Source organism: Streptomyces fradiae (assembly GCF_041270065.1).
In the GTDB taxonomy this organism is placed as follows: Bacteria; Actinomycetota; Actinomycetes; order Streptomycetales; family Streptomycetaceae; genus Streptomyces.
Genome location: NZ_CP065958.1, coordinates 1375729 through 1487966, shown reverse-complemented (window position 1 = coordinate 1487966; position 112238 = coordinate 1375729). Strand labels below are relative to the sequence as shown.

The window sequence follows — 112238 nt, the reverse complement described above, 5'->3', positions numbered from 1 at the left end:
ACGCCCGGCCGGTGCACTGGCTGGCCACCGCCGCCGCCATGGCCGGAGTCGTCGCCCTCGCCGGACTGCTGCAGCCCGACCCGGCCGGAGCCAGCGCCGCGCCCCCCGCACCGCTGCCCGCCCCCGACGCCGCGACGGCCCACTACCCGCTCGCCTGCGGGGGAGCGCCCAGCACCGTCGCCCGCAAGGCCAGCGGCGACCTCGACGGCGACGGAAACCCGGAGACCGTCGCAGTCGTACACTGCGAAGCCGGCTCCGGCACACCGCCCAGCGGCATCTACGTCCTCACCCGCGGCAAGGGCGCCGGCGCCCCCGCCGCCCGCGTCGTGGCGACCCTCGTCGAACCCTCGCAGCTGAAGAACGTCGGCGACCTCGCCGTACGCGACGGGGCCGTCCACGCGACCCTGCTCGGCTACTCCTCCCCGGACGTCCCGAGCTGCTGCCCCGACGAACGCGAGCAGGTGAACTGGCGCTGGCGGGGCGGCGCCTTCGTGCGCAGCGCCCAGGACCCGGCCCGCGCCGTCTGACCGGCCGGACCATGCGGCCGGACCACGCGCCGGACCCCCCTCAGCAGCGGTCCGGCATCGCACGGTCACCCAGCGGTCACTCCGCGTCGGGCCCGTACACCTCGACGCCGTCCGCCGCCCGCCGCACATGAATGCAGTCGCCCGGACACTCCTTCGCCGAGTCCACCACGTCCTGCAGCAGCGGCAGCGGCACCGGAGTCGTCGCACCCGGCTCCTGGAGCAGCTCGTCGTCCGGGCTCTTCACATAAGCGAGCCCGTCGATGTCGAGCTCGAACACCTCGGGGGCGTACTGCGCGCAGATCCCGTCCCCGGTGCACAGGTCCTGATCGATCCAGACCTCCAGCGCCTCCCGGGCGCCCGTCGCCGGGGTCTCCTGCTGCACGGTCATGTCGCCTGCCGTTTCCGCGTCGATTCGCTAAGTCCGGTCAAGCCTGACGGGTGTTGACCACCCACGACGATACAACCGGGCGCTTTTGCAATGACCCCCGGTGGGTATTCCCCTGGCGTGAGGGGAAGCGCAAGGGTGAAGATCGGACACACCCCGGAGTCTTTTTGATCTAGGGGTTTCAATCATCACCCACCCAGGTAGGGTCAGGAAGCGTCCAGCTCCCCTTGGAGGAGGTGAGGACCGTGGCAGCCCACGACGACGACATCAACCGCGGCATCCGGCCCGGGCGGGGGTCTGACGACCCCGCCGGTCAGGTTGCCTATCTCGAGCAGGAAATCGCCGTCCTGCGCCGCAAGCTCGCCGACTCTCCGCGTCACACGAGGATTCTCGAGGAGCGGATCGTCGAGCTGCAGACGAACCTGGCCGGCGTGTCCGCTCAGAACGAGCGGCTCGCCAACACCCTCCGTGAGGCCCGCGACCAGATCGTGGCCCTCAAGGAGGAGGTCGACCGGCTCGCCCAGCCGCCGGCCGGCTTCGGTGTCTTCCTGCAGGCCAACGAGGACGACACCTGCGACATCTTCACCGGGGGCCGCAAGCTCCGGGTGAACGTGAGCCCCGGAGTCGAGCTCGACGAGCTCAGGCGGGGCCAGGAAGTCATGCTCAACGAGGCGCTCAACGTGGTCCAGGCCATGGAATTCGAGCGCGCCGGGGACATCGTCACCCTCAAGGAGATCCTCGAGGACGGCGAGCGCGCCCTGGTCATCGGACACACCGACGAGGAACGGGTGGTGCGGCTCGCCGAGCCGCTGCTCGACATCACCATCCGCCCCGGCGACGCCCTGCTCCTGGAGCCCCGGTCGGGATACGTCTACGAGGTCGTCCCGAAGAGCGAGGTCGAGGAACTCGTCCTCGAAGAGGTCCCGGACGTCGACTACGACAAGATCGGCGGTCTGGGCAACCAGATCGAGCTGATCCGCGACGCCGTCGAGCTCCCCTACCTCTACCCGGACCTCTTCAAGGAGCACGAACTGCGGCCCCCGAAGGGCATCCTGCTCTACGGACCGCCCGGCTGCGGCAAGACGCTGATCGCGAAGGCCGTCGCCAACTCCCTTGCCAAGAAGGTCGCCGAGGTGACCGGACAGCCCGCCGGGAAGTCCTACTTCCTCAACATCAAGGGCCCCGAACTCCTCAACAAGTACGTCGGCGAGACCGAGCGGCACATCCGCCTCGTCTTCCAGCGTGCCCGCGAGAAGGCGAGCGAGGGCACCCCCGTCATCGTCTTCTTCGACGAGATGGAATCGCTCTTCCGCACCCGCGGATCCGGCGTCAGCTCGGACGTGGAGAACACCATCGTCCCGCAGCTGCTCGCCGAGATCGACGGCGTGGAAGGCCTGGAGAACGTCATCGTCATCGGCGCCTCCAACCGCGAGGACATGATCGACCCCGCGATCCTGCGGCCCGGCCGGCTCGACGTGAAGATCAAGATCGAGCGCCCCGACGCCGAGGCGGCCAAGGACATCTTCGCGAAGTACCTCACCGCCACCCTCCCGCTGCACTCCGACGACCTCGCCGAGCACAGCGGATCCAAGGAAGCCGCCGCCCACGCAATGATCCAGTCCGTGGTCGAGCAGATGTACGCCGAATCCGAGGAGAACCGCTTCCTCGAGGTCACCTACGCCAACGGCGACAAGGAAGTCCTCTACTTCAAGGACTTCAACTCCGGCGCGATGATCCAGAACATCGTCGACCGGGCCAAGAAGATGGCCATCAAGGCATTCCTCGACCACGACCAGAAGGGCATCCGCGTCTCCCACCTCCTCCAGGCCTGCGTGGACGAGTTCAAGGAGAACGAGGACCTGCCCAACACCACCAACCCGGACGACTGGGCCCGCATCTCCGGAAAGAAGGGCGAGCGGATCGTCTTCATCCGCACCCTCGTCACCGGAAAGCAGGGCGCGGACACCGGCCGCTCCATCGACACGGTGGCCAACACCGGTCAGTACCTGTAGTGACGCGCACCGGCTGCGGATGTCCGGAATTCCGGCATCCGCAGCCGTCGTTTTCCACTCACCGAATCGCATTCGATCTCCCCGACGACGCGCGGCCGCTCTAGGCTCGTGGGTACCGCCGAATCACGCACCGTGCGGGGAGCGGCGCCGGGCAAGGAGGGCCGCATGACCGTACGGCGAGTAATGGGCATCGAGACGGAGTACGGGATCTCCGTCCCCGGGCACCCCAACGCCAATGCCATGCTCACCTCGTCCCAGATCGTCAACGCCTACGCGGCGGCGATGCACCGGGCGCGCCGCGCCCGCTGGGACTTCGAGGAAGAGAATCCGCTGCGGGACGCCCGCGGCTTCGACCTCGCCCGCGAGGCCGCCGACTCCAGCCAGCTCACCGACGAGGACATCGGCCTCGCCAACGTCATCCTCACCAACGGCGCCCGGCTCTACGTGGACCACGCCCACCCCGAGTACAGCGCCCCCGAGGTCACCAACCCCCGCGACGCCGTCCTCTGGGACAAGGCCGGCGAGCGGATCATGGCCGAGGCCGCCGAGCGCGCCGCCCAGCTCCCCGGCGCCCAGCCGATCCACCTCTACAAGAACAACACCGACAACAAGGGCGCGTCCTACGGCACGCACGAGAACTACCTGATGAAGCGGGAGACCCCCTTCTCGGACATCGTGCGCCACCTCACGCCGTTCTTCGTGTCCCGGCAGGTCGTCACCGGCGCCGGCCGGGTCGGCATCGGCCAGGACGGCCGCGACGACGGCTTCCAGATCAGCCAGCGTGCCGACTACTTCGAGGTCGAGGTCGGCCTGGAGACCACCCTCAAGCGCCCCATCATCAACACCCGGGACGAGCCCCACGCGGACGCCGAGAAGTACCGGCGGCTGCACGTGATCATCGGAGACGCCAACCTCTCCGAGATCTCCACCTACCTCAAGCTGGGCACCACCGCGCTGGTGCTCTCCATGATCGAGGACTCCTTCATCACCGTCGACCTCGCCGTCGACCAGCCCGTGCGCACCCTGCACCAGGTCTCCCACGACCCGTCCCTGCAGTTCCTGGTCACGCTGCGCAGCGGCCGGACACTCACCGCGGTCCAACTCCAGATGGAGTACTTCGAGCTGGCCAGGAAGTACGTGGACGAGCGCTACGGCTCCGACGCCGACGAGCAGACCAAGGACGTGCTCACGCGCTGGGAGGACACCCTCAACCGGCTCGAGAACGATCCGATGAGCCTGGCCGGCGAGCTGGACTGGATCGCCAAGCGGGAGCTCATGGAGGGCTACCGCCGGCGCGACGGCCTGGACTGGGACGCCGCCCGGCTGCACCTGGTGGACCTCCAGTACGCGGACGTACGCCCCGAGAAGGGCCTCTACAACCGCCTGGTGGCCCGGGGCCGCATGAAGCGTCTCTTGGACGAGACCGAGGTCGTACGGGCCGAGACGAGCCCTCCGGAGGACACCAGGGCCTACTTCCGCGGCCGCTGCCTGGAGCAGTACGCGGACGACGTGGCCGCGGCCTCCTGGGACTCGGTCATCTTCGATCTCCCCGGCCGCGACTCCCTCCAGCGAGTCCCCACCCTGGAACCCCTCCGGGGTACCCGTAACCACGTCAAGGAACTCCTGGACCGCTGCCGCACGGCCGAGGAACTGGTCCGCGTGCTTTCCGGCAACCAGCGCGGCTGAAATGCCCGGGCACTGGGAATCATGAGACCAGTGCCCGGTCGTTGTGAAAACTGCGGGGCCGATGTCAGTCCCGGCTTGTAGGGTCGGATCTTGTACAGACCCACACGAGCGGGCCGATTCGAGCGGGGTGAGGTTTATGGCGACCAAGGACACCGGCGGCGGACAGCAGAAGGCGACGCGTTCCACCGAGGAGGTCGAGGAGACCACGGCGGAGGCGAGCTCCGACCTCAAGGAACGCCAGGAGAAGCTTTCGGACGACGTGGATTCCGTTCTGGACGAAATCGACGACGTCTTGGAGGAGAACGCTGAGGATTTCGTCAGGTCGTTTGTGCAAAAGGGTGGTCAGTAAGACTGTTTCACCTTCGAATCGAAGGTGAGTGGGGGGTTCATGGTCAATCCGGTGTCGCAAGGCATGAAGCGGTGCTCGCGGTGTCGGCGGGTCCAACCTTCCGAGGCATTCGCTCGTAATCGTGCAATGCGAGACGGATTCCAGGCGTACTGCCGAGAGTGTCAGGCCGCGCACTACAAGGCACGCCAGGAGGCGGCGGGGCGGACGGTACGGGTCAAGGTACCCGTGCCGTCCGGCCACAAGCGGTGTCCTCAGTGTGGAGAGGCCAAGCCCCACTCCGAGTGGGAACCGAACCGGGCCAGCTCGGACGGCTGGGCAAGTTACTGCCGGGAGTGCCGGGCGCAGCGCAATCGGGCCAGCTACTTCAAGCGCAAGTACGGCATCACCGAAGCCGAGCGCGACGAGATGATCGCCGCCCAGGGTGGTGTCTGCGTGATCTGTCAGGAGGGCCCGGCGGAGCATGTGGATCACGATCATCGGACGGGTAAGGTCCGAGGCGTGCTCTGCTTCAGCTGCAACGCGGCGCTGGGGCAACTCAAGGATCGGCCGGACGTCATCAGGCGTGCAGCCGCATATGTGGAAGGAAACCTGTGGAACCCAACACTCGTAGCACAGGGCGTCTGCCGGCGGCCTTCCTGACGCCGGGCTCGTCCTCCTTCATGGACTTCCTGGCCGACCACTCGCCGGAGATGCTCCCGGGCAACCGGAAGCTGCCGGAGGGGATCGTCGAGGCGCCGCACGGTACGACCATCGTCGCCGCCACGTTCCCCGGGGGCGTGGTGCTCGCGGGTGACCGGCGGGCGACCATGGGGAACATGATCGCGCAGCGGGACATCGAGAAGGTGTTCCCGGCCGACGAGTACTCCGCGGTCGGCATCGCCGGCACCGCCGGCCTGGCCGTGGAGATGGTGAAGCTGTTCCAGCTGGAGCTGGAGCACTTCGAGAAGGTGGAGGGCGCGACGCTCTCCCTGGAGGGCAAGGCGAACCGCCTGTCCACGATGATCCGCAGCAACCTCGGCATGGCCATGCAGGGCCTCGCCGTCGTCCCGCTCTTCGCCGGCTGGGACGAGGGCAAGGAGAAGGGCCGGATCTTCTCCTACGACGTCACCGGTGGCCGCTCCGAGGAGCACGGCTACGCCGCCACCGGCTCGGGCTCGATCTTCGCGCGCGGGTCGATGAAGAAGCTCTACCGGGACGACCTGACCGAGCAGCAGGCCACCACCCTCGTCGTCCAGGCGCTGTACGACGCGGCGGACGACGACTCGGCGACCGGCGGCCCGGACCTGGCCCGCAGGATCTTCCCGATCGTCACCGTCATCACCGACGAGGGCTTCCGCAGGCTCACGGAGGCGGAGTCCTCCGAGCTGGCCCGGTCGATCACCGAGCGGCGTCTGGAGCAGCCCGACGGGCCGCGCGCCGCCCTGCTCTGACCGCCGTCGTCGACTCCGTAGAAGCCCTTCAGACCGGAAGAAAGGGACGGTAGCCGGTGTCCACGCCGTTCTATGTCTCACCTCAGCAGGCCATGGCCGACCGGGCCGAGTACGCCCGCAAGGGCATCGCCCGCGGCCGCAGCCTCGTCGTCCTCCAGTACGCCGACGGCATCGTCTTCGTCGGCGAGAACCCGTCCCGCGCGCTGCACAAGTTCAGCGAGATCTACGACCGGATCGGCTTCGCCGCCGCCGGCAAGTACAACGAGTACGAGAACCTGCGGATCGGCGGCGTGCGCTACGCCGATCTGCGCGGCTACACCTACGACCGGGACGACGTCACCGCCCGCGGTCTGGCCAACGTCTACGCGCAGACGCTCGGCACCATCTTCTCCAGTGCGGGGGAGAAGCCCTACGAGGTGGAGCTGGTCGTCGCCGAGGTCGGCGGGGAGCCGGAGGGCGACCAGATCTACCGGCTGCCGCACGACGGCTCGATCGTCGACGAGCACGGCTCGGTGGCGGTCGGCGGCAACGCGGAGCAGATCAGCTCCTTCCTGGACCAGCGGCACCGGGACGGGATGTCGCTCGCGGAGGCCCTGAAGCTGGCCGTGCAGGCGCTGTCCCGGGACACCAACGGCGGTGAGCGGGAGATCCCCGCGGAGCGCCTGGAGGTGGCGGTCCTGGACCGCACCCGCCCGCAGCAGCGCAAGTTCAAGCGGATCGTCGGCCGGCAGCTGAAGCGCCTTCTGGAGGCGGACGACGCGGCCGTGGCCAAGACGGACGACCCGTCCGACGAGGCCGAGGAGGCCACGGAGGAGTAGGCCGCGCTGGCACGGGCGAGGGCCCCGGGACCGTACGTACGCGTACGGCTCCGGGGCCCTCGTCGTACGAGCTGGGCGGCGGGCTCAGGCGGCCGGTGCGGGCCCGGTGGAGCCGCGCACGGTGAGAGTGACCGGGAGGTCGCCGCGCTCCGGCTCGCGGCCGTCCAGGACGGCGAGCAGGGCGGCCATGCCGCGTTCGCCGATGCGCTCGGCGGGCAGCGAGACCGTGGTCAGCTCGGGTTCGACGGCGGTGGCGAGGGCGAGGTCGTCGAAGCCGGTCACGGAGAGGTCCTCGGGCACCCGCAGGCCGAGCCGCCGGGCGGCCTTGCAGGCTCCGGCGGCCAGGATGTCGTCGTCGCAGACGATCGCGGTGGGGCGGGGCCCGGGGCCGGAGAGGGCGCGCTCGACGGCTCTGCGGGCTCCCTGGACGTCCAGGGGCGCCCGTACCGGCGTCACCGAGGCGCCGGTAAGCGCGTCGGCGAGGGCGGCGGCGCGGACGTCGAAGGTCCAGGAGGGCACGGCCGAGGCCAGGTGCAGGAAGCGCCGGTGGCCGAGGGCGAGGAGGTGGCGGGCGGCCTGGCGCATGCCGTCGGCGATGTCGAGGTTGACGTGGGCCGCGGCGCCGCCGCCGGCGGGGTCGCTGTCCAGCATGACGAGGGGCAGGTCGGTGGAGCCGAAGGCCTTGAGGGCGTCGGTGGCCATGGAGGAGGCGATGACCCCGTCGAGGGCGGCGCGGGCGGAGGCGAAGGGGTCGCGGGCCGGGCCGACGCCGTCGGGGGAGGGGTAGAGCACCACGCCGAAGCCGTGCCGGGCGGCCACGGTGGCGGCGCCGGTGTAGACGCGGGCGAAGAACTCGTTGGTGAGCGCGGGGACGACGAGGAGCGCGGTCCGGGTGCGGCCGAGGCGCAGGTTGCGGGCGGCGAGGTTGGGGCGGTAGCCGAGTGCGGCGGCGGCCTCGCGGACGGCGGCGGCGGTGGGCTCGGAGACCCGGCCGCGCCATTTGTCGCCGAGCACCAGGGAGACGGTGGCCTGGGAGACCCCGGCCGCCCGGGCGACGTCCCGGCTGGTGGGCCGAGTGGCGGCGGGCTGTTCCGGCGTGTGCACTGGAGCCTCCGGGTCGGGGACGGTCCGGCACGCGGGGTGGACCGGCGTGCTCCCGACATGGTACGTATGACGGCGAGAGTTATACGTAAAACCTCGGGCGGATGCTCCGGGAGGGGAGACCAACATGGCCGGCGCTGCCCCGGCGAACGGCGGCTATCTCGACATCCTGCGCGCGCCCCACGCCGCGCGGCTGCTCGTCGGCACCCTCGTCGGCCGCCTCCCCAACGGCACCGGCCCGGTCGCCATCACCGTCTTCACCCGCGCCGAGGGCGGCAGCTACAGCCTGGCGGGCGGCCTCATCGCCGCCTACGGCCTCGCCACCGCCGTCGGCCAGCCGCTCCTCGGCCGCGCCGTCGACCTCAAGGGGCAGCCGCGCGTGCAGCTGCCCGCCGCCGTGATCTCCGCCCTGGGCATGGCCGCCCTCGCCGTCACCGGCATCGGCAACCTCCTCCTCGCGTACGCCGCCGTCCTGGTCGCCGGACTCTTCACCCCGCCCCTCGAAGGCGGGCTGCGCGCCCTGTGGCCGAGCGTGCTCGGCCGTGAGGACCGGGTGCACCGCGCGTACGCCCTGGACGCCGTCGCCCAGGAGGTGATGTTCACCGTCGGGCCGCTGCTGCTCACGCTGCTCGTCGCGCTGTGGTCGCCCGCTGCCGCGCTGCTCGTGATCAACCTGCTCGGGGTCCTCGGCGCCCTGTCCGTGGTGGTCTCCAAGCCCTCCCGGGCCTGGCGCTCGGCGCCCCGCGAGGCGCACTGGCTGGGCGCCCTGCGCTCGCCGGGACTCCTCGCGCTGCTCGGCTCGTTCTTCTTCGTCGGCCTCGCCCTCGGCTCCATCACCGTGGCCGCCGTCGCCTACGCCGACGACCGCGGTGACGAGGCCGTGTACGGCTGGCTGATGGCCGCCCTCGGTCTCGGCGCCCTGGTCGGCGGCATCGCCTACGGCGCCCGCCAGTGGGCCGGTGCGCCCGAGCGGCGGCTGCGGGTCCTGGTGCTGCTGCTCGCCCTGGGCTACCTGCCGCTGCTCCTCGTGCCCGGCCCGGTCGCCATGACCGCGCTCGCCGCGCTCGCCGGCGTCTTCCTGGCGCCAGCCATCGCCTGTGCCTTCATCGTGGTCGACCGGCACGCCCCGGCCGGCACCGTCACCGAGGCCTTCTCCTGGCTCGTCACCACCTTCGGCGTCGGCGCCGCCCTCGGCTCCGCCGTCTCCGGACCCGCCGTCGAACTCTTCGGGACCCCGGCCGGTTTCGCGGTGGCCGGCATCGGCGGCTTCGTCGCCTTCCTGGTCCTCCTGGCCACCGGCCGGGTGCTGGGCGAGGAGTCCGCGCCGCGCCCGCGACACGCCGTCAGCGGGGCCGCCCAGGGCCCCGGCCCCGGCGGCGCCGGGGCCGAAAACAACCCGCACTCATCGGAAAATGATCGAAACGGGGCGGCCGAACCCGGTTTCAGCTCAGGGCTTCAGGCGTAATGTTCAGACATGGACCGCCGCATTTTCGGGCTGGAGAACGAGTACGGCGTCACGTGCACGTTCAGGGGACAGCGCCGACTGTCTCCTGACGAAGTGGCGCGCTACCTCTTCCGCCGTGTCGTGTCATGGGGCCGCAGCAGCAATGTCTTCCTGCGGAACGGCGCCCGCCTGTACCTTGACGTGGGTTCGCATCCGGAATACGCAACTCCCGAATGCGACAACGTGGTCGAACTGGTCACCCACGACAAGGCCGGAGAGCGCATTCTCGAAGGTCTCCTCGTCGACGCGGAACGCCGCCTGCACGAGGAGGGAATCGCGGGCGACGTCTATCTGTTCAAGAACAACACCGACTCCGCCGGAAACTCCTACGGCTGCCACGAGAACTATCTGGTGGCCCGCCACGGGGAGTTCTCCCGGCTCGCGGACATCCTCATTCCGTTCCTCGTCACGCGCCAGCTCATCTGCGGTGCGGGAAAGGTGCTGCAGACCCCGCGCGGCGCTGTCTACTGCGTCTCCCAGCGCGCCGAGCACATCTGGGAGGGCGTCAGCTCCGCCACCACCCGCTCGCGTCCCATCATCAACACCCGCGACGAGCCGCACGCGGACGCCGAGCGCTACCGCCGGCTCCACGTCATCGTCGGCGACTCGAACATGTCCGAGACGACCATGCTGCTCAAGGTCGGCGCCACCGACCTCGTGCTGCGCATGATCGAGGCGGGCACCGTGATGCGCGACCTCACCCTGGAGAACCCGATCCGGGCCATCCGCGAGGTCAGCCACGACATCACCGGACAGCGCAAGGTGCGGCTCGCCAGCGGCCGCGAGGCCTCCGCCCTGGAGGTCCAGCGGGAGTACTACGAGAAGGCCGCCGACTTCGTCGACCGCCGCGGCATCCGCAGCGGCGTCGTCGCCCAGGTCCTGGAGCTCTGGGGCCGTACGCTCGACGCCATCGAGCAGGAGCAGCTCGAGCGCATCGAGACCGAGATCGACTGGGTCATGAAGTACAAGCTCATCGAGCGCTACCGGGCCAAGCACAACATGACCATGTCGCACCCGCGGGTCGCGCAGATAGACCTCGCGTACCACGACATCCACCGCCGCCGCGGCCTGTACTACCTGCTCCAGAAGAACGGCCAGGCGGCCCGGGTGTGCAACGACGTGAAGATCTTCGAGGGCAAGTCGGTGCCCCCGCAGACCACCCGCGCCCGGCTCCGTGGCGACTTCATCCGCCGCGCCCAGGAGCAGCGCCGGGACTTCACCGTCGACTGGGTCCACCTCAAGCTCAACGACCAGGCGCAGCGCACCGTGTTGTGCAAGGACCCGTTCCGTTCGGTCGACGACCGGGTGGAAAAGCTGATCGCCGGAATGTAGGACGCACGGCGGTCCGTGCACTCGGCCCCGCACGCCAGGCGTGCGGGGCCGAGTGCATCACAGGGCGGTCCCCTAGAGTGTCGGGACAACTACTGTGCCGTCTGAGATCTGAGGAACTAGTGCGCCGACTTGCCGGCCTGCTCGTCGTCCCGCTTCTGCTGCTCACCACAGCGGCCTGCGGCAGCGACGACAAGGGCTCCGATTCCGGTTCGATGAAGAACGGGCTTCCCGCCATCACCGCGGGGGAGAAGTTCGGCGAGAAGCCGACCCTCTCGAAGGGCGTGGGCGACCCGCCCAAGTCCCTCAAGGTCAACGTGATCAGCGAGGGCGACGGAGCGGTCACCAAGAAGGGCGACGCGCTCTCGGTGAACTACCTCGGTCAGGAGTGGGACGAGACCACCCCCTTCGACAACAGCTTCGACCGGAAGCAGCCGTTCTCGGTGACGCTCGGCGAGGGCCAGGTCATCCAGGGCTGGGAGAAGGGCCTGGAGGGCCAGAAGGTCGGCAGCCGCGTCGAGATCGGCATCCCGCCGGAGCTCGGTTACGGGGCGCAGGGCCAGGGCGACATCAAGGCGAACGCGACGCTCGTCTTCGTGGTCGACATCCTCAAGGCGGTGACCATCCCGAAGTCCGCCAGCGGCACCGAGGTGGCGCAGGACAACAAGGACCTGCCGAAGGTGGGCGTCAACACCGACGGCAAGCAGCCCTCGCTGACCGTGCCCAAGGTCGACCCGCCGACCAAGCTGGTCTCCAACTACGTGCTCGAGTCCAAGGGCGAGGTCGTCAAGGACACGGACACGGTCGTCGTGAACTACGTCGCCGCCCTGTGGAAGGACGGCAAGGTCTTCGACTCGACGTACACCATGGGCAAGCCGGCCAACTTCCCGCTCGGCCAGCTCACCCTGAAGGGCCTGAAGGACGGCATCGCCGGCAAGAAGGTCGGCAGCCGGATCCTGATCGTGGCGCCCCCGTCGGAGGCCTTCGGCGACCAGGAGAAGCAGGGCATCCCGAAGAACTCCACGCTGGTCTTCGCCGTCGACATCCTGGCGAAGGTCTGATCCCCGAGCGTCGGATCGGAGGGGATGAAAGACTGTCCGGGTCGCGCGGGCCATCGTCCGCGCGGTTCATCGGTAACGAGGAGCACACTGCAGTGAGCATCGAGAAGCCCGAGGTCGACTTCCCGGGCGGCGAGCCGCCGGCCGACCTGGAGATCAAGGACATCTGGGAGGGCGACGGCGAGGTGGCCCAGGCGGGCGACTTCGTCAAGGTCCACTACGTGGGTGTGGCCTTCTCCACCGGCGAAGAGTTCGACGCCTCCTGGAACCGTGGCAACCCGCTGGACTTCCAGCTGGGTATCGGTCGGGTCATCGCGGGCTGGGACCAGGGCGTGCAGGGCATGAAGGTCGGCGGTCGCCGCCAGCTCGTCATCCCCGCGCACCTCGCCTACGGCGACCGTGGTGCCGGCAGTGCCATCGCCCCGGGCGAGACGCTGATCTTCGTCTGCGACCTCGTGGGCGTCACCAAGCGCTGACCGAGCGCCGACCGGGACCGGTCGTGGTTCCGAGGGCCCCCGCCTCCTGGCGGGGGCCCTTCGCGTTCCGGCCCCGGTCCTCGGCGTTCCGGCCCGGCTTTTGCCCGGACACCGCGGAGCGGTACGGTCGGACGTCCGAGAAGTCAATCCGGCAGAAGAGGGTGCGGGGCGTCGATGGCGATTGCCAAGGCCGAGCGGCTGATGAATCTTGCGCTGTGCCTGCTCGGAACGCGCCGCCCGCTGAGCAAGCGGGAGCTGCGGTCCTCCATCGAGGCCTATGTCGAGGCCTTCGGACCGGGGTACGGCGCGGGGTCCGGCCCCGGCCAGGGCTCCGGTGGCGGCGAGGACGCCTTCAACCGCATGTTCGAGCGCGACAAGGACGATCTGCGCGAGCTCGGCCTGGTCATCGAGACCGTGGAGAACCTCGACGGCGAGACCGGCTACCTGGCCCGCCGCGACTCCAACCGGCTGCCCCCGATCACCCTGGACGCCGAGGAGGCCGCCGCCCTCGGCCTCGCCGCCAAGGTCTGGCAGCAGGCCCGGCTCGCCGGCGCCGCCAGCGGCGCCCTGCAGAAGCTGCGGGCCGCCGGAATGCCGGAGGCGGAGGACGCGTACGACGCGCACGCCAGCGCCCTGGAGCCGCGCATCCCGGTCCACGAGGCCGCGTTCGAGCCGCTGATGCTGGCCTGCCGCGACCGCCGGCCGGTCGTCTTCGACTACCGCAAGGCCACCGCCGCCCGCCCCGAGACCCGGCACGTCGAGCCGTGGACCCTGGAGTGCTGGCGCGGCCACTGGTACCTGGCGGGCTGGGACCGCGACCGCGGCGCCGAGCGGGTCTTCCGGCTCTCCCGTATCACCGGCAAGGTCCGCTCCCGGGCCGGCGCCTTCACCGCGCCCGTGCCCGATGTCGTCACCGTCCGCGAGACCGTGGAGAGCTGGGCGGGGGAGACCGCCACCCGCTCCGCGCGGATCCGGCTGCGGGCCGGCTGCGGCTATCCGCTGCGGTCCCGGGCGCTGTCCGTGACCGAGGGCGCCGACGGCTGGGACGAGCTGGAGATCCCGTACGGGCACGGCCTCGACGCCTGGCTCGTCGAGTTCGGGCCCGACGCGGTCGTCCTGGAGCCCGCGGATCTGCGGGCCGACGTGGTGGACCGGCTGCGCGCCGTCGCCAAGGGCTGAGGGGGAAGGAACGACCGTGGCCGCCAACGCCATCGACCAGACGAGGCGCATGCTCTCCCTCGTCACGTATCTCCGGGAGCGCCCCGGGGCGCACGTCGCCGACGTCGCCCGGGCCTTCGGGATCACCGAGGACGAGCTGATCTCGGACCTCGACGTGCTGCCCATGTGCGGCACCAGCTTCCGGGGCGGCGACCTCCTGGACATCGACACCGACGGGGACCGCATCTGGTGGCACAACCCCGACGACGTCGCCGCGCCGCTGCGGCTGGCCGCCGACGAGGCCACCGCCCTGCTGGTGGCGGCGCGCGCGGTGGCCACCCTGCCGGGGCTGCGCGAGAGCGACCGTGAGGCGCTGCTCCGTGCCACCGCCAAGCTGGAGGCGGCGGCCGGCGAGGCGGCCGGGGCCAGCTCGCGGCTCTCGGTGACCTTCGAGTCCGAGGGCGGTGTCTTCGCCGAGGTCGACCGGGCCATCTCCGAGCGCAGGCGCGTGTGGCTGCGCTACTACTCGCCCGCGCGCGACGAGCTCACCGAGCGCGAGGTGGACCCGATCCGGCTCTTCGCCGTCGGCCACACGTACATGGAGGCGTGGTGCCGGCTCTCCGAGGCGCGCCGCACCTTCCGGCTCGACCGGGTCGCCGAGATCCGGATTCTGGACGACCACGCCGCGCCGCCGGAGATCGAGCTGCGGGACCTGTCGGAGGGGCTTGTGCAGCCGTCCGCCGAGGACCCGGAGGTCGTGGTCGAGGTCGGGCCGGGCGGTCGGTGGGTCGCCGAGTACTACCCGCACGACCGGGCCGAGGAGCTGCCGGACGGCGGGTTGCGGATCACGCTGCGCACCCCGGCGCCCGCCTCGCTGCGGAGGCTCGCGCTGCGGCTCGGCAGCGACGGTCGGATCGTCGCTCCGCAGGAGCTCGCGGACAGTGCCCGGGAGGCCGCCGCGGCCGCCCTGGCCGCCTACGAGAGCTGAGCGGGGGCGCCGCGGAGCGCGGGCGTCCGTAGGGGAAGTCCGCAGGGGGAAGTCAGTAGAGGGAACGTGACGTTCCGCGGTCGCGGGGCGCTGTTTCCAGTGAGAGCCGAGAGCCGTACCCGTACCGCAGTGGGGAGTGTTGAGGGAAATGTCCGTGATGCCCGATCTTTCGGCGCCGGTCGCCCCGGTCCTCTTCAAGGCCGCCTGCCCCGACTGTCGTTCGCGCTTCGAACTCTCCGCCGGCGCCCTGCGGCTCGCCATCGGCGCCAGCCGCCGCACCACCTTCTACTCCTTCACCTGCCCCGAGTGCGGCAGCGCCGTACGCAAACCGGCCGGCGAGCGGATCGTCGAACTGCTCACCGGCGGCGGCGTCAACACGCTGCGCCTGCACACCACCGGCTGAGGGCCGTCCGCCCGCCGGCGTTCCCGGGGCAGCGTCTAGGCTCGGCACATGTTCTGGCCCATGCTCGCCGTCGCCCTCGGCTTCCTCGGCATCGCCGTCCTCGGTGTCCTCGGCATCAAGGTGTTCCTGGAGGCCCAGCGCCTCGGCCGTCAAGTGGCTCACACCACAGAGCGGATCCAGGAGGTCTCCGAGGATCTCGAGCGCGCCGCGTCGGATCTCGCGCGAACCGGCGAGACCCTGCGCTGACTTCGTACCGGGCCCGGCCGGGAGCACCCGCGACGGCCGGTCCTGGACGCAATGGCGAGTATGCACAGGCATTGCCGCCCGTTTACTCCTGCGGGTTACGATCGCTAGCAGCGCGGAGGGCCGGACGCATGTCCGACCGGCCGGGCAGCACGCACTCCAATGTCGCCTCGGTGAAGAAGGTAAACAGCTATGGGTAGGCTCGGCCCCACCGAGATCATTCTGATCCTCGTCGTGATCATCCTGCTGTTCGGCGCCAAGAAGCTCCCGGACATGGCGCGTTCGCTCGGCAAGTCGGCCCGCATCCTCAAGAGCGAGGCCAAGGCGATGAAGACCGACGACCAGCAGAGCGCCCCCGCCGACCCGCCTGCCCCCGCCTCCCAGGACCAGGCCGCGCCGCGCACCATCCAGGCCGCTCCCGGCGACGTGACCAGCTCGCGTCCGGTGACCGAGCCCACCGACTCCACCAAGCGCTGACCCGGTCCGCCGCGGCCGCCGCCGAGCGCGGCGGTCGCCGCACGAGATGAGGACGTGGGTTGCTCAAGTCTGCCCGCAAGCAGGAGAAGGATCCCGAGGGCCGGATGCCCCTCGTGGAGCACCTGCGTGAGCTCCGCAACCGCATGGCGAAGGGCCTGCTGGCCATCGCCGCGGTGACCGTCGTCGCCCTCGCGTACAGCGAGCAGCTGATGGTGTTCCTGACGAAGTCGGTGCCCAAGTGCGGGCCCGGCGTCACCAGCGACGGCGGCAACTGCGCGATCGTCTCCTTCAACACGCTGATGGCGCCCTTCAGCACGACCATCCAGCTCTCCCTGACGGCGGGCCTCGTCGTCGCGAGCCCGGTCTGGCTCTATCAGCTCTGGGCCTTCGTCGCGCCCGGCCTGCACAAGCACGAGAAGAAGTACACGTACGCCTTCGTCGGCGCCGCGGTCCCGCTCTTCGCGGCCGGCGCCTACCTCGCGTACCTCATCCTCCCCATCAGCGTGAAGGTGCTCATCAGCCTCACGCCCGAGGGCTCGGCCAACATTCTGTCGCTGTCCGACGTCCTCGACTTCACCCTGCGCATGGTGCTGGTCTTCGGCCTCGCCTTCGAGCTGCCGCTCGTGCTGGTCATGCTCAACCTCACCGGAGTGCTGAGCGGCAAGCGCATGGCCCGCTGGTGGCGCGGTGTGATCATGGGCGTCTTCGTCTTCGGCGCCGTCATCACCCCGACCACCGACCCGGTCGGCATGCTCGCCCTCGCCGGGCCGATCACGCTGCTCTACCTCGCGGCCGTCGGCTTCTCGCTGCTCAACGACAAGCGCCGGCAGCGCAACAACCCCGACGCCGAGCTCGACGACGACGAGGCGTCCAGCCTCGACCTCACCCCCGAGGCCGTCGGCGAGGTCGAGAGCGTCGGCTCCGCCCGGGCCCTGCCCGAGCAGGCCACCGGCGAGTCGGACGGCGCCCGGTCGCACCGGCTGAACGGCTACGACGACATCACGTGATCGCGCGGGTCCCCCGGACTTCCTCCGGGGGACCCCCATGCGGTGGCCGGCAGCCGGCCCGATAAAGATCGCGTCACTGTCAGAGGTGGCGGGTAGGCTCGACAACAAGATGACAGAGGACCTCACACCAGCCGAGGCGTACGCCGCCGCCCGCGCGCGCAACGCGGACCAGGCGACCGCGCTGGCCCCCTTCCGCGAGTTGTACGACTTCGGTCTGGACCCCTTCCAGATCGAGGCCTGCCAGGCCCTCGAGGCGGGCAAGGGCGTGCTCGTCGCCGCGCCCACGGGCTCCGGCAAGACCATCGTCGGCGAGTTCGCCGTGCACCTCGCCCTCCAGCAGGGCCGCAAGTGCTTCTACACCACGCCGATCAAGGCGCTCTCCAACCAGAAGTACGCCGACCTCGTGAAGCGGTACGGCAACGACAAGGTCGGCCTGCTCACCGGCGACAACAGTGTCAACGGGGACGCCCCGATCATCGTCATGACCACCGAGGTCCTCCGCAACATGCTCTACGCGGGGTCCCAGGCGCTCTCCGGCCTCGGCTATGTGGTGATGGACGAGGTGCACTACCTCTCCGACCGCTTCCGCGGCGCCGTCTGGGAGGAAGTGATCATCCACCTCCCCGAGTCCGTGACCCTGGTGTCGCTCTCCGCGACCGTGTCGAACGCCGAGGAGTTCGGCGACTGGCTCGACACCGTCCGCGGCGACACCGAGGTCATCGTCTCCGAGAGCCGCCCCGTGCCGCTGTGGCAGCACGTCCTCGCCGGCCGGCGGATGTACGACCTCTTCGAGGAGGAGACCGACCACGGCGGCCGCGGCTCCGCCCGCCGCGAGGTCAACCCCGACCTGCTGCGCCTCGCCCGCACCGAGAACTCGCGCACGTACAACCCGCGCGAGCGGCGCCGCGGCAAGATGGTCCGCGAGGCCGACCGCGAGCGCGAGCGGCGCGCCCGCTCCCGGATCTGGACGCCCGGCCGGCCCGAGGTCATCGAGCGCCTGGACGCCGAGGGGCTGCTGCCCGCGATCACCTTCATCTTCAGCCGGGCCGGCTGCGAGTCCGCCGTCCAGCAGTGCCTCTACGCGGGCCTCCGGCTCAACGACGACGAGGGACGCCGCCGGGTCCGCGAGATCGTCGAGGAGCGCACCGCCGCCATCCCCAGCGAGGACCTGCACGTCCTCGGCTACTACGAGTGGCTGGAAGCCCTGGAGCGCGGCATCGCCGCGCACCACGCCGGCATGCTCCCGACCTTCAAGGAGGTCGTCGAGGAGCTGTTCGTCCGCGGCCTCGTCAAGGCCGTCTTCGCCACCGAGACCCTGGCGCTCGGCATCAACATGCCGGCCCGCTCCGTGATCCTGGAGAAGCTGGTCAAGTGGAACGGCGAGCAGCACGCCGACATCACCCCCGGCGAATACACCCAGCTCACCGGCCGGGCCGGCCGGCGCGGCATCGACGTCGAGGGCCACGCCGTCGTGCTGTGGCAGCGCGGCATGGACCCCGGCCACCTCGCCGGACTCGCCGGCACCCGTACGTATCCGCTGCGCTCCAGCTTCAAGCCCTCGTACAACATGGCGGTCAACCTGGTCGACCAGTTCGGCCGGCACCGCTCGCGCGAGCTCCTGGAGACCTCCTTCGCACAGTTCCAGGCCGACCGCTCGGTCGTCGGGATCTCCCGGCAGGTCCAGAAGAACGAGGAGGGCCTGCAGGGCTACCGCGAGGGCATGACCTGCCACCTCGGGGACTTCGAGGAGTACGCGCTGCTCCGCCGCGAGCTCAAGGACCGCGAGACCGACCTGGCCCGGCAGGGTGCCGCGCAGCGGCGCGCCCAGGCCGCGGCCTCCCTGGAGCGGCTCAAGCCCGGCGACGTCATCCATGTGCCGACCGGCAAGTTCGCCGGCCTCGCCCTCGTCCTCGACCCCGGCGTCCCGGCCGGCCGGACCAACGGGCACCGCGGCTTCGAGCACCACGACGGGCCGCGCCCGCTGGTGCTCACCGCCGAGCGGCAGGTCAAGCGGCTCGCCTCGATCGACTTCCCGGTTCCGGTGGAGCCCCTGGAGCGGATGCGCATCCCGCGCTCCTTCAACCCGCGCTCCCCGCAGTCCCGCCGCGACCTCGCCTCCGCGCTGCGCAGCAAGGCCGGGCACATCAACCCGGAGCGGCACCGCAAGCACCGCTCGGCCGCGGCCGACGACCGCGAGATCAACCGGCTGCGCACCGCGATCCGGGCGCACCCCTGCCACGGCTGCGACGAGCGCGAGGACCACGCCCGCTGGGCCGAGCGCTACCACCGGCTGCAGCGCGACACCAAGCAGCTGGAGCGGCGCATCGAGGGCCGCACCAACACCATCGCGCGCACCTTCGACCGGATCGTCGCCCTGCTCACCGAGCTCGACTATCTGCGGGCCGACGAGGTCACCGAGCACGGCAAGCGGCTGGCCCGGCTCTACGGCGAGCTCGACCTGCTGGCGAGCGAGTGCCTGCGCGAGCGGGTGTGGGAGGGGCTGAGCCCGGCCGAACTGGCCGCCTGCGCCTCGGCGCTGGTCTTCGAGGCCCGGCAGTCCGACGACGCCGTCGCGCCGAAGCTGCCCACGGGCCGTGCGAAGGTCGCGATGGGCGAGATGGTGCGGATCTGGGGCCGGCTCGACGCGCTGGAGGAGGAGTTCAAGCTCCACCAGGCGGAGGGCGTCGGCCAGCGCGAGCCGGACCTCGGCTTCGCCTGGGCCGCTTACCAGTGGGCCTCCGACAAGGGGCTCGACGAGGTGCTGCGGGAGGCCGAGATGCCCGCCGGTGACTTCGTGCGCTGGTGCAAGCAGGTCATCGACGTGCTCGGCCAGATCGCGGCCGCGGCGCCGCGGGAGGACAGCACGGTCGCGAAGAACGCCCGCAAGGCGGTCGACAGCCTGCTGAGGGGTGTCGTGGCCTACAGCTCGGTGGGCTGACGGAGCTGACGGAGGTCGACCTGGCGGGGTCGGGCGTGCTGGTGACGGTGAACTGACAAGGGTTATCCACAGGGCTGGCGGAGTGTCACATCCTTCCGCTTCCATGGACTCGTACAGACGAACGAGATCATGGGGCAATTCCGCTGGAGGGAAGCACAGTTGACCACGCACGCCGGTCCGTCCGTCGTCGGCACCACGACGGCGGACGGACGGAAGACCGTCCCGGGACCCCGCGGCGTCCCGGGACTGGGCAACCTGCCGGAATTCGGCAAGGACCCGCTCGCCTTCTTCGAACGGCTGCGTGAGCGGGGCGACTTCGTCCGCTGGCGCTTCGGCCGCACCCCCGCGCTCTTCATCGCGCACCCGGAGACCATCGGCGAACTCCTCACCGAGGTCGAGCGGACCTTCGAGCAGTCCGACCTCGGCATCGCCTTCCGCACCCTCCTCGGCAACGGGGTGGTCGTCTCCAAGGGCGCGGACTGGCGGCGCAAGCGCTCCCTGGTCCAGCCCGCGGTGCGGCCCAAGCAGGTCAAGTCGTACGCGGCGACCATGGCCGAGTGCGCGGTCGACCTGGCCGGGCGCTGGACCGACGGCCAGCGGATCGACGTCAAGAAGGAGATGGCGGCGCTCACCCAGCTCATCGCCGTCCGCACCATCTTCGGCGCCGACACCGCGGCCGACGCCGAGTCCATCGGCCGCGCCATGGACGTGGCGCAGCAGGAGATCGGCGCCGAGTTCAGCGGCGTCGGCGCGATCCTGCCCGACTGGGTGCCCACCCCCGGGCGGGCCCGCATCAAGCGTGCCACGGCCGTCATCGACGCCGAGGTCGCCCGGGTCGTCGCCCGGCACCGGGACGGCGACAGCGAGCGACCCGACCTGCTCAGCCGGCTGCTCGCCGCCCGGGACGAGACCGGCGCGCCCCTCTCCGACCGCGAGATACGCGACGAGACCGTCACGCTGTACATCGGCGGGCACGAGACCACCAGCACCACCCTCGTCTGGGCCTGGTATCTCCTCTCCCGCAACCCGCGCGTGGCCGACGCGCTGGCGGCCGAGCTCGACCGGGTGCTCGGCGACCGCGACCCGGGCTTCGACGACTACGCCCAACTCTCCTACACCCAGGCCGTGGTGAAGGAGACGCTCCGCCTCTACCCGGCGATCTGGCTGCTCACCGGCACCGCCAAGGAGGGCGCCGTCCTCGGCGGCGTTCCGGTCGCGCCCGGCACCCGGGTCTGGAGCAGTCAGTGGGCCACTCATCGGGACGCCCGCTGGTTCCGGGAGCCGCTGGAGTTCCGCCCGGAGCGCTGGCTCGCGGCGGGCGGGGCGAAGGAGGCCGAGGAGATACCGGAGTACGCCTGGTATCCCTTCGGCGGCGGCCCCCGGGTGTGCCTGGGCACCCGATTCGCCATGGTGGAGGCGGTCCTGATCCTCGCGGTCCTCGCCCGCCGCTTCCGCCTCGCCCTCGACCCCGACGAGATCCGCCCGGTCCCCGGCCTCACCCTCCAGCCCGACCGCGAGGTCCTGGCGACGGTGCGGGCCCGCTAAGCCGGTCCCCGGCTTCCCGCGGCCACGAGCGCCCGGGCGAGCGCGGCCAGTTCGTGCGCGCGGAGCACCCGGGTGCCGAACCCCGGCAGGGGCACGTGCAGGGGTTCGGTCCAGCGGGGCGGGATGGCGGCGGGGCCGTGGACCGCGCCGGCGAGCATGCCGGTGACGGCGGCGACGGTGTCGGTGCTACAGCCGGGCCGACTCGGCCGGTTGGGCCGCCTGCGCGGTGTGGGGTCGGCGGAGGGCGCGGAGCGGGAGGAAGAGGAGGAGGGCGAAGGGGGAGAGGAGGATCGTCAGGACGAGGAGGGGGCCGGTGAGGAAGGGGGAGAGGGACAGGCGGCGGGACTCGCGGTAGATCCATTGGCCCAGGAGGAGGTCCCAGGCGATGATCTGGGCCCAGACGGCGCCGGCGCCGTTCGCGAGGGCGGTGAGGTCGCGGAAGGCGTCGAGGTCCGGGCTGCTGACCGCGGTCCAGAGTTCCGGGAGGACCGGGGCCACGAGGATCAGGTAGACGGCGAGGACCGGCAGGACGGTCAGGGGCGAGGCGGCCACGCGGTCCGTGACGCTCCGGCCCGGGGCGAAGATCATCAGCAGCCAGACCGGGGCCGCGAGGAGGAAGGTGAGTTCGAAGAGGAAGCCGGTCATGCCGCGAGCTCCTGGCGGTCGGTGGGCACGGTGGTGGGCGGCGTGCGGAGCGCCCACGCGGTGGCCGCGAGGGTGAGGGCCGCGACGACGCCGGCCGCGGTGAGCGTGAGGGCGTCGGGGGCGAGCAGCGGCTGGCCGCGCAGGGCCTGCCAGGTGACCAGGGCGAAGACCGCGGCGTAGGCGCCGGCGGTGACCAGGACGAGCCGCAGCCGGATCCGCTCGTCGGCGAGCCGGCCGATGCGCGGGGCGAGCGCGGCGAGCAACAGCAGGACCAGCGGGACGAGTTGCAGCGCGTGCATGCCGAAGAAGTGCGCGATGCGCAGGTCGCCGCCGGTGGTGGACCAGCCGAGCAGCGGCACGCCGGGGCCACCGTCGGGCGCGCCCACGGTGTGCGCGCCGGTGATCGGCGGGTCGTCCTGGGCGAGCTGCTGCGGGGTGGGCCGGACCATCGCGAAGCCGACGGCCGCGCCGGCCAGGGCGATGAGCGAGGACAGGCGGACGGCCCAGGCGGTGGCCCGGTCCAGGATGCGGGCGCGCAGCAGCAGGACGGCGATCACCAGGGCGGCCAGCCACAGGATGACGACGGTGCCGCCCATGAGCTGGAAGACGGCCGCGTCGAAGCGCGTCGCGACGTTGAAGTGGCTCTGGGTGCCGCGTACCACCTGCAGGGTGATCAGCACCATCTCGACGAGGCTGGCGACGGTGAGCACGGTCCCGGCCCACCAGCCGATCCGGCGGGCCCGGGCGCCGGGCAGCAGGGAGAGCATCCAGGCGAGCGTGAGCGCGTACGCGATGAACGAGACGGAGAACTTGAAGGGCTTGGCCCAGATCGGCGCGCCGACCAGGATCCGGTCGTCGAGGAGGAGCCCGCCGGCCGAGACGAGCACGAGCAGGACCATCGAGCCGGTGAACCAGACCAGGGGCCGGTGCAGGGTGCGGAGTTGCGGTGCCGAAGTCGCCGACGCCGCTGAGGTCGCTGAGGACATGACGAAATATCCCCCCGTGGGATGGGTGTGGAGTGCCGCCGGACTGCCATGGCGACAGAATGGATAGTGGCACTCGCCACTATCTGATAGTGCCACTATCTATGATGGAGGGGCGGTCGGCAAGACCGGAGGGCGACCGGAAAGGTGAACACGCGGTGCGCATTGGAGAGTTGAGTCGGAGGACCGGGGTGTCCGTAGCGACGATCAAGTACTACGTACGGGAGGGGCTGCTGCCCGCCGGGCAGCTCACGAGCCCCAACCAGGCCTCGTACGAGGAGACGCACGTGCGGCGGCTCCGCCTGATCCGCGCCCTGCTCGACGTCGGCGGACTGTCCGTGGCCGGCATCCGCGAGGTGCTCGAGGCCGTCGACGACCCCGGGCAGCCGGTGCACAAGATGCTGGGCTCGGTCGCCGACCAGGTGGTCCCGCAGTACAAGGACGGGGGTGAGCCGGGCGAGCGGCTCACCGCCGCCCGTAAGGCGGTGGCCGGCCTCATCGAGCGGCGGGGCTGGCGCAGTTACCCCGGATCCGCGGCCTTCGAGGCGCTCGCGGTGGCCCTCGCCGCCCTGGAGGACGCCGGGCACGGCGCCTTCGCCGCCGAGGTCCTCGACGACTACGCTGCCGCGGCCGAGCGGGTCGCCCAGGTCGACCTCGACTACGTCGCCCGCAACGTCGTGCGCGAGGAGCTCGTCGAGAGCGTCGTCGTCGGCACCGTCCTCGGCGACGCCATGTTCGCCGCCCTGCGCCGCCTCGCCCACATCGACGCCTCCGGCCGGATGTTCGGCCTCGGGGGCTGAACGCCAAAGGGGCGGGAGCCCGTCGGCTCCCGCCCCTCCGGCGGATGACATGCGGCGCGGGTCAGTTCTCCTGCTCGCGCTCCACCTGCTCGTTCCACTCGCGCTTGATCGCGCGCCACGCCTCGTCCGTCTTGCCGAGACGCCAGTAGCCCGAGATCGACAGGCGCTCGCGCGGCACCTCGCGGTCGAGCCGCAGATGACGGCGCAGCTCCTTCACGAAACCGGCCTCGCCGTGCACGAAGGCGTGCACGTCACCCGCCGGGAAGTCGAGCCCGCGCACCGCCTCGATCAGCGCCTCGCCCGCCGGGCGGTTGCCGCGGTGCAGCCAGCTGACCTCGACCCCGTCGGCGGTCGCGAACTTCTGCTCCTCCGTCGCGTCCGCGACCTCCAGGAAGGCGTGCACCCGCGCCCCCGCGGGCAGCCGCTCCAGGGCCACCGCGACGGCCGGCAGGGCGCTCTCGTCGCCGACGAGCAGATGCCAGTCGGCGGCCGCGTCCGGCGCGTAGCCGCCGCCGGGGCCGAGGAAGCGGATCGTGTCACCGGCCTGCGCCCGCGCCGCCCACGGCCCGGCCAGGCCCTCGTCGCCGTGCACCACGAAGTCCACGGTCAGCTCGCGGTGCACCGGGTCCCAGGCCCGCACCGTGTACGTACGGGTGGTCGGCCACTGCTCGCGCGGGAACTCCGCCCGGATCCGCTCCATGTCGAACGGCTCCGGATAGCTGACGCCCTCGGCCGCGAAGAGCAGCTTCACGTAGTGGTCGGTGTACTCGCCGAGCTCGAAGGCGTCCAGACCGGGACCGCCGAGCACCAGACGCACCATGTGCGGGGTGATCCGCTCCGTGCGCACCACCCGCGCCTCGTGCGCCCTCGGTGCCTTGCGTGCGGGCTGTTCTGCCACGGCGGTCTCCCCGTTTCCCCGGCCGGATTACTTAGGTGTGCCTAAGTTAACACCCCGCCGGGCCCCGGCCCACCCCGAGCCGACCTCAGCGCGCGAGCACCGGCAGCAGCCGCCCCACCGCCCCGCCAAGACCCCAGCGCTCCACCAGACCCGCCAGCGCCTCCGGGTCCCGGGGCGTCGACGGCAGCGCCGCCGAGAACTCCGGCAGCGGTACGTCCCGCGCCACCCGCACCACCGCGGGCGCCACGTCCAGATAGTCCGCCGCCTCCACGATGCCGCGGCGCTTCGCCGGGGTCAGCTTCGTCGTCCGGTCGGCCGCCGCCGCCCGGACCCCCGCCAGGTCCCCGTACTCCGTGATCAGCTGCGCCGCCGTCTTGTCCCCGATGCCCTTCACGCCGGGCAGCCCGTCGCTGGTGTCCCCGCGCAGCGCCGCCATGTCCGCGTACTGATCGGGGCGCACCCCGTACTTCGTGCGGATCAGCTCGTCGTCCACCAGGTCGCAGTCGCCGACGCCCTTGCGCGGGTACAGCACCCGCACCCCGCGGGCGTCGTCCACCAGCTGGAACAGGTCCCGGTCGCCGGTGACGATGTCCACCGGGCCGGTCGCCCGCTCCGTCAGCGTGCCGATCACGTCGTCCGCCTCGAAGCCCGCCGCGCCGACCCGGGCGATGCCGAGCGCCGCGAGCACGTCCACGATCACCGGCACCTGCGGCGACAGCGTGTCCGGCACCTCCTCCACGTCCGGACCGGCCGGGGTCTCCTCGGCCACCCGGTGCGCCTTGTACGAGGGGATCAGGTCCACCCGCCACTGCGGGCGCCAGTCGTCGTCCCAGCAGGCCACCAGCTCGTCCGGCCGGTGGTCCTGGACGAGCCGGGCGATGAAGTCGAGCAGCCCCCGCACTGCGTTGACCGGCGTCCCGTCCGGAGCCCGGACCGAGTCCGGCACGCCGAAGTACGCGCGGAAGTAGAGGCTGGCGGTGTCGAGGAGCATCAGGCGTCGCGTCACACCCCGATCATGCCGCACCCCACCGACAACACCCCCCGCCCGGCGTGACACCGGTCACCTTCGTGTTTGCGGCGGAGAAGCCGGGGCAGGCGCGAGCCCGGAGCGGACCAGGTACGGGATTCAACGTTTCGAGGCGAATGAGTTCGACGTCAATGACTTCGACGCGAACGAATTCGAAGCGAACGAGGCCTTCCGTACGCGACGGGCACGCGGGCAGATCCCGCCCCGCTCCACGGCCCGGCTGCGCGGGGGTGGCGGGCCGTTTTCGTTGCTACCCGTGAGGTGTATGTGTCCAGGCTCCAGGCCGACCATCTGTACAAGGTGTTCGGCAGACGACCCGACGAAGCTGTCCGTGAACTCGCCGAAGCAGGCGCCGACCGGGACGCCCTGCGTGCCGACGGCACCACGGCGGCCGTGATCGACGCCTCCTTCACGGTCGAATCCGGCCAGATCTTCGTCGTCATGGGTCTCTCGGGGTCCGGCAAGTCCACCCTCCTGCGGATGCTCAACGGACTGCTCGCCCCCACCGCGGGCCGCGTCCTCTTCGACGGCCGCGACCTCACCGCGCTCTCCGACCGCGAGCTGCGCGAGGTCCGCTCCCGGAAGATCAGCATGGTCTTCCAGCACTTCGCCCTCTTCCCGCACCGCAGCGTCCTCGAGAACGCCGCCTACGGCCTGGAGGTCCAGGGCGTGCCGCGCGCCGAGCGCGAGAAGCGCGCCGCCGAGGCCCTGGAGCTGTGCGGCCTCGCCGGCTGGGAGAAGTCCTGGCCCGACGAGCTGTCCGGCGGCATGCAGCAGCGCGTCGGCCTCGCCCGCGCCCTCGCCACCGACGCCGACCTGCTCCTCATGGACGAATCGTTCAGCGCGCTCGACCCGCTGATCCGCCGCGACATGCAGGACCAGCTCCTCGTCCTCCAGCAGAAGCTGAAGAAGACCATCGTCTTCATCACCCACGACCTCAACGAGGCCATGCGCCTCGGCGACCGCATCGCCGTCATGCGCGACGGCCGGATCGTCCAGCTCGGCACCGCCGAGGACATCCTGGTGCGCCCCGCCAACGACTACGTGGCCTCCTTCATCCAGGACGTCGACCGCACCCGGGTGCTCACCGCCGCCTCCGTCATGACCGACGGCACCGTCGCGCCCGAGGACTGCCCGCCCGGCTGCGGCTGCGCCCCGGTCGCCCGGGACATGCCGCTCGCCGAGCTGTGCGCCGTATCCGCGCGCTCCCTGCACCCGGTGCCCGTCGCCGGCGCCGACGGCGAGATCCTCGGCGTCGTCGCCCAGGACCGCCTGCTCGGCGTCATGGGCGGCCTCGACGCCGACGTACGCCCGACCACCAAGAACGGTGCGACCGCCGAGAACGCTGCGACCGCGAAGAACGCTGCGACCGAGGAGGTGACCGCCCGTGCCTAGGCTCCCCCTCGGCCAGTGGGTCGACAACACCGTCGACTGGCTCCAGGCCCAGTTCTCCTGGCTGTTCGACGCCATCAGCACCGGTGTCACCGGCCTCTACGACGGCATCGACGCCGTCCTGTCCGCACCCCAGCCGCTGCTCTTCGCCGGCATGCTCGCCGTCGTCGCCTGGTGGCTGCGCGGCCTCACCGCCGGTGTCCTCGCCTTCGCGGGCCTCGCCCTCGTCGACTCCATCGAGCTGTGGGACGACGCCATGTCGACCCTCTCGCTCGTGCTCGTCGCCACCCTCGTCACCCTGGTGATCGCGGTGCCCCTCGGCATCTGGGCGGCCCGCTCCAAGACCGTCAGCGCCGTGCTGCGCCCGGTCCTGGACTTCATGCAGACCATGCCGGCGATGGTCTACCTCATCCCCGGCATCATCTTCTTCGGCGTCGGCGTCGTCCCCGGCATCATCGCCACCATCGTCTTCGCCCTGCCGCCCGGCGTCCGCATGACCGAACTCGGCATCCGCCAGGTCGACGGCGAACTCGTCGAGGCCGCCGAGGCCTTCGGCACCACCCCGCGCAACACCCTGCTGCGCGTCCAGCTGCCGCTCGCGCTGCCCACCATCATGGCCGGCGTCAACCAGGTGATCATGCTCGGCCTCTCCATGGTCGTCATCGCCGGCATGGTCGGCGGCGGCGGACTCGGCGGCGCCGTCTACCGCGCCATCGGCAACGTCGACATCGGCCTCGGCTTCGAGGCCGGCATCTCCATCGTCATCCTCGCCATGTACCTCGACCGGATGACCGGCGCGCTGGGCCGCCAGGTCTCCCCGCTCGGCCGCCGCGCCGCCGCCAAGGCCCGCGCCGCGCGCGCCGCCCGGGCCGGCGCGAAGATCTGGGGCCACCGCCCGCAGCCCGTCACCGCCCTCGTCGGCGTCGTGATCCTCGCCCTCGTCGCCGGCGGCATGGGCTTCCTCGGCGGTGGCGGCGGCTCCTCCACCACCGCCTCCGGACCGAACTCCGGCCACGGCAAGAAGATCAGCCTCGGCTACATCCCCTGGGACGAGGGCATCGCCTCCACCTTCCTCTGGAAGGAGCTCCTGGAGCGCCGCGGCTACGAGGTCGACACCAAGCAGCTGGAGGCCGGCGCCCTCTACACCGGCCTCGCAGGCGGGCAGATCGACTTCCAGACCGACTCCTGGCTGCCCGTCACCCACGCCCAGTACTGGGAGAAGTACCAGAACAAGCTCGAAGACCTCGGCTCCTGGTACGGCCCCACCTCCCTGGAGCTCACCGTCCCCTCGTACATGAAGGACGTGAACAGCCTCGCCGACCTCAAGGGCAAGGCCGGGCAGTTCAAGGGCCGGATCGTCGGCATCGAGCCGAGCGCCGGAATGATGGGCATCCTCAAGGACAAGGTCCTCAAGGACTACGGCCTGGCGGGCGAGTACAAGGTCGTCGACGGCTCCACGCCCGGCATGCTGGCCGAACTCAAGCGCGCCTACGACAAGAAGGAGCCCATCGCGGTCACCCTCTGGTCGCCGCACTGGGCCTACTCCACCTACGACCTCAAGAAGCTCAAGGACCCCAAGGTCAGCTGGGGCAAGGGCGACGGCGTGCACACCCTGGCCCGCAAGGGCTTCGCCGCCGAGAACCCCGAGGTCAGCGCCTGGCTGAAGAACTTCAAGCTCAGCGAGAAGGAGCTCACCGGCCTGGAGGCCGTCATCCAGGAGACCGGCAAGGGCAAGGAGCAGGACGCCGTCCGCACCTGGCTCGACAAGAACCCGGGCGTCGCGGAGCGGCTCGCGCCGCAGTAGGGCGCTGGTCGATCCAGCCGAGCCGGATCCGGTCACGATAGATCCGAATTCGCTCCGAAAAGGGGTGGTCGCCGAGCGTGTTCGGCGACCACCCCTTTTCGCCACGACGCGAAACCCCGCCCCAAAGCTGCGTAAGGTGCAGGTAACCGACCGGTACGAGGGACACGAGGGAGGGGTCGACATGGACGACAAGGAGTCGTTGCGCGTGGGCGCGGCCGTCAAGCGGCGCCGCCGCGCACTCCAGCTCACCCTGGCCGTCGTCGCCCGGCGCAGCGGCCTGTCCGTGCCCTTCCTCAGCCAGGTCGAGAACGAGCGGGCCCGCCCCAGCGACCGCTCCCTCCAGCTCGTCGCCGAAGCCCTGGAGACCACCGCCGCCGAACTGCTCGCCGCCGCCGAGGCCGCGCGCACCGTCGACGTCGTCCGCTCCGACGAGGAGCTGTGGGACATGCCTCCGGGCGTACGGCCGCTGGTCCGCGGCCGGCACCAGCTGCAGGCCCTGGAGTTCACCGGCGAACAGGACGCCGGCCGCGAATTCCTGCACCGCAACGACGAGTTGCTGTACGTCGCCGACGGCGCCGCCGAGATCGAGGCCGAGGGGCGCGCGTACCGCCTCGAACGCGGCGACAGCCTCTATCTGTCGGGCGGGGTACGGCACCGCTGGCGGGCCACCGCGCCTGCCACGCGTCTGGTGTTCGTCTCCGTCGCCGACCACGTCGAAGCGACCGAGGAATAGGGACCGAGGAACAGGGACCGAGGAATGGGGACGGGCGGGGCGAGGATGGGTGTGCGGGTCGTCTCCCTGGTGCCCTCGCTGACCGAGGCCGTCGCCGTCTCCGCGCCGCCGGGCACGCTCGTCGGTGCCACCGACTGGTGCAGTCACCCGGCCGAGCTCGGGGACGGGGTGGTGCGGATCGGCGGCACCAAGAATCCGGACACCGCCGCCGTCGCGGCCCTCCGGCCCGATCTGGTGATCGCCAACGAGGAGGAGAACCGGGCGCCGGACCTGGAGGCGCTGAGGGCTGCCGGGATCGAGGTGCTGGTCACCGAGGTGCGGACCCTGGACCAGGCCTTCAGTGAGCTGGACCGGGTGCTCGCCGCTTGTGGTGTACGGAACCGGCCAGGCTGGCTGGACGCCGCCGAGGGAGCCTGGGCTGGGGCTGGGGCTGGGGCTGGGGCTGGGGCTGGGGCCGGGGGCTGGGCCGGGGGCGCGGGCTCCGAGGGCGACGAGCCGCCTCGTACCGCCGTCGTACCGATCTGGCGGCGGCCCTGGATGGTCCTCGGCCGCGACACCTTCGCCGGCGACCTGCTCGCCCGGCTCGGCGTGCGCAACCTCTACGCCGACCATCCCGAGCGCTACCCCAAGGTGCCGCTCGACGAGCTCCGCGCCGCCGCGCCCGAGCTCGTCGTCCTGCCCGACGAGCCCTACCGCTTCACCCGCGACGACGGCCCGGAGGCCTTCCCCGGGACCGCGGCCGCGCTCGTCGACGGACGACACCTCACCTGGTACGGGCCGTCACTGGCCGAGGCGCCCCGGGTGCTGCGAGCAGCGCTCCGCTCAGCAGCCCCCGCACGGTCCTGAACCCGGCGAACAGCCAGGCGGCCAGGAGGAGTACGTACAGGCCGACCGCCAGCCAGCGGAAGGCCGCGAGACCGGTGTGCTGGGCCAGGCCCTCCGCGCCGGTCACGCAGGTGCCGACCGGGAACGTGAACGCCCAGAAGGTCATCGAGAAGCCCATGCCCTGCCGGCGGGCCCGCAGCACGAGCGCCCCGGCGAGCGCCAGCCACAGCAGCGCGAACCCCGTCACCGGCACGCCGTAGAGCACGGCGAAGGCCGAGAAGCCGGCGGTGTACGGGGCGGGCAGCAGGCCCGGCGCGGCGTCCGCGAACTTGTTCGCGGCCGTCGTCGACTGGCCCAGCGGGCCGAGCACCAGGAACAGCGTCGGGGTCAGCGCGAGGGGCAGCGGGGCGCCGGTCACCAGGCGGCCGAACACCAGAGGCAGCATGACCAGGGTCGCGAGCAGGCTGATCCCGAACATCGCGTAGCAGGCGAGGAGCAGCGTGGTCCGGGCCTGGCCCTCCGGCACGTGGGGCAGGAGCAGCGGGCCGAGCGCCGCCGACACCATCGGGGCCACCACCGGCAGCAGCCACACCGGGGACGCCGCCTCGATCCGGTGCCGGGCGACCATCAGATACGGCACCGCCACCGCGGCGGCCAGGCCGACCGCCGTACCCGCCGCGAACAGCACCGCGTCGACGGCGACGGCGGCGGGCGTCCCGATCCAGTCGCGGCCCACCAGCAGCGTGCCGCCGCCCACCGCGAGCAGCGCCATCGACAGACAGCCGTAGAACGGCGCCATCGCCGGGTCCGCGAGATGCGCCCGGGCCTGGTCGCGGTGGTGGGTCCAGTGCAGCGTCCGGGCGGCGAGCAGGGTCAGCAACATGGCGAAGGAGAGGGCCCAGACGAAGGTGCAGGCCGTGCGCAGGCCCGGGACGTCGACGGGGAGGGTGGCGCCGGCCGTCGCGACGATGGCCGTGCCCATCACCGAGGCGTACCAGTTGGGTCCGAGGTGACGGACCGGGGTCCAACGGGCGTGCGGGGTGGTGACGCCGGGGACCGAATGTGCGGGAGCGAGTGTTGCCATGGCTTCACTGTCGTCCGCGATCACGGGCCCCACCAGGGACGTCGTGACTATGAGGCCATAAGCTGGGCTTATGAGCAGTGTGCCGAGTGTGCCGAGTGTGCCGACGTCGGGTGACGTCATCAGTCTTCTGTCCCACCGGGTTCCCGACCTCGGCGCGCTCGAACTCCTCATCGCCGTCGCCCGGCACGGCAGCCTCGGCCGCGCCGCGCGCGAGGTCGGCATCACCCAGCCCGCGGCCAGCAGCCGCATCCGCTCCATGGAGCGGCAGCTCGGCGTCGCCCTCGTCGACCGCTCGCCGCGCGGATCGCGGCTCACCGACGCGGGCGCCCTCGTGACGGACTGGGCGCGGCGGATCGTCGAGGCAGCGGAGGCGTTCGACGCGGGCGTCCAGGCGCTGCGGGGGCGGCGGGACTCGCGGCTGCGGGTCGCCGCGTCCATGACCATCGCCGAGTATCTGCTGCCCGGGTGGCTGATCGCGCTGCGCGCGGAGCGGCCCGACACGGCGGTCTCGCTGCTCGCCGGGAACTCCGCGGCCGTCGCCGAGCGGCTGCTCGGCGGGGACGCGGACCTCGGCTTCGTGGAGGGCCTCGCCGTCCCCGAGGGCCTCGACGGCGCCGTCGTCGCCCACGACCGGCTCGCCGTCGTCACGGCGCCCTCGCACCCGTGGGCGCGGCGGCGCAAGGCCCTCGACCCGGCGGAGCTGGCGGCGACGCCGCTGGTCCTGCGGGAGCGGGGGTCAGGCACCCGGCAGGTCCTCGACGCGGCGCTCGCCGGGTACGGGGGGCTCGCCCAGCCGCTCCTGGAGCTCGCCTCCACGACGGCGGTCAAGGCGGCGGCGGTGAGCGCGGCGGGGCCGGCCGTCCTGAGCGAACTCGCGGTCGCGGAGGAGCTGGCCTCGCACCGGCTGGTGGCGGTGCCGGTGGCGGGCGTCCTGCTGCGCCGGGACCTCCGGGCGGTCTGGCCGACGGGCCACCGCCCGACGGGCCCGGCGCGGGACCTGCTGTCGCTGACGAGGGCGAGGCCGGCGGGGTGAGGCTGTTGGCTCCCGCCTCCGGTGGGTGGGGGCGCGGTGACCGTTCCGGAGGGCGCGTTCGGGACTGCATGATTTACGGCGCGGTCAACTCCGACCAGTCCTGAACGCGCCTCATCCCGCGCCACAAATCACGCTTTACGTCCCGAACGCGCCCTCCTGCACGGTCCCCGCTCACCCCGGGATGTGGCTGCGGGCCCGTTCTCAGACGGTCTCGCTCCGGTGCGTCACCCGCCCGTCCACCGTCGTGAGGACGACGGGAACGTCCGCAAGCTCCGTCGACGGCGTCGACAGCGGGTCCGCGCCCAGCACCGTCAGGTCCGCCCGGTGGCCCACCGCGATCCGGCCCGCCTCGTGTTCCTCGGACGCGGCGAACGCCGGGTTGACGGTCATGGCGCGCAGGGCCTCCAGGGGGGTGAGGGCCTGGGTGGGGTTGTGCGGGGGCTGGGTGAGGTCGTGGGTGGGGCGGCGGTGGCGGGCGCCGGCCATGACGCCGAGGGGCGGGAAGGGGGCGATCGGCCAGTCGGAGCCGAGGGCGACGGTGGCGCCGGAGTCCCACAGGTCGCGGCAGCGCCAGGCGCGGGCGGCGCGCTCCTCGCCGAGGCGGCGGGACCAGTTGTCGGTGTGGTCGGCGCGGGTGAAGTCGCAGCAGTGGGTCGGCTGCATCGAGGCGAGGACGCCCAGCTCGGCGAACCGGGGCAGGGTGTCGTCCGGGACCGTCTCGATGTGCTCGATGCGGTGCCGGACGCCCCGCCCGGCCTGCTCGACCGCGTCGAGGGCGTGCCGTACCGCCGCGTCGCCGATCGCGTGGGTGGCGGTGGGCACGCCGGCCCGGTGCAGCTCGCCGATGATGTGGGTGTAGGCGGCGGGGTCCGGCCAGAACGCGTGGGTCGACTCCCCGTGGCAGTCGGGGCGTTCCAGCCACGCCGTGCCGTTGTCGATGGTGCCGTCCATGAAGAGTTTGACGCCGTTCACCCGCCACAGCGCACCGCCGGTGCCCTGCTGCTCGATCAGCGCGCGCACCCCGTCGGCGTCGGTGCCGGGCTGGCACCAGGGGGCGACGCGGAGGCGGAGGGGGAGTTCGCCGGCCTCGTCGAGTTCGGCGAGGAGGGCGAGGCTGTCGCCGTTGGCGTCCATGACGTGGCCGCCGGTGAGGCCGGCCGCGGCCATGGCGCGCAGGGCGGCGGCGAGGCGTTCGCGCTGCTCGGTACGGGTGGGGCGGGGCGCGACGCGTTCGACGAGCTCGCAGGCCGCGTCCTCCTGGAGCAGCCCGGTCGGCCTTCCGTGGGCGTCGCAGACGACCTCGGCGGAGGCCTGGTCGAAGGTGCGGGGGCCGTCGACGCCGGCCAGTTCGAGGGCGCGGCGGCTGGCGAGGGCCGAGTGCGCGTCGAAGAGCAGGAGGAAGGCGGGCGCGTCGGCGAGGACGGTGTCGAAGGGGGCGATGCCGACGGGCTCGTCGCCGAACACGTTCGGGTCGAGGCCCCAGCCGAACAGCCAGTCGCCGCGCCCGAGTTCGCGTACCGCGCCGGCGAGGGCCGTGCGGACCTCGTCGAGGCCGGTGCAGCGGGACAGGTCGAGGCCGTGGGTGAGTTCGGCGCCGGTGACCGGGTGGAGGTGTCCGTCGACGAGTCCGGCGGTGAGCACGGCGCCGCCCAGGTCGATGACCTCGGTGTCCGGGCCGGCGAGCGCGCGGATCTCCCGGTCGTCGCCGAGCGCGGCGATCCGGCCGGTCTCGGACACGGCGAGCGCGGTCTCCGGCAGGAAGGTGCCGCTGCCGGGGTCGAGCAGCCGGGCGGAGGACAGGACGAGACGGGTACGCACACGGGCTCCTGGGAGAGAGATATGGCGTGGCCTGGGGGCACGCCCTAGTGAGGGGCGAGGGTGGGCGGCAGTTGGGCGGCGATGCGGTCGAGCAGGCCGGGCTCCAGGCCGAGTTCGCGTTCGGCGGTGGTCACGGCCATCCGCAGCACCGCCTCGGGGCGGTTGCCGCGGTCGGTGTTGGCATGGGCGCCGAGGCCGTCGACGACGACCAGGATCTGGATCGCCGTCAGATGCGGGTCGGGCGTGGTGAATTCGCCGCGCTCCACGCCCTCGCGGAGGAGGCCTTCGAGGCGCCGGTCGTTGGCCCGTTCCTGCTCGAGGACCTGGTCGCGAAGGAGGGGGCGGTAGCGGCTGAGGTGGCGGGCGTTGATCCAGAGGCGGCTGATGTCGTCGTAGGCGCTGCCCCGGGAGAGCGCGAAGTAGCGCGCGATGTACTGGGTGGGCGTGCCGTCGGGCCGGTCGGCCGGCAGGAGGGCGTCGAGTTCGCCGGTGGCGGCGGTGCCGAAGGCCTCGGCCACCAGGTTCTCCGCAGACGGGAAGTAGTGGCTGATGAGCCCGGGCCGGACGTCGAGTTCCTCGGCGATGCGGCGCAGGGTCACGCACTCCAGGCCTTCGGTGAGGGCGACGGCGGCGGCCGACTCGACGATCTCGGTCCGGCGGGCCTCGGGGGACTTGCGAACGCGTTTGCGCGGGACGCTTGACGGCATGGGGGCGATGCTATTGAGTGTGCGACCAATAAGCAACCAGGTGTGCACGACCCGCTCCCCGGAGGGCCGTATGGCTTCCAGCACCCCCGCCCGGACCACCCGGTCTTCCACCGCGCCGGACAGCGACCGGCCCACGCGGATCGAATCCCACGGGATCGACCACATCCCCGAGGAGGAGCGGTACGGGCATCCGCGCGAGCTCTTCTCGATCTGGGCCGCCGCCAACGTCAACTACCTCAGCCTGGTGATCGGCGGGGCCCTCGTCCTGATGGGCCTCAGCCTCGCCCAGGCGCTCGTGGTGATCGTGATCGGCAACCTGTTCTGGCTGCTCACCGGCGTGCTCGCGATCTCCGGCCCCGCGGCGGGCGCGCCCAGCGAGGTGATCACCCGGGCCATGTACGGCGTGCGCGGCAACCGCGTGAACAACGCCGTGACCGGCTGGATGATCTCCGTCTGCTACTTCGCGCTCAATCTCGCGGCGGCGGCCGGCGCCGCGTTCGCCCTGGTGGAGAAGGCCGGGATCGCCGCCTCCACGCCGGTGAAGATCGGTGTCGTTCTTGCGATTGCGGGCCTCACTCTGACGATCGGTGTGTACGGGCACGGGCTGATCGTGCGGCTCTACCTGCCCATCACCATCGCCCTGACCGCGGCCTTCGGCGTCGTCGCCTACGCGGTGCTGCTCAAGGCCGACTTCGGTTACGTCCCGGACGCGCCGCTCGGCGGAACGGAGCTGTGGGCCACGGTGATCGGCGGCGTCACCCTGATCGCGGCCGGCCCGCTCTCGTACACCACCAGCGCCGACTTCTCGCGCTATCTGCCCAGCACCACCTCGGCGAAGGCGGTCATCGGCTGGACCGCGCTCGGCGGCTTCGTGCCCAGCGTCGTGGTCTGCGCGCTCGGTGCGCTCGCCGCCACCGTCGTCGACATGACCGACCCGCAGACCGCCCTGCAGGCCCTGCTGCCGGGCTGGTTCGCGCCGGTGTTCCTGCTGGCCCTCGTGGTCGGCACCATCGCCATCAACGCGATGACCGCGTACAGCGCGGGCCTCGCCCTGCAGGCCGTGGGATTGAGGATCCGCCGCTCCCGCAGCGTCCTCGTGGACGGCACGGTCGCCGTCGCCCTCACGCTGTACGCGCTGCTCGTCTCCAACTTCCTGGACACCGTGAGCAATGTGCTCCAGCTGACCGTCGTGCTGCTCGGCCCGGCCATGACCGTGTACGCCGTCGACATCCTGCTGCGCCGCAACCGCTACGACGGCGCCGCGCTCATGGACGAGAACCCCGGCAGCCGCTTCTGGTTCGCCAGGGGCTTCAACCTGGCCGGGGCCGTCGCGGTGCTCGGCGGGGGAGCGGTGGCGGCGCTGTGCGTCGACACCGCCTACACCGGGCCGATCGCCGCAGCCCTCGGCGGCGTCGACCTCGCCCTGCCCGTCGGCATGGTCCTTTCCGGAGTCCTCTACGCCCTGCTGATGCGCGGACGGGTCAGCGCCTGACGGACGCCGCCGCCACGAGGGCCCGCATCACCCGCAGGTCCTCGCCCATCTCCGGGTGCCACTGGACGCCGAGCGCCCAGGCGGGGGAGGGGAGTTCGATCGCCTCGACCGTGCCGTCGTCGGCGTGGGCCGAGGCGAGCAGGTTCTTGCCGAGGACGTCGACGCACTGGTGGTGGTACGTGGGGACCTCGGCCCGCTCCGGGACCGTGGCCGCGTAGCGGGTGCCCGGGACCGGGCTCACCGGGTGGCGGCCCATCACGCCGACCGCCTCCGTGTGCCCGTCGAGGTGCTGGACCAGAGTGCCGCCGAGCGCCACGTTGAGCAGCTGCATGCCCCGGCAGATGCCGAGCAGCGGAGTGCCGGCGGCGAGGGCCGCGTCGATCAGGGCCAGCTCCCAGGAGTCCCGGTCCCGGGCCGGCGGGCCGGTGCGGGTGTCGGGCTCGGCCCCGTACCGTACCGGCTCGACGTCCGCACCCCCCGCGACCACCAGCCCGTCGAGCCGGGCCACGGCCTCGGCCGCGGCCGAAGGGTCGTCCGGCGGCAGCAGCACCGCGAGCCCGCCGCTCGCCTGCACGAGGCGCGGGTACGCGGCCGGCAGCAGCGCCGCCGGCAGGTCCCACACCCCCCACTGGGCCTGGTTCAGATAGGTCGTCACACCGATGAGCGGCTTGGGCACGGGGTTCTCCTCCGTTGCGGGGTACGGGACCGGGGTCAGCGTTCGAGTTCCGCCTCGGCCGCGGCGAGCGCCGCGAACTCCTCCTCGGGCGCCTTCGCCACCAGGTGGTGGCGACTGTAGAACGCGAAGTAGGCGAGCGCGATCACGTACACCGCGAGGGCGATGAAGGCCGCGTCCTTGTCCACCAGGAAGGTCGCCACCAGCGCCGAGAGGGCGAGGACGAGGGCGACCGAGGAGGTCAGCACGCCGCCCGGGGTGCGGTACGGGCGGGCGAGGCCGGGCTCGCGGCGGCGCAGCACGATGTGGGACAGCGCCATCAGGGCGTACGAGATGGTGGCGCCGAAGACCGCGATGTTCAGCATCCGGGCGCCGTTGCCGGTGCCCGCGGCGAGCGCGAAGCCGATCGCGCCCGGGATCAGCAGACCCAGGTACGGCGACTTGCGGCGGCTGGTGAGCGACAGGAAGCGGGGCAGATAGCCGGCCCGGGACAGCGCGAACAGCTGGCGCGAGCCCGCGTAGATGAGCGAGAAGAAGGAGGCCACCAGGCCCGCGAGACCCGCGTAGTTCACGAAGCGGCTGAGCGTCGTCGGCTCCCCGTCCCCCTGCAGCGCCACCACCAGCGGATTGCCCGCCTCCTGGACGGCGGCCGCGCCGCGCGCCCCGGTCGCCGCGAAGAAGGTCACCACGGCGAGGAGCACGAGGATGCCCATGGAGAGGGAGAGGGCCCGCGGCATCGACCGCACCGGGTCCTTGGCCTCCTCGGCGGCCAGCGGCACGCCCTCGACGCCCAGGAAGAACCACATGCCGAAGGGGAACGCGGCCCAGATGCCGAGCAGCCCGAACGGCAGCCAGGAGTTCGAGCCGGTCGCCGTCTTGTCGACGGGGATGTCGTTCAGGCCGGAGACATGGAAGTCGCTGAGCGCGCCGAGTGCGAAGACCAGCAGCGCGGCCACCGCGATCGCGGTGACGATCAGGCTGAAACGCAGCGCCTCGCCGACGCCCCAGAGGTGGATGCCGATGAAGAGCGCGAAGCAGACCAGATAGACCGGCCAGCCCGACTCCAGGCCGAACAGGCCGAGGGACTCCACGTAGTCGCCGATGAAGATGGAGATCGCGGCGGGCGCGAGGACGTACTCGATGAGGATCGCGGTGCCGGTGAGGAAGCCGCCCCAGGTGCCGAGCGCGCGCCGGGCGAAGCCGTAGCCGCCGCCCGCGGTGGGCAGGATCGCGGACAGCTCGGCGAGCGAGAAGACCAGACAGGCGTACATCGCGCCCATCAGGACCGTCGCGACGGCGAGCCCGCCGAAGCCGCCCTTGGACAGGCCGATGTTCCAGCCGGAGAAGTCGCCGGAGACGACGTACGCGACGCCGAGCCCGGTCAGGAGCAGCCAGCCCGCGCTGCCGCGGCGCAGGGTGCGCCGCTCCAGATAGTCGTCCTTCGCTTGAGTGGTGCTCCCGGTGGTGTCTTCCAGCGTCATGGCAGCGTCAGCTCCCCGCAACGAGCCCAATGGATTGGTGCCATACCTTTGCGGCCGTCGGGCGGAGAGCGCAAGTCCCGTGCGTTACTTTCCGGTTACGCGCGCGGGCCCGGCCCGGGCTCCGGCCCCGTCACGTCAGGAAGCCGCGCAGCAGCGCCGCCGTGCCCGCGCAGTGCTCCCGCATCACCTCGCGCGCCGCGTCCGCGTCACCCTCCAGGACCGCCTCCACCAGCGCCTCGTGCTGGTGCTGCGAGTGCTCCAGATTGCGTACGAGCAGCGGGATGCAGTCGAGCAGGTCGTTGACGGTCGCCCGGACCGCCGCGTACTGCGCCGTCAGGGTCGGCGAGCCGGACAGCTCGGCGAGCGTGAGGTGGAGCAGGGTGTCCTGCCGCCGGTAGTCGCCGAGCGGCGCGTCATGGGTCGCCGCGAGCGCCGCCCGCAGCCGCTCCGCGCCCTCCGGGGCCAGGCCGTGGGCGGCGCAGAGGCCGGCCGCGCCGGTCTCCAGGACCTCGCGGAAGCGCAGCGTGTCCTCCACGTCGACGGCCGCGATCCGGCGCCGCAATTCGGCCTCGTCGGCGGTCTGCGGGCGCTGGAGCACGAACGTGCCGCCGTACCGCCCGCGCCGGCTCTCCACCAGGCCCTGCTCCTGCAGCACCTTCAGGACCTCCCGCAGGGTGACCCGGCTGATCCCCATCCGGTCGGCGAGCTCCCGCTCGGCCGGAAGCCGCTCCCCGCCCGGCACCAGGCCGAGCCGCACCACCTGCAGGATCTGCTCCAGGGCCTCCTCGAACCCGTTGCCCGCGCGCACCGGGCGCAGCACGGGCGTCAACCGGTCCGCCGATTCACTCGTACTGGCCACCTCGCCGTTTCCCCTTCCCAAGCAATGGTTCTTCGCAATACCTTATGGCTCCCGGCAGGCCGAAGGAGGAGTATTCCCGTGGCAGACCGCACACCCCCGCTCTCCGTCGACGAGCTCCGCTCGCTCGTCGCGAGCGGCGAGATCGACACCGTCGTCCTGGCCTTCCCCGACATGCAGGGCAGACTCCAGGGCAAGCGGTTCGCCGCACCGTTCTTCCTCGACGAGGTGCTCGACCACGGCACCGAGGGCTGCAACTATCTTCTGGCCGTCGACACCGAGATGAACACCGTCGACGGCTACGAGATGTCCTCCTGGGACCGCGGCTACGGCGACTTCGCCATGCGCCCCGACCTCTCCACCCTGCGCCGCCTCCCCTGGAACGAGGCCACCGCCATGGTGACCGCCGACCTCGCCTGGGAGGACGGCACCCCCGTCGTCGCGGCCCCGCGCCAGATCCTGCGCCGCCAGCTCGACCGCCTCGCCGCCCACGGCTACACCGCCCACGTCGGCACCGAGCTCGAGTTCATCGTCTTCCGGGACACCTACGAGCAGGCCTGGGACGCCGGCTACCGGGGCCTGACCCCCGCGAACCAGTACAACATCGACTACTCGGTCCTCGGCACCGGCCGGATCGAGCCGCTGCTGCGCCGCATCCGCAACGAGATGGCCGGCGCCGGCCTCACCGTCGAGTCCGCCAAGGGCGAGTGCAACCCCGGCCAGCACGAGATCGCCTTCAAGTACGCCGAGGCGCTCGTCACCTGCGACCAGCACGCCGTCTACAAGACCGGCGCCAAGGAGATCGCCGCCCAGGAGGGCTGCTCGCTCACCTTCATGGCGAAGTACAACGAGCGCGAGGGCAACTCCTGCCACATCCACCTGTCGCTGCAGAACGCCGACGGCGTGAACGTGATGGCCGGCGACGGGCCGGACGGCATGTCCGACGTCATGCGGCACTTCCTCGCGGGGCAGCTGGCCGCGCTCCGGGACTTCTCCCTCCTCTACGCGCCCAACATCAACTCGTACAAGCGCTTCCAGCCCGGCTCCTTCGCCCCCACCGCCGTCGCCTGGGGCCGCGACAACCGCACCTGCGCCCTGCGCACCGTCGGCCACGGCCGCTCCACCCGCTTCGAGAACCGCCTCCCCGGCGGCGACGTCAACCCCTACCTCGCCGTCGCCGGACTCGTCGCCGCCGGCCTGTACGGCATCGAGCAGGGCCTCGAACTCCCGCCCGCCTGCACCGGCAACGCCTACGCCGCCGACTACGCGCACGTCCCCACCACCCTGCGCGAGGCCGCCGAGCTCTGGGAGAACAGCGAGATCGCCAAGGCCGCCTTCGGCGCCGAGGTCGTCGCCCACTACCGCAACATGGCGCGCGTCGAGCTCGACGCGTACGACGCCGCCGTCACCGACTGGGAACTGCGCCGCTCCTTCGAACGCATGTGAGGACCACCCCCTTGGAACGCACCGAGCTCCAGGTACTGAACCCGGCGACCGAGGAGGTCATCGCCACCGTCCCGGCCGCCACCGCGGCCGACGTCGACGCCGCCGTCGTACGGGCCACGGCCGCCCAGACGTCCTGGGCCGCCGCCGCGCCCGCCGACCGGGCCCGGATCCTGCGCCGCTTCGCCGCCGTCGTCGACGCCCACGCCGAGGAACTCGCCCTCCTGGAGGTCCGCGAGGCCGGCCACACCCTCGGCAACGCCCGCTGGGAGGCCGGCAACGTCCGCGATCTCCTCGACTACGCCGCCGGGGGAGTGGAACGCCTCAACGGGCGCCAGATCCCCGTCCCCGGCGGACTCGACATCACCATCCTCGAACCCCTCGGTGTGATCGGCGTCATCGCGCCCTGGAACTTCCCGATGCCGATCGCCGCCTGGGCCACCGCCCCGGCCCTCGCCGCCGGCAACGCCGTCCTCCTCAAGCCCGCCGAGACCACCCCGCTGACCGCGCTCCGGCTCGCCGAACTCGCCCTGGAGGCCGGACTGCCGGAAGGCCTCTTCCAGGTGCTCCCCGGCGAGGGCCCGGTGGCCGGCACCGCCCTCGTCGACCACCCCGGCGTCGCCAAGATCGTCTTCACCGGCTCCACCCGGGTCGGCAAGGGCATCATGGCGAGGGCCGCGGACCAGGTGAAGCGGGTCACCCTCGAACTCGGCGGCAAGAGCCCCAACATCGTCTTCGCCGACGCCGACCTGGCAGCCGCGGCGGCCGCCACACCGATGTCCTTCCTCGACAACAGCGGCCAGGACTGCTGCGCCCGCACCCGGATCCTGGTGCAGCGCAGTGTGTACGACCGCTTCCTGGAGCTCCTCACCCCGGCGATCCAGGAGATCGTCGTCGGCGACCCCCTCGACGAGCGCACCCAGATGGGCCCGCTCATCTCCCGCGCCCAGCTGGAGCGGGTCCGCTCGTACGTGCCCGACACGCTGCCCGGCATCCGCGGCAAGGCCCCCGAGGGCCCCGGCTTCTGGTTCCCGCCCACCGTCCTCACCGGCCTGCCCGAGGACGCGCCCTGCGCCGTCGAGGAGGTCTTCGGACCCGTCGCCGTCGTCCTGCCCTTCGAGGACGAGGCCGACGCGATCCGGCTCGCCAACGCCACCCCGTACGGACTGTCCGGCTCCATCTGGACCCGCGACGTCGGACGCGCGCTGCGCGCCTCCCGCGCCGTCCGGGCCGGCAACCTCTCCGTCAACTCCCACTCCAGCGTCCGCTACTGGACCCCCTTCGGCGGCTTCGGCCAGTCCGGCCTCGGCCGCGAACTGGGCCCCGACGCCCTGACAGCCTTCACCGAAACCAAGAACGTCTTCATCAGCACGGAGGCCTGAGCATCCATGACCGACACCACCGAAGAGATCATCTGTCGCCGGCTCGTGGGCCGCACCGCCGTCATCACCGGCGCCGGCAGCGGCATCGGCCTCGCCACCGCCCGCCGGCTCGCCTCCGAGGGCGCCCACGTGGTCTGCGGCGACATCGACGAGCGGGCCGGCAAGGCCGCCGCCGAAGAGGTGGGCGGCACCTTCGTGAAGGTCGACGTCACCGACCCGGAGGAGGTCGAGAACCTCTTCAAGGTCGCCTTCGACACCTACGGCTCCGTCGACATCGCCTTCAACAACGCCGGCATCTCCCCGCCCGACGACGACTCCATCCTGGAGACCGGTCTGGAGGCCTGGAAGCGCGTCCAGGACGTCAACCTCACCTCGGTCTACCTGTGCTGCAAGGCCGCCCTGCCGTACATGCGGCGCCAGGGCCGGGGCTCCATCATCAACACCGCGTCCTTCGTCGCCATCATGGGCGCGGCCACCAGCCAGATCTCCTACACCGCCTCCAAGGGCGGCGTGCTCGCCATGTCCCGCGAGCTCGGCGTGCAGTTCGCCCGCGAGGGCATCCGGGTCAACGCGCTCTGCCCGGGGCCGGTCAACACGCCGCTGCTCCAGGAGCTCTTCGCCAAGGACCCCGAGCGGGCCGCGCGCCGCCTGGTGCACATCCCGGTCGGCCGCTTCGCCGAGGCCGAGGAGATCGCCGCCGCGGTCGCCTTCCTCGCGAGCGACGACTCCTCGTTCATCAACGCCACCGACTTCCTCGTCGACGGCGGCATCTCCGGCGCGTACGTGACCCCGCTCTAGTCGGCACTCCGGGTCAGAGGAAGGTCTGCCCCTCGCCCCGGTACGTCGGGACGGCGGCCGTCACCCGGTCGCCGTCCACCAGGTGCAGCGTGTCGAAGCGCTCGCACAGCTCGCCGGCCTTCGCATGGCGGAACCACACCTTGTCGCCGATGCGCAGGTCGTCGGCCGGGGAGCCGAGCAGCGGCGTCTGCACCTCGCCCGGACCCTCCTGCGGGTCGTAGCGCAGACCCTCCGGGAGGTACGGGACGGGGAGCCGGTCCGGGCCCGCGACACCCGACGCGGGATAGCCGCCGCCGAGCACCGTCACCACACCCACACCGGGCCGGCGCACCACCGGCTGCGCGAACAGCGCCGCCGGCCGGCCGGTGAACGAGGTGTAGTTGTCGAAGAGGCGCGGCACATAGAGCCCCGAGCCCGCCGCGATCTCCGTCACCGCGTCCTCGGCCGCCGTGTGCTGCACACTGCCGGTGCCGCCGCCGTTCACGAACTCCAGGTCCGGCGCCACCGCGCGCACCGCCCGCACCACCGCGGCCCGGCGGGCCGCCAACTCCTTGCGGGCCGCCGACTGCATCAGCCGGATCGCCCGCGAGCGCAGCGGCCGGCCCGCGACCGCGTCGCCGACACCCGCCACATGCCCCTCGTACGCCATGATCCCGACCAGCCGGAAGCCGGGCCGGCGCACCACCGAGCGGGCCAGCTCGGCCAGCTGGGCGGGCTCGCGCAGCGGCGAGCGCCGGGCCCCGACCCGTACCCGCCCGCCGAGCAGACGCAGCGCGGTGTCCAGCTCCAGACAGACCCGCACCTCCTCGGTCCCGCCCGCACGCGAGGCCTCGATCAGATCGAGCTGGGCCACGTCGTCCACCATCACGGTCACCGCGGCCGCCAGCTTCGCGTCCCCCGCGAGCTCCGCGAACCCGGCCCGGTCGGCCGACGGATAGGCGAGCAGCACGTCCTCGAACCCGGCCCGCGCCAGCCACAGGGACTCCGCCAGCGTGAACGACATCACGCCCGCGAAACCCTCCCGGGCGAGCACCCGCTCGAGCAGCGCCCGGCACCGGACCGACTTGCTCGCGACCCGGATCGGCTTCCCGCCGGCCCGGCGGACCAGATCGTCGGCGTTGGCGTCGAAGGCCTCCAGATCGACAAGGGCGACAGGCGCGTCGAGATGGGCGGTGGCCCGGTCGTACCGGGCACGGTCGGCGGCACGGGGAGTCATGGGCCGAGCTTGCCAGACGGGTTTACGCGTGGGTAGCCCCTGCGTTCCCGCACCACCCGGAACAGCCCGTAGAGTGACGCCCATTGCTTTCGCGGAACGACCAGGGGGACGGGGATGACGACCGAGCCGCAGCGCCCCGTGTCCCGCATCACCGAAGCCCTCCTGCCCCCGGAGCCCGGTTCCGCGGTGCCCGCGGCCAAGGCCCCGGGCCGGAGTGCCGCCGCCCCCGAGCCGAAGACGCCGCCCCGGCCCGCCCCGGCCCGCCCCCGCTCCGTCTCCCAGCCGCTCCCGCCGGAGCGCCCGGCGCCCGCCGCACCCGGGGTGCCGGGAGCACCGGCCGAGACCCCGGTGGAGACGACGACCCGGCTCCGCCCGGTACGGGACCACCGCGCCGCCGCACCGTCCGGCGCCGCCCACGGCCCGGGCCCACGCCTGCCCCAGGCACCCGTGCCCGGCCGCGCCCCGGAGCCCGCCTCGCGACCGGTCCCCGGTTCCCGCACGCCCCACACATACGCAGAAGCCTCCGCCCCGAGTCCGGCGGCCCCCGCGCACGCCCCGCGCCCGGCCCCCATGCCCCCGTACGCGTACGACCCCTGGGCCCTCGGCGGCGAGGCGCCCGCCGAGACCACCACCCGGCTGCGGCCCATCCGGGACCGCGACCCGCGCCGCACCGTGGCCGCCGCCGTGTGCGGCGTGCTCGCCCTCGGACTCGTCGGCGGCGCCCTGGCCGGCGCGGTGCTCGCCGGCAGCGGCGCGGGCGAGCCCGCCGAACCGCGCGGCTACGAAGAGGCCCGCGCCCTCTGGCACGACGCCCCCGTCGACACCCTCTTCCCGCAGACCCTCGCCGGACCCTCCGCCGGACCCGGCGGCGCCACCCGCACCTGGACCCGGATCGTCGTCGCCCCCGACGCGCCCTGCGGCCCCACCAGCCTGCCCGGCGCCCTGAACACCGCGCTCACCGCCGTCGGCTGCGAACGCGTGCTGCGAGCCACCTACACCGACGCCACGTCCTCCCGCGTCATCACCGTCGCCCTGGTCTTCACCGGGGCCGACCCCGCCACCATGCGCACCCTCGGCTCCCGCGCCGTCGACGAACCCGGGCCCGCGCTCGCCGCCCCCGGCACCGTCGCCGCCGGCTTCGGCGCCGCGCAGCGCGGCAGCTGGTGGCGGCACATCCTGCCCGACCTGCCCGTCGTCGTCACCGCCGTCTCCGGCTTCGCCGACGGCCGCGCCGTCGCCGTGCCCGAGCCCGCCGACCGGGCCATGTCCGGCAAGCGGGACACCCCCGTGGCCCAGGCCGGCCTCGGCCACGAGGCCAAGGGCGTCGCCGACGCCGTCGAACGCGCCCTGCGCGGAACCGTCGCCGCCACCCTCGACCGGGAGGACCAGGGGTGACCCCGCGCCCGCGCCGTACCGCCGCCGCCGTCTCCGCGCTGCTCGCCGCCGCCTTCACCGTGCTCCCGGCGACGGCCACGCCCGCGTACGCCGACACCATCCGCGCCCGCCAGTGGGGCCTGGAGGCCCTGCACACCGGCAAGGCCTGGCAGACCACCCGCGGCACCGGCATCACCGTCGCCGTCCTCGACACCGGCGTCGACGCCACCCACCCCGACCTGGCCGGCTCCGTGCTGCCCGGCACCGACCTGGTCGGCTTCGGCGCCGAGCGCGGCGACCGCGCCTGGGCCCGGCACGGCACCGCGATGGCCGGGATCATCGCCGGGCACGGCCACGGCCCCGGCGGCCAGGACGGCGTCCTCGGCATCGCGCCCAAGGTCAAGATCCTGCCCGTCCGGGTCATCCTCGAAGGCACCGACAAGGCCCGCGACAAGGCCCGCAAGACCCGCGGCACCGCGCTCGCCGAGGGCATCCGCTGGGCCGCAGACCACGGCGCCGACGTCATCAACCTCTCCCTCGGCGACGACTCCGAGTCCGCCCACCCCGACGCGGGCGAGGACGCCGCCGTGCAGTACGCCCTCGGCAAGGGCGTCTCCGTCGTCGCCTCCGCCGGCAACGGCGGCGAGAAGGGCGACCACATCTCGTACCCCGCCGCCTACCCGGGCGTCATCGCCGTCGCCGCCGTGGACCGCTACGGCACCCACGCCTCCTTCTCCACCAGCCGCTGGTACGCCACGGTCAGCGCCCCCGGCGTCGACATCGTCATCGCCGACCCCGACCGCCGCTACTACGAGGGCTGGGGCACCAGCGCGGCCGCCGCCTTCGTCTCCGGCGCCGTCGCCCTCGTCCGGGCCGCCCACCCCGACCTGACGCCCGCGCAGATCCAGCGGCTGCTCGTCGACACCGCCCGCAGCCGCCCCAAGGGCGGGCGCAGCGACGACAAGGGGTACGGCACGGTCGACCCGGCCGCCGCGATCGAGGCCGGGAAGAAGCTGAAGGGCGCCGACCCCAAGGCCGCCGTCGCCGGCTTCACCGGCCGCTACTTCGGCCCCGGGCCGCAGCCCGTCCCCGAGGAGTCCCACCCCGTCGGCCTGCTCGCCCCGCTGGCGGGCGGCGCCGGCGTGCTGCTGCTCGCCGCGGCGGCCGTGCTGTGGCGGGGCGCGCGGCGCTGACGGAGGGTCGCTCACGGCCGGTCGCTCACGGGGGCCGTTCGGCCCGGGTCCGCCGGTCCCGCGGGCGGCGGTTAGGCTCGGCACGTGGCGCTCAAGAACATCCCCGACCCCGGTTTCTCCGACGACGACGGCACCGCCGACCCGGCGCTCGCCGCGGCCCTCGCGGCCTGGGCGGAGGACAGAACGGCCCACGGGCCGGTCCTGGAGGCGCTGCGCGGCGCCCGGCTGCTCGTCCCCGTCGTCGCCGTTCTCGGAGAGGTCGAGGTGGACCCCGAGACGGGGCTCAAGCAGGAGAAGACCAGCGACATGGCCGTGCCGACGCTGACCGCGGGGGACCGGCGGGCGCTGCCCGCGTTCACCTCGATCGCCTCGCTGGCCCTCTGGGACCCGGCCGCCCGGCCCGTCGCCGTCCCGCTGCACCAGGCGCTCGCCGCGCTCGTCCACGAGAAGGCCGACACGCTGGTCCTGGACATGGCGGGCCCGGTGCCGTACCAGGTGGCCGGCTCCGCACTGCTCGCCCTCGCCGAGGGCCGCACCAGCACCGACCCCCTGGACGACCCCGCGGTACGGGACGCGGTCCGCGCCGCCGTCGCCGCCGAGCCCGCCGTCCTCCGCGCCCACCTGGGCCCCGGCACCGCCGACGGCACCCTCGCCCTCGTCCTGTCCGAGGACGCGCCCCCGGCGGAGGCCGCCCAGCGCGTGGCCCGCGCCCTCGCCGCCGACGAAACCCTGAGGGCCCGCCTGGTCCACGGCCTCGACCTGGCCCTCCTGCCGGCCACGGCCACGCCTCCGGGCGAGCCCTTCTACGTACGCGACTGATCGGGGGGTACGGGTGCGGGGGCGGCAGCCCTGGGACCCGTACCCGTACCGGTGGCGCTGCCTGCGGCCCTAGGGGCCAGGCCGCGCGCCCGGCCCCTTCCGGGCCTAGCCGTACACCGGCCCCGTGGCTGCCTTCTCCCGGGGGACGACCCCCGTACCCCCGCGGCCCTATGGGCCAGGCAGCGCGCCCGGCCCCTTCCCGGCCTAGCCGTACACCGGCCCCGTGGCTGCCTTCTCCCGGGGGACGACCCCCGTACCCCCGCGGCCCTGCGGGCCCGGCCTAGCCGTAAACCGGCCCCGTGTACTTCTCGCCCGGGCCCTGGCCCGGCTCGTCCGGGACGAAGGAGGCCTCGCGGAAGGCGAGCTGGAGGGACTTCAGGCCGTCGCGGAGCGGGGCGGCGTGGAAGGAGGAGATCTCCGTGACGCCGGCGTCGAGCAGGCCCGCGAGGGCGTGGATCAGTTTGCGGGCCTCGTCGAGGTCCTTGTGCTCGTCGCCCTCCTCGGTGAGCCCGAGCTTCACCGCCGCGGCGCTCATCAGGTTGACGGCGACCGTGACGATCACCTCGACCGCCGGCACCTCCGCGATGTCGCGGGTCATGGCTGCGAAGTCGGGGGTCTCGGCGGATTCCGGGGACTCGTTCTGGGGCGTCTCGCTCATGCCCCCAACCCTAAGGGGGCGCGCGGTTCGCGCCGACCGCCGGGTCCTGCTAACCTTGTGTGACGACCGGCTGGACACCTGCGTGTCCGGCCCACAAGTGGAGGCTCCGATCTCCCACCTGGCCGCTCTCCGGGGCGGCGGGTCACCGGTCAGGTGGCGCCCATCGTTCCGTACGGACGATGGAGCCGCCCGATGTGCGCCCCGCGATGGCTTCGCGTCGGTGCTCCGGTTTCTTTGGAGCCCCGCCTGTGTCCCGTCCCGGGGCATTTTTCATGCACCGGATCGGTTGGTCTCGACAGTTCTACCGTGACGTGCCCGTCCGCCAGGCGGTCGCGTGGTGCAACCGAGGAGGATCCATCAGCGCCGAGCCCCGCATCAACGAGCGGATTCGCGTTCCCGAGGTGCGTCTTGTCGGCCCCAGCGGCGAGCAGGTGGGCATCGTCCCCCTTGCCAAGGCCCTGGAGCTCGCGCAGGAGTACGACCTCGATCTGGTTGAGGTCGCGGCGAACGCCCGTCCGCCCGTGTGCAAGCTCATGGACTACGGGAAGTTCAAGTACGAGTCGGCCATGAAGGCCCGTGAGGCGCGCAAGAACCAGGCGCACACGGTCATCAAGGAGATGAAGCTCCGGCCGAAGATCGACCCGCACGACTATGACACCAAGAAGGGTCACGTCGTCCGGTTCCTCAAGCAGGGCGACAAGGTCAAGATCACGATCATGTTCCGTGGTCGTGAGCAGTCCCGGCCCGAGCTCGGTTACCGACTGCTGCAGCGCCTCGCGGAGGACGTTCAGGAGCTTGGCTTCATCGAGTCCAACCCGAAGCAGGACGGCCGGAACATGATCATGGTTCTCGGTCCTCACAAGAAGAAGACCGAGGCCATGGCCGAGGCCCGCGAGGCCCAGGCCGCGCGCAAGGCCGAGCGCCAGGGCGGTTCGTCCGAGGCGCCCGCCGCCGCGGAGGCCCCGGCCGAGGAGGCTTCGGCCGACACGTCGGCCGAGAACGCCGAGGCGTGATCCCGAGGGGCTGCCACCCGGCAGCCCCGGGGCTCCGCCCGGAACCACCACACGAAGAATTGACGCTCCCGGATGCCCGGTGCCCGCACCGGGGGGAGCGCCACTGACGAGGAGAGAACGGCGCCATGCCGAAGAACAAGACGCACTCCGGTGCCAAGAAGCGCTTCAAGGTCACCGGCTCCGGCAAGATCCTGCGGGAGCGCGCCGGCAAGCGCCACCTGCTCGAGCACAAGTCGTCCAAGCTGACCCGTCGCCTCACCGGCAACGCGGAGATGGCCCCGGGTGACGCCGCCAAGATCAAGAAGTTGCTGGGCATCTGATCTGATCTCCCGCCCTCGGCACTGACGAGGGCATCCGGCACAGACCGGGACCCATCCGATTTCCGGGTCGTGTGAAGACACCACGGCCCCGCTACAAGGAGTAAAGAAGTGGCACGCGTCAAGCGGGCAGTCAACGCCCACAAGAAGCGCCGGGCGATCCTCGAGCAGGCCTCCGGCTACCGCGGTCAGCGTTCGCGCCTGTACCGCAAGGCCAAGGAGCAGGTCACCCACTCGCTGGTCTACAACTACAACGACCGCAAGAAGCGCAAGGGCGACTTCCGTCAGCTGTGGATCCAGCGCATCAACGCCGCTGCCCGCCTGAACGGCATGACGTACAACCGCCTCATCCAGGGTCTGAAGGCCGCCAACATCGAGGTGGACCGCAAGATCCTCGCCGAGCTGGCCGTCAACGACTCCAACGCGTTCGCCGCGCTGGTCGAGGTCGCGCAGAAGGCCCTCCCGGCCGACGTCAACGCCCCGAAGGCCGCCGCCTGATCTTCCAGGCCGCAGTACTTCTGCCCGGACCCGCAGGCCTCGCGCCTGCGGGTCCGGCGCGTTGACCGCCCCCTCCACCGTTCGCTTCCGCTTCCGTCCGACGAGTCAGAGAGCCGCAGGCACATGTCCACCCCCGAGCTGATCTCCCCGCGTTCGCCGCGCGTCGTCGCCGCCCGGAGGCTCGCCAAGCGCAATTTCCGGGGCAAGGACCGCCTCTTCATCGCCGAGGGCCCGCAGGCCGTCCGCGAGGCCGTCGAGCACCGCGGTGCCTCCGGAGAGCCCACCCTCGTCGAGCTCTTCTCCACCGTCGAGGCCGCCGAGCGCTACGCGCCGATCGTCGACGCCGCCCGCGCCTCCGGCGCCCGCGTGCACCTCGCCTCCGACGCCGTCCTCGCCGAGGTCTCGCAGACCGTCACCCCGCAGGGCCTCGTCGGCGTCTGCCGCTTCCTCGACTCGCCGTTCGAGGACATCCTCGCCGCCCGGCCCAAGCTGGTCGCCGTCCTCGCGCACGTCCGCGACCCCGGGAACGCCGGCACCGTGCTGCGCTGCGCCGACGCCGCCGGCGCCGACGCGGTGATCCTCACCGACGCGTCCGTGGACCTCTACAACCCGAAGTCCGTGCGCGCCTCCGTCGGCTCCCTCTTCCACCTCCCGGTCGCCGTCGGCGTCCCGGTCGAGCAGGCCGTCGCCGGCCTCAAGGACGCCGGCGTGCGGATCCTCGCCGCCGACGGGGCCGGCGAGGACGACCTGGACGCCGAGCTGGACGCCGGCACCATGGGCGGCCCGACCGCCTGGGTCTTCGGCAACGAGGCCTGGGGACTCCCGGAGGAGACCCGGGCGCTCGCCGACGCCGTCGTCCGCGTCCCGATCCACGGCAAGGCCGAGAGCCTCAACCTGGCGACCGCCGCCGCCGTGTGCCTCTACGCCTCGGCGCGCGCCCAGCGCACCCGCACCCCTCGCACCACCGGCTGACACCCCAATCCGCCACGCCACCACTCCACCTGACGGCCTTTCGCCTAGTAGGGTGACGCTCTCGGGGCCCACTGCGGTACACGGAGGGGTGGGATTACGGGGATGACGGTCGGCACGGGCAGTCCCGCACAGGCACGGAGCGCCGCGCCGCACGCGCCCGAACCCCCGCCCGCGCCCGACCCCGCCGCGCCCCCGGCCGTCCTTGAACCGTCCCCGGCCGTCCCCGAGCCGCGCCCCGCACCCGAGGCCGGCACCCCGGCCCCCGCCTCGTACCGGAATCCGGGCACCCCGACCCGTACGGACCAGGGATCCGGATCCCGTACGGACCAGAGCCCGGGCGCGGCCCCCGGACCCGGCCCCGGCCCCGATCTCGGGCTCGACCCCGACGACCTGCCCGACGGGCTCGTCGTCGCCGACGAGACCGGGCGGATCATCTGCTTCAACGCCGCCGCCGGCCGGATCACCGCCGTGCCGCCCGCCGGTGCGCTCGGCCGGCCGCTGGACGAGGCGCTGCCCCTGGAGGACCTCAAGGGCAGCCGCTGGTGGCCCCTGACCGACCCGTACGGGGGCCTGGACACCCGGCGGGGGCAGCCCGAGCGGAACCTGCTGCTGCCCGGCGGGCGGGAGGTCCTCGTCTCCGCCCGCTATGTCCGCGCGCACCCCGGCGGCCCCGTGCGCCGGGTCGTCGTCTCCCTGCGCGGCACCGAGGCCCGGCGGCGCACCGAGCGCAGCCACGCCGAGCTGATCGCGACCGTCGCGCACGAGCTGCGCTCGCCGCTGACCTCCGTGAAGGGCTTCACCGCCACCCTGCTCGACAAGTGGGAGCGGTTCACGGACGACCAGAAGCGGCTGATGCTGGAGACCGTCGACGCCGACGCCGGCCGGATCAAGCGCCTGATCGCCGAGCTCCTGGACATCTCCCGGATCGACTCCGGGCGTCTGGAGGTGCGCCGGCAGACCGTGGACATCGCGGCGGCCGTCGGCCGGCACGTCCACGCGTACGTCACCGGCGGTCAGTCCCCGGACCGCTTCTTCGTACGGGTGCGGCCCGGCCTGCCCGAGCTGTGGGCCGACCCCGACAAGATCGACCAGATCCTCGGCAACCTGCTGGAAAATGCGGTGCGCCACGGCGAGGGAACCGTCACCATCGAGGTGGCACCCACCACGGCCACCAGCGACGGAGAGAAGGGGACGGAGGTCACCGTGAGCGACGAGGGCCCCGGCATCCCCGAGGAGTCGATGGGCCGTGTCTTCACCCGCTTCTGGCGGGGCAGCAAGCGCGGCGGCACCGGGCTCGGCCTCTACATCGTCAAGGGCGTCGTCGAGGCCCACGGCGGGACGATCACCGTCGGACGCGGTCCCCGTGGCGGGGCCGAGTTCCGATTTATCCTGCCCGTCGGCACCCCGGCACACCTCCTCTGACGTCTCACCCAGCGAGACCGTCCCGACTCAGGAGCCGTCCGGCCCGCCCACGGGCTCATTCGCGTCCCACCACCCCGTTAGACTCGTCCTTTGGCACGTTTGCGCCCTTGACGTCGAGCTCGGGGGTCGCCCAGCCAAGCCAACGGAAGCACGGGAAGAGATGTCGGCACCCAATAAGTCGTACGACCCGGTCGAGGTCGAGGCCTTGAAACCGGAAGAGATCGAGCGCATGCGGGACGAGGCGGTCGCCGCCTTCGCCGCCGCAGGCGACCTCGACGCGCTCGCCCACGCGAAGACGGCGCACACCGGCGGCACCTCGCCGCTGGCGCTCGCCAACCGCGAGATCGGCGCCCTGCCCCCGCAGGCCAAGGCCGCCGCCGGCAAGCTCGTGGGCCAGGCCCGCGGCGCCGTCTCCAAGGCCCTGGCCGCCCGCCAGGCCGAGCTGGAGGCCGAGCGCGACGCCCGGGTCCTCGTCGAGGAGGCCGTCGACGTCACCCTGCCGTACGACCGTGTCCCGGCCGGTGCCCGCCACCCGCTGACCACGCTCATGGAGCGCGTCGCCGACGTGTTCGTCTCCATGGGCTACGAGGTCGCCGAGGGCCCCGAGGTCGAGGCCGAGTGGTTCAACTTCGACGCGCTGAACTTCGTGCCGGACCACCCGGCGCGCCAGATGCAGGACACCTTCTTCGTCCAGGGCCCCGAGGGCACCACGGGCGACGAGTCCGGCGTCGTGCTGCGCACCCACACCTCGCCGGTGCAGGCCCGCACCCTCATCGACTGGGAGCCCCCGGTCTACGTGGTGTGCCCCGGCCGCGTCTACCGCACCGACGAGCTCGACGCGACCCACACCCCGGTCTTCCACCAGATCGAGCTGCTGGCCGTCGACGAGGGCCTGACCATGGCCGACCTCAAGGGCACCCTGGACCACATGGTCCAGGCGCTCTTCGGACCCGACATGAAGACCCGGCTCCGCCCGAACTTCTTCCCCTTCACCGAGCCGTCCGCCGAGATGGACATGCTCTGCTACGTCTGCCGCGGCGAGTCCGTCGGCAACCCCGACCGCCCCTGCCGCACCTGCGGCAGCGAGGGCTGGATCGAGCTCGGCGGCTGCGGCATGGTCAACCCGAAGGTGCTGGTCGCCACCGGTGTGGACCCCGAGAAGTACAGCGGATTCGCCTTCGGGTTCGGCATCGAGCGGATGCTGATGTTCCGCCACAACGTCGAAGACATGCGAGACATGGTCGAGGGTGACGTCCGGTTCACCCGGCCGTTCGGGATGGAGATCTGATGCGGGTCCCGCTTTCCTGGCTGCGGGAGTACGTCGACCTGCCGGCGACCGTGACCGGCCGTGACGTACAGGCCAAGCTCATTTCGGCCGGCCTCGAGGTCGAGACCGTCGAACAGCTCGGCGCCGGCCTCACCGGCCCGCTGGTGGTCGGCAAGGTCCTCACCATCGAGGAACTGACCGAGTTCAAGAAGCCGATCCGCTTCTGCACCGTCGACGTCGGTCAGGCCAACGGCACCGGCGAGCCGCAGGAGATCATCTGCGGCGCCCGGAACTTCGCCGAGGGCGACAAGGTCGTCGTGGCCCTGCCCGGCGCCGTGCTGCCCGGCGACTTCCGGATCGCCGAGCGCAAGACGTACGGCAGGGTCTCGCGCGGCATGATCTGCTCGGGCGACGAGCTCGGCATGGGCGACGACGGCACGCACGGCATCATCGTGCTGCCGCCGGAGTACGAGGTCGGCACCGACGCCACGGTCCTCCTGGAGCTGTTCGACGAGGTCCTCGACATCGCCGTCACCCCGGACCGCGGCTACTGCCTCTCGATCCGCGGCGTCGCCCGCGAGACCGCCATCGCGTACGGCCTGCCGCTGCGCGACCCGGCGCTGCTCGACGTGCCCGCGCCCAACGCGTACGGCTACCCGGTCCAGATCGCCGACCCGATCGGCTGCGACCGCTTCACCGCGCGCACGGTCGTGGGCGTGGCTCCCGAGGCCCGCACCCCGATCTGGATGCAGCGCCGCCTGCAGAAGGCCGGCATGCGCTCGGTCTCGCTGGCCGTGGACATCACCAACTACGTGATGCTGGAGCTGGGCACCCCGCTCCACGCCTACGACCGCACCCGGCTCGACGGCCCCATCGGGGTCCGCCGCGCCGCCGAGGGCGAGACGATCACCACGCTCGACGGCGCCAAGCGCGTCCTCGACTCCGGCGACCTGGTGATCACCGACAACAGCGGCCCGATCGCGCTCGCCGGTGTCATGGGCGGCGCCCACACGGAGATCGCCGACCCGGAGACCGACCCCGAGACCGGCGTCGTCACGGGCACCACCGAGGTCGTCATCGAGGCCGCGCACTTCGACCCGATCACCATCGCCCGGACCTCGCGCCGCCACAAGCTGTCGACCGAGGGCTCCAAGCGCTGGGAGCGGGGCGTCGACCCGAAGGCCCCGAGCGCGGCCGCGCAGCGCTGCGTCGACCTGCTGGTGCTGCTCGCGGGCGGCACGGCCGAGACCGGCGTCACCGAGGTGGTCGCCCCGTCCGCGCCGCACACCATCACCATGCCGGCGCACCACCCGGACAAGGTCGCGGGCGTCGACTACGGCCGTGAGACCGTCGTCCGCCGCCTGCAGGAGATCGGCTGCGACGTCTACGGGCAGGACGAGCTCGTCGTCACCGTCCCGTCGTGGCGTCCCGACCTGTACGTGCCGAACGACCTCGCCGAGGAGGTCATCCGCCTGGAGGGTTACGAGAACCTGCCCTCCACGCTGCCGAAGCCCCCGGCCGGCCGCGGCCTCACCGAGCGCCAGCGCGTCCACCGCCGGGTGGGCCGCACGCTGGCCGGCGCCGGCTACGTCGAGGCGCTGAACTACCCGTTCATCGGCGAGCAGGTCTTCGACCAGCTCGGCCTGGACGCGGACGACGCCCGCCGCCGGGTGGTCAAGCTGGTCAACCCGCTGTCCGACGAGGAGCCCGCGCTCCGTACGACGCTGCTGCCGGGCCTGCTCGGCGCGCTGCGCCGCAACGACGGGCGCGGCAGCCACGACCTGGCGCTGTTCGAGACGGGTCTGGTCTTCCGTCCCACCGAGGGGCAGCCGGCCGTGGCCGTCCGCCTGGGTGTCGACGGGCGTCCCTCCGACGAGGACATCGCCCGCGTCAACGCCGCGCTGCCCGCGCAGCCGCGCCGCGCCGCGGTCGTCCTGGCCGGCTCCCGCGAGCAGGCCGGCTGGTGGGGCAAGGGCCGCCCGGCCGACTGGGCCGACGCGATCCAGGCCGCGCGCCTGATCGCCACTGAGTCCGGCACGGAGCTGCTGATCGCCGCCGACCAGCACGCCCCGTGGCACCCGGGCCGCTGCGCCTCCTTCCACGTCGTCATCGACGGCGAGAAGGTCCTGGCCGGCCACGCCGGCGAGCTCCACCCCCGCGTGGTCAAGGCCCTCGGCCTCCCGGCCCGCACCTGCGCGATGGAGCTGGACCTCGACATCCTGGAGCGCGCGAGCGAGGGCCCCCTGAAGGCCCCGAGCATCTCGGCCTTCCCGGTCGCCACCCAGGACGTCGCCCTGGTCGTCGACCAGGACGTCCCCGCCGCCACGGTCGAGCACCACCTGGCCGCCGGGGCGGGCGAACTCCTGGAGTCCATCCGCCTGTTCGACGTCTACACCGGCGACCAGATCGGCCCCGGCAAGAAGTCCCTGGCCTACGCCCTCCGCTTCCGCGCCCCCGACCGCACCCTGACGGTCGACGAGGCCACCGCGGCCCGCGACGCCGCGGTCGCCACGGCGTCGGAGCACACGGGCGCGGTGCTGCGCGGCGCCTGACGGTTCAGGAGCACTTGACAAGGGGCCCTGCCCGGGGCGAACACCCGGGGCAGGGCCCCTTTCGTGCGCCCGCCCTGTGCCGTACGCCCGTACTTCCGTACGGGACACCCGTCGGGGTTACTCACTCCTTCGGGTGAGATCTCCGGGGGAGGGTGTCCCCGGTGCGGTGGGGGTCGCGAGAATCGACGCGGTCACAGGGGCGGGCCTGTGTGCCGCAGGGTCTTCGGGCGCTGGCGGGCCTCGGGAAGGGCCGTGGATGTTCCGTGACTGGGGAGTGGTCGGCGAGGGCTCCCGGCTGAGGCGGAGTGGTCCGCTGGTGGCTCCGGTGGTGTGGGGCGGGCTGGCCGTGGCGTGGCGGTTGTGGTGTCCGCTGGCCCGCGAGCCGGGGCTGCCGATGCGGGTGGCCACCAGTGTGGTGTTCCTGACCGTCGGGATCGGGCTGCTGCTCGGGGCGCGGGGCGGGCTCGTGCGGGAGCTGGCGCGGGTGCGGGCCGTGGCCGAGGCCGCGCAGCAGGTGCTGCTGCGGCCGCCGGCGGCGCGGATCGACGGACTCGCGGTCGCGGCGGGGCAGTTGTCGGCCGCGCGGGGCGCGGTGGTGGGCGGGGATCTGTACGAGGCGGTGGCCACGCCGTACGGGGTGCGGATCGTGATCGGGGACGTGCGCGGGCACGGGCTCGCCGCGCTCGGCACGGTGGTCGCGCTGCTCGGGAGCTTCCGTGAGGCGGCCCACGACGAGGCCGAACTCGCGGACGTGCTGCGGAGGTTGGAGCGGGCGCTCGGCCGGCATCTGTGCGAGCGGGCCCGCGAGGAGCACCCGGTGGCCGAGGAGTTCGTGACCCTGCTGCTCCTGGAGATCGGGCCCGACGGGGAGCTCCGGGTCCTGGACTGCGGGCACCCCGGCCCGTACCGGATCGGCGGCCGGTGCGTCGAGCCCGTACCCGTCGGCGATCCGCTGCCCCCGCTCGGCTCGTTCCCGCTGCCCGCCGACCTCGTGCCGTACACCGCGCCCCGGCTGCTGCCCGGCGAGACCCTGGTGCTGCACACCGACGGCGCCGAGGAGGCCCGGGACCACCGGGGCCGGTTCTTCCCGCTGCCCGCGGTGCTCGCCGGCGCGGCCCGGGAGGCCCCGGCGGAGCTCGTACGACAGGTGCACACCGCCCTGCTGCGGCACACGGGCGGCCGGCTCGCCGACGACGTGGCCCTTCTCGTCGTCCGCAACGACCGGGTACGGGTACCGGCGCAGCCCGCCGAACCCGGGCTGCGCCGTACCCGGCCCACGCCCTCCCCTCATTGAGAGGGGCCGGGGTGGCCGGCGCCGCCCGCGCTGCCACGGAGTGTCGGGCAGATCAGCAGCACGGACGGCGCGCGGACCGGGCGACCGCACTGTACGAGGGGGAGCCGGCGGCCCGGTCCTCGCCCTTCGGCGAGGGAGCCAAGTCAACCCGTACCGGGGCGACTTCGACAGCGTGCACGGAAGGGAACAACGAGTACTTCATTCACACCCCGTGCGAAAGCGGCCCGTACCGGGGCGTGTTCCGCCGGACAGGCCCTAGTCTGAGCGCACCGAATCACCGGAGCGGTCCCATGCACCCCAACACCCTCCTCGACGCGATGCTCGCCGAAGCGGGCATCTCCCACGCCGGCTTCGCCGCCCGGGTGAACCAGGCGGGCCGCGCCCGTGGGCTCGCCCTGCGCTACGAACACACCGCCGTGGCCCGCTGGTTGAAGGGCCAGCGCCCGCGCGGCCAGGTGCCCGACCTGATCTGCGAGGTGCTCGCCGGGCGGCTGCAGCGCGCCGTCACCCTCGACGACATCGGCCTCGGCGTACCCGGCGCGGTCCTGCCCGCGCCCGGCTCCCCGCTCGCCGGTTTCGTCGAGCGGGCCACCGCCCTCTGGCGTTCCGACGAGCAGCGCCGCCCGCACGTCATAGGGGCGCCCGCCGTGACCGGGAACCCCGCGGTGATGCCGGTGTGGGAGTGGGAGAACCCGCCGGAGGACGCCGATGTCTCGCGGGCCGGCCGCACCCGCGTCTCGGCCGCCGATGTGTCGATGCTGGCGGCGGCGCGGGCGCACTACGAGCAGATGTATCGCAAGGCCGGCGGCATGGCCACCCGCGCCCGGATCGTCGGCTTCCTCACCACCGAGACCGCGCCGCTGCTGCGCGGCGGTTACGGCGACGCGCTCGGCCGGCAGCTGCACCGGGCGACCGGCGGTCTGGTGGCGGTGGCCGGGATCTGCGCGTACGACTCCGACGCCCAGGGTCTGGCCCAGCGCTACTTCCACCAGGCGCTGCGGCTCGCCAAGGCGAGCGGCGACCGCGGGCTCGGCGCCTATGTGGTGGCGCTGCTCGTCAACCAGTGCCTGTTCATGGGGGAGTACCGGCAGGCGGTGGCCTTCGCGGAGGCGGCGCTTCGCTCGGCGCGCCACGAGATCACGCCGGCGCTCGCCGCCGATCTGACGGCGATGCAGGCGAAGGCGTACGCGCATCTCGGCGACGGCGCGGCGGCGCTCGCCCGGATCCGGCGGGCGGAGGCCGAGGCGGAGCGGATCAGCCCGGGCAGCGAGCCGGCCGAGACCGGTTATGTGCAGCCGGGCCTGGTCAACGTGCAGGTGGCGGAGGCCCTGCTCAGTCTGGGCGAACTGGCCGCGGCCCATGAGCACGCGGCCGCCGCCGTCGGCACCCCGGCCCACGACCGGGGCCGGGTGCACCGGCTCGCGATGCTCTGTCAGATCGAGCTGCGGCAGGGCGAGCCGGACCGCGCCGCGGACACGGCGGTGGAGATGACCGAGCGGGCCCGGGGGATGGAGTCGCGGCGGCTGCGGGAACGGCTGCTGCTCGTCCGCGAACAGTTGCTCGCGAGCGGGGGAGCGGATGCGCGCCGGGCGGCCGAGATCGTCGACAGTGCGCTGCGCGTGCCCCTGTGAGCGTGTCCTTGCGACCGGGTCGCACCTGCGATATTGCCACCAAGTAATCACCGACCTGTCGAAGGCTGTCGGAAGGTGGCAAAAACGTGCAATGGACGAAACTGAACGAACAGCCCGTGTATGAGAACCGCTGGTTCCGGGTCAACCTCGCGGACGTCGAACTCCCCGACGGCCGCCGCCTCGACCACTATCTGATCCGGCTGCGCCCGGTCGCCGCCGCGACCGCCGTCAACGCCGCCGACGAGGTCCTGCTGCTCTGGCGCCACCGCTTCATCACCGACAGCTGGGGCTGGGAGCTCGCGGCCGGGGTCGTCGAGGACGGCGAGGACCTCGCGGCCGCCGCCGCCCGCGAGATGGAGGAGGAGACCGGCTGGCGCCCCGGGCCGCTGCGCCCGCTGCTCACCGTCGAGCCCTCCAACGGCCTCTCCGACGCCCGCCACCACCTCTACTGGAGCGAGGAGGCCACCTGGACCGGTCCGCCGCAGGACGCCTTCGAGTCCTCACGCCTGGAATGGGTGCCGCTCAAGCTCGTGCCCGACATGATCGCCCGCGGCGAGGTCCCGGCCGCCGGCATGGCCGCCGGGCTGCTGCTCCTGCACCACCTGCGGCTGGGGTGAGCCCGGCCGAGGCAGGGGCGGGCCCGGCCGAGGCCGGGACGAGCCCGCGAAAAAACGCCGGACGGCCCGTACCTGTGCGGTGTACGAGCCGTCCGGCAGAGCACTCCCGGGGTCTCAGGAGTACGGATAGAAGCCCGAGCCGGTCTTCCGGCCCAGGCGGCCCGCGTCCACCATGCGCTGCAGCAGCGGGGGAGCGGCGTACAGCGGCTCCTTGTACTCGGCGTACATCGAGTCGGCGATCGAGGCGATCGTGTCCAGACCGATCAGGTCCGACAGCTTCAGCGGGCCCATCGGGTGGGCGCAGCCGAACTCCATGCCGTTGTCGATGTCCTCGCGGCTCGCGATGCCCGACTCGAACATCCGGATCGCGGAGAGCAGATATGGCACGAGCAGGGCGTTCACCACGAAGCCGGAGCGGTCCTGCGCGCGGATCGCGTGCTTGCCGAGGGTCTTCTCGGCGAACAGCTGGGCCCGGCTGATCGTGCCCTCGGAGGTGGTGAGGGCGGGGATCAGCTCGACCAGCTTCTGCACCGGAGCCGGGTTGAAGAAGTGGATGCCGATGACGTGGTCGGGGCGGGAGGTCGCCACGGCCAGCTTCACCAGCGGGATGGAGGAGGTGTTGGAGGCCAGGATGGCGTCGGGCCGGGTCACCACCTGGTCGAGCACCTGGAAGATCTCGGTCTTGACCTGCTCGTTCTCGACGACGGCCTCGATGACGAGATCGCGGTCCGCGAATTCGCCCAGGTCGGTCGTGAAGCTGAGCCGCGCGAGCGTCGCGTCGCGCTCCTCCTCGCTGATCTTGCCGCGTTCGGCGGCCTTCGCGAGCGAGTTGTAGAGCCGCGTGCGGCCGATCTCCAGCGCCTCGCCGGTGGTCTCGGCGACCTTCACGTCGAGTCCGCTGCGGGCGCACACCTCGGCGATGCCCGCGCCCATCTGGCCGCAGCCGACCACTCCGATGCGCTCAATGTCGGCCATGGAGTCCGTCACCTCGTGCCTTTCGCTTCTCTGCTGGCGGCGGTGGGCCCGTGTGATTCCGGTGCGCGTCCGCCTCGACTCCACGACGTTACTCCCGACACGCGCGATGATCGATCGTTCTGGGGTGGGCATGCTGTCCGATGGGCTGTGACGTATCCGATAGCCAGGGGTGACAAATGCCGCCGATCGGTAGAAGAGGGTTCATGGCGGGTGCGGCCCTGACCGCGCTCGGTCTCCAGTCCGGGGACGGGGACGGGGACGGGGGCGGGGACGGGGGCGGGGACGTCTCCACGGCGGCGGAGGCCGTCGGCCGCCCCGCGCGGTCGCGGAGGCAGGGCGACGAATTCCGCGGCATGTGGATCGCCACCGTCACCAACCGCGACTTCCCGTCCCGCCCCGGCCTCACCGCCGCCGAGCAGCGCGCCGAGCTCGTCGGCTGGCTCGACCTCGCGGTACGGCGCCGGATGACCGCGGTCATGCTCCAGGTCCGGCCCTCGGCCGACGCCCTGTGGCCCTCGCCGTACGAGCCCTGGGCGCAGTGCCTCACCGGTGTGCAGGGCCGGGACCCCGGCTGGGACCCGCTCGGCACGGCGGTGGACGAGGCGCACGCGCGCGGCCTGGAGCTGCACGCCTGGTGCAATCCGTACCGGGTGGCCGGCCACGCCGACCCGCGGAAGCTCGCCCCGGACCACCCGGTGCGCCGGCACCCCGAGTGGGCGCTCGTCCACGACGGGCGGATGCTCTACAACCCGGGCCTGCCCGAGGTCCGGCGGCACGTGCAGGACGCCATGCTGGACGCCGTACGCCGCTACGACATCGACGCGCTGCACTGGGACGACTACTTCTATCCGTATCCGGTGGCCGGGCAGGCCGTCGACGACGACGCGGCCTTCGCGCGGTACGGGACGGGCTTCGCCGACCGGGCGGCCTGGCGGCGCGACAACACCGATCTCCTGGTCTCCGAGATGGCGGCCCGGATCAGGGCGGTCAAACCGGAGGTGGCCTTCGGCATCAGCCCGTTCGGCATCTGGCGGCACGCGTCGACCGACCCGGCCGGCTCCGCCACCCGCGGGGGCGTGCAGACCTACGACGACCTGTACGCGGACACCCGGCGCTGGATCCAGGAGCGCTGGATCGACTACGTGGTCCCGCAGCTCTACTGGAACATCGGCTTCCCGTCCGCCGACTACGCCGAGCTGGTGCGCTGGTGGGACGGGGCCGTACGCGGCACCGGCGTGCGGCTGTACCTCGGCGAGGCGCTGTACAAGGTGGGGGACCCGGCGCACCCGGAGGCCTGGCGGGACCCGCGCGAGCTGGTCCGGCACGTGCAGCTCGCCCGCTCGTACGAGAACGTCGCCGGGCATGTCTACTTCGCGGCCCGCGAGGCAGCCAAGGACCCGCTGGGCGCGCTCACCGCCGTCCTCGACGCCTCACCCTGAACCGCACTGCCTCCCCGTGGCCCCGGGGCCGGGGGCTCACTGGCCCCCGGGCTCCGGGCGGTGGCGGACGGTGGTGTCGGGGCCCGGCGACATCACGGCCTCGTGGCCGTCGTCGTCGAACTTCACGCGGAACGGGGGGTTGCCGTTCTCGCCCATGACCTGAACGACTTCGGCCGTCCGGTCGTGCTGTCCGACCGTACGGCCGTGCATGACCAGCTTGTCGCCCTTGGACGCACGCATCGGTTCCTCCTGGCGTTCGCGACTGGGCTGCCCTACTCAGAGTCTACGTCTGCCATTGTGACCTGCGTCTCAGCTCTTCGCCCGCTGGGTCACGGCGATGCAGACCAGCACGCCGACGGCGGCGATCGGGGCGGCCGGGGCCAGGTCCTCGCCGAGCACGGTCACCGACCAGAAAAGGGTGAGCAGCGGCTGGGCGAGCTGGAGCTGGCTGGCGCGCGGGATGCCGATCCGGGCCATGCCGCGGTACCAGACGTACAGGCCGAAGAAGGTCGAGCCGGCCGCCACCCAGACGAGACCCGCGACGCCGTGCGCGGTGAGACGCACCGGCTCGTACGCGAGCGCCACGGCCGCTCCGGCCGTCATCAGCGGCAGGCAGAGGACCAGCGCCCAGCCGACCACCTGCCAGCCCGGCATGAGCCCGGCGAGCCGTCCGCCCTCGGTGTATCCGGCGGCGCACACGAGCAGCGCGCCGAAGAGGTAGAGGTCGCCGGCGGACAGGGCGCCGCCGCTCTGCTGCACGGTGAAGGCGAGGACGACGACGGCTCCGGCGACGGCCGCGATCCAGAAGGTACGGGACGGGCGGCGGCCGGTACGGATCGCGGCGAACGTCGCGGTGGTCAGCGGCAGCAGCCCCACCACCACGGCGGCGTGCGAGGTGGTGGAGGTCCGCAGGGCCAGCGTGGTGAGCAGCGGGAAGCCGACGACCACACCGCCCGCGACGACCGCGAGCCCGGCCCAGTGGCGCCGGTCCGGCAGCGGCACCCGGCCGGCGAGCAGGAAGGCCCCCGCGATCAGCGCGGCGAGCACCGAGCGGACGGTGACGAGCGACCAGGGGCCGAAGCTCTCCAGGCCCCACACGGTGGACGGGAAGGTGAGCGAGAAGGCGAGCACGCCGAGCGCGGCGAGGAGGGTGCCGGTGCGGGAGTCGGGGCCGGCCGCGGCTCCGGTGCCGGAAGCGGCCGGTCGGGTGGCGGTCCCGGAGGCGGCCGGTCCGGAAGCGGTGACCGCTATCGTGCTCGATCCAGTAGCGCTATTCTGTGCTCTCATGCACGAGCGTAGCAGTGTCACCGAACTGGCGGGATCCCTGAAAGCGGAGCTGAACCGCTACTCACCCGGAGAGAAGCTGCCGTCGAGCCGCGCTCTCGTCGAGCGCTACCGCGTCTCCCCGGTGACCGTCACCCGCGCCCTCGCCCAGCTCGCCGCCGAGGGCCTCGTCGTCACCCGGCCCGGCGCCGGCGCCTACCGCGCCGAGCCGCGCCCCGCCGCCCCCGCCACCGGCGACACCTCCTGGCAGGAGCTCGCGCTCAGCGCCGACGGCGCCACCGACCTCGTGCCGCGCGCCGTCGACGCCTCCGGCGTCCTCGTCACCCTCGCCGCGCCCCCACCCGGCGTCGTCGAGTTCAACGGCGGCTACCTCCACCCCGCCCTCCAGCCCGAGCGGGCCCTCGCCGGCGCCCTCGCCCGGGCCGGCCGCCGCCCCGGCGCCTGGGGCCGCCCGCCCACCGACGGACTGCCCGAACTGCGCGCCTGGTTCGCCCGCGAGATCGGCGGCGGCGTCACCGCCGCCGAGGTCCTGGTCACCGCCGGCGGCCAGTCCGCCCTCACCACCGCGCTGCGCGCCCTCGCCGCACCCGGCACCCCCGTACTCGTCGAATCACCCACCTACCCCGGCATGCTGGCCGCCGCCCGCGCCGCCGGACTGCGCCCGGTCCCGGTGCCCACCGACGCCGACGGCATCCGCCCCGACCTCCTCGAAGCCGCCTTCGGCGCCACCGGCGCCCGCGTCCTGGTCTGCCAGCCGCTGTTCCAGAACCCCACCGGGGCCGCCCTGTCCGCCGAACGCCGCACCGCCGTCGTCCGGACCGCCCGGGCCGCCGGCGCCTTCGTGATCGAGGACGACTTCGCCCGCCGCCTGGTCCACGCCGACGCCGCGCCGCTGCCGCCCACGCTCGCCGCCGACGACCCCGACGGCGTCGTCGTCCATGTCTGCTCGCTCACCAAGGTCACCTCGGCCAGCCTCCGGGTGGGCGCCCTCGCCGCGCGCGGCCCGGTCCTCGAACGCCTCCGCGCCATCCAGGTCGTCGACAGCTTCTTCGTACCCCGGCCGCTGCAGGAGGCGGCGCTCGAACTCGTCGGCTCCCCGGCCTGGAACCGGCATCTGCGCGCCGTCTCCGAGGAGCTGAAGCACCGCCGGGACACCATGACCGGCGCGCTCGGGCTGCACCTGCCCGAACTCGCCCTGCCGCACGTCCCGTCCGGCGGCTACCACCTGTGGCTCCGGCTGCCCGACACCCTCCCCGAGACCGCCCTGCTGCCCGCCGCGCTGCGCGCCGGGGTCGCGGTCGCCCCCGGCCGCCCGTACTTCTGCGCCGAGCCGCCCGCCGGGCACATCCGGCTGAGTTTCGCGGGTGTCGCGGGCCCGACGGAGATCGTCGAGGGGGTGCGCCGGCTGCGCGCCGCCGTCGACGAGGCCGACGGGCGGGAACTGTCGGGAGCGTGAGGGCCGGACACCACCTGGGGCCGCCCGCGCCCGGGCCATGGGCAGACCACCGGCACATGCCCCGGACGCGCCCGGTGTCCTGCGCGGCCCCCGGCCCGGTCCGTCGCCGTCACCCCTGCCTGGCAGGGCGGTTTCCCGCCATCGCGGAATCCTGACAAGTGGCAGGCTCTCGGACAGCGGCGGGCGCCGGCCCCCGCGGCGGCCGGACACCCACCTCTTGACCTGCGGGCCCACCGGCCTCACGATCGCGGCCATGGGTCTTCGGGTCACGCTGGTCGCGGCGGCACGCAGCTCCTCACTGCTCGCCGAACGCTTCGACGACGACCGGCCCCTCGACGAGGCCGGCTGGTACGAGGTGCAGCTCGCCGCGCCCCGGCTGGTTCCGCTCGGTGCGGCGGAGCTGCGCTACTGCTCGCCCACCGCCCGCAGCCGGGCCACCGGCACCGCCCTCGGCTACGCCCCGCTCGCCCAGCCCGCCCTGCGCGACTGCGACATGGGCCGCTGGCGCGGACTCACCCTCGCCGAGGTCGCCGCCCTCGAACCGGCCGCCGTCGACGCCTGGCTCACCGACCCGCACACCGCCCCGCACGGCGGCGAGACCCTGCTGTCCTTCATCACACGCGTCGGCGGCTGGCTCGACACCCGCCCGGCCGCCGACGGCGAGATCGTCGCCGTCGCCGAACCCGCCGTCGTACGGGCCGCTCTCGTCTACGCCCTGAAGGCCCCGCCCCCGACGTACTGGAACGTCGACGTCCGGCCCCTGTCGACGGTCACCCTGACCGGGCGCCCCGGGGCCTGGCACCTGGAGCTGGCGGCCGCGATGTCGTAGCCGCCGCCGGGAAGGCTGTCGGGGAAGTCGTCGGGGAGGTCGTCGGGAAGGGAGCGCGGGCGCGACCGGCTAGCCTGGTGGGCACGATGAACCGTCTGACCACGTCCTGGGGCACCTTCCCGCTCACCCGATTCCCCGCCGACCCGCGCGACCCGCTGCGCGCCTGGGACGCCGCCGACGAGTATCTGCTCGGCCACCTCGCCGAGACGGGCACCGACCTGTCCGGGACCGTCGCCGTCGTCGGCGACCGGTGGGGCGCCCTGGTGACCGCGCTTGCCGCCCGTCCCGGCACCGGCGCACTGGTGCAGATCTCCGACTCGTACCTGGGGCGCACCGCCACCGCCGAGAACCTGGCCCGCTCCGGGGCCGCGCCCGACGCGGTCACCCTGCTCACCACCCAGGACCCGCCGCCCGAGCGGATCGACGTGCTGCTCGTCCGCGTCCCGAAGAGCCTCGCGCTCCTGGAGGACCAGCTGCACCGGCTCGCGCCCGCGGTGCACGAGCACACGGTGATCGTCGGCACCGGCATGGTGAAGGAGATCCACACCTCGACGCTCGCGCTGTTCGAGCGGATCCTGGGGACCACCCGGACCTCGCTTGCGGTGAAGAAGGCCCGGCTCATCCACACGACGCCGGACGTGCACGTGCCGGACGCGCACGCGGTGGGCACGGGCGAGGCGGGCGCGGATCCCGTACGGGACGCGAACCCCTGGCCGTACCGCTACGCGCTGCCCGCCGACGCCCCCGCCGGGCTCGCGGGCCGCACCGTCGTCAACCAGGCCGGCGTCTTCTGCGCCGACCGCCTCGACATCGGCACCCGCTTCTTCCTCCAGCACCTGCCGACCGGCCTCGGCGCCGCCCGCGTGGTCGACCTCGGCTGCGGCAACGGCGTCGTCGGGCTCGCCGTCGCGCTGGCCGAGCCCGAGGCCGAGCTCCTCTTCACCGACGAGTCGTACCAGGCCGTGGCCTCCGCCGAGGAGAACTTCCGCACCCACGCGGGCGAGGACCGCAAGGCGGAGTTCGCCGTGGGCGACGGGCTCGCCGAGGCCGCCCCCGGTTCGGTGGACCTGGTGCTCAACAACCCGCCGTTCCACAGCCACCAGGCCACCACCGACCGCACCGCCCGCCGGATGTTCGCCGACGCCCGCCGGGCGCTGCGGCCCGGCGGGGAGCTGTGGGTGGTGGGCAACCGGCACCTCGGCTACCACGTCGCCCTGCGCCGGATCTTCGGCAACAGCGAACTGGTCGCGAGCGACCCGAAGTTCGTGGTCCTGAGGGCCGTGAAGCGGGAGGGTCAGGCGAGGGACACCAGCTCCCGGTAGCCGTCGTTCCACAGGTCCTCTTCCGCGTCCGGCAGGAGCAGCACCCGCTCCGGGCGCAGCGCGTCGATCGCGCCCTCGTCGTGGGTCACCATGACGATCGCGCCCGGGTACGTGCCGACGGCGGCGAGCACCTCGTCGCGGGAGGCCGGGTCGAGGTTGTTCGTCGGCTCGTCGAGCAGCAGCACGTTCGCACCCGAGTGGACCAGGCCCGCGAGCGCGAGCCGGGTCTTCTCGCCGCCCGAGAGGACCCCGGCCGGCTTGTCGGCGTCGTCGCCGCGGAACAGGAACGCGCCGAGCACCCGGCGCACCTCGCCGTCGGTGAGGTGCGGGGCGGCCGCGGCCAGGTTCTCCCGGACCGTGCGGTCCGGGTCGAGGGTCTCGTGCTCCTGCGCGAAGTAGCCGATCCGCAGCCCGTGTCCGTGCACGACACGGCCCGCGTCCGGCGCCTCCCGCCCCGCGAGCAGCCGCAGCAGCGTCGTCTTGCCCGCGCCGTTCAGCCCGAGCACGACCATGCGGCTGCCCCGGTCCACGGCGAGGTCCACCCCGTCGAGCACCCGCCGCCCTTCCCCGTACCCCTTGGCGAGGGAGATCGCGCCGAGCGGCGTACGGCCGCAGGGCGCGGGCTCCGGCAGCCGGATCCGCGCCACCTGCTCGGTGCGCCGCGCGGTCTCCAGGCCGTCCAGGAGCCGGTCGGCGCGGCGCGCCATGCTGCGCGCGGTGACCGAGGTCGAGGTCCGGGCCTTCATCTTGTCCGCCTGCGCGTGCAGCGCCGCCGCCTTGCGTTCGGCGTTGGCCCGCTCGCGGGTGCGGCGCCGCTCGTCGGCGGCGCGCTGGACCAGATAGGCGGCCCAGCCGGTGTTGTGGACGTCGATCGTGGCGCGCTGCGGGTCGACGTGGAACACCCGGTTCACGGTCGCCTCGATCAGTTCGAGGTCGTGGCTGATGACCACCAGACCGCCCTGGTGGGCGGCGAGATGACCGCGCAGCCAGCCGACCGAGTCCGCGTCGAGGTGATTGGTCGGCTCGTCCAGCAGCAGAGTGCCCTCGCGGCCGTGCCCGGCGAACAGGATCCGCGCCAGCTCGACCCGCCGCTTCTGCCCACCGGACAGCGTGCCGACCGGCCGCGCCAGCACGTCCCCGGGCAGCCCCAGCCCGGCCGCGACCCGCGCCGCCTCGGCCTCCGCCGCGTACCCGCCACACGCCTCGAACGCGGCCTCGGCGCGCACGTACGCCTCCATGGCCCGCTCATCGGCCCGCTCGGCGAGCCCATCGGCCGCCGCACGCAGCCGCCGCACGGCCACGTCCATGCCCCGCGCCGACAGGATCCGGTCGGTGACGCTCACGGCGGGGTCGGCGGCGCGGGAATCCTGCGCCAGATGCGCCACCGGGCCGGTACGCAGCACGCTGCCGGCGGCCGGTGCGCGCAGCCCGGCCAGGGTGTGGAGAAGGGTCGTCTTGCCGGCGCCATTGCGGCCGACGAGCCCGACGCGGTCGCCGGGCGCGATGTGGCAGGAGACGCCGGACAGGAGAAGACGGGCGCCGACGCGCACGTCGACACCACGAACGGTGATCATGGGAAATACGCTCCGAACAAGCTCAACTGGCTCAAGGACACACGGGTGGCGTGGAAGCGGGTCCTGGGGCTAGGAGATGCGGGGCGTAGACATGTCGATGACGGTACGGGAGGGGGCGGGCGGCCGCACCTGAATATCGCGGCGGGCGCGGCGAAGCGGGCGGGCGGCGGGCCCGGCGGCCCTGGCCGGGCGCCCGCGAGGCGTCGGGCGGTTCGCCAGGGTCCGGTGCGGGGCCCCGGGTCGGTGGTGCGGGTCTTGGCGGTGCGGGGCCGGCGCGCGTGAGTCGTCGTGCGGGTTGGCGGTCCCCAGTCCGGTGGCCCGGCTTGGCGGTGCGGGCCTGGCGGCCCTGGCCGGGCGCACGCGAGGCATCGCGGGGTCCGTCAGGCGCCCGGGGCGGGGCCCCAGCCCGGTGGTGAGGGTCCGGCGCACGCGGGCCGTCGCCCGGGCTGGCAGCCCTGGCCTTGGCGGTCCGGGTCGTGGCGGTGCGGGCTCGGCTCGCGCTAGTCGTTGCACGTGTCGGTGGCCCCGGTCCGGTAGCCGCGGTCCGGAGGCCCCCGGCCTAGCGGCCTCCGCCTTGGCGGCGCGGGCCCGGCGCGTTGGTCGGCCTGGCCGGTCCCGGACCGGCGCGGCGATCGCGCCGCCGCTCAGCGGTCCGGGTAGATCAGGGTCAGGTCCCGGACTCGCTCCTCGCCGAGGGTGATGTCGAGGGCGGCGATCCGTCCCGCGCGTACGGTGAACGCCACCGCCGCCACCGCTCGGCCGCCGGTCATGGCGACCGCGCCGAGCGACCCGCCGACCAGTGCGGGCCGCACCACCTGGCCGGTCCGCCGGGCGAACGCGGCGGCGGCTCCCTCGGCGACGGCCGGCGCGCCGCGCACGGTGCCGTGCGCCGAGCGGGCCACCGCCTCCGGGTCGAGTACGGCGGCGAGCGCCCGCGGATCGCGCATTCGCAGCGCGGCCAGGAAGACCTCGACCACGTTCCGTTCCCGGGCCGGATCCCCGTCCCCGGCCCGGCGCGGCCCACCACCCCCGGCCGTGCGCCGCGCGCAGGTGTGCGCCACCAGGGTCGTCAGCCACGCCTCGACCCCGGCCCCGGCCTCCCCGATCCGCCCCCGCGCCTCGGCGAGCGCGCCGTCCACGTCCCCGTACGGCCCGAGCACCCCTCGGGCGACCTCGCGCAGCCGCTCCTCGTACGCGTCGAAGCACGCGCTCAGGAAGGTCTCCTCGTCCATCGTCCGTCCTCGCTTCAAGTGCAGGGGCACAGGGGTGACGAGGCGGGACGCCCGGTTGTGACAAGAGGCGGACCTTCCGCGCCCGCCGCGCGGCTACGGTGGCTCCCCATGACCCACGCCGAGACCGAGCCCGAGATCGAGATCACCGCGGAGCTGATCCGCGAGCTGCTGCGCGAGCAGCATCCCGACCTGGCCGACCGTCCGTTACGCCTCGGCGCACGGGGCTGGGACAACCAACTCTGGCGGCTCGGCGATGATCTGGCGGTACGGCTGCCGTGGGCGACGGAGTCGGCGGACGCGCTGCTGCGCAAGGAGCACGCCTGGCTGCCCGAACTCGCGCCGGGGCTCCCGCTGCCGGTGCCCGTGCCGCAGCGGATCGGGGAGCCCTCCGGGCGGTTCCCGCGGCCGTGGATCGTCACCACATGGGTGCCGGGGGAGCCGGCCGACCGCGTCCCCGTTACGGTCACGCGCGGTGCGGACCCGGCCCAGGCCCTGGCGGCGTTCCTGACGGCGCTTCACCGGCCCGCTCCTGCCGAGGCGCCGGCCGGGCGGGGCCGTGGCGGCCCGCTGGCCGGGATCGCCGAGCAGGTCGCCGAAGGGCTCGCCGCGGCCACTGAGCGGGGGCTGATCCCCGACCCGGACGCCGTTCGCGCGGTCTGGGAGGACGCCGTGGCCGCGCCCGCGTGGGACGGTCCGCCGATGTGGATCCACGGCGACCTGCACCCGGCCAACGTCCTCACCGCCGACGGCACCCTCTGCGGCGTCATCGACTTCGGCGACCTCTGCGCGGGCGATCCGGCCTGCGACCTCGCCGCCGCGTGGAACCTGCTGCCGGACGGCGCCGCCGACCGCTGCCACGCCGCCTACCGCCCGGCCCCGGACACCGCCACCCTCCGCCGCGCCCGCGGCTGGGCGGTGCACCGCGCCCTCGGCGGCGTCTTCGTCGGCGAGGCCGGCGACCTGGGCCGCCCCGGCGGCAAACCCACCTGGGGCCCGCCCGCCCGAGCCGCCCTGCGCCGGCTCGCGGCCGCGCCGCAGCTGGACTGAGTCCCCGGGTCGGCCCCGGTCGGCGACTCCCCGGAGTTTCGCCAGGGCAGGGGCGCCACCGGCGGAGCCGCCCGTACCGTACGGACCCGGCCCGGCCGCTGGCGCAGCCCGGCGTACGCTCCGGCTTCCAGCCGAGCTCCCGGCGCAGGCGGGACGAGTCCGCCGTCACATGGCGTACGTCCCAAGCCGGTGCTCGCCGGTGGTGACAGGCAGCGGTCCGCTGTACGCGCGAGCGAGGTCCCAGGCCATCTCCCCGACGAACCCTGCCGGCCCGGGGAGGCCCGCCTCCTCGGCTCTGGCGGCAGTGCGGAGCCTCGATACCTTCGGCCCTGCCGGGCCTGGAGAGCCCTGCCCCCCTCGGCTCTGGCGGCAGTTGTAGCCCCGACGCCCTCGGCCCCGCCAGGCCTGGGGAGGCCCCGACGCCCTGGCCCGGCCGGGCCAGGGGACACCCCACCCCCTCCGCCCCCCCCGCAGGATCGGAGGCCTCCCGAGCGCCACCCGCCCCAGGCCGTCCGCCTCCGATCCACGACACGCACACGCGCCTAGGATCGCCGTCATGCCGCTGCGCCCCGCCCAGGTGACCATCAAGGCCCTCGACGCCCCGGCCGTCGGCCGGTTCTGGGCGGAGGCGCTCGGCTGGGCCGCGTACGACACCTACGACACGTACGACACGGGGGCGGCGACCTGCATCGGGTCGGCCGGGGGCGGGCTCGGGATCGGCGTTGTCCCCGTCCCGGACGGCAAGACGGCCACGAAGAACCGCACGCACCTCGATCTCGCCACCACCTCCCCGGCCCATCAGGCCGAGCTGGTCACCCGTTTGAGGGATCTCGGTGCGACGCCCGTCGACCTGGGGCAGGGCGAGGTGCCCTGGGTGGTGCTCGCCGATCCCGAGGGGAACGAGTTCTGTGTCCTGGAGGCCCGCGAGGTGTACCGGGACACCGGGCCGATCGCCGCGATCGTGGTCGATTGCGCGGATCCGCGGGCCATGGCCCGGTTCTGGGGCGTGGCGATCGACTGGACGCCGTACGAGGTGAGCGGCGACCTCGCGCGGTTCCGCTCCCCGGCCGGCACCGGCCCGTACCTGGAGTTCCTGCGCGTGCCGGGCGCGCACGCCGTACCGCCCGTACCCGACCGGGTCCGCCTCGACCTGCTGCCGTACCCCGGCGACGACACAGCGGCCGAGGTGGCCCGCCTGTGTGACCTCGGCGCCACCGGCCTCGGCCGGACGCACCTCGCCGACCCGGAGGGCCACGCGTTCCGCGTCCTCGCCCCGCGCTAAAGCGCAGAAGACACCCGCCCGCCCCTCCCACCACCTCATTGCATAAAACTGCGGACGCACGTATAGTCATGCCATCCATGAGGAGGGTTTCGATGACGGTACGAGCAGCAGTCGCAGGCGCGAGCGGATACGCGGGCGGAGAGCTCCTGCGCCTTCTCCTCGCCCACCCCGAGGTCGAGATCGGCACCCTGACCGGGCACTCCAACGCCGGGCAGCGGCTCGGCGGGCTCCAGCCGCACCTGCTGCCGCTCGCCGACCGGGTGCTCACCGAGACCACCCCGGAGGCCCTCGCCGGCCACGACGTCGTCTTCCTCGCCCTGCCGCACGGGCAGTCCGCCGCCGTCGCCGAGCAGCTCGGGCCCGACACCCTCGTGGTCGACATGGGTGCCGACTTCCGGCTGAAGGACGCGGCCGACTGGGAGGCCTTCTACGGTTCCCCGCACGCCGGCACCTGGCCGTACGGCCTGCCCGAACTGCCGGGCGCCCGCGCCGCGCTGGAGGGGTCCAAGCGCATCGCGGTGCCCGGTTGCTACCCCACCGCCGTCTCCCTCGCCCTCTTCCCGGCGTACGGAGCCGGGCTCGCCGAGACCGAGGCCGTGATCGTCGCCGCCTCCGGCACCTCCGGCGCCGGCAAGGCCGCCAAGCCGCACCTGCTCGGCAGCGAGACCATGGGCAACATGTCCCCGTACGGCGTCGGCGGCGGCCACCGGCACACCCCCGAGATGATCCAGAACCTCAGCGCGGCGGCCGGGGAGCGCGTGACCGTCTCCTTCACGCCCACCCTCGCGCCGATGCCCCGCGGCATCCTCGCCACCTGCTCGGCCACCGCCAGGCCGGGTGTCACCGCCGAGGCCGTGCGCGCCGCGTACGAGAAGGCCTACGCGGACGAGCCCTTCGTCCACCTCCTCCCCGAGGGACAGTGGCCCGCCACGGCCTCCGTCTACGGTTCCAACGCCGTTCACGTGCAGGTCGCGCACGACCCCGCCGCGAACCGGATCATCGCGATCAGCGCCATCGACAACCTCGCCAAGGGCACCGCCGGCGGAGCGGTGCAGAGCATGAACATCGCCCTCGGGCTTCCCGAGACGACCGGACTCTCCACGATTGGAGTCGCTCCATGAGCGTCACCGCAGCGAAGGGATTCACGGCCGCGGGCATCGCGGCCGGGATCAAGCAGAACGGCAACCCGGACCTGGCCCTCGTGGTCAACACCGGGCCGCGCCGCGCCGCCGCGGGAGTCTTCACCTCCAACCGCGTCAAGGCCGCCCCGGTCCTGTGGTCGCAGCAGGTCCTCGCCGACGGCGAGCTGACCGCCGTCGTCCTCAACTCCGGCGGCGCCAACGCCTGCACCGGCCCGCAGGGCTTCCAGGACACCCACGCCACCGCCGAGAAGGTCGCCGAGGTCCTCACCAAGGCCGGCCGCGAGACCGGCGCCGGTGACGTCGCCGTCGCCTCCACCGGGCTCATCGGCGTGCTGCTGCCCATGGACAAGCTGCTGCCCGGTGTCGAGCGGGCCGCGGCCGAACTCTCCGAGCACGGCGGCGAGAAGGCCGCCATCGCCATCAAGACCACCGACACCGTCCACAAGACCGCCGTCGTGACGAAGGACGGCTGGACGGTCGGCGGCATGGCCAAGGGCGCGGGCATGCTCGCCCCCGGCCTCGCCACCATGCTCGTCGTCCTCACCACCGACGCCGACGTCGACGCCGCCGGCCTCGACGCCGCCCTGCGCCACTCCACCCGGCTCACCTTCGACCGGGTCGACTCCGACGGCTGCATGTCCACCAACGACACCGTGCTGCTGCTGGCCTCCGGCGCCGCCGGCGTCACCCCGGCCCAGGACGAGTTCGCCGCGGCCGTCCAGGAGGTCTGCGCCGACCTCGCCCGCCAGCTCATCGGCGACGCCGAGGGCGCCAGCAAGGACATCCGGATCGAGGTGATCAACGCGGCCACCGAGGACGACGCCGTCGAGGTCGGCCGGTCCATCGCCCGTAACAACCTCCTCAAGTGCGCCATCCACGGCGAGGACCCCAACTGGGGCCGGGTGCTCTCCGCCATCGGCACCACCGCCGCCGCCTTCGACCCCGACCAGCTGAACGTCGCCATCAACGGCGTCTGGGTCTGCAAGAACGGCTCCGTCGGCGAGGACCGCGAGCTCGTCGACATGCGCTACCGGGAGGTCGTCATCACCGCCGACCTCGCCGCCGGCGCCGAGACCGCCGTCATCTGGGCCAACGACCTCACCGCCGACTACGTCCACGAGAACAGCGCGTACTCGTCATGAGCAACGGCACGCGGAAGCACACCGCGCTCCCCAAGGCCCAGATCCTCATCGAGGCCCTGCCCTGGCTCACCCGCCACCGCGGCAAGACCGTCGTCATCAAGTTCGGCGGCAACGCCATGATCGACGAGGAGCTGAAGGCCGCCTTCGCCCAGGACGTCGTCTTCCTGCACCACGCCGGCCTCCGGCCGGTCGTCGTGCACGGCGGCGGCCCGCAGATCAGCGCCGCCCTCGACAAGCACGGCATCGTCAGCGAGTTCAAGGCGGGCCTCAGGGTCACCACCGAGGACGCCATGGACGTCGTACGGATGGTGCTCGCCGGCCAGGTCCAGCGCGAGCTCGTCAACCTGCTCAACGAGCACGGCCCGCTCGCCGTCGGACTCACCGGCGAGGACGCCCACACCATCACCGCCACCAAGCACCTGCCGGAGATCGACGGCGAGCCCGTCGACATCGGGCGGGTCGGCGAGATCACCCACATCGACACCGGCGCGATCGAGGCCCTGCTCGCCGACGGGCGCATCCCCGTCGTCTCCTCGATCGCCCGCTCCCAGGACGACGGACATGTCTACAACGTCAATGCTGATACGGCGGCTGCGGCACTCGCTGCGGCGCTGGGCGCCGAGACGCTGATGGTCCTCACCGACGTCGAGGGCCTGTACGAGGACTGGCCGCACAGCGACGAGGTCATCAGCCGGCTCACCGCGAGCCAGCTGGAGAAGCTGCTGCCCGACCTCTCCAGCGGCATGGTCCCCAAGATGGAGGGCTGCCTGCACGCCGTCCGCAACGGCGTCACCACGGCCCGCGTGATCGACGGGCGGGTCCAGCACTCCATCCTGCTCGAGATCTTCACCGACGAGGGCATCGGCACCATGGTCGTGCCGGACAAGACCACGGACGACACCACGGACACGGCCAAGGGGGAAGCATGAGCGGCAACCAGGACCTGACCCAGCGGTGGCAGGGCTCGCTGATGGACAACTACGGCACCCCCCGGCTGCCGCTGGTCCGCGGCGAGGGCGCCAAGGTCTGGGACGCCGACGGCAAGGAGTACCTCGACTTCGTCGGCGGCATCGCCGTCAACGCCCTCGGCCACGCCCACCCGGCCATCGTCGAGGCCGTGTCGCAGCAGATCGCGTCCCTCGGCCACGTCTCCAACCTCTTCGTCGCCGAACCCCCGGTCGCCCTCGCCGAGCGGCTCCTCCAGCTCTTCGGCCGGCCCGGCAAGGTCTTCTTCTGCAACTCCGGCGCCGAGGCCAACGAGGCCGCCTTCAAGATCGGCCGGCTCACCGGCCGGTCCCACATGGTCGCCACCACCGGCGGCTTCCACGGCCGCACCATGGGCTCCCTCGCGCTCACCGGCCAGCCCGGCAAGCAGACCCCGTTCCTGCCGCTGCCCGGCGACGTCACCCACGTCCCGTACGGCGACGTGGAGGCCCTGCGGGCCGCCGTCACCGAGGAGACGGCGTTCGTGATCATCGAGCCCATCCAGGGCGAGAACGGCGTCGTCGTGCCGCCCGCCGGCTATCTGACCGCCGCCCGTGAGATCACCCGCGCCACCGGCACCCTGCTCGTCCTCGACGAGGTCCAGACCGGCATCGGCCGGTGCGGCACCTGGTTCGAGCACCAGGCCCACGCCGCCGTCGAGCCCGATGTCGTGACCCTCGCCAAGGGCCTCGGCGGCGGCCTCCCGATCGGCGCCACCGTTGCCTTCGGCAAGGCCGCGGAGCTCTTCGCGCCCGGCCACCACGGCACCACCTTCGGCGGCAACCCGGTCGCCTGCGCCGCCGGACTCGCGGTCCTGGACACCCTCGGCGCCGACGGCGCCCTCGACGAGGTGAAGCGGCTCGGCGAGAAGCTGCGCGACGGAATCGAGGGCCTGGGCCACCCGCTGGTCTCCCATGTCCGTGGCTCCGGCCTCCTGCTGGGTATCGTGCTCACCGAGTCCCTCGCACCCCAGGTGCAGCAGGCGGCTCAGGACGCCGGCCTCCTGGTGAACGCGCCCGCCCCCGATGTCGTACGGCTCATGCCGGCGCTCGTCATCGCAGACGCGGAGGTGGACGCCTTCCTCCGGGCCCTGCCCGGCGTCCTGGACGAGGCGAACGGGCAAGGACGAACCGGAGAATGAGACGACGATGACCGACGCGCAGGAACCCGAGCACGGCGGGCCGTCCGTTCCGCAGACCCGCACCGCACGCCACCGCAGGATCGTCGACATCCTCAACCGGCAGCCGGTGCGCTCGCAGAGCCAGCTCGCCAAGCTCCTCGCCGACGACGGACTGAGCGTCACCCAGGCGACGCTCAGCCGCGACCTCGACGAGCTCGGCGCGGTGAAGATCCGCAACACCGGAGGCGAACTCATCTACGCGGTGCCCAGCGAGGGCGGCTTCCGCACCCCGCAGGCACCGCTCGGCGAGTCCGCCAAGGAGGAGCGCATGCGGCGCCTCTCCGGCGAACTGCTGATCTCCGCCGAGGCCTCGGCCAACCTGGTGGTGCTCCGCACCCCGCCGGGCGCCGCCCAGTTCCTCGCGTCGGCCATCGACCAGGCCGAACTCCACGCGATCCTCGGCACGATCGCGGGCGACGACACCCTGCTGCTCATCTCCCGCGACCCGGCCGGCGGCCAGGCGCTCGCCGACCACCTGCTGCGACTCGCGCAGAAGGAACGCTAGACACCCAGAGCTAGTAGCGCGTGATCGCCGTCGGCCCGCCCCGCGTGCCGACGGCGATGTGCGGCCGGCGGTCCGGATCCGCCCAGGCCAGGATCCGGCGCATCGCGTCCGCCGGCACCGACACACAACCGGCGGTCGCCCCACGCCCGTTGACGTGCAGAAAGATCCCGGCCCCGCGCCCGCGCACCGGGCGCGCGTAGTTGAAGCCGATGACGAGCGCGTGCGCGTACTGCGTGCCGTAGTCCGCCAGATGCTCCGACTCGGCGGCCCGGCAGTCCTCCGGCAGCCCCTCCACCCAGCGGTTGTACGCGGCCGACTCGTTGTCCTGGCACCACCAGGACCGGTCGGTCACCCGCGCGTAGCCGTACGCCGTCCCGGCCGGTGCCGGCTCGGTCCCGAAGGCGAACGGCAGGCCGTAAAGCCCGGTCGGCGTGGTGCTGGTGCCCTGCCGCCGCTCCGCCCCCTCGGCAAGGCCGTTGGCCCCGAACCGCGCCTCCGCCGCCCCCGCCCGCACCCACCGGCCGCCGCGCCGGTCCCACCAGGTGACGGTCCCGGTGGTGGCCGACGGGCCGGCGGCCTCCGCCGTGATCAGCTGCGAGCCGCCGCCGGTGTCCGCCATCAGCTCCGGCAGGGGCACCGGCGGCCTGGGCGAGGCGAGCGCCGTGACCAGGGCCCCGAGTACGAGAAGGGTGCGCATGGCGCGAGGCTAGAGCGCGCCCGGGCCCGCCGCCCGGCTACTCACCCGTGCGGGGGAGCGGCGGCAGCGGCAGGGGCAGCCCCGGCAGGCCGTCGATGCTCGTCGCGATGTGCTCCTTCTTGGCGAAGTACGCGTCCAGGGAGGCGTTGTCCTCCCGGCCGAAGCGCCTCTGGTGCAGATCGCGGTCCTCGTCGTACGACATGAACGGCACGCCGTACCCACAGGTGTCCCGCACCAGCTCGGCCCGCACCACGATCACCGCGCGCAGCCCGTGCGGCTCCGGGTCGATCCCGGGAAAGTGCCCGAGCAGCTCGCCCCAGCGCGGATCGTCCCGGAACACCGGCTCGCCGCGCCCGTGGATCCGCACGATGTTCGGCGGCCCCTGGAAGGCGCACCACATCAGCGTGATCCGCCCGTTCTCCCGCAGATGCGCCACCGTCTCGGCGTTGGACCCGGCGAAGTCCAGGTAAGCGACGGTGTGTTCGTCGAGGACGGCGAAGGAGCCGCTCAGGCCCTTCGGTGAGAGGTTGACCGTGCCGTCCCCCGAGAGCGGCGCGGTGGCGGTGAAGAAGACGGGCTGGGCCTGGATGAAGGCGCGGAGCCGTCCGTCGATGCGTTCATATGTTTTCCCCATGGTGCTCATTCTGGGTGCGGGCGGCCACGCTCGAACGGGTGTTTCGCCATGCGGTCGCCCACCCGCCCTCAGGCGCGCCACCGGGGCAGGGTGCCCAGCGGTCGCGGTACGGGCTCCTCCCTGCCGAGCGCGCGGCGGACGTGCAGCCGCAGCACCGGGTCGGGGTCCGCGACGAGCCGCTCGGCCGCCTCCCGGTACACGGCGGAGGCGTGCTCCCGCAGCAGGAGCAGGGCCCGGACGCGGACGTGCACCGGCCGGCCCGGCCCGGTGCGGCGCAGGAACTCCTCCTCCCGCACCCGGTCCGCCCAGGGCAGCAGGGTCCGGGCCGTCTCCCGTACGACACCGGGCGCCGGGTCGTCGAGCAGCGGCAGCAGCCGGGCGAAGTCCGCGACCTCGAGCATCCGCAGACCCGCGACGGAGGAGGACCGCACCAGCGGGTCCGGGTGCCCGGTCAGGTCCCACAGCGTCTCCATGTCCGCCTTCTGTTCGCCGCACTCGGCGAGTCCGAGCGGCGCCCACCCGGGCACGGTCGCCGGATCCGCGCAGGCGGCCCGGTAGCGCGCGAGCGCGTCGTGGCCGTCCTTCCGGAGCACCCAGCGGGCGCAGGCCCGGACAAGCCCCGACCGGTCGAAGAGGTACGGCTCCGCCTCCGCGGCCCGCCCGGCCTTCCGCAGGGCGGTGACCCCGGCCGAGCGGACCGCGCCGGACCGTGCGCCGAGCAGCAGCGGCAGTGTCTCGTCAGGGACGCCGGCCGCGAGCGCGGCGTTCGCGGCCCGGCCCCGAAGGGCGACATCCTCGTCGTACGCGGCGATGCGTGCCAGGTCGGTGGGGGAGAGCAGCCCGCGCTCGACGGCGAGGCCGAAGGCGATCCGCCGGGTGGGCCGGTCCCGGTTGCGGAACAGGCGGGTGAGGCTCGCGTCCGGTGCGGCGCGCAGCAGCTCCTGGAGCAGGTCGGTCGCCCGGCCACCGCGCACCCGGTCGCGGAGCCGGAGGATCACGGGGGCGGTGACGGCGAGGGTCCGCTCGTCGGCCCCGGGCAGGGTGGCGGCCAGGACTTCCCGCGCCCTGTCCCGTACCGCCGGAACCCAGTCGGTGGTGCGGACGGCGATCAGGGGAAGGACGGCCGGACGGCGGGCGGCGTGCGGGAGGGCAGCCTCGCGGATGCGGCCGTCGCCGTCGCACAGGGCGAGGACGAGCTCCGCCTCGGTCGGCGCCGGGTCGCCGAGGAGCTCCCGCAGGACCGTGGGGCGCACGCTCTTGGCCAGCCACGTGTGGGTCGGGCGCTCCGGGCCCCTCCATCCGTACACGGACCGGATCCGCTCGTCGAGGGCGAGCCACACCGCCGGCCGTCCCACGTCGATGACCTCGTCAAGCGCGCGCCCCCGCGCGAGCCCCCGTATCGCCGCGTCCAGCGGCATCTCCTCGCTCGTCATGCACGGAGCCTAGAGCGCACGCACCCGCTCCGGCCTGGGATTTTCCGCCGCCACGGAGACGCGTTGACAAAACATACGGAGGACTGCATAGTTATACCCATCAGTGGTTGCAAGGTAAGGAGAACCCCGTGACCGAGCGCGTCGTACTCGCCTACTCGGGCGGCCTGGACACCTCCGTCGCCATCGGCTGGATCGCCGAGGAGACGGGTGCCGAGGTCATCGCCGTCGCCGTGGACGTCGGCCAGGGCGGCGAGGACCTGGACGTCATCCGCAAGCGCGCGCTCGCCTGCGGTGCAGTCGAGGCCGAGGTCGCGGACGCCAAGGACGAGTTCGCCGACGAGTACTGCCTCCCGGCGATCAAGGCCAACGCCCTCTACATGGACCGCTACCCGCTGGTCTCGGCGCTCTCCCGGCCGGCCATCGTGAAGCACCTCGTCGCCGCCGCCAACAAGCACAACGCCTCGATCGTCGCCCACGGCTGCACCGGCAAGGGCAACGACCAGGTGCGCTTCGAGGCCGGCATCCAGGCCCTCGGCCCGGACCTGAAGTGCATCGCCCCGGTCCGTGACTACGCGATGACCCGCGACAAGGCCATCGCGTTCGCCGAGAAGGCGAACCTGCCGATCGCGACCACCAAGAAGTCCCCGTACTCCATCGACCAGAACGTCTTCGGCCGGGCCATCGAGACCGGCTTCCTCGAGGACATCTGGAACGCGCCGATCGAGGACATCTACGAGTACACCCAGAACCCGGCGGTCGCCCGCGAGGCCGACGAGGTCGTCATCTCCTTCAAGGAGGGCGTCCCGGTCGCCATCGACGGCAAGCCCGTCACCGTCCTCCAGGCCATCCAGCAGCTCAACGAGCGGGCCGGCGCCCAGGGCATCGGCCGGATCGACATGGTCGAGGACCGGCTCGTGGGCATCAAGTCCCGCGAGGTGTACGAGGCTCCCGGCGCGATCGCCCTGATCACCGCCCATCAGGAGCTGGAGAACGTCACCGTCGAGCGCGAGCTGGCCCGCTACAAGCGGCAGGTCGAGCAGCGCTGGGGCGAGCTGGTCTACGACGGTCTGTGGTTCTCGCCGCTCAAGCGCGCCCTGGACGGCTTCATCACCGAGGCCAACCAGCACGTCACCGGCGACATCCGGATGACCCTGCACGGCGGCCGCGCCGTCGTCACCGGCCGGAAGTCCGCCGAGTCGCTGTACGACTTCAACCTCGCCACCTACGACACCGGCGACACGTTCGACCAGTCGAAGGCGCAGGGCTTCATCGACATCTTCGCCCTGTCGTCGAAGATCGCCGCCAAGCGCGACCTGGGCTGACCCCCGCACGTTGTACAAGCCGCCTCCCTGTCCGTACGCCGTTGCGGTACGCGGCAGGGAGGCGGCCGCACATCCAGACACTGTCCTCAAGGAGCACAGCAGTGAGCAGCAACAACGGTGACGTCCGGCTCTGGGGCGGCCGGTTCGCCGACGGGCCCGCCGAGGCCCTGGCGAAGCTGTCCGCGTCCGTCCACTTCGACTGGCGGCTCGCGCCGTACGACATCGCCGGTTCCCGTGCCCACGCGCGCGTGCTGCACAAGGCCGGGCTCCTTGACCAGGACGAGCTGACCCGCATGCTGGCCGGTCTCGACCAGCTGGAGGCGGACGTCGCCGATGGCTCCTTCGTCGGCACCATCGCCGACGAGGACGTCCACACCGCCCTGGAGCGGGGCCTCCTGGAGCGGCTCGGCGCCGAGCTCGGCGGCAAGCTGCGGGCCGGCCGGTCCCGTAACGACCAGGTCGCCACGCTGTTCCGGATGTACCTGCGGGACCACGCCCGGATCATCGGCGGCCTGATCGCCGAGCTCCAGGACGCGCTGGTCGGCCTCGCCGAGGCGCACCCGGACGTCGCCATGCCGGGCCGCACCCACCTCCAGCACGCCCAGCCGGTGCTCTTCGCCCACCACGTGCTCGCCCACGTGCAGTCGCTCTCCCGGGACGCGGAGCGGCTGCGCCAGTGGGACACCCGGACCGCCGTCTCCCCGTACGGCTCCGGCGCGCTCGCCGGCTCCTCCCTCGGGCTCGACCCGGAGGCGGTCGCCAAGGACCTCGGCTTCGAGCGGGGTTCGGCGGGCAACTCGATCGACGGCACGGCCTCGCGGGACTTCGTCGCCGAGTTCGCCTTCATCACCGCGATGATCGGCGTGAACCTGTCCCGGATCGCCGAGGAGATCATCATCTGGAACACGAAGGAGTTCTCCTTCGTGACCCTCCACGACGCCTTCTCCACCGGCTCGTCGATCATGCCGCAGAAGAAGAACCCGGACATCGCGGAGCTGGCCCGGGGCAAGTCCGGCCGGCTCATCGGCAACCTGTCCGGCCTGATGGCGACCCTGAAGGCGCTGCCCCTGGCCTACAACCGGGACCTCCAGGAGGACAAGGAGCCGGTCTTCGACTCCTGCGACCAGCTGGAGGTCCTGCTGCCCGCCTTCACCGGCATGATGGCGACCCTCACGGTCAACCGGGAGCGCATGGAGGAGCTCGCCCCGGCCGGCTTCTCCCTCGCCACCGACATCGCCGAGTGGCTGGTCAAGCAGGGCGTCCCCTTCCGGGTGGCGCACGAGGTGGCCGGCGAGTGCGTCAAGGTCGCCGAGGCGGAGGGCAAGGAGCTCGACGGCCTCACGGACGAGCAGTTCGCCAAGATCTCCGAGCACCTCACCCCCGAGGTCCGCACCGTCCTCAACGTCCCCGGCGCCCTCGCCTCCCGCGACGGCCGCGGCGGCACCGCCCCCTCGGCCGTCGCCGCCCAACTGGTCGAGGTCAAGGCGGACCTGGTCATCCAGCACGCCTGGGCCACCGCCAAGCAGTAACCACTCAGCACGTCACAGCGCCGCCGCCCACTCCGCGAGCGCGTCGAAGTCCGGCCGGAGCAGTCCGATCCGTTCGTCGACGCGCAGCAACAGGGCGGCGGCGAGGTGGTTCTGCTCCACATACTCGTGGTCGTACGACGTGATGTCGTCGTCCACCCACGCGAACGGCCGCCCCTGCGCGTACTCCAGGATGTACTGGGTCTTCCAGAACGTCCCGCGCGGGGCGGCCCCGTGCATTTTCGGCCAGTCGATGAACGGCAGCTCCGGCAGCCCCAGATGCGGCCCGATCCGCCCCCTACGCCCTGAGGGCGTGGGGGGACCCCCAGTTCGCCTCGTCCTTCCAGGTCGTCGCCCAGACCAGCTCGTACGCCTCCGCGAGCGCCAGCAGCTCCGCGCCGTGCCCGTGGTTCAGCCACACCCGCAGCGGCCTTGCCCCGACCCAGCCGGTGGGGCTCATCCGGTGCGTCGTATACCCCTCCGGGCGGCGCTCGCGCTGCGCCGCGTACGGATTCAGCGGCCCGTCGACGTCGATCAGCAGCAGCGGTCTTGTCATGCGCACAGGATTCCCTCCCACGCCTCGTGAGGCGTCGATTTATTGAATGAGACATTGATGTCTCATTCGGTGTATGGTTGTCTCATGGCCGTCGATCGCACCCATGTCCTCCGCTCCGCCGCCGCCACGCTCTCCGTGAAGGCGACCGCCACCATGGACGAGGTCGCCCGGGCCGCCGGGATCGGGCGCGCCACGCTGCACCGGCTGTTCGCCGGGCGGGAGGCACTGATCCGCGCGCTGGAGGAGATGGCGATCGCGGAGCTGGAGGCCGCCCTCGACGGCGCGCGGCTCGACGAGGGGCCCGCCGACGAGGTGCTGCGCCGGCTCGTCGGCGCCGTGGAGCCCGTCGCCCCGCTGCTGTCCTTCCTCGTCACCGAGAACCAGCTGTTCGAGGGGGAGGAGCAGCACGAGGGCTGGGCCCGGCTCGACGCCCGGATCGCCGCGCTCTTCCGGCGCGGCCAGGAGCAGGGCGTCTTCCGGATCGACCTGACCCCCGCCTGGCTGTGCGAGGCCTTCTACGGCCTCGTCGGCTCCGGCGCCTGGGCCGTGATGGACGGCCGGGTCGCCGCCAAGGACTACCAGTACATGATCACCGAGCTGATGCTCGGCGGAGCACGCAGGAGCGTGGAGAAGTGACCAGCGACAGCCTCACGAAGGCGCAGACGCCCGAGAGCCATACCGAGGGCGTGCGCCGTCCCGGCCGGTGGCTCGCCCTCGCCGTGCTCGTCCTGGCCGTACTGCTCGTGGCGGTCGACGCCACGGTACTCGGCCTGGCGACCCCCTTCCTCTCCGAGGACCTGAAGCCGTCCGGCACCCAGCTGCTCTGGATCGGCGACGTCTACTCCTTCGTCATCGCCGGCCTGCTCGTCTCCATGGGCAGCCTCGGCGACCGCATCGGCCGCAAGAAGCTGCTGCTCACCGGAGCCGTCGCGTTCGGCGCGGTCTCCGTCCTGAACGCCTACGCGAGCAGCCCCGAGATGATGATCGCGGCCCGCGCCCTGCTCGGCGTCGCCGGCGCCACCCTGATGCCGTCCACGCTCGCCCTGATCCGCAACCTCTTCCACGACCCGCGCGAGCGCAGCCTCGCCATCGGCATCTGGGGCGCCATGGCCTCGGCCGGTGCCGCCGTGGGCCCGGTCGTCGGCGGATTCCTGCTCGAACACTTCTGGTGGGGCTCGGTCTTCCTCATCAACCTGCCCGTGATGGCCGTCCTGGTCCTCGTCGGCGCCAAGCTGATCCCCGAGTCGAAGAACCCGAACCCGGGCCCCTGGGACCTGCCGAGCGTCCTGCTCTCCCTCGCCGGCATGATCGGCGTCGTCTACGCGATCAAGGAACTGGCCGCCCACGGCCTCACCCTGGACGTGGTGGCCGCGCTGGCCGTCGGCATCGGCGGTCTGACCTGGTTCGTACGCCGTCAGCTCACCCTGCCGGCCCCGCTCCTGGACATGCGCCTGTTCCGCAACCGCGGCTTCTCCGCCGCCGTGGTCGCCGACCTGCTGACCATCCTCGGCCTCTCCGGCCTGGTGTTCTTCCTGTCCCAGTTCTTCCAGCTGGTCCAGGGCCGGGCACCCCTGGAGGCCGGGCTCGCCGAACTGCCCGCCGCCATCGGCGCGGTGACGGCCGGTCTGGTCGCGGGCCGGGTCGCCCGCCGGTTCTCGGTGCGCTCGGTCGTCGCCGGCGGCCTCGCCGCCATCGGACTCGCCCTCGCGGTGCTCACCGCCATCGGCCGGTCCACCGGCTACCCGCTGCTCGGCGCCAGCCTGCTCGTCGTCGGCGTCGGCGCGGGCTTCGCCTTCACCGTCACCGCCGACGTGATCCTCTCCGGCGTCCCCAAGGAGCAGGCCGGCGCCGCCTCCGCGGTCTCCGAGACGGCCTACGAGCTGGGCGCGGCCCTCGGCATCGCGGTCCTCGGCTCCATCGTGACCGGCGTCTACCGGAGCTTCACCACCCCGGCGGGCATCCCGTCGGACACCGCCGCCGCGGCCCACGACTCGCTGGGCGGCGCCGTCGAGGCCGCGGCGGGCCTCGGCCCGGACCAGGGCGGCGCGCTCGTCACCGCCGCCCAGGACGCCTTCGTCGACGGCCTGCGCATCGCCTCCGGCGTCGGCGCGGCGGTGCTCCTGGCGACCGCCGTCGCGGCCTGGTTCCTGCTGAAGGGCCAGAAGCTGGCGGACGGCCCCGTCGAGCACTGACGCCCGGCACACGAGGAGGGCGCCCCCGGAATCCCGGGGGCGCCCTCCTCGTACGTACGAGCAGCCCTACGCGTACCTACGCGCAGCCTTACGCGGCTTCCTTCGCCTTGGTCGCGTACATGTCCACGTACTCCTGGCCGGACAGCCGCATGACCTCCGCCATCACCGAGTCCGTCACCGCGCGCAGCACGTACCGGTCGCGGTCCATGCCGTCGTAGCGGGAGAACTCCATCGGCTCGCCGAAGCGGACCGTCACCCGGCCCGGGCGCGGGATGCCCGCGCCGCCCGGCTGGACCTTGTCGGTGCCGATCATCGCGAACGGCACCACCGGCGCGCCGGTCATCAGGGTGAGCCGGGCGATGCCGGTGCGGCCGCGGTAGAGCCGGCCGTCAGGGGAGCGGGTGCCCTCCGGGTAGATGGAGAAGATCTTGCCCTCCTCCAGGACCCGGCGGCCGGTCATCAGCGCGGCCACACCGCCGCGGCCGCCGTCCCGGTCCACCGGGATCATGCCGACACTGGTGAAGAACCAGGCCATCAGCCGGCCCTTGAGGCCGGTGCCCTTCACGTACTCGTCCTTGCCGATGAAGTAGGCCGGGCGGTCCAGGCAGATCGGCATGATCATCGAGTCGATGAAGGTCAGATGGTTGCCCGCGAGGATCACCGGACCGGTGCCCGGGATGTTCTCGGCGCCCTCGACGCGGGGACGGAACATGAGGCGCAGGACCGGTCCGAGGATGGCCTTCATGATCGCGAGACGGGACAACGGTTCCTCCGTGTCGGGCGGGCGGCTGCGGCTCGTCGAGCCGACGGTGCAGATGGCGACGATACTCGCGGGTCACCACGCTCCGCACATCGGGTTCACGCAACGGATACGGCGTGTTGACGTGTGTTTCCGCCATGTTCCGCGCAGGTCTGCCGCCCGTAGGGCCGCAATGCCTAGCGTCGGGGGCGCAGTTGACAGGTGCGGGACATCACACGGAGATCACACCGAAGGAGTGTTCATGACACAGCCCGAGCGCCCGACCCCGGACCGACGCGCGGTCCTCGGCGCGGCCGGCGCCGCCGTCCTCGGCGGGTCCACCGTCCTCGCCGGCGGCACCGCCCAGGCCGTCCAGTCCGCCGTCGCCGCCACCGCCGACGGCGAGCCGGGCGCCCGCGACCGGGGCCACGGCCGCGGGGGCTACCGCTCGCTGCCCGTCCCCACCGTCATCGGCCACCGCGGCGCCAGCGGCTACCGCCCCGAGCACACCCTCGGCTCCTACCAGCTTGCGCTCACCCTGGGCGCCGACGTCGTCGAGCAGGACCTCGTCCCCACCAAGGACGGGCACCTGGTCTGCCGCCACGAGAACGACATCACCGGCACCACCGATGTCGCCGACCACCCCGAGTTCGCCTCCCGGAAGACCACCAAGACCGTCGACGGGGCCGCCCTCACCGGCTGGTTCACCGAGGACTTCACGCTCGCCGAACTCAAGACCCTGCGGGCCAAGGAGCGCATCCCCGCCACCCGCCAGGAGAACACCCTCTACGACGGACGCTGGGCCGTCCCCACCTTCGAGGAGGTGCTGCGCTGGGCCGAGCAGGAGGGCCGCCGCCGCGGCCGCCCGGTGTGGCTGCACGTCGAGACCAAGCACCCCACCTACTTCCGCTCGATCGGCCTGCCCCTCGAAGAGCGGCTCGCGAAGCTGCTCCGCCGCTACGGCCGCCACCGCGCCGACTCCCCGGTCTTCCTCCAGTCCTTCGAGCCCGGCAGCATCCAGCGGCTGGCCCGCCTGGTCGACTCCCCGCGCGTCGTGCTGCTCTCCGGGGCTAACACCCGCCCCTGGGACTTCGTCGAGGCCGGCGACCCGCGCACCGTCGCCGACCTGGTCACGCCCGCGGGCCTGCGCTGGATCGCCTCGTACGCGCAGGGCATCGGCCCCACCCTCGACCTGATCCTGCCGCGCGACGCGAGCGGCCGGCTCGGCGCCGAGACCACCCTGGTCCGCGACGCCCACGCCCAGGGCCTGATCCTCCACCCGTACACCCAGCGCAACGAGAACACCTTCCTGCCGGCCGAGTACCGCCGGGGCACCGACCCCAACGCGTACGGCGACGCCTTCGGCGCGCTCAAGCGCTTCTTCGAGACGGGCATCGACGGCATCTTCTCCGACAACGCCGACACGGCCCTGCTGGCCGCCGCGGACTTCCGCGACCGCTAGGCGTCCGTACGCGAGGCGTCCGTACGAGCGCGGTCCCCGGCCCGTACGCCCGACCGGGTGGTTTCGGGCCGGGGGCGCAACCGGGCCGGGGGCCGGTCGCATCGTCGCGGGCATGACCTCCCCCAGCGCCCCCGGCACCCCCGACGCCCTGCTCACCGCCCTCACCCCGCTGCTCGCCGCCGAGTCGCAGGCCGAGGCGCCCGGCGCGGGCGTCGAGGCCGACGATCTCGAACAGGCGGTGCTGCTGCGCCTGCTCGAACGGATCCGGGACGACGACGCACCCGAACGGCCCGCCGACTGGCTCCGCCGCGCCGTCCGGGCCGAGGCGCGCAGGGCCCGGCGCGCCAGCGCCCACGAGCGGTCCTTCCACGGCGAGCCGGGCCACGAGCCCGCGCACGAGTCCCCGGCGCACGGCTCGCCCGAGAGCCACGCCCTGCACGCCGAGCGGCGTAGGACGCTGCGCGCCGCCGTCCGCCGCACCCCCGGCCACTGCCCGCGGCTGCTCACCGCGATGCTCCACCCCGACGACCCCACCTACCGCGAAATCGCAGGAGCGTTGGGTATCTCACAGGGCAGTCTGGGGCCGATGCGTTCCCGGTGCCTGGGATGCCTGCGCAGAATGCTGGCTGCGGAGGTTCCCGGTGCCGGTGCGCGGGGAAAGGTGCCGTAGACCCACGGTGGATCAGACGAGCGGGAGGCATGCGCACATGGGCATGAGCGTGACCATCTCAGCGGCGGACGCGGCCGAGGACGCGGAGAGCATTCTGAAGCTCCAGTACCTCTGCTACCAGCGCGAGGCCGAGATCTACCAGGACTGGTCGATCGAGCCGCTGACCCAGTCGCTCGACGCCCTGCGCGCCGAACTCACCGAGGGCCGCGCCTTCGTCGCGAAGCTGGGCGAGGAGATCGTCGCCTCCGTGCGCGGCCGGCTCGACGAGGACGGCACGGTGCGCATCGCCAAGCTCGTCGTCCACCCGCGGATGCAGCGCCACGGCATCGGCGGCCGGCTCCTCGACGCCATCGAGCGCCACTACGCGGCGGAGCCCGCCCCGGCCGCCAAGCGCTTCCAGCTGTTCACCGGCCACCGCAGCGAGGGCAACCTGCGGCTGTACCGCAGCAAGGGGTACGCCCAGGTCTCCACCCGCGAGGTCGGGCCCCGGCTCACCCTCGTCACCCTGGAGAAGGCCGCCTAGGCGGCCTTGGACCGCCGCAGCCACCAGATGCCGCTCAGCGGCAGCAGCACCGGGATGAAGAGGTAGCCGTAGCCGTAGTCCGACCAGACCGTCGCGTCCGGGAAGGCCGAGGGCTCGACCAGCGTCCAGGTGCCGACGATCAGCACGCCCGCGAGCTCGGCGGCGCAGCACACCAGCGCCGCCCTGCGGGCCGTCTCGCCGCCCCGTACCAGCGTGTACGTGATGAAGGCGTACACGACCGCGGCCACCGCCGACAGGCCGTACGCCAGCGGCGCCCGGTCGAACTCGGTGGCGATCTGGTAGATCGAGCGGGACACCGCGCCGACCGACATCACGCCGTACAGCCAGACGAGCAGCACGCCCGGGCCCTGCACCAGACGGCCGGGCTTCCGCGCGTTCCCGGCCTCGTTCCCGGTCCCGGTCTCGGTCGCGGTCATGATCAGCCCACCGTCCAGATGTCGTAGAGACGCACTTCGAGCACCGCGAGCACGACCGCGCCCGCCGCCACCGTCGTCGAGCCCCACTTGCTGCGCTCGGTCAGCGAGAGCAGTCCGGCGGCGGGCACCGCGCACAGCGCGCCGAGGAGATAGGCGATGAAGATCGTGGTGCCCTCCTCCGCGCTCTCGCCGCGCACCAGCTGCACGATGCCGACCACCAGCTGCACCAGGGCGAGGAAGGTCACCACGGCCATGCCGATGAAGTGCCAGTCCTTGGTGGGCTGGTTGCGATAGGCGGCGAAGCCGCACCAGGCGGCGAGGGCGAGCGCGGCCACCGAGACCGCGACCGTCAGGGCGTCAAGCATGCGCCCGAGGGTATTACGGCCCGAACGCCCCGATGCGCCCGGCCCCCGCGACCGCGCCCGCCCGGCCCCCGCCGTACGCATGGCGGAGCCCTGGACCGTGGCCTTGGCCACACCCCCGCCCCCGGCCGCCCCGCGGCGGACCCCCGTGCCGACCGGGTCCGTGACCGCTCCCCGCCCAGGCCACGCCCGGGGGAGCAGCGCCCGCCGCCGTCCCCGCCGCGGACCCGGTCCGTCCGCATGCCGTCTCACCGCTGTCCGCTATACGGACAGCTCCCTTCCGTTCGCACATTTGCATGCTTTACTTACCGACATGACCACGACGAGCAGCCGCACCCTTGCGACCGAGGCGAACCAGACGCCCGGTGCTCGCTGTATGTGTCGAATGTGCGCCAACTGAGGGCCCCCGCCTGAGACTCGCGCCCCGAAGCGAGCCCCACGGCCGAGCCGATCCGCCGCCCCTTCCGGCACCGGACCGAGCCCGCCCCGCGCGCACGCGCTGCCTCCCGGCCACCGCCGTGACCAGCCGCCCTGCGCCTGACTGTCCGAAATGACGAATGCCCGTGCACGGCGGACCCAGCGCCGCGCACTCGACAGTGACGGAAACCCTGTGATCACCACTTCGGGCCTGACCAAGGTCTACGAGTCGCGAGGCCGCCAGGTCACCGCTCTGGACGGCGTCGACCTCCACGTTCGCGAAGGCGAGGTCTTCGGCGTGATCGGCCAGAGCGGCGCCGGCAAGTCCTCGCTCATCCGCTGCGTCAACCTCCTGGAGCGCCCCACCTCCGGCACCGTGACCGTCGACGGCGTCGACCTCACCGCCCTCGCCGGAAAGGGCCGCCGCGCCGGCAAGGAACTGCGCCGCGCCCGCAGCAGCATCGGCATGGTCTTCCAGCACTTCAACCTGCTGTCCTCGCGCACCGTCAAGGACAACATCGAGCTGCCCCTGGAGATCCTCGGCGTCTCCGGCGCCGAACGCTCCCGCCGCGCCCTGGAACTCCTCGACCTCGTCGGCCTCGCCGACAAGGCCAAGGCCTACCCCGGCCAGCTCTCCGGCGGCCAGAAGCAGCGCGTCGGCATCGCGCGCGCCCTCGCCGGCAAGCCCAAGGTGCTGCTCTCGGACGAGGCCACCAGCGCCCTCGACCCCGAGACCACCCGCTCCATCCTCCAGCTGCTGCGCGACCTCAACCGGCAGCTCGGCCTCACCGTCCTCCTCATCACCCACGAGATGGACGTCGTCAAGACCATCTGCGACTCGGCCGCCCTCATGCAGCACGGCCGGGTCGTCGAGTCCGGCACCGTCGGCGAACTCCTCGCCACCCCCGGCTCCCAGCTCGCCGCCGAACTCTTCCCGGTCAGCGGCGCCGCCACCGGACTCGACCGCACCGTCGTGGACGTCACCTTCCACGGCGAGACCGCCGGACAGCCGGTGATCTCGCAGCTCGCCCGTACGTACAACATCGACATCTCGATCCTCGGCGCCGCCATGGACACCGTCGGCGGACGCCAGATCGGCCGCATGCGGATCGAACTCCCCGGCCGTTACGAGGAGAACGTCGTCCCGGTCGGCTTCCTGCGCGAGCAGGGCCTCCAGGTCGAGATCGTCGAACCGCAGGACGCCGGACCGGCCACCGCCGCCGCGCCCGTCCTGGTGAAGGAAGGTGCCAAGTGACCTGGTCCGAGATGCAGCCGCTGCTCGAGCAGGGCACCGTCGACACCCTCTACATGGTCCTGTGGGCCACCGTCGTCACCATCGCCGGCGGCCTCCCGCTCGGCATCCTGCTCGTCCTCACCGACAAGGGCGGACTGCTGCAGAACCGCCCGGTGAACAAGGTCGTCGGCGCGATCGTGAACGTGGGCCGCTCGCTCCCGTTCATCATCCTGCTGATCGCCCTGATCCCCTTCACCACCCTCGTCGTCGGCACCTTCATCGGCCCCACCGCGATGATCGTGCCGCTCGCCATCGGCGCCATCCCCTTCTTCGCCCGGCTCGTCGAGACCGCGATCCGCGAGGTCGACCACGGACTCGTCGAAGCCGTCCAGTCCATGGGCGGCGGCATCCCCACCATCGTCCGCAAGGTCCTGCTCCCGCAGGCCCTGCCCTCCCTGGTCTCCGCCGTCACCACCACCGTCATCGTGCTCATCGGCTACTCCGCCATGGCCGGCGCGGTCGGCGGCGAAGGACTCGGCTCCAAGGCCATCACGTACGGATACCAGCGCTTCGACACCACCTTCATGCTGGTCACCGTCGTCGTCCTGGTCGTGATCGTCACCGTCGTCCAGCTCATCGGCGACGGCGTCGTCCGCCTCCTCGCCCGCCGCGGCCGCACCGCGTGACCCGCACCGCGTAACCGCAGGGCACCCCCGACTTCGTACCCCCGAAGAACAGCCCGGACTTGTTGTCCAGGCGCAGCAACCGCACCACCGGAAAGAGGCACTCTTCGTGCGCAAGAACATCAAGCTCTCCGCCGGCATCGCCGCCACCGCCGCCCTCGCCCTCGGCCTGACCGCGTGCGGCACCTCCTCCGACCCGACCTCCACCAAGGACGCGGCCGGCTCCGCCGACAAGCCGCTCGTCGTCGCCGCGTCCCCGACGCCGCACGCCGACATCCTCAACTTCGTCAAGGACAAGCTCGCCGCCAAGGAGGGCCTGAAGCTGGAGGTGAAGGAGTTCACGGACTACGTCCTGCCGAACACCGCCACCGAGTCCGGCCAGGTCGACGCCAACTACTTCCAGCACAAGCCGTACCTCGACGACTTCAACAAGAAGAACAACACCCACATCGTCCCCGTGGTGAACGTGCACCTGGAGCCGCTCGGCCTCTACTCCAAGAAGGTCACGTCGGTGAAGGACATCAAGGCCGGCCAGACCGTCGCCGTCCCCAACGACACCACCAACGAGGGCCGCGCGCTCCACCTGCTCGCCGACAACGGGCTCATCACCCTCAAGGCGGGCGTCGGCACCGACGCCAAGCTCTCCGACATCACCGACAAGAAGGGCCTGGAGTTCAAGGAGCTGGAGGCCGCCACCGTGCCCCGCGCCCTGAACGACGTCGACGCCGCCGTCGTCAACGGCAACTACGCGATCGAGGCCAAGCTCTCCCCGGCGAAGGACGCCCTCGTCCTGGAGAAGGCGGAGGGCAACCCCTACGCCAACTTCCTCGCCGTCAAGGCCGGCAACGAGAACGACGCCCGGGTGCAGAAGCTCGTCAAGCTGCTCAACTCCCCCGAGGTGAAGAAGTACATCGAGGACACCTACAAGGGCTCCGTCGTCCCGGCCTTCGGCGCCCCCGCCAAGTAAGGCCCGCGGCACGCCCCTTGGCGCCGTCCCCGTCCCGAAGGCCCCGCCCGCCCCGTACCGGCGCGCGGGGCCTTCGGGTTCACCCCGCGCATGCGCGCGACCACCGCATGCTGCATGCTGTGCCTTCACGGTCTTCACGTATGGAGTTGCGCATGACTACGACCTTCCCGTCCATCTCCATCAGCACGGACCGGTTGGTGCTGCGCGCGTTCGAAGAGGCCGACATCCCCGCCTTCGTGGAGATGATGAACGACGAACTCGTCGTCGCCTGGACCTCCGTCCCGCACCCCTACACCCCGCGCGACGCCGAGGACTGGGTCCGCAGGATCGCTCCTGCGGAACGCACCGAGGGCCGCGGCATCGTCTTCGCCGTCACCGAGTTCCTCACCCAGCGCCTCGTCGGCATCGTCCACCTCCACAGCACCAACTGGCGCACCCGCGCCACCGAGGTCGCCTACGTCACCGCCCCCTGGGCCCGCGGCGAGGGCTACGCCACCGAATCCGTCCTCGCCGTCGCCCAATGGCTCTTCGGCGACCGCGGCTTCGAACGCCTCGAACTGCGCACCGCCGCCGACAACACCGCCTCCCAGCAGGTCGCCCAGAAGATCGGCTGCATCAGCGAAGGCGTCCTGCGCAACGCCTGGATAGCGCGCAGCCAGACCGAGACAGGCGCCTGGACCGACATCCGCACCGACCTCATCGTGTGGAGCCTCCTCCCCGAGGACCTCGACGCCGACCAGATGGCCGAGGCCGGCCTCTCCACCTACGCCGACTGGAGCTAGGGCCTGTCCGGCGGATCATGGCCGGGTCCGACCCTGATCCGTCGGACAGGCCCTGGCCCGGCCCAGGTAGGCTCGACCCGCCCCCGACCTGCACACACCCCTCAGGGAGACAGACACAGATGGCCGACCGGGTCACGGTGATCGGCTGGGACGGCTCGCCCCTCACCGCGGCGGCCCGGTCCGCGCTCGCCGCCGCCACCCTGGTGGCCGGCGCCGCCCACCACCTCGCCCTCCCGGAGGTCCCGGCCGCCGCCGAACGCATCCGCCTCGGCAGCGTCGACCTCGCCGCCCGCCGCATCGCCGGCCACCGCGGCACCGCCGTCGTCCTCGCCGACGGCGACCCCGGCTTCTTCGGCGTCGTCCGCACCCTGCGCGCCCCCGAACACGGCCTGGAGGTCGAGGTCGTACCCGCCGTCTCCAGCGTCGCCGCCGCCTTCGCCCGGGCCGGCATGCCCTGGGACGACGCCCGCGTCGTCGTCGCCCACCAGCGCACCCTGCGCCGCGCCGTCAACGTCTGCCGCGCCCACCCCAAGGTCGCCGTCCTCACCTCACCCGGCGCCGGCCCCGCCGAACTCGCCCTGCTCCTCGACGGAGTCCACCGCACCTTCGTCATCTGCGAGGAACTCGGCACGGACCGCGAACAGGTCACCGTCGTCACCTCCGACAAGGCCGCCGACCACGCCTGGCGCGACCCCAACGTCGTCCTCGTCATCGGCGGCGGCTCCACCGGCGGCTGGCTCATGGGCCACGACACCCCGGCGGTACGCGGCTGGGCCCTGCCCACCGAGGACACCGGCGGCCGCACCGGCCAGGACCCCACCCTGCGCGCCGCCCAGCTCGCCCGGCTCGGCCCCCGCGAGGGCGACCTGGTCTGGGACATCGGCTGCGCCGACGGAGCCTTCGCCGTCGACGCCGCCCGCTTCGGCGCCGCCGTCATCGCCGTCGACGCCGACCCCGCCGCCTGCGCCCGCACCGAGGCCGCCGCCCGCGCCGCCGGCCGCCACCTCCAGACCGTCACCGGCCGCGCCCCGCACGTCCTGGAGAGCCTTCCCGAACCCGATGTCGTACGCATCGGGGCCGGGGGAGTCCCGGTCGTCACCGCTGTCACCGACCGCAGGCCCGAGCGGATCGTCACCCACGCCGCCACCCGCGACGAGGCCGAGGCGATCGGCGCGGCACTGGCCGACGGCGGCTACGCCGTGGAGTGCGCGCTGCTGCAGACCGTGGGCCTCGACCCGGCCGAATGGACCGAGCGCGGGCGCTCCGTGGTCTTCCTCCTGTCCGGCAACCGGACGGATGCTCCCCGTGATCGCGGGGGTCATCGGGGAAGGTAGGCTGGCCGATTGTTGTACCGCACCCGGACGTTCGGCGTGTTGTTCGTCAATGTCCTGGACCTGGGGCCTTCTTGCCCCCTCACAGGGTGCGGGACGACGGGGGGACGGCGCGACGTGGCGCAGTCCACAGCCAAGGGTGGCGGATCCGCCTGCCAGGATGGCCGAAGGCCGCGACAATGCATGGGTGTCCGCGCGTGCTTCGTGCCGCGCGGCGCGCGAGCTCGTTCTTGTTGACGGGCGAAGGTCTGAAGGAGCACAACCGATGGGCGAGGGGTACGCAGCATGACGGACACCGGCCAGGTCCCGGCTGAGGGGCTGCCGGAGAACGCAGGCACGGGCGAGCAGCCGGGCATCCCCGCCCCGGGCGCGTACGCCTACCTGGACCCCTCCGAGAACGCAGCCGAGGACGACGAGGTACTGCTGATGCCGGGCGCCCAGGGCGCCTGGAGCGAGCTGCAGCCGGGCGTCGTGCCCGCGCCGCCGGTCACCGTGCCCGCCCCGGGCCCGGTCGTCGATCCGCTGACCGCCCCCATCGAGCAGGTCACCGCCACCCCGCCGCAGGGCGTGCCGGTGCCCCCGCAGGCCACCCCGGCGCACGGCGTACCGCACGAGCCGGTCCTCACCGACCACGGCTACGAGCCCGGCATCCTCGACACCGGCGCCCACGAGGCGGCCGGCCGCGACTCCGGCTCCGTCGACCTGAGCGGCGTCCGGATGCCCGCCCCGGCGCCCGCGCAGGCCCCGCAGCCCGCGCGCCGCCCGCTGCACATGGGCCCGCCGATGCCGGACGCCACCGGCGGCGTGGTGCGCTCCCTCGCCGACCGCGGCCCGGCCGCCGCCCCCGCCGCGCAGCCCGCGCCCGTCGCGGCCCCGGCCGCGGCCGCGGCGCCCACGCCGATGCCGGTCCGCACCCCGGGCCCGCCGACCACCGGCCCCGAGTACCTGGACGTGCCGCCGCAGGACCAGCAGACGGCCCCGCAGGGCGCCGTGCCGTGGACCGCGCAGCCCCAGGAGCCGCAGACCCCCGCCCCGGCGGAGCCGGTCGCCCCGCAGGCCGTGCAGTTCGTCCCGGTCGAGGGCTCCGTCCCGACCGCCCCGCACCTGGCCCCGACGCCCGCCCCGGAGCCGGTCCTCCCGGTCCAGGACCCGCAGCCGGAGCAGCCGCAGGCCGTGGCCGAGCCCGTCGTCGCCGAACCCGCCGTCGTGGAACCGCCGGCCGCCGAGCCGCCCGCCGCGGAGCCGGTCGCACAGGAGGCCCCGGTCCCCGCACCGCGCGAGGCCGAACCGGAGCCGCAGCCCGAGGCGCCGGTCGCGGTCGAGGCTCCCGCCGAGCCGATCATGGTCGAGCCGGTCGTGACCGAGGCCCCGGTCGTCGCCCCCGAGGAGCAGCCGGCCCCGGCCCCCGTCGAGGTCGCCGCGGAGGAGATCCCGGTCGTGGCCGAGGCGCAGCCCGAGGTCCCGATTGAGGTCGCCCCGGAACCCGTCGTCGAGGTCGCCGCGGAGCCCGAACTCCCGGCAGAGGCCGTCGTCGAGGCCGCCCCCGAGCCCCAGCCCGAGCCCGTCGCGGAGGCCCCGGCGGAGCCGGAGGCCGTACCCACCCCCGCCGCCGAGCCCGTGATCGAGCCCTCCGCAGCCCCCGAGCCGGAGGCCCAGGCCGAGGCTGGGGCCGAGGTCGAAGCGCAGGCCCAGGCCGCCCCGGAAGCAGCAGCCGAGACGGCACCCGAGACAGCAGCCGAGACGGCACCCGAGACGGCACCGGCCGGCGACCGCGCCCCCGGTTACGACGAGGCCGAGCGCGAGGCAGTCCTCCGCGTGATGCGCGAGCGCCGCGACATCCGCAACGGCTTCCGCCCCGACCCGATCCCGCACGAGGTGCTGCTCCGCGTCCTTGAGGCGGCCCACACGGCGCCTTCCGTCGGCCACTCGCAGCCCTGGGACTTCGTCGTCATCCGGTCCGCGGAGACCCGCCGGACGATGCACGAGCTGGCCCAGACCCAGCGCGACGCGTACGCCAAGTCGCTGCCCAAGGGCCGGGCGAAGCAGTTCAAGGAACTGAAGATCGAGGCCATCCTCGACACCCCGGTGAACATCGTCGTCACCGCGGACCCGACCCGCGGCGGCCGGCACACCCTCGGCCGCTACACGCAGCCGCAGATGGCCCCGTACTCCTCGGCGCTCGCCGTCGAGAACCTGTGGCTCGCCGCCCGCGCCGAGGGCCTCGGCGTCGGCTGGGTCAGCTTCTTCGACGAGCGCGAGATGGTCCGCGCCCTCGGCCTGCCCGAGCACCTCGAAGTGGTCGCGTACCTCTGCGTCGGCTACGTCGACGAGTTCCCCGAGGAGCCCGAGCTGATGCAGGCGGGCTGGTCCAAGCGCCGCCCGCTGTCCTGGGTCGTCCACGAGGAGACGTACGGCCGCCGCGCGCTGCCCGGCGAGGAGCCGCACGACCTGCTCCAGGAGACCGTCGCCAACATCCGCCCGCTGGACGCCAAGGCGCTCGGCGAGGCCTGGGAGCGCCAGAAGCGCATGACGAAGCCCGCGGGGGCGCTCGGCATGCTGGAGATCATCTCCGCGCAGCTCTGCGGCCTGTCCCGGGTCTGCCCGCCGCCGATCCCCGAGCCGGCCGCCGTCGCGATCTTCGCCGGCGACCACGGGGTGCACGCCCAGGGCGTCACCGCCTGGCCCCAGGAGGTGACCGGCCAGATGGTCGCGAACTTCCTCGGCGGCGGCGCCGTCTGCAACGCCTTCGCCAACCAGGTGGGCGCCGAGGTCTGCGTCATCGACGTCGGCGTGGCCTCCGACCTGCCCTCCACGCCCGGTCTGCTCCCGCGCAAGGTCAAGGCCGGCACCGCCGACTTCACCATCGGTCAGGCGATGACCCGCGAAGAGGCGATCGCCGCGATCGAGGTCGGCATCGAGACCGCCCGCGACCTGGTGGCGGCCGGCAACAAGGCGCTGCTCACCGGCGAGATGGGCATCGCGAACACCACCGCGTCCGCCGCGCTCATCTCGGTCTACACCGGCGTCGACCCGGTCGAGGTCACCGGCCGCGGCACCGGCATCAACGACGAGATGCACGCCCGCAAGGTGGACGTGGTCCGCCGGGCGCTCGACCTCCACAAGCCGGACCCGGCGGACCCGATCGGTGTCCTCGCGGCGATCGGCGGCCTGGAGCACGCGGCGCTCGTCGGCCTGATCCTGGGCGCGTCCTCGCTCCGTACCCCGGTCATCCTCGACGGCGTCTCCACCGGCGCGGCGGCCCTCGTCGCCCGCGCCATCGCGCCCGAATCCCTCGCGGCCTGCATCGCGGGCCACCGCAGCGCCGAGCCGGGCCACGTCGCGGCCCTCAACAAGCTGGGCCTGCGCCCCCTGGTCGACCTGGACCTCCGCCTCGGCGAGGGCACCGGCGCCCTGCTCGCCCTCCCGGTGGTCCAGAGCGCCGCTCGGGCGATGCACGAGGTGGCGACGTTCGACTCGGCGGGCGTCACCGAAAAGTAGGGAAGCGCCGCACGCCCCCACCGCCCACCCAGGGGAGTGGGGGACGTGCAGGGCACCGACGTTCGGGACGTAAAGCGTGATTTGTGGCGCGGAACAAGGACGTTCCGCACTGGTCGCACCTGACCGCGCCGTAAATCATGCAGTCCCGAATGCGGTGCCCGGAGCGTCCCGCACGCACCGACCGACGGCGCTCGGCAAGGGATGTCCATCACAGCGAGATCCCCGCAGGTCACCGATACGATTTGGTGCGCAAGCACCGCCCCTCCAGAGGAGCCGCCCGCACCATGAGCGACCACGCCGAGCACCCCGCCTACCCCGTCGGACTGCGCCTCGCCGGCCGCCGCGTCGTCGTGTTCGGCGGTGGCCAGGTGGCCCAGCGCCGGCTGCCCGCACTGATCGCGGCCGGCGCCCGGGTGACCCTGATCTCGCCCTCCGCGACCCCGTCCGTGGACGCGATGGCCGAGACCGGCGAGATCACCTGGATCAAGCGGCGCTACGAGGAAGGCGACCTCGCCGACGCCTGGTACGCCCTGGTCGCCACCACCGACCCGGCGGCGAACGCCGCCATCTCCGCCGAGGCCGAGCGCACGAAGACCTGGTGCGTCCGCTCCGACGACGCCGAGGCGGCCACCGCGTGGACCCCGGCGACGGGCGCCAGCGAGGGCGTGACGGTCGCGGTGCTCACCGGCCGCGACCCGCGCCGCTCGGCGGCCGTGCGGGACGCGATCGTCGAGGGCCTGCGGGACGGTTCGATCGCGGCTCCGGGGCAGCGCGCCCGCACCCCGTTCGTCGCGCTCGTCGGCGGCGGCCCGGGTGACCCGGACCTGATCACGGTCCGCGGCCGCCGCCTCCTCGCGGAGGCGGACGTGGTGATCGCGGACCGCCTCGGCCCGCGCGACCTGCTCTCGGAGCTGCCCCCGCACGTCGAGGTGATCGACGCGGCGAAGATCCCGTACGGCCGGTTCATGGCCCAGGAGGCCATCAACAACGCGCTGATCGAGCACGCCAAGGCCGGGAAGTCCGTCGTCCGCCTGAAGGGCGGCGACCCCTTCGTCTTCGGCCGCGGCATGGAGGAGGCCCAGGCGCTGGCCGCCGAGGGCATCGCCTGCACGGTGGTCCCGGGCATCTCCAGCTCGATCTCGGTGCCCGGCGCAGCCGGCATCCCGGTCACCCATCGCGGGGTGGCCCACGAGTTCACGGTGGTCAGCGGCCACGTGGCACCGGACGACCCGCGCTCGCTGGTCGACTGGGCGTCGCTGGCGCGGCTCACCGGAACGCTCGTCATCCTCATGGGCGTCGACAAGATCGGCAAGATCGCGGAGGCGCTGATGGCGAACGGCAAGGCGCCGGAGACCCCGCTGGCGCTGATCCAGGAGGGCACGACGGCCGCCCAGCGCCGGGTGGACGCGACGCTGGCGACGGTCGCCGAGACCGTCACGACGCAGGACGTGCGCCCGCCGGCGGTCATCGTCATCGGCGACGTGGTCCACGAGTCCCCGGCCAAGAACCCCACCGCCAAGCCCACCCACTGAGGCCCGACCGACGCCCGACCGACGCCCGACCGACGTCGGACGTCACCACCCGCACGCATTGGCACCACCCACCGGACAAGGCAGTATCACCCCGTGGCCGAACTCATCACGATCGACGACCCCGACGACCCGCGCCTGCGGGACTACACCGGACTGACCGACGTCGAGCTGCGCCGCAGACGCGAGCCGGCCGAGGGCCTGTTCATCGCCGAGGGCGAGAAGGTGATCCGCCGCGCCAAGGACGCCGGCTACGAGATGCGCTCTATGCTGCTCTCGGCCAAGTGGGTGGACGTCATGCGCGACGTCATCGACGAGCTCCCGGCTCCGGTGTACGCGGTGAGCCCGGACCTCGCCGAACGCGTGACGGGCTACCACGTGCACCGCGGCGCGCTGGCGTCGATGCAGCGCAAGCCGCTGCCGTCCGCGGCGGAGCTGCTCGCGGGCGCCCGCCGGGTGGCGGTGATGGAGGCGGTGAACGACCACACCAACATCGGCGCGATCTTCCGCAGCGCGGCCGCGCTCGGCATGGACGCGGTGCTCCTGTCGCCGGACTGCGCGGACCCGCTGTACCGCCGCTCGGTGAAGGTGTCGATGGGCGCGGTGTTCTCGGTCCCGTACGCCCGCCTGGACACCTGGCCGCGCGGTCTGGAGGCGGTACGGGTGGCGGGCTTCAAGCTCCTCGCGCTGACCCCGGCGGACCGGGCGGCGTCGATCGACGCCGCGGCCCCGCACAAGCTGGACCGGGTGGCCCTGATGCTGGGCGCGGAGGGCGAGGGCCTGTCGACGCAGGCGCTGCGCGCGGCGGACGAGTGGGTCCGGATCCCGATGGCCCACGGCGTGGACTCGCTGAACGTGGGCGCGGCGGCGGCGGTGGCCTTCTACGCGGTGACGAGCGGCCGCCCGCAGCCCTAACAGGCGGGCCGCACCTCGGGGCCACGGTCTCGGCCGCAACCCGGGCCACGGCCCGGACCGCACCCCGGGTCACAACCCCAGACCGCACCACTGGGTCACGGCCTGAGGCGCAGCCTTCGGGCCACAACCTCGGGCCACGGCCCCGGCCGCAACCCCAGGACGGCCCCGGGCCCAAGGCCCCGAGGCGCAGCCCTCGGGACACAACCCCGGGCCCCGGCCTCGGACGCACCCCCAGGCCACGCCCCCGAGGCGCAGCCCTCGGGGCGACCCACCTCGGCGACCCACCCCGGGGCTCACCCCTGCAGCGCCTGCGCGGCCGCGATCCCCAGCGCCACGATCAGCGTGACGACGACGAAGACGAACAGCCGCTGACGCAGCAGCCGCGGGTTGGCGGGCCGGCGCCCGGTGGAGGTGCCGCGGGCCCCGGTGCGGGTGCCCGGGCGCGTACCGGGCCGGGACTGACCGCCCCGCGCACCGGCACCCGTACGGGACGCGGACGGCCGGGAGGCCGAGGGGCGCGCCGCCGTGGAGGGGCGCCCGCCGGTGGGCCGGTCGGTGGCCGGCCGTTCGCCGCCCCCCTCCCCGCCGCGGTCGAGCGACCGCTCGGTGGTGCGCTCGGTGTACCGCTCCGTGGGCCGGACGGGGCTGCGCTCCTCGGCCCGCTCGCGCTGGCCGGGCGGCCGGGCGGCGGCGGGCAGCCCCTGCGCCTCCCGCGCGGCGATCTCCTTGAGCCGCATGGACAGCTGGAGGGTGCTGGGCCGCTCCTCCGGGTCCTTCGCGAGGCAGGCCCGCACCAGCGGCGCGAGCGCGTCGGGCACGCCGTGCAGCTGGGGCTCCTCGTGCACGACCCGGTAGAGCATGACCTCTGAGCTGCCGTGCCCGAAGGGGGAGTCGCCCATCGCGGCGTACGCGAGGGTGGCGCCGAGCGAGAAGACGTCGGTCGCGGCGGTGACGGGCGCACCCCGCACCTGCTCGGGCGCGAGGAAGCCGGGGGAGCCGACGGCGGTGCCGACGTGGGTGAGGGTGCTGGCGCCGGTCGCCCAGGCGATGCCGAAGTCGATGATCCGGGGGCCCTTGGGCGAGAGCAGGATGTTGGACGGCTTGAGGTCGCGGTGGACGACGCCGGCCTCGTGCACGGCGACCAGGCCCTCGGACAGGGCGGCGCCGATCGAGGCCACGTCCGCGGCCCGCAGCGGACCCTCCTCGGCGACCCGGTCGTGCAGGGAGGGGCCGGGCACGTACTGGGTGGCGAACCAGGGGCGCTCGGCCTCCAGGTCGGCGGCGACGAGCCGGGCGGTGCAGCCGCCGCGGATGCGCCGGGCGGCGGACACCTCGCGGGCGAAGCGCGAGCGGAACTCCTGGTCCTCGGCGAGGTCGGGGCGGATCACCTTGAGCGCCACGCGCTGGCCGCGCCGGTCCGAACCTAGGTACACGACCCCCATCCCGCCGGCGCCCAGCCGGCGGTGCAGCCGGAACGACCCGACGATCCGCGGGTCCTCGCGCCGGAGCCGCATCATCGCCATGTCCGTCCCCTCGTCCGTTCGACGTGGCACAGCTTACGTACCCCTGCCCCGGCCCGCTCACAGGCCGCGCCCTCAGGGCCGCATCGATTGTCAGTGCTGAGGGGGACACTTGAGACGGGGTCAGCCGTGCCACTCGCCAACACTCCCTCATATCAAGGGCGTTGACTCCGGGGCGGTGCGACACCCCGACGGCCCGGGCCGAACGTGGGGCAGGTCACACGGCCGTCCCGGAGGGGTGCCCGGGGCGTCCCCTCCGGGATGACCCCCAGTCCGGACGATCCGTCTCCACCCAGGGGAGTACGCCGTTCGGAGGCCCGTCATCCTCCGGGAGGCCCGGAAGTCGGTACGCGGGCATGACGCCCGGGGCGCGCCCGCTGCCTAGATTGGTTGTCGAGCGGCGGGTGCAGCACTCGTCCCCCGAGGTCACCGCACCCGCCGCGTCCGACACGACAGGAGAGGACCCATGGCGTACCCGGCCCCGCGGATGACCACCACCCGCCCTTCGAGCCGCCGTCACCCGCTGGTGGCGACCGCCATGGTCCTCCCTCTCGCGGCCCTGCTCGTAGTCGTCTTCGGCGGCTGGGACGCGGTGGTCACTCAGGCGTCGTCCGTGGGCGTGATGCTGGGGCGCTGAACAGCGCCCCGGACCCGGGAGAGCGGCCCGGGTCGGGGACATCCGGCCATCAGCCCCGTGGGGACGGGGGTGCGGCGGACGGCAGCGTGCGGCCGGTCAGCTGGGGAGCTGACCGGCCCTCGCGCTTCCCGGGCCCGGGGCGCCCGGCTGCTTGGCGCAGCTCATCCGCCCACCGGCACCCGGGGCCGGCACCGCGAATCACTCGTGCGTCTGGCAGCGCGGCTCCCGGCTCCCGGCGCCCGGGGGCCGGCGGCCCGGCCACGGGCAGCCTCCCGTCCGACACCCAGCGGCCTGAAGTCCGGCACTCGCCGTCCTGAATCCGCCATCCCGCTTCCGGCACTCGCCGACCGGCACCGGCCGTCCGGGGGCTGGCACATGGCGGCCTGAGGCCTGCACCCGTAGGCCCGGCGTCCGCCGTCCCGTACCCGTTGGCCCGGAGACCGGCATCCAGCTTCCGGAGGCTGGCAGACCGGTACCTGGCATCCGACACCGGCATCTGGCGGCTCGGCGCCCGGCGCCTTGAGGCTCGGCGTGCCGGCGTCCAGCACGACGCCGGACGCCCGGGCTCCGGCGGCGCGGCCGCCCGGCACCGGCCGGCCGCCACGCGACGACCGCCGCGTAGGCTCCACGCCGTGGACGACACCGCCCTGCTGCAGCTGCACACCCTCGCCCGCGCCGCCGCGCATCCCGGGGAGCCCGACGGGGCGACGTGCCCGTGCCGGGCCGGGCTGCTCGCCGATCGGGCCGACGGGACCGTCGTACGGCATGGGCGGCTCGTGCTCAAGGCGCACGGGCCCGACGGCGACCCGGCCGACCTGCGGGCGCGGATATCGGTCGCCGCGCTGCCGGACCTCGCCGAGGTGCTGCTGCCGCCGCTGCCCGGACCGCGGACACCGCACGCGGACCGGCCCCTGAGCCTGTGGCCGTACGGCAGTCCCGTCGACCCCGAGGATCCCGGCGCCGCCCCCTGGGAGGCGGCCGGCCGGCTGCTGGCCCGGCTGCACCAGGCCCCGGCGCCGCCGGGCACTCCGCCGATGCGCGCCCCGGTGAAGGCGGCCCTCGCCGTGGAGCGGATGCGGCGCGCGGCCCCGGACCATCCCGCAACGCCCGTGGTGCTGCGCGCCTGGCTCACCCTCCCCGACTTCGCCCCGGAGCCCGCCGTACCGGCGATCCTCTGCCACGGCGACTTCCACCTCGGTCAGCTCGTACGCCTCGGGGAGCCGGGTCCGGACGCCCGCTGGCGGTTGATCGACGTGGACGACCTCGGGGTCGGCGACCCGGCCTGGGACCTGGCCCGGCCCGCCGCCTGGTTCGCGGCCGGGCTGCTCGCGCCGGAGGTGTGGGCGCGCTTCCTCTCCGCGTACGAGACGGCCGGCGGCCCCGCCACCCGCAGCCCCGCCACCGGCGGCGCCGACCCTTGGGCGCGGCTCGACGTCCCGGCCCGCGCGCTCACCGTGCAGACCGCGGCGCTCGCCGTCGCCAAGTCCACCGCCGAGGGGCGCCCGCTGGACGACGTGGAGGACGTGATGATCGACACCTGCGCCCGAATCGGTTCGCTCCGAACCGAGTTGCCGCCGCCGGCGTCCCCGTAATGTGAGAGCCCCATTCGAACGGCAGGGAGTTGAGTCCGCATGCAGTGTCCCAAGTGCCACGCGGCCATGCACACGTACAACCGCAACGGCGTCCAGATTGAGCAGTGCAGCGGCTGCCGCGGCATCTTCCTGGACTACGGCGAGCTGGAGGCCCTGACCCGCCTGGAGTCCCAGTGGGTCCAGCAGGCCCCGCCGCCGCAGGCCTACCCCGCGCAGCCCGCCGCCCCGGCCTGGGGCGCCCCGCACCACGGCGGTCACCACGGTCACCACGGGCACCACGGCCACCGCGGTTTCGGCCGGATGCTGTTCTCCTCCTGAGCCGAGCCCGGTCGTGCGGCCCGGTCCCTCCGGGGGCCCGGCCCCACGCCGGACCGCTCACGGCACGACGAAGCCCCCGGTCGCTTGCGCGGCCGGGGGCTCGTGACTGGTGCGCGATACTGGGATTGAACCAGTGACCTCTTCCGTGTCAGGGAAGCGCTCTCCCGCTGAGCTAATCGCGCGGGACGACCCGAAGGTCCGGGACCCGAAGGTCCAGTGCGCGATACTGGGATTGAACCAGTGACCTCTTCCGTGTCAGGGAAGCGCTCTCCCGCTGAGCTAATCGCGCGGGGGATCCGAAGATCCGGGACCCGAAGGTCCAGTGGACGATACTGGGATTGAACCAGTGACCTCTTCCGTGTCAGGGAAGCGCTCTCCCGCTGAGCTAATCGTCCTTGGAGGTGGAGACGGGATTTGAACCCGTGTAGACGGCTTTGCAGGCCGTTGCCTCGCCTCTCGGCCACTCCACCAGGAGTGTGATTCGGGGGTTCGGGAAGATCCCCCACATCGAGCGGACGACGAGATTCGAACTCGCGACCCTCACCTTGGCAAGGTGATGCTCTACCAACTGAGCCACGTCCGCTTGTCGTTTCCGTTCCGCTTGCGCGTCCCGGCGACGTGTTGAACTCTAGCGGATTCCTGGGCCAGTACAAAAACGCGTTTCCGCAGCGTGCTGACCTGCGGCCCCGCGAGGGCGTCCGGGAGCGTTCGTACGGCGTTCACTCCACGTGTCCCCGAGGTGGCTCCCAGCGCCCCCTCCCACCCGTCCCACCCCACGCGCCCCTCCTTCCCCGGAGTCCTTCCACGGCCCCGGCCGCTTCCCTCCCGCGGACCTAGACTCGCTCTGTGCACCCCCTCGCTCCTCTGGCCCGCTTCGGCGGCCTCCTCGCCACCGACCTCCGGGACGTCACCCACGACCCCGAGGCCCTGGACTCCTCCGGTTTCTGGGCGGTCGTCGCGGACTTCGAGGGCCGGCTGACCTGCGCGCGTTTCGGCGACGTGCGGCCCGATCCCGTCCCCGCGCCCGTCCCGGGCGCCTGGCGCGGACCGGCGGCCGGCGACTGGACGTCCTCGCTCGACCGCGCCGCGTACACCGCGGGCGTGCGCCGCGTGCGCGAACACATCGCGCGCGGCGAGGTCTACCAGGCGAACCTCTGCCGGGTGATGTCCGCGCCGCTGCCCGATCCGGCCGCCGCCGACGTCGACGCGCTCACCGCGCTCCTCGCGCGCGGCAACCCCGCCCCGTACGCCGGCACGGTCCGGCTGCCCGCGCACGGCGTGGAGATCGCCACCGCCTCGCCCGAGCTCTATCTGCGGCGCACCGGCCCCGTCGTCGAGTCCGGCCCCATCAAGGGCACCGGCCGGACCGCCGACGACCTCCTGGAGAAGGACCACGCCGAGAACGTGATGATCGTGGACCTGGTCCGCAACGACCTCGGCCGGGTCTGCGCCACCGGCTCCGTCACCGTGCCCGAGCTGTGCGCGGTCGAGCCGCACCCGGGTCTGGTCCATCTGGTCTCCACCGTCCGCGGCGAACTGCGCGACGGCGCGGGCTGGCCCGAGCTGCTCGCCGCCACCTTCCCGCCCGGCTCCGTGACCGGCGCCCCCAAGTCCAGCGCCCTGCGGATCATCGAGGCCCTGGAGACCGTCCCGCGCGGCCCCTACTGCGGCGGCATCGGCTGGGTCGACGCCGACCGGCGCACCGCCGAGCTGGCCGTCGGCATCCGCACCTTCTGGATCGACCGGGCCGAGGGCGTGCTGCGCTTCGGCACCGGCGCCGGCATCACCTGGGGCTCCGACCCCGAGCGCGAATGGGCCGAGACCGAGCTCAAGGCCGCCCGCCTGGTCGCGATAGCGTCGGGCGCGTACGAGGCGACTGGAAAGGCCATATCTCGATGAAACTGTGGGTCAACGGCGCGCTGCACGACGCCGAGAGCGCGCGGGTCTCGGTCCTCGACCACGGGCTGACCGTCGGCGACGGCATCTTCGAGACGGTCAAGGCCGAGCGCGGCGAAACGTTCGCCCTCACCCTCCACCTGGAGCGGCTGACCCGCTCCGCCCGCGGCCTCGGCCTGCCCGATCCCGACCTCGACGAGGTACGTCGCGCGGTCGCCGCCGTCCTCGCCGCCAACCCGATGGAGCTCGGCCGGCTGCGCATCACGTACACCGGCGGGCTCTCCCCGCTCGGCTCCGAGCGCGGGGACGCCGGCCCCGGTCTGGTCGTGGCCCTCGGCGAGACCCGCCGCCGCCCGGACACCACCGCCGTGATCACGGTGCCCTGGACCCGTAACGAGCGCGGCGCGCTGACCGGCCTCAAGACCACCTCGTACGCCGAGAACGTCGTCGCGCTCGCCCGCGCGCACGAGCGGGGCGCCTCCGAGGCGCTCTTCGCCAACACCGTGGGGCGGCTCTGCGAGGGCACCGGCTCCAATGTCTTCGTCGTGGTCGACGGCCGGATCCTCACCCCGCCGGTGTCCTCCGGCTGCCTCGCGGGCATCACCCGCGCCCTGGCCGCCGAGTGGACCGGCGCGGAGGAGACCGACCTGCCGCTGGACGTCCTGGAGAGCGCCGACGAGATCTTCCTGACCTCGACCCTGCGCGACGTGCAGGCCGTGCACCGGGTGGACGACCGGGAGCTTGCCGGGACGCCGGGGCCGGTCACGGCCAAGGCGATGCGGATCTTCGAGGAGCGGGCGGCCCGGGACCGGGACCCGAAGATCGGCTGAGACCGGATCCCGGCCGAAATCCGGATGACGGGTGGGCGCGGCGCGGGTAGAACACCCGTGATGACCACCACCCTGCGGCCGTCCGAGCCGCTCCAGCAGTCTGCCGACGGCAGCCGTTCCCGCAGCTACGACATCTGCGTGAACAGCCGCCGGGTCGGCTCCGTCCGGCTCTCCACGGACCCCGCCTTCGGCGCGGCCTCGGGCGTGATCGACAGCCTCGGGGTCCACCAGCCGGACCGTGGGCGCGGCCGGGCCACGGTCGCGGCGCTCGCGGCCGAGGAGGTGCTGCGGAGCTGGGGCTGCGTCCAGGTGCGGATATCGGTGCCCGCGGAGGCGGCGGCCGCGCTCCGGATGGCGGACTCTCTCGGCTACGCCGAGCGAAGCCGGAACATGGTCAAGGCAGTGCCGGCCGAGCCGCCCGCGCTGCCGGAGGGCGTCGAGGTCCGGCCGATGACCGAGGCCGAGTTCGTGGTGTGGGCGGCGCGGTCCAAGGAGGTCTTCGCGCAGGACTGGATCGACCGGGGCGTCCCCGAGGACCAGGCCCGCGCCAAGGCCGAGGACAGTCACCGGAGGTATCTCCCGGACGGCCTGGCCTCGCCCGGCGTCGCCTTCCACGTGATCGTGAAGGACGGGCGGCCGGCCGGCCATCTGTGGACGGGCCGGATCGAACTCGAACCGGGGCGGTGGGCGGCTTTCGTGTACGACATCGAGGTCGACGAGGCGCACCGCGGGCGCGGCTACGGCCGGGCGCTGATGCTGCTCGCCGAGCGGGTCGCGCGGGAGGCCGGGGAGACCCGGATCGGACTGCACGTCTTCGCGGGCAACACCCCGGCGATCCGGCTCTACGAGTCGCTGGGCTACCGCACGACCTTCGTGAACAGCGCGAAGGAACTGCGCTGACGATCTCCCCGGCAGAGGGATGGGGTCAGGCGCCGAGGAGGCGGTCGGCGATCTCCGTGATGCGCTCGCGCAGACCGTCCTGGCTCTGGCCGCCGTCGAGACGCTCGCCGCCGATGACGTACGTGGGGGTGCCGGTGACCTTGATCGCCTTGCCCTCGGCCTCGTCGGCGTCGACCGTCAGGAGGTGCCGGCCGTCGATCAGTGCGGTGTCGAACTCCTCGGCGTCCAGGCCGAGTTCGCCCGCCACCTCCAGGAGGACCGGCTCGCCGCGGTCGGCCAGCTCGGCGGTCCGGGCGAGGAGGGCCTCGGCGTAGGGCCAGCCCTGTCCCTGGGCGAAGGCCTCCTCGGCGGCCTGGGCGGCGGCGTACGCGTGCTTGTGCTTGGGCAGCGGGAAGTGGCGCAGCAGCACGTCGAGGCGGTCGCCGTACGCGGCGCGCAGGGCGCGGACGTCGTCGAGGGCCTGGAAGCAGTCGGGGCACTGCAGGTCGAACCAGGCCTCCAGGACGACCGGGGAGGCGGGGGTGGTGGACTCACTCATGGGAAGAGTCTCCCATCCGGCCCTCCCTGGGGGACGACCCGGAGATCCCCCTGATCCCTGGGCCTGGGCATGGCCCGGCGGGGTAGGTGCGGTGCAGGATGGAAGGGACGTATCACCCGGACCGACCAGGAGGATCGCATGCTTGCCGAGACCGTTTGCTCCGCGGTGGCCGCGGCGGGCCTGGGCATCGCCGCGATCACGGCCTGGCGGAGGAAGTTCCTGACCGCCACCCGGATCGCCGCCTATGCGCTGGTGCCGCTGGGCCTGGTGATGACGGGCGCGATCGACTGGCTCTTCGAGGCCCTGACGTTCAACCTGACCGTGTGGGCCGGCTTCGGCGTGCTGGGGCTGTCCTGGCTGCTGTTCATGAGCTCGCGCGCGGTCGAGCGGCGCAGGGCCGGGAAGGCGGCGACCGGGGGAGAGACCCCGTCGGCCGTGGCGCCCGCCGCGTCGGCGCCGTCGCTGGGGGCCGGGCGCTCCGCTCCGGCCGCGAAGCAGCAGGCGAAGCCGGCGGACGAGGACTTCAGCGACATCGAGGCGATTCTGAAGAAGCACGGAATATGACCGGGATCGGACCGCGGTCCGACCGGTTCTGATCCTTCTCGGTCCCGTGGTCCACGGGATGGGGTGAACACGGCCCTGCGCGGGGTGTGTTGCGTGATCTTCGGGACCGGGCGTGCTGCATCATCCCCCCGAGATGCTCGATACCTCGGGGGACACCGCCCCCGCACCCGTTCCCGCCGCCGTGACCGGCCGCGCACGCGTTCCCGCCCCCGGCGCGGCGCCGTCCGTGCCGGTCGCCGAGGAGCCGCGCGGCTGTCTGTTCGCGCTGTCCCAGCCGCCGCTGATGATCTTCCTGGCGGTGATCGGCGCGCTGCTGCTCATGGCCGCCGTGCACGACCTGTTCCTGCTGTGAGGGCGCCGGTGCCCGGGGGCGGGATCAGCCTGCGGCTTCCTTGCGGCGGGCCCGGTAGGCGGCGACGTGCAGGCGGTTGCCGCAGGTGCGGCTGTCGCAGTAGCGGCGGGAGCGGTTGCGGGAGAGGTCGACGAAGGCCCGGCCGCAGTCCGGCGCCTCGCAGCGGCGCAGCCGCTCCTGCTCGCCCGCGACGACGATGAAGGCCAGCGCCATGCCGCAGTCCGCGCCCAGGTGGTCGGCGACCGAGGCGCCCGGCGCGAAGTAGTGGACGTGCCAGTCGTAGCCGTCGTGGTCGGTCAGCTGCGGTGTGGTGCCGGCGGCCGCGACCAGCTGGTTGATCAGGGTGGCGGCGATCCGGGCGTCGGGGGCGGAGAAGACCGCCGTGAAGCGGTCGCGCACCTCGCGCACCGCGCGCAGGTCGGCCGCGCCGAGCTGGCCGACGTCACTGATCTTGTGGGCGTGCACGAAGGACTGCAGCGCCTCGATGTCTCCGAGCGCGTCGTCGCGGTCACCCTCCGGGGCGGTGTTCATCAGATCGACGACGGTGTCGAGGGCGATCCGGGTGTCGTGGGGGATCAGCACGATTCGCTCCCTGGCCGGCTGCGGGCGGGTGCCCGCGGAATTGCGCTGAACTCTAGCGCGGACCCGGAAACGGGCATCGGCGCCCCGCACCGCGCCGGCTGCGCGGTGTGGAGCGCCGATGAGGGAGTGCACGGTTGTCCGCGCGGCGCCGTCTCCCCGAGTCGGACGGCGCCGTGCGGCTGTAGGCCTGGCCTCAGCTGTCGGCCAGGATGTGGGAGAGCTCCGTGTCGAGGTCGAAGTGGCGGTGCTCGGTGCCCGGTGGCACGGCAGCGTCGGTCCGCTTGAGGAACGACTCCAGGGCCCTCGCCGGGGCCTCGAGCAGGGCTTCGCCCTCGGGGGAACTCAGGGCGATGCAGACGACTCCCTGACCGTGGCTGCGTGACGGCCAGACCCGGACGTCGCCCGTGCCGGTGGGCCGGTGCAGCCCCTCGGCGAGAAGGTCGCGGGCGAAGACCCACTCGACCGTCTCCTCGGCTCCGGTGTGGAAGGTGGCGTGCACGGCATACGGATCGGCCGTGTCATACCGCAGGCCCGCGGGTACAGGCAGTGAGGACTCGCTCGACACAACGAGGCGCAGGTGCAGCTCGCAGCTGACCGTGGTGTTCATAAGCGCCAGGGCCTTTCGCTCAGTGTGCGCTCGGGGATTCGCACGTCGGCGAAATCGACATGCCACCTACGGTGCCGTTGTAAACCCCTCTGTCTGTTTTGTGATCGTTCAGGTAGCTCGTATGGGCGCGTGTAACTTTGGGTAATACCTCCAATTCGACACACGGGGACGGTCCGGTAAGTTGGGGTCATGAATGCGGAGAGTGACGAGCGCACCGGGGAGTCCGCGGCCGACGGGGACAAGAGTGCGCAGCAGGGGAACGCGACGCCGGACACGCCGGATAGCGCGGCCGGGGACACCGAGGGCGCGCCGCTCGGCTCGCGGGCGCCGGAGTTCATCAAGGCCCGCCGGACCCTGCACCTGAGCTGGCAGGTCGGCGTCTTCGTCGTCGGCCTCGCCGTCGTCGGCGCCGGCATCGTGATGCTGCCGCTGCCGGGCCCCGGCTGGCT

The 112238-nt window shown here is 72.9% G+C and carries 106 protein-coding genes, 5 tRNA genes and 2 pseudogenes (2 of these 113 only partly in view); 77 read left to right on the top strand and 36 right to left on the bottom strand.

Translation table 11 applies throughout. The features are described 5' to 3' along the window. Positions 1–527 carry the 3' portion of a hypothetical protein gene (locus tag JAO84_RS06615; protein WP_370411267.1) on the top strand. The gene continues 37 nt to the left of window position 1, outside the view, so 527 of the gene's 564 nt are visible here — the last part of the coding sequence; the start codon falls outside the window, past its left edge; the stop codon is at positions 525–527. A 76-nt stretch (positions 528–603) separates the two neighbouring features. Here the strand turns inward: JAO84_RS06615 and JAO84_RS06610 are convergent, their stop codons facing one another. Further along, complete coding sequence (locus JAO84_RS06610; protein WP_370411265.1) at positions 604–915, bottom strand: ferredoxin; 312 nt, start codon at positions 913–915, stop codon at positions 604–606. A 242-nt stretch (positions 916–1157) separates the two neighbouring features. Between JAO84_RS06610 and arc the strand changes: the two genes are divergently transcribed. The 6 genes from arc (at position 1158) to prcA (ending at position 7207) form a co-directional block, all read left to right on the top strand. Further along, positions 1158–2924 carry a proteasome ATPase gene (arc, locus tag JAO84_RS06605; protein ID WP_370411263.1) on the top strand — a complete coding sequence of 589 codons (1767 nt, stop codon included), beginning with the start codon at positions 1158–1160 and terminating at the stop codon, positions 2922–2924. 165 nt (positions 2925–3089) lie between these two features. Continuing rightward, complete coding sequence (gene dop / locus JAO84_RS06600) at positions 3090–4610, top strand: depupylase/deamidase Dop (protein WP_370411260.1); 1521 nt, start codon at positions 3090–3092, stop codon at positions 4608–4610. Positions 4611–4746: 136 nt separating this feature from the next. Next, entirely contained in the window at positions 4747–4959 is a 213-nt protein-coding gene (locus JAO84_RS06595) for a ubiquitin-like protein Pup (RefSeq protein WP_175439096.1), read from the top strand. A gap of 39 nt (positions 4960–4998) precedes the next feature. After that, complete coding sequence (locus JAO84_RS06590; protein ID WP_370411258.1) at positions 4999–5598, top strand: endonuclease VII domain-containing protein; 600 nt, start codon at positions 4999–5001, stop codon at positions 5596–5598. Further along, positions 5550–6389 (top strand): proteasome subunit beta, encoded by an 840-nt coding sequence (gene prcB, locus JAO84_RS06585; RefSeq protein WP_370411256.1) that lies wholly within the window; start codon positions 5550–5552, stop codon positions 6387–6389. Before JAO84_RS06590 ends, prcB begins: the two co-directional genes overlap by 49 nt. Positions 6390–6445: 56 nt before the next feature. Beyond that, positions 6446–7207 (top strand): proteasome subunit alpha, encoded by a 762-nt coding sequence (gene prcA, locus JAO84_RS06580; protein WP_265865518.1) that lies wholly within the window; start codon positions 6446–6448, stop codon positions 7205–7207. A gap of 84 nt (positions 7208–7291) precedes the next feature. Here the strand turns inward: prcA and JAO84_RS06575 are convergent, their stop codons facing one another. Then, the gene (locus tag JAO84_RS06575) at positions 7292–8311 is read right to left on the bottom strand and encodes a LacI family DNA-binding transcriptional regulator (protein WP_370411253.1); all 1020 of its coding nucleotides are present in this window, start codon (positions 8309–8311) and stop codon (positions 7292–7294) included. 124 nt (positions 8312–8435) lie between these two features. On the opposite strand from JAO84_RS06575, the gene JAO84_RS06570 reads away from it, so the two are divergent. The 12 genes from JAO84_RS06570 (at position 8436) to JAO84_RS06515 (ending at position 21434) form a co-directional block, all read left to right on the top strand. After that, on the top strand, positions 8436–9773 hold the full coding sequence (locus tag JAO84_RS06570; protein ID WP_370411251.1) for an MFS transporter: 1338 nt from the start codon (positions 8436–8438) through the stop codon (positions 9771–9773). Positions 9774–9782: 9 nt separating this feature from the next. Next, positions 9783–11144 (top strand): Pup--protein ligase, encoded by a 1362-nt coding sequence (gene pafA, locus JAO84_RS06565; RefSeq protein WP_265865515.1) that lies wholly within the window; start codon positions 9783–9785, stop codon positions 11142–11144. Between the two features lie 119 nt (positions 11145–11263). Next, a complete protein-coding gene (locus JAO84_RS06560; RefSeq protein ID WP_370411249.1) occupies positions 11264–12202 on the top strand; it encodes an FKBP-type peptidyl-prolyl cis-trans isomerase in 939 nt (312 codons plus the stop codon). Positions 12203–12294: 92 nt separating this feature from the next. Then, a complete protein-coding gene (locus JAO84_RS06555; protein WP_370411247.1) occupies positions 12295–12675 on the top strand; it encodes an FKBP-type peptidyl-prolyl cis-trans isomerase in 381 nt (126 codons plus the stop codon). Between the two features lie 174 nt (positions 12676–12849). After that, a complete protein-coding gene (locus tag JAO84_RS06550; RefSeq protein ID WP_265865512.1) occupies positions 12850–13854 on the top strand; it encodes a YafY family protein in 1005 nt (334 codons plus the stop codon). Positions 13855–13870: 16 nt separating this feature from the next. Next, positions 13871–14821 carry a YafY family protein gene (locus JAO84_RS06545; protein WP_265865511.1) on the top strand — a complete coding sequence of 317 codons (951 nt, stop codon included), beginning with the start codon at positions 13871–13873 and terminating at the stop codon, positions 14819–14821. A gap of 148 nt (positions 14822–14969) precedes the next feature. Next, positions 14970–15224, top strand: a complete 255-nt coding sequence (locus tag JAO84_RS06540; RefSeq protein ID WP_265865510.1) for a hypothetical protein — start codon at positions 14970–14972, stop codon at positions 15222–15224. Positions 15225–15272: 48 nt separating this feature from the next. Further along, positions 15273–15470, top strand: a complete 198-nt coding sequence (locus JAO84_RS06535) for a hypothetical protein (protein WP_265865509.1) — start codon at positions 15273–15275, stop codon at positions 15468–15470. A gap of 189 nt (positions 15471–15659) precedes the next feature. Further along, entirely contained in the window at positions 15660–15944 is a 285-nt protein-coding gene (gene tatA / locus JAO84_RS06530; RefSeq protein WP_265865508.1) for a Sec-independent protein translocase subunit TatA, read from the top strand. A 104-nt stretch (positions 15945–16048) separates the two neighbouring features. Beyond that, positions 16049–16951, top strand: a complete 903-nt coding sequence (gene tatC, locus JAO84_RS06525) for a twin-arginine translocase subunit TatC (RefSeq protein ID WP_370416669.1) — start codon at positions 16049–16051, stop codon at positions 16949–16951. A gap of 109 nt (positions 16952–17060) precedes the next feature. Further along, positions 17061–19889 (top strand): DEAD/DEAH box helicase, encoded by a 2829-nt coding sequence (locus tag JAO84_RS06520; RefSeq protein WP_370411244.1) that lies wholly within the window; start codon positions 17061–17063, stop codon positions 19887–19889. Between the two features lie 159 nt (positions 19890–20048). Continuing rightward, a complete protein-coding gene (locus JAO84_RS06515) occupies positions 20049–21434 on the top strand; it encodes a cytochrome P450 (protein WP_370411242.1) in 1386 nt (461 codons plus the stop codon). Here JAO84_RS06515 and JAO84_RS06510 read toward each other — a convergent pair. The 3 genes and pseudogenes from JAO84_RS06510 to JAO84_RS06500 all read right to left on the bottom strand — a co-directional run. Next, positions 21431–21628, bottom strand: a pseudogene (locus JAO84_RS06510) (ADP-ribosylglycohydrolase family protein); the annotation flags it as partial. The gene JAO84_RS06515 and the pseudogene JAO84_RS06510 sit on opposite strands and share 4 nt — an antisense overlap. Further along, positions 21621–22079 carry an ABA4-like family protein gene (locus tag JAO84_RS06505; protein ID WP_370411240.1) on the bottom strand — a complete coding sequence of 153 codons (459 nt, stop codon included), beginning with the start codon at positions 22077–22079 and terminating at the stop codon, positions 21621–21623. The pseudogene JAO84_RS06510 and the gene JAO84_RS06505, both read right to left, overlap by 8 nt. Beyond that, positions 22076–22978, bottom strand: a complete 903-nt coding sequence (locus tag JAO84_RS06500) for a hypothetical protein (RefSeq protein ID WP_370416668.1) — start codon at positions 22976–22978, stop codon at positions 22076–22078. The genes JAO84_RS06505 and JAO84_RS06500 overlap by 4 nt, the downstream gene beginning before the upstream one ends. A 242-nt stretch (positions 22979–23220) precedes the next feature. Between JAO84_RS06500 and JAO84_RS06495 the strand changes: the two genes are divergently transcribed. After that, positions 23221–23862: a MerR family transcriptional regulator gene (locus tag JAO84_RS06495; protein ID WP_370411238.1), complete on the top strand. Its 642-nt coding sequence runs from the start codon at positions 23221–23223 to the stop codon at positions 23860–23862. 61 nt (positions 23863–23923) lie between these two features. Here JAO84_RS06495 and JAO84_RS06490 read toward each other — a convergent pair whose 3' ends face one another. Beyond that, a complete protein-coding gene (locus JAO84_RS06490) occupies positions 23924–24760 on the bottom strand; it encodes a siderophore-interacting protein (protein ID WP_370411236.1) in 837 nt (278 codons plus the stop codon). An 85-nt stretch (positions 24761–24845) separates the two neighbouring features. Then, a complete protein-coding gene (locus JAO84_RS06485; protein ID WP_370416667.1) occupies positions 24846–25751 on the bottom strand; it encodes a 5'-3' exonuclease H3TH domain-containing protein in 906 nt (301 codons plus the stop codon). A gap of 303 nt (positions 25752–26054) precedes the next feature. Here JAO84_RS06485 and JAO84_RS06480 point away from each other — a divergent pair, with 303 nt between their 5' ends. The 4 genes from JAO84_RS06480 to JAO84_RS06465 all read left to right on the top strand — a co-directional run bounded on the left by JAO84_RS06480 (position 26055) and on the right by JAO84_RS06465 (position 30562). Next, positions 26055–27182 (top strand): glycine betaine/L-proline ABC transporter ATP-binding protein, encoded by a 1128-nt coding sequence (locus tag JAO84_RS06480; RefSeq protein ID WP_370411234.1) that lies wholly within the window; start codon positions 26055–26057, stop codon positions 27180–27182. Continuing rightward, positions 27175–28983, top strand: a complete 1809-nt coding sequence (locus JAO84_RS06475) for an ABC transporter permease/substrate binding protein (RefSeq protein ID WP_370411232.1) — start codon at positions 27175–27177, stop codon at positions 28981–28983. The genes JAO84_RS06480 and JAO84_RS06475 overlap by 8 nt, the downstream gene beginning before the upstream one ends. A 181-nt stretch (positions 28984–29164) precedes the next feature. Continuing rightward, positions 29165–29716: a helix-turn-helix domain-containing protein gene (locus JAO84_RS06470; RefSeq protein WP_265865499.1), complete on the top strand. Its 552-nt coding sequence runs from the start codon at positions 29165–29167 to the stop codon at positions 29714–29716. Between the two features lie 45 nt (positions 29717–29761). After that, a complete protein-coding gene (locus tag JAO84_RS06465) occupies positions 29762–30562 on the top strand; it encodes a helical backbone metal receptor (protein WP_370411230.1) in 801 nt (266 codons plus the stop codon). On the opposite strand, the gene JAO84_RS06460 is transcribed toward JAO84_RS06465, so the two are convergent. Next, positions 30480–31625, bottom strand: coding sequence for a TDT family transporter (locus JAO84_RS06460; RefSeq protein ID WP_370411228.1), 1146 nt, complete (start codon positions 31623–31625; stop codon positions 30480–30482). The genes JAO84_RS06465 and JAO84_RS06460 overlap by 83 nt on opposite strands. Positions 31626–31695: 70 nt before the next feature. Between JAO84_RS06460 and JAO84_RS06455 the strand changes: the two genes are divergently transcribed. Next, complete coding sequence (locus JAO84_RS06455) at positions 31696–32658, top strand: LysR family transcriptional regulator (RefSeq protein ID WP_370411227.1); 963 nt, start codon at positions 31696–31698, stop codon at positions 32656–32658. Positions 32659–32859: 201 nt separating this feature from the next. Here JAO84_RS06455 and JAO84_RS06450 read toward each other — a convergent pair whose 3' ends face one another. After that, a complete protein-coding gene (locus tag JAO84_RS06450; protein WP_370411225.1) occupies positions 32860–34476 on the bottom strand; it encodes an amidohydrolase in 1617 nt (538 codons plus the stop codon). A 44-nt stretch (positions 34477–34520) separates the two neighbouring features. Beyond that, positions 34521–35183 (bottom strand): TetR/AcrR family transcriptional regulator, encoded by a 663-nt coding sequence (locus JAO84_RS06445; RefSeq protein ID WP_370411223.1) that lies wholly within the window; start codon positions 35181–35183, stop codon positions 34521–34523. 70 nt (positions 35184–35253) lie between these two features. Here JAO84_RS06445 and JAO84_RS06440 point away from each other — a divergent pair, with 70 nt between their 5' ends. Continuing rightward, positions 35254–36675: a cytosine permease gene (locus JAO84_RS06440; RefSeq protein WP_370411221.1), complete on the top strand. Its 1422-nt coding sequence runs from the start codon at positions 35254–35256 to the stop codon at positions 36673–36675. Here the strand turns inward: JAO84_RS06440 and JAO84_RS06435 are convergent. The 3 genes from JAO84_RS06435 to JAO84_RS06425 all read right to left on the bottom strand — a co-directional run bounded on the left by JAO84_RS06435 (position 36665) and on the right by JAO84_RS06425 (position 39688). Further along, positions 36665–37351: a gamma-glutamyl-gamma-aminobutyrate hydrolase family protein gene (locus JAO84_RS06435; RefSeq protein WP_370411219.1), complete on the bottom strand. Its 687-nt coding sequence runs from the start codon at positions 37349–37351 to the stop codon at positions 36665–36667. The genes JAO84_RS06440 and JAO84_RS06435 overlap by 11 nt on opposite strands. Before the next feature lie 35 nt (positions 37352–37386). Further along, positions 37387–38829, bottom strand: coding sequence for an ethanolamine permease (eat, locus tag JAO84_RS06430; RefSeq protein WP_370411217.1), 1443 nt, complete (start codon positions 38827–38829; stop codon positions 37387–37389). A 130-nt stretch (positions 38830–38959) separates the two neighbouring features. Next, a complete protein-coding gene (locus JAO84_RS06425; RefSeq protein ID WP_370411215.1) occupies positions 38960–39688 on the bottom strand; it encodes a FadR/GntR family transcriptional regulator in 729 nt (242 codons plus the stop codon). Positions 39689–39766: 78 nt separating this feature from the next. Between JAO84_RS06425 and JAO84_RS06420 the strand changes: the two genes are divergently transcribed. From JAO84_RS06420 to JAO84_RS06410, 3 genes are read left to right on the top strand one after another with little or no spacing between them, the layout of a single operon-like run. Continuing rightward, positions 39767–41131, top strand: coding sequence for a glutamine synthetase family protein (locus JAO84_RS06420; protein WP_265865484.1), 1365 nt, complete (start codon positions 39767–39769; stop codon positions 41129–41131). An 11-nt stretch (positions 41132–41142) separates the two neighbouring features. Next, a complete protein-coding gene (locus JAO84_RS06415; protein WP_370411212.1) occupies positions 41143–42510 on the top strand; it encodes an aldehyde dehydrogenase in 1368 nt (455 codons plus the stop codon). 6 nt (positions 42511–42516) lie between these two features. Beyond that, positions 42517–43308: a 3-oxoacyl-ACP reductase gene (locus JAO84_RS06410; protein ID WP_265865483.1), complete on the top strand. Its 792-nt coding sequence runs from the start codon at positions 42517–42519 to the stop codon at positions 43306–43308. Between the two features lie 13 nt (positions 43309–43321). Here the strand turns inward: JAO84_RS06410 and JAO84_RS06405 are convergent, their stop codons facing one another. Next, positions 43322–44524 (bottom strand): amino acid deaminase/aldolase, encoded by a 1203-nt coding sequence (locus tag JAO84_RS06405; protein WP_370411211.1) that lies wholly within the window; start codon positions 44522–44524, stop codon positions 43322–43324. A 114-nt stretch (positions 44525–44638) separates the two neighbouring features. Between JAO84_RS06405 and JAO84_RS06400 the strand changes: the two genes are divergently transcribed. From JAO84_RS06400 to JAO84_RS06390, 3 genes are all read left to right on the top strand, one after another. Next, positions 44639–45919: a hypothetical protein gene (locus JAO84_RS06400; RefSeq protein ID WP_370411209.1), complete on the top strand. Its 1281-nt coding sequence runs from the start codon at positions 44639–44641 to the stop codon at positions 45917–45919. After that, positions 45916–47091 carry a type VII secretion-associated serine protease mycosin gene (gene mycP / locus JAO84_RS06395; protein ID WP_370411207.1) on the top strand — a complete coding sequence of 392 codons (1176 nt, stop codon included), beginning with the start codon at positions 45916–45918 and terminating at the stop codon, positions 47089–47091. Before JAO84_RS06400 ends, mycP begins: the two co-directional genes overlap by 4 nt. A gap of 84 nt (positions 47092–47175) precedes the next feature. Continuing rightward, the gene (locus JAO84_RS06390) at positions 47176–47910 is read left to right on the top strand and encodes an SseB family protein (RefSeq protein ID WP_370411205.1); all 735 of its coding nucleotides are present in this window, start codon (positions 47176–47178) and stop codon (positions 47908–47910) included. A 280-nt stretch (positions 47911–48190) separates the two neighbouring features. On the opposite strand, the gene JAO84_RS06385 is transcribed toward JAO84_RS06390, so the two are convergent. Then, positions 48191–48568 (bottom strand): DUF1844 domain-containing protein, encoded by a 378-nt coding sequence (locus JAO84_RS06385; RefSeq protein ID WP_370411203.1) that lies wholly within the window; start codon positions 48566–48568, stop codon positions 48191–48193. Positions 48569–48840: 272 nt separating this feature from the next. Here JAO84_RS06385 and infC point away from each other — a divergent pair, with 272 nt between their 5' ends. The 10 genes from infC (at position 48841) to JAO84_RS06335 (ending at position 60151) form a co-directional block, all read left to right on the top strand. Next, on the top strand, positions 48841–49581 hold the full coding sequence (gene infC, locus JAO84_RS06380) for a translation initiation factor IF-3 (RefSeq protein ID WP_265865678.1): 741 nt from the start codon (positions 48841–48843) through the stop codon (positions 49579–49581). Between the two features lie 125 nt (positions 49582–49706). Further along, positions 49707–49901, top strand: coding sequence for a 50S ribosomal protein L35 (rpmI, locus tag JAO84_RS06375; RefSeq protein WP_370411201.1), 195 nt, complete (start codon positions 49707–49709; stop codon positions 49899–49901). Positions 49902–50009: 108 nt separating this feature from the next. Then, the gene (gene rplT, locus JAO84_RS06370; RefSeq protein ID WP_225799578.1) at positions 50010–50396 is read left to right on the top strand and encodes a 50S ribosomal protein L20; all 387 of its coding nucleotides are present in this window, start codon (positions 50010–50012) and stop codon (positions 50394–50396) included. A gap of 123 nt (positions 50397–50519) precedes the next feature. Next, on the top strand, positions 50520–51368 hold the full coding sequence (locus JAO84_RS06365) for a TrmH family RNA methyltransferase (RefSeq protein ID WP_370411199.1): 849 nt from the start codon (positions 50520–50522) through the stop codon (positions 51366–51368). A gap of 102 nt (positions 51369–51470) precedes the next feature. Beyond that, positions 51471–52790, top strand: coding sequence for an ATP-binding protein (locus JAO84_RS06360; protein ID WP_370411197.1), 1320 nt, complete (start codon positions 51471–51473; stop codon positions 52788–52790). A gap of 160 nt (positions 52791–52950) precedes the next feature. Then, positions 52951–54078, top strand: a complete 1128-nt coding sequence (gene pheS / locus JAO84_RS06355; protein WP_370411195.1) for a phenylalanine--tRNA ligase subunit alpha — start codon at positions 52951–52953, stop codon at positions 54076–54078. Next, positions 54078–56609 (top strand): phenylalanine--tRNA ligase subunit beta, encoded by a 2532-nt coding sequence (gene pheT / locus JAO84_RS06350; protein ID WP_370411193.1) that lies wholly within the window; start codon positions 54078–54080, stop codon positions 56607–56609. Before pheS ends, pheT begins: the two co-directional genes overlap by 1 nt. A gap of 256 nt (positions 56610–56865) precedes the next feature. Continuing rightward, positions 56866–57903, top strand: a complete 1038-nt coding sequence (locus tag JAO84_RS06345) for a PP2C family protein-serine/threonine phosphatase (protein WP_370411191.1) — start codon at positions 56866–56868, stop codon at positions 57901–57903. Between the two features lie 290 nt (positions 57904–58193). Further along, a complete protein-coding gene (locus JAO84_RS06340) occupies positions 58194–59534 on the top strand; it encodes a transcriptional regulator (protein WP_265865472.1) in 1341 nt (446 codons plus the stop codon). Positions 59535–59620: 86 nt separating this feature from the next. Then, positions 59621–60151 carry an NUDIX domain-containing protein gene (locus JAO84_RS06335; protein ID WP_265865471.1) on the top strand — a complete coding sequence of 177 codons (531 nt, stop codon included), beginning with the start codon at positions 59621–59623 and terminating at the stop codon, positions 60149–60151. A 114-nt stretch (positions 60152–60265) separates the two neighbouring features. Here the strand turns inward: JAO84_RS06335 and JAO84_RS06330 are convergent, their stop codons facing one another. Continuing rightward, a complete protein-coding gene (locus tag JAO84_RS06330) occupies positions 60266–61126 on the bottom strand; it encodes a 3-hydroxybutyryl-CoA dehydrogenase (RefSeq protein ID WP_265865470.1) in 861 nt (286 codons plus the stop codon). 203 nt (positions 61127–61329) lie between these two features. Between JAO84_RS06330 and JAO84_RS06325 the strand changes: the two genes are divergently transcribed. Next, the gene (locus tag JAO84_RS06325) at positions 61330–62565 is read left to right on the top strand and encodes a glycoside hydrolase family 10 protein (RefSeq protein WP_370411188.1); all 1236 of its coding nucleotides are present in this window, start codon (positions 61330–61332) and stop codon (positions 62563–62565) included. Between the two features lie 36 nt (positions 62566–62601). Here JAO84_RS06325 and JAO84_RS06320 read toward each other — a convergent pair whose 3' ends face one another. Together JAO84_RS06320 and JAO84_RS06315 are read right to left on the bottom strand one after the other, a co-directional pair. After that, on the bottom strand, positions 62602–62805 hold the full coding sequence (locus JAO84_RS06320; protein WP_370411186.1) for a DUF1918 domain-containing protein: 204 nt from the start codon (positions 62803–62805) through the stop codon (positions 62602–62604). 69 nt (positions 62806–62874) lie between these two features. Next, positions 62875–63852: a DMT family transporter gene (locus tag JAO84_RS06315; protein ID WP_370411184.1), complete on the bottom strand. Its 978-nt coding sequence runs from the start codon at positions 63850–63852 to the stop codon at positions 62875–62877. Here JAO84_RS06315 and JAO84_RS06310 point away from each other — a divergent pair. The 3 genes from JAO84_RS06310 to JAO84_RS06300 all read left to right on the top strand — a co-directional run bounded on the left by JAO84_RS06310 (position 63851) and on the right by JAO84_RS06300 (position 67456). After that, entirely contained in the window at positions 63851–65305 is a 1455-nt protein-coding gene (locus JAO84_RS06310; protein ID WP_370411182.1) for a PLP-dependent aminotransferase family protein, read from the top strand. The genes JAO84_RS06315 and JAO84_RS06310 overlap by 2 nt on opposite strands. Before the next feature lie 253 nt (positions 65306–65558). After that, on the top strand, positions 65559–66134 hold the full coding sequence (locus tag JAO84_RS06305) for a histidine phosphatase family protein (protein WP_370411180.1): 576 nt from the start codon (positions 65559–65561) through the stop codon (positions 66132–66134). Between the two features lie 86 nt (positions 66135–66220). Beyond that, the gene (locus JAO84_RS06300; protein ID WP_370411178.1) at positions 66221–67456 is read left to right on the top strand and encodes a methyltransferase; all 1236 of its coding nucleotides are present in this window, start codon (positions 66221–66223) and stop codon (positions 67454–67456) included. Here JAO84_RS06300 and JAO84_RS06295 read toward each other — a convergent pair. After that, on the bottom strand, positions 67429–69030 hold the full coding sequence (locus JAO84_RS06295; RefSeq protein WP_370411176.1) for an ABC-F family ATP-binding cassette domain-containing protein: 1602 nt from the start codon (positions 69028–69030) through the stop codon (positions 67429–67431). The two genes, JAO84_RS06300 and JAO84_RS06295, sit on opposite strands and share 28 nt — an antisense overlap. A gap of 644 nt (positions 69031–69674) precedes the next feature. Next, positions 69675–70262 carry a hypothetical protein gene (locus JAO84_RS06290; protein WP_370411174.1) on the bottom strand — a complete coding sequence of 196 codons (588 nt, stop codon included), beginning with the start codon at positions 70260–70262 and terminating at the stop codon, positions 69675–69677. Between the two features lie 108 nt (positions 70263–70370). On the opposite strand from JAO84_RS06290, the gene JAO84_RS06285 reads away from it, so the two are divergent. The 7 genes from JAO84_RS06285 to JAO84_RS06255 all read left to right on the top strand — a co-directional run bounded on the left by JAO84_RS06285 (position 70371) and on the right by JAO84_RS06255 (position 77544). After that, positions 70371–71309 (top strand): aminoglycoside phosphotransferase family protein, encoded by a 939-nt coding sequence (locus JAO84_RS06285; RefSeq protein WP_370411172.1) that lies wholly within the window; start codon positions 70371–70373, stop codon positions 71307–71309. 556 nt (positions 71310–71865) lie between these two features. Further along, a complete protein-coding gene (locus JAO84_RS06280) occupies positions 71866–72591 on the top strand; it encodes a VOC family protein (RefSeq protein ID WP_370411170.1) in 726 nt (241 codons plus the stop codon). A gap of 92 nt (positions 72592–72683) precedes the next feature. Then, the gene (argC, locus tag JAO84_RS06275) at positions 72684–73712 is read left to right on the top strand and encodes an N-acetyl-gamma-glutamyl-phosphate reductase (RefSeq protein WP_370411168.1); all 1029 of its coding nucleotides are present in this window, start codon (positions 72684–72686) and stop codon (positions 73710–73712) included. Beyond that, on the top strand, positions 73709–74875 hold the full coding sequence (gene argJ, locus JAO84_RS06270) for a bifunctional glutamate N-acetyltransferase/amino-acid acetyltransferase ArgJ (protein ID WP_370411166.1): 1167 nt from the start codon (positions 73709–73711) through the stop codon (positions 74873–74875). The genes argC and argJ overlap by 4 nt, the downstream gene beginning before the upstream one ends. After that, positions 74872–75804 (top strand): acetylglutamate kinase, encoded by a 933-nt coding sequence (gene argB, locus JAO84_RS06265; RefSeq protein WP_370411164.1) that lies wholly within the window; start codon positions 74872–74874, stop codon positions 75802–75804. The genes argJ and argB overlap by 4 nt, the downstream gene beginning before the upstream one ends. Then, the gene (locus tag JAO84_RS06260; protein ID WP_370411161.1) at positions 75801–77000 is read left to right on the top strand and encodes an acetylornithine transaminase; all 1200 of its coding nucleotides are present in this window, start codon (positions 75801–75803) and stop codon (positions 76998–77000) included. Before argB ends, JAO84_RS06260 begins: the two co-directional genes overlap by 4 nt. 7 nt (positions 77001–77007) lie before the next feature. Further along, positions 77008–77544 carry an arginine repressor gene (locus tag JAO84_RS06255; protein WP_265865455.1) on the top strand — a complete coding sequence of 179 codons (537 nt, stop codon included), beginning with the start codon at positions 77008–77010 and terminating at the stop codon, positions 77542–77544. Positions 77545–77554: 10 nt separating this feature from the next. On the opposite strand, the gene JAO84_RS06250 is transcribed toward JAO84_RS06255, so the two are convergent. The 3 genes from JAO84_RS06250 to JAO84_RS06240 all read right to left on the bottom strand — a co-directional run bounded on the left by JAO84_RS06250 (position 77555) and on the right by JAO84_RS06240 (position 80308). After that, positions 77555–78241: a L,D-transpeptidase gene (locus tag JAO84_RS06250; protein WP_370411159.1), complete on the bottom strand. Its 687-nt coding sequence runs from the start codon at positions 78239–78241 to the stop codon at positions 77555–77557. Positions 78242–78278: 37 nt separating this feature from the next. Beyond that, a complete protein-coding gene (locus tag JAO84_RS06245) occupies positions 78279–78875 on the bottom strand; it encodes a pyridoxamine 5'-phosphate oxidase family protein (protein ID WP_370411157.1) in 597 nt (198 codons plus the stop codon). A 68-nt stretch (positions 78876–78943) separates the two neighbouring features. Beyond that, positions 78944–80308, bottom strand: a complete 1365-nt coding sequence (locus JAO84_RS06240; protein ID WP_370411155.1) for a hypothetical protein — start codon at positions 80306–80308, stop codon at positions 78944–78946. Between the two features lie 128 nt (positions 80309–80436). Here JAO84_RS06240 and JAO84_RS06235 point away from each other — a divergent pair, with 128 nt between their 5' ends. Then, complete coding sequence (locus JAO84_RS06235; RefSeq protein ID WP_370411153.1) at positions 80437–81630, top strand: argininosuccinate synthase; 1194 nt, start codon at positions 80437–80439, stop codon at positions 81628–81630. A gap of 101 nt (positions 81631–81731) precedes the next feature. After that, entirely contained in the window at positions 81732–83159 is a 1428-nt protein-coding gene (gene argH / locus JAO84_RS06230; protein ID WP_370411152.1) for an argininosuccinate lyase, read from the top strand. 12 nt (positions 83160–83171) lie between these two features. Here argH and JAO84_RS06225 read toward each other — a convergent pair. Further along, positions 83172–83712: pseudogene (locus JAO84_RS06225) on the bottom strand (HAD domain-containing protein). Between the two features lie 84 nt (positions 83713–83796). On the opposite strand from JAO84_RS06225, the gene JAO84_RS06220 reads away from it, so the two are divergent. Together JAO84_RS06220 and JAO84_RS06215 are read left to right on the top strand one after the other, a co-directional pair. Next, a complete protein-coding gene (locus tag JAO84_RS06220; RefSeq protein WP_370411150.1) occupies positions 83797–84348 on the top strand; it encodes a TetR/AcrR family transcriptional regulator in 552 nt (183 codons plus the stop codon). Next, positions 84345–85904, top strand: coding sequence for an MFS transporter (locus JAO84_RS06215; protein WP_370411148.1), 1560 nt, complete (start codon positions 84345–84347; stop codon positions 85902–85904). Before JAO84_RS06220 ends, JAO84_RS06215 begins: the two co-directional genes overlap by 4 nt. A gap of 88 nt (positions 85905–85992) precedes the next feature. Here the strand turns inward: JAO84_RS06215 and JAO84_RS06210 are convergent, their stop codons facing one another. Then, positions 85993–86667, bottom strand: coding sequence for a lysophospholipid acyltransferase family protein (locus tag JAO84_RS06210; protein WP_370411146.1), 675 nt, complete (start codon positions 86665–86667; stop codon positions 85993–85995). A gap of 238 nt (positions 86668–86905) precedes the next feature. Here JAO84_RS06210 and JAO84_RS06205 point away from each other — a divergent pair, with 238 nt between their 5' ends. The 3 genes from JAO84_RS06205 to JAO84_RS06195 all read left to right on the top strand — a co-directional run bounded on the left by JAO84_RS06205 (position 86906) and on the right by JAO84_RS06195 (position 89298). Beyond that, complete coding sequence (locus tag JAO84_RS06205) at positions 86906–88105, top strand: glycerophosphodiester phosphodiesterase (RefSeq protein ID WP_370411144.1); 1200 nt, start codon at positions 86906–86908, stop codon at positions 88103–88105. A 112-nt stretch (positions 88106–88217) separates the two neighbouring features. Beyond that, positions 88218–88775, top strand: a complete 558-nt coding sequence (locus JAO84_RS06200; RefSeq protein ID WP_370411142.1) for a sigma-70 family RNA polymerase sigma factor — start codon at positions 88218–88220, stop codon at positions 88773–88775. Positions 88776–88812: 37 nt separating this feature from the next. Then, a complete protein-coding gene (locus JAO84_RS06195; RefSeq protein ID WP_370411140.1) occupies positions 88813–89298 on the top strand; it encodes a GNAT family N-acetyltransferase in 486 nt (161 codons plus the stop codon). Here JAO84_RS06195 and JAO84_RS06190 read toward each other — a convergent pair. After that, entirely contained in the window at positions 89295–89735 is a 441-nt protein-coding gene (locus JAO84_RS06190) for a hypothetical protein (RefSeq protein WP_370411138.1), read from the bottom strand. The two genes, JAO84_RS06195 and JAO84_RS06190, sit on opposite strands and share 4 nt — an antisense overlap. 2 nt (positions 89736–89737) lie before the next feature. After that, on the bottom strand, positions 89738–90100 hold the full coding sequence (locus tag JAO84_RS06185; RefSeq protein ID WP_370411136.1) for a hypothetical protein: 363 nt from the start codon (positions 90098–90100) through the stop codon (positions 89738–89740). 607 nt (positions 90101–90707) lie between these two features. Between JAO84_RS06185 and JAO84_RS06180 the strand changes: the two genes are divergently transcribed. The 8 genes from JAO84_RS06180 to JAO84_RS06145 all read left to right on the top strand — a co-directional run bounded on the left by JAO84_RS06180 (position 90708) and on the right by JAO84_RS06145 (position 101453). Continuing rightward, positions 90708–91769 carry a methionine ABC transporter ATP-binding protein gene (locus JAO84_RS06180; RefSeq protein WP_265865441.1) on the top strand — a complete coding sequence of 354 codons (1062 nt, stop codon included), beginning with the start codon at positions 90708–90710 and terminating at the stop codon, positions 91767–91769. Then, positions 91766–92434 carry a methionine ABC transporter permease gene (locus tag JAO84_RS06175; RefSeq protein WP_265865440.1) on the top strand — a complete coding sequence of 223 codons (669 nt, stop codon included), beginning with the start codon at positions 91766–91768 and terminating at the stop codon, positions 92432–92434. Before JAO84_RS06180 ends, JAO84_RS06175 begins: the two co-directional genes overlap by 4 nt. 106 nt (positions 92435–92540) lie before the next feature. Beyond that, on the top strand, positions 92541–93398 hold the full coding sequence (locus JAO84_RS06170) for a MetQ/NlpA family ABC transporter substrate-binding protein (RefSeq protein WP_370411133.1): 858 nt from the start codon (positions 92541–92543) through the stop codon (positions 93396–93398). A 140-nt stretch (positions 93399–93538) separates the two neighbouring features. Next, positions 93539–94180 carry a GNAT family N-acetyltransferase gene (locus JAO84_RS06165; protein WP_265865438.1) on the top strand — a complete coding sequence of 214 codons (642 nt, stop codon included), beginning with the start codon at positions 93539–93541 and terminating at the stop codon, positions 94178–94180. A 119-nt stretch (positions 94181–94299) separates the two neighbouring features. Next, positions 94300–95514, top strand: a complete 1215-nt coding sequence (gene cbiE, locus JAO84_RS06160; protein ID WP_370411130.1) for a precorrin-6y C5,15-methyltransferase (decarboxylating) subunit CbiE — start codon at positions 94300–94302, stop codon at positions 95512–95514. Positions 95515–95796: 282 nt separating this feature from the next. Then, positions 95797–99009 carry a nicotinate-nucleotide--dimethylbenzimidazole phosphoribosyltransferase gene (gene cobT, locus JAO84_RS06155; protein ID WP_370411128.1) on the top strand — a complete coding sequence of 1071 codons (3213 nt, stop codon included), beginning with the start codon at positions 95797–95799 and terminating at the stop codon, positions 99007–99009. A gap of 284 nt (positions 99010–99293) precedes the next feature. After that, positions 99294–100541 (top strand): uroporphyrinogen-III C-methyltransferase, encoded by a 1248-nt coding sequence (gene cobA, locus JAO84_RS06150; RefSeq protein WP_370411126.1) that lies wholly within the window; start codon positions 99294–99296, stop codon positions 100539–100541. A gap of 93 nt (positions 100542–100634) precedes the next feature. Beyond that, complete coding sequence (locus tag JAO84_RS06145) at positions 100635–101453, top strand: TrmH family RNA methyltransferase (protein ID WP_370411124.1); 819 nt, start codon at positions 100635–100637, stop codon at positions 101451–101453. A gap of 293 nt (positions 101454–101746) precedes the next feature. On the opposite strand, the gene JAO84_RS06140 is transcribed toward JAO84_RS06145, so the two are convergent. Beyond that, positions 101747–102976: a protein kinase gene (locus tag JAO84_RS06140; RefSeq protein ID WP_370411122.1), complete on the bottom strand. Its 1230-nt coding sequence runs from the start codon at positions 102974–102976 to the stop codon at positions 101747–101749. 463 nt (positions 102977–103439) lie between these two features. On the opposite strand from JAO84_RS06140, the gene JAO84_RS06135 reads away from it, so the two are divergent. From JAO84_RS06135 to JAO84_RS06125, 3 genes are all read left to right on the top strand, one after another. After that, complete coding sequence (locus JAO84_RS06135) at positions 103440–103610, top strand: hypothetical protein (protein WP_265865432.1); 171 nt, start codon at positions 103440–103442, stop codon at positions 103608–103610. Positions 103611–104242: 632 nt separating this feature from the next. Beyond that, positions 104243–105202, top strand: coding sequence for a phosphotransferase family protein (locus JAO84_RS06130; protein ID WP_370411120.1), 960 nt, complete (start codon positions 104243–104245; stop codon positions 105200–105202). A 39-nt stretch (positions 105203–105241) separates the two neighbouring features. Beyond that, on the top strand, positions 105242–105520 hold the full coding sequence (locus tag JAO84_RS06125) for a zf-TFIIB domain-containing protein (RefSeq protein WP_370411118.1): 279 nt from the start codon (positions 105242–105244) through the stop codon (positions 105518–105520). Positions 105521–105627: 107 nt separating this feature from the next. Here JAO84_RS06125 and JAO84_RS06120 read toward each other — a convergent pair. The 5 genes from JAO84_RS06120 to JAO84_RS06100 form a co-directional block, all read right to left on the bottom strand. Continuing rightward, positions 105628–105702 (bottom strand) — tRNA-Val (locus JAO84_RS06120). A 35-nt stretch (positions 105703–105737) separates the two neighbouring features. After that, positions 105738–105809 (bottom strand) — tRNA-Val (locus JAO84_RS06115). A 34-nt stretch (positions 105810–105843) separates the two neighbouring features. Continuing rightward, positions 105844–105915 (bottom strand) — tRNA-Val (locus JAO84_RS06110). Position 105916: 1 nt separating this feature from the next. Beyond that, positions 105917–105990: transfer RNA gene (locus JAO84_RS06105), tRNA-Cys, on the bottom strand. Between the two features lie 40 nt (positions 105991–106030). Further along, positions 106031–106103: transfer RNA gene (locus JAO84_RS06100), tRNA-Gly, on the bottom strand. Between the two features lie 263 nt (positions 106104–106366). On the opposite strand from JAO84_RS06100, the gene JAO84_RS06095 reads away from it, so the two are divergent. Genes JAO84_RS06095 through JAO84_RS06085 form a run of 3 tightly spaced genes read left to right on the top strand, consistent with a single transcriptional unit; the run spans position 106367 to position 109146 of the window. Beyond that, positions 106367–107419: a chorismate-binding protein gene (locus tag JAO84_RS06095; protein ID WP_370411116.1), complete on the top strand. Its 1053-nt coding sequence runs from the start codon at positions 106367–106369 to the stop codon at positions 107417–107419. Continuing rightward, entirely contained in the window at positions 107416–108246 is an 831-nt protein-coding gene (locus JAO84_RS06090) for an aminotransferase class IV (protein ID WP_370411114.1), read from the top strand. The genes JAO84_RS06095 and JAO84_RS06090 overlap by 4 nt, the downstream gene beginning before the upstream one ends. Positions 108247–108306: 60 nt before the next feature. Beyond that, on the top strand, positions 108307–109146 hold the full coding sequence (locus JAO84_RS06085) for a GNAT family N-acetyltransferase (protein WP_370411112.1): 840 nt from the start codon (positions 108307–108309) through the stop codon (positions 109144–109146). Between the two features lie 25 nt (positions 109147–109171). Here JAO84_RS06085 and JAO84_RS06080 read toward each other — a convergent pair whose 3' ends face one another. After that, on the bottom strand, positions 109172–109684 hold the full coding sequence (locus JAO84_RS06080) for a DsbA family protein (RefSeq protein ID WP_370411110.1): 513 nt from the start codon (positions 109682–109684) through the stop codon (positions 109172–109174). Between the two features lie 138 nt (positions 109685–109822). Here JAO84_RS06080 and JAO84_RS06075 point away from each other — a divergent pair, with 138 nt between their 5' ends. Continuing rightward, entirely contained in the window at positions 109823–110248 is a 426-nt protein-coding gene (locus JAO84_RS06075) for a hypothetical protein (RefSeq protein ID WP_370411108.1), read from the top strand. A 133-nt stretch (positions 110249–110381) separates the two neighbouring features. Then, positions 110382–110600, top strand: coding sequence for a hypothetical protein (locus JAO84_RS06070; RefSeq protein ID WP_370411106.1), 219 nt, complete (start codon positions 110382–110384; stop codon positions 110598–110600). Positions 110601–110624: 24 nt separating this feature from the next. Here JAO84_RS06070 and JAO84_RS06065 read toward each other — a convergent pair whose 3' ends face one another. After that, positions 110625–111182: a CGNR zinc finger domain-containing protein gene (locus JAO84_RS06065; protein WP_370411104.1), complete on the bottom strand. Its 558-nt coding sequence runs from the start codon at positions 111180–111182 to the stop codon at positions 110625–110627. A 193-nt stretch (positions 111183–111375) separates the two neighbouring features. Next, the gene (locus tag JAO84_RS06060) at positions 111376–111789 is read right to left on the bottom strand and encodes an SsgA family sporulation/cell division regulator (protein ID WP_015032345.1); all 414 of its coding nucleotides are present in this window, start codon (positions 111787–111789) and stop codon (positions 111376–111378) included. A gap of 189 nt (positions 111790–111978) precedes the next feature. Between JAO84_RS06060 and JAO84_RS06055 the strand changes: the two genes are divergently transcribed. Further along, on the top strand, positions 111979–112238 hold the 5' portion of the coding sequence (locus JAO84_RS06055) for a TIGR02611 family protein (RefSeq protein ID WP_370411101.1). It continues 229 nt past the right edge of the window; only the first 260 of its 489 coding nucleotides appear in the window; the start codon lies at positions 111979–111981; its stop codon lies beyond the right edge, outside the window.

Bases quoted from the DNA above. Each gene is read 5' to 3' on its own strand.
- JAO84_RS06200 (WP_370411142.1), top strand. From the start codon at position 88,218: ATGACCTCCCCCAGCGCCCCCGGCACCCCCGACGCCCTGCTCACCGCC.
- JAO84_RS06470 (WP_265865499.1), top strand. From the start codon at position 29,165: ATGGACGACAAGGAGTCGTTGCGCGTGGGCGCGGCCGTCAAGCGGCGC.
- JAO84_RS06465 (WP_370411230.1), top strand. From the start codon at position 29,762: ATGGGTGTGCGGGTCGTCTCCCTGGTGCCCTCGCTGACCGAGGCCGTC.
- JAO84_RS06140 (WP_370411122.1), bottom strand. From the start codon at position 102,976: ATGGCGATGATGCGGCTCCGGCGCGAGGACCCGCGGATCGTCGGGTCG.
- JAO84_RS06070 (WP_370411106.1), top strand. From the start codon at position 110,382: ATGCTCGATACCTCGGGGGACACCGCCCCCGCACCCGTTCCCGCCGCC.
- JAO84_RS06195 (WP_370411140.1), top strand. From the start codon at position 88,813: ATGGGCATGAGCGTGACCATCTCAGCGGCGGACGCGGCCGAGGACGCG.
- JAO84_RS06340 (WP_265865472.1), top strand. From the start codon at position 58,194: ATGCACCCCAACACCCTCCTCGACGCGATGCTCGCCGAAGCGGGCATC.
- JAO84_RS06385 (WP_370411203.1), bottom strand. From the start codon at position 48,568: ATGAGCGAGACGCCCCAGAACGAGTCCCCGGAATCCGCCGAGACCCCC.
- JAO84_RS06445 (WP_370411223.1), bottom strand. From the start codon at position 35,183: ATGCCGTCAAGCGTCCCGCGCAAACGCGTTCGCAAGTCCCCCGAGGCC.
- JAO84_RS06125 (WP_370411118.1), top strand. From the start codon at position 105,242: ATGCAGTGTCCCAAGTGCCACGCGGCCATGCACACGTACAACCGCAAC.
- JAO84_RS06570 (WP_370411251.1), top strand. From the start codon at position 8,436: ATGGCCGGCGCTGCCCCGGCGAACGGCGGCTATCTCGACATCCTGCGC.
- JAO84_RS06410 (WP_265865483.1), top strand. From the start codon at position 42,517: ATGACCGACACCACCGAAGAGATCATCTGTCGCCGGCTCGTGGGCCGC.
- JAO84_RS06505 (WP_370411240.1), bottom strand. From the start codon at position 22,079: ATGACCGGCTTCCTCTTCGAACTCACCTTCCTCCTCGCGGCCCCGGTC.
- JAO84_RS06285 (WP_370411172.1), top strand. From the start codon at position 70,371: ATGACCCACGCCGAGACCGAGCCCGAGATCGAGATCACCGCGGAGCTG.
- JAO84_RS06400 (WP_370411209.1), top strand. From the start codon at position 44,639: ATGACGACCGAGCCGCAGCGCCCCGTGTCCCGCATCACCGAAGCCCTC.
- cobA (WP_370411126.1), top strand. From the start codon at position 99,294: ATGAGCGACCACGCCGAGCACCCCGCCTACCCCGTCGGACTGCGCCTC.
- JAO84_RS06590 (WP_370411258.1), top strand. From the start codon at position 4,999: ATGGTCAATCCGGTGTCGCAAGGCATGAAGCGGTGCTCGCGGTGTCGG.
- JAO84_RS06090 (WP_370411114.1), top strand. From the start codon at position 107,416: ATGAAACTGTGGGTCAACGGCGCGCTGCACGACGCCGAGAGCGCGCGG.
- JAO84_RS06365 (WP_370411199.1), top strand. From the start codon at position 50,520: ATGTCCACCCCCGAGCTGATCTCCCCGCGTTCGCCGCGCGTCGTCGCC.
- JAO84_RS06255 (WP_265865455.1), top strand. From the start codon at position 77,008: ATGACCGACGCGCAGGAACCCGAGCACGGCGGGCCGTCCGTTCCGCAG.
- JAO84_RS06440 (WP_370411221.1), top strand. From the start codon at position 35,254: ATGGCTTCCAGCACCCCCGCCCGGACCACCCGGTCTTCCACCGCGCCG.
- tatC (WP_370416669.1), top strand. From the start codon at position 16,049: ATGCCCCTCGTGGAGCACCTGCGTGAGCTCCGCAACCGCATGGCGAAG.
- infC (WP_265865678.1), top strand. From the start codon at position 48,841: ATGCACCGGATCGGTTGGTCTCGACAGTTCTACCGTGACGTGCCCGTC.
- JAO84_RS06290 (WP_370411174.1), bottom strand. From the start codon at position 70,262: ATGGACGAGGAGACCTTCCTGAGCGCGTGCTTCGACGCGTACGAGGAG.
- argC (WP_370411168.1), top strand. From the start codon at position 72,684: ATGACGGTACGAGCAGCAGTCGCAGGCGCGAGCGGATACGCGGGCGGA.
- tatA (WP_265865508.1), top strand. From the start codon at position 15,660: ATGGGTAGGCTCGGCCCCACCGAGATCATTCTGATCCTCGTCGTGATC.
- cbiE (WP_370411130.1), top strand. From the start codon at position 94,300: ATGGCCGACCGGGTCACGGTGATCGGCTGGGACGGCTCGCCCCTCACC.
- JAO84_RS06085 (WP_370411112.1), top strand. From the start codon at position 108,307: ATGACCACCACCCTGCGGCCGTCCGAGCCGCTCCAGCAGTCTGCCGAC.
- argJ (WP_370411166.1), top strand. From the start codon at position 73,709: ATGAGCGTCACCGCAGCGAAGGGATTCACGGCCGCGGGCATCGCGGCC.
- JAO84_RS06320 (WP_370411186.1), bottom strand. From the start codon at position 62,805: ATGCGTGCGTCCAAGGGCGACAAGCTGGTCATGCACGGCCGTACGGTC.
- JAO84_RS06080 (WP_370411110.1), bottom strand. From the start codon at position 109,684: ATGAGTGAGTCCACCACCCCCGCCTCCCCGGTCGTCCTGGAGGCCTGG.
- JAO84_RS06610 (WP_370411265.1), bottom strand. From the start codon at position 915: ATGACCGTGCAGCAGGAGACCCCGGCGACGGGCGCCCGGGAGGCGCTG.
- JAO84_RS06325 (WP_370411188.1), top strand. From the start codon at position 61,330: ATGGCGGGTGCGGCCCTGACCGCGCTCGGTCTCCAGTCCGGGGACGGG.
- pheS (WP_370411195.1), top strand. From the start codon at position 52,951: ATGTCGGCACCCAATAAGTCGTACGACCCGGTCGAGGTCGAGGCCTTG.
- JAO84_RS06520 (WP_370411244.1), top strand. From the start codon at position 17,061: ATGACAGAGGACCTCACACCAGCCGAGGCGTACGCCGCCGCCCGCGCG.
- JAO84_RS06185 (WP_370411136.1), bottom strand. From the start codon at position 90,100: ATGCTTGACGCCCTGACGGTCGCGGTCTCGGTGGCCGCGCTCGCCCTC.
- JAO84_RS06460 (WP_370411228.1), bottom strand. From the start codon at position 31,625: ATGGCAACACTCGCTCCCGCACATTCGGTCCCCGGCGTCACCACCCCG.
- dop (WP_370411260.1), top strand. From the start codon at position 3,090: ATGACCGTACGGCGAGTAATGGGCATCGAGACGGAGTACGGGATCTCC.
- JAO84_RS06360 (WP_370411197.1), top strand. From the start codon at position 51,471: ATGACGGTCGGCACGGGCAGTCCCGCACAGGCACGGAGCGCCGCGCCG.
- JAO84_RS06500 (WP_370416668.1), bottom strand. From the start codon at position 22,978: ATGGTCCTGCTCGTGCTCGTCTCGGCCGGCGGGCTCCTCCTCGACGAC.
- JAO84_RS06535 (WP_265865509.1), top strand. From the start codon at position 15,273: ATGTTCTGGCCCATGCTCGCCGTCGCCCTCGGCTTCCTCGGCATCGCC.
- JAO84_RS06310 (WP_370411182.1), top strand. From the start codon at position 63,851: ATGCACGAGCGTAGCAGTGTCACCGAACTGGCGGGATCCCTGAAAGCG.
- JAO84_RS06485 (WP_370416667.1), bottom strand. From the start codon at position 25,751: ATGCTCCTCGACACCGCCAGCCTCTACTTCCGCGCGTACTTCGGCGTG.
- JAO84_RS06455 (WP_370411227.1), top strand. From the start codon at position 31,696: ATGAGCAGTGTGCCGAGTGTGCCGAGTGTGCCGACGTCGGGTGACGTC.
- JAO84_RS06595 (WP_175439096.1), top strand. From the start codon at position 4,747: ATGGCGACCAAGGACACCGGCGGCGGACAGCAGAAGGCGACGCGTTCC.
- JAO84_RS06405 (WP_370411211.1), bottom strand. From the start codon at position 44,524: ATGACTCCCCGTGCCGCCGACCGTGCCCGGTACGACCGGGCCACCGCC.
- argB (WP_370411164.1), top strand. From the start codon at position 74,872: ATGAGCAACGGCACGCGGAAGCACACCGCGCTCCCCAAGGCCCAGATC.
- JAO84_RS06330 (WP_265865470.1), bottom strand. From the start codon at position 61,126: ATGGCCGACATTGAGCGCATCGGAGTGGTCGGCTGCGGCCAGATGGGC.
- JAO84_RS06540 (WP_265865510.1), top strand. From the start codon at position 14,970: ATGTCCGTGATGCCCGATCTTTCGGCGCCGGTCGCCCCGGTCCTCTTC.
- JAO84_RS06260 (WP_370411161.1), top strand. From the start codon at position 75,801: ATGAGCGGCAACCAGGACCTGACCCAGCGGTGGCAGGGCTCGCTGATG.
- JAO84_RS06205 (WP_370411144.1), top strand. From the start codon at position 86,906: ATGACACAGCCCGAGCGCCCGACCCCGGACCGACGCGCGGTCCTCGGC.
- JAO84_RS06165 (WP_265865438.1), top strand. From the start codon at position 93,539: ATGGAGTTGCGCATGACTACGACCTTCCCGTCCATCTCCATCAGCACG.
- JAO84_RS06305 (WP_370411180.1), top strand. From the start codon at position 65,559: ATGGGTCTTCGGGTCACGCTGGTCGCGGCGGCACGCAGCTCCTCACTG.
- JAO84_RS06060 (WP_015032345.1), bottom strand. From the start codon at position 111,789: ATGAACACCACGGTCAGCTGCGAGCTGCACCTGCGCCTCGTTGTGTCG.
- JAO84_RS06295 (WP_370411176.1), bottom strand. From the start codon at position 69,030: ATGATCACCGTTCGTGGTGTCGACGTGCGCGTCGGCGCCCGTCTTCTC.
- JAO84_RS06550 (WP_265865512.1), top strand. From the start codon at position 12,850: ATGGCGATTGCCAAGGCCGAGCGGCTGATGAATCTTGCGCTGTGCCTG.
- JAO84_RS06135 (WP_265865432.1), top strand. From the start codon at position 103,440: ATGGCGTACCCGGCCCCGCGGATGACCACCACCCGCCCTTCGAGCCGC.
- JAO84_RS06075 (WP_370411108.1), top strand. From the start codon at position 109,823: ATGCTTGCCGAGACCGTTTGCTCCGCGGTGGCCGCGGCGGGCCTGGGC.
- JAO84_RS06190 (WP_370411138.1), bottom strand. From the start codon at position 89,735: ATGACCGCGACCGAGACCGGGACCGGGAACGAGGCCGGGAACGCGCGG.
- JAO84_RS06345 (WP_370411191.1), top strand. From the start codon at position 56,866: ATGTTCCGTGACTGGGGAGTGGTCGGCGAGGGCTCCCGGCTGAGGCGG.
- JAO84_RS06315 (WP_370411184.1), bottom strand. From the start codon at position 63,852: ATGAGAGCACAGAATAGCGCTACTGGATCGAGCACGATAGCGGTCACC.
- JAO84_RS06240 (WP_370411155.1), bottom strand. From the start codon at position 80,308: ATGACGAGCGAGGAGATGCCGCTGGACGCGGCGATACGGGGGCTCGCG.
- JAO84_RS06280 (WP_370411170.1), top strand. From the start codon at position 71,866: ATGCCGCTGCGCCCCGCCCAGGTGACCATCAAGGCCCTCGACGCCCCG.
- JAO84_RS06300 (WP_370411178.1), top strand. From the start codon at position 66,221: ATGAACCGTCTGACCACGTCCTGGGGCACCTTCCCGCTCACCCGATTC.
- cobT (WP_370411128.1), top strand. From the start codon at position 95,797: ATGACGGACACCGGCCAGGTCCCGGCTGAGGGGCTGCCGGAGAACGCA.
- eat (WP_370411217.1), bottom strand. From the start codon at position 38,829: ATGACGCTGGAAGACACCACCGGGAGCACCACTCAAGCGAAGGACGAC.
- JAO84_RS06245 (WP_370411157.1), bottom strand. From the start codon at position 78,875: ATGGGGAAAACATATGAACGCATCGACGGACGGCTCCGCGCCTTCATC.
- pafA (WP_265865515.1), top strand. From the start codon at position 9,783: ATGGACCGCCGCATTTTCGGGCTGGAGAACGAGTACGGCGTCACGTGC.
- JAO84_RS06220 (WP_370411150.1), top strand. From the start codon at position 83,797: ATGGCCGTCGATCGCACCCATGTCCTCCGCTCCGCCGCCGCCACGCTC.
- pheT (WP_370411193.1), top strand. From the start codon at position 54,078: ATGCGGGTCCCGCTTTCCTGGCTGCGGGAGTACGTCGACCTGCCGGCG.
- JAO84_RS06250 (WP_370411159.1), bottom strand. From the start codon at position 78,241: ATGCGCACCCTTCTCGTACTCGGGGCCCTGGTCACGGCGCTCGCCTCG.
- rpmI (WP_370411201.1), top strand. From the start codon at position 49,707: ATGCCGAAGAACAAGACGCACTCCGGTGCCAAGAAGCGCTTCAAGGTC.